Origin of the sequence: Phormidesmis priestleyi BC1401 (assembly GCF_001650195.1) — a bacterium.
GTDB classification, from domain to species: domain Bacteria; phylum Cyanobacteriota; class Cyanobacteriia; order Leptolyngbyales; family Leptolyngbyaceae; genus Phormidesmis_A; species Phormidesmis_A priestleyi_B.
Genome location: NZ_LXYR01000018.1, coordinates 1 through 92,787, shown reverse-complemented (window position 1 = coordinate 92,787; position 92,787 = coordinate 1). Strand labels below are relative to the sequence as shown.

Annotated in this window: 92 protein-coding genes and 1 pseudogene; 42 read left to right on the top strand and 51 right to left on the bottom strand. The window is 47.6% G+C overall.

The annotated features are described in order from the left end of the window. Positions 1-73: 73 nt before the first annotated feature. The 10 genes from A8707_RS12060 to A8707_RS12015 all read right to left on the bottom strand — a co-directional run bounded on the left by A8707_RS12060 (position 74) and on the right by A8707_RS12015 (position 7,523). Entirely contained in the window at positions 74-823 is a 750-nt protein-coding gene (locus tag A8707_RS12060) for an alpha/beta fold hydrolase (RefSeq protein WP_068817277.1), read from the bottom strand. A 6-nt stretch (positions 824-829) separates the two neighbouring features. Further along, a complete protein-coding gene (locus A8707_RS12055; protein WP_068817275.1) occupies positions 830-1,063 on the bottom strand; it encodes a hypothetical protein in 234 nt (77 codons plus the stop codon). A gap of 204 nt (positions 1,064-1,267) precedes the next feature. Then, positions 1,268-1,435 carry a hypothetical protein gene (locus tag A8707_RS28075; RefSeq protein ID WP_156518511.1) on the bottom strand — a complete coding sequence of 56 codons (168 nt, stop codon included), beginning with the start codon at positions 1,433-1,435 and terminating at the stop codon, positions 1,268-1,270. Positions 1,436-1,474: 39 nt separating this feature from the next. Further along, positions 1,475-2,611 carry a serine hydrolase domain-containing protein gene (locus A8707_RS12050; protein ID WP_068817274.1) on the bottom strand — a complete coding sequence of 379 codons (1,137 nt, stop codon included), beginning with the start codon at positions 2,609-2,611 and terminating at the stop codon, positions 1,475-1,477. Positions 2,612-2,688: 77 nt separating this feature from the next. Next, positions 2,689-3,801 carry an Acg family FMN-binding oxidoreductase gene (locus A8707_RS12045; RefSeq protein WP_068817272.1) on the bottom strand — a complete coding sequence of 371 codons (1,113 nt, stop codon included), beginning with the start codon at positions 3,799-3,801 and terminating at the stop codon, positions 2,689-2,691. A gap of 10 nt (positions 3,802-3,811) precedes the next feature. Further along, positions 3,812-4,126, bottom strand: a complete 315-nt coding sequence (locus tag A8707_RS12040; RefSeq protein ID WP_068817270.1) for a chaperone modulator CbpM — start codon at positions 4,124-4,126, stop codon at positions 3,812-3,814. Then, positions 4,123-5,091 (bottom strand): DnaJ C-terminal domain-containing protein, encoded by a 969-nt coding sequence (locus A8707_RS12035; protein WP_068817268.1) that lies wholly within the window; start codon positions 5,089-5,091, stop codon positions 4,123-4,125. Before A8707_RS12035 ends, A8707_RS12040 begins: the two co-directional genes overlap by 4 nt. A 550-nt stretch (positions 5,092-5,641) precedes the next feature. Further along, positions 5,642-6,124 carry a hypothetical protein gene (locus tag A8707_RS12025; protein WP_068817264.1) on the bottom strand — a complete coding sequence of 161 codons (483 nt, stop codon included), beginning with the start codon at positions 6,122-6,124 and terminating at the stop codon, positions 5,642-5,644. A gap of 64 nt (positions 6,125-6,188) precedes the next feature. Beyond that, positions 6,189-6,461 carry a hypothetical protein gene (locus A8707_RS12020; RefSeq protein WP_068817262.1) on the bottom strand — a complete coding sequence of 91 codons (273 nt, stop codon included), beginning with the start codon at positions 6,459-6,461 and terminating at the stop codon, positions 6,189-6,191. Between the two features lie 39 nt (positions 6,462-6,500). Next, a complete protein-coding gene (locus A8707_RS12015; protein WP_068817260.1) occupies positions 6,501-7,523 on the bottom strand; it encodes an NADP-dependent oxidoreductase in 1,023 nt (340 codons plus the stop codon). Positions 7,524-8,243: 720 nt separating this feature from the next. Between A8707_RS12015 and A8707_RS12010 the strand changes: the two genes are divergently transcribed. The 19 genes from A8707_RS12010 to A8707_RS11925 all read left to right on the top strand — a co-directional run bounded on the left by A8707_RS12010 (position 8,244) and on the right by A8707_RS11925 (position 26,924). After that, positions 8,244-9,119: a hypothetical protein gene (locus tag A8707_RS12010; protein WP_068817258.1), complete on the top strand. Its 876-nt coding sequence runs from the start codon at positions 8,244-8,246 to the stop codon at positions 9,117-9,119. A 50-nt stretch (positions 9,120-9,169) separates the two neighbouring features. Next, complete coding sequence (locus A8707_RS12005) at positions 9,170-10,006, top strand: CPBP family intramembrane glutamic endopeptidase (protein WP_068817257.1); 837 nt, start codon at positions 9,170-9,172, stop codon at positions 10,004-10,006. A gap of 155 nt (positions 10,007-10,161) precedes the next feature. Next, positions 10,162-11,700 (top strand): phytoene desaturase family protein, encoded by a 1,539-nt coding sequence (locus A8707_RS12000; protein ID WP_068817255.1) that lies wholly within the window; start codon positions 10,162-10,164, stop codon positions 11,698-11,700. Between the two features lie 43 nt (positions 11,701-11,743). Next, positions 11,744-12,958 (top strand): FAD-dependent oxidoreductase, encoded by a 1,215-nt coding sequence (locus A8707_RS11995; RefSeq protein ID WP_068817253.1) that lies wholly within the window; start codon positions 11,744-11,746, stop codon positions 12,956-12,958. A gap of 47 nt (positions 12,959-13,005) precedes the next feature. Beyond that, positions 13,006-13,800, top strand: a complete 795-nt coding sequence (locus A8707_RS11990) for a potassium channel family protein (protein ID WP_068817251.1) — start codon at positions 13,006-13,008, stop codon at positions 13,798-13,800. A gap of 262 nt (positions 13,801-14,062) precedes the next feature. Then, positions 14,063-15,379, top strand: coding sequence for an efflux RND transporter periplasmic adaptor subunit (locus tag A8707_RS11985; protein WP_068817249.1), 1,317 nt, complete (start codon positions 14,063-14,065; stop codon positions 15,377-15,379). A gap of 248 nt (positions 15,380-15,627) precedes the next feature. Further along, complete coding sequence (locus A8707_RS29675) at positions 15,628-16,125, top strand: ABC transporter permease (protein ID WP_231948034.1); 498 nt, start codon at positions 15,628-15,630, stop codon at positions 16,123-16,125. Between the two features lies 1 nt (position 16,126). Next, complete coding sequence (locus A8707_RS11980; RefSeq protein ID WP_231948033.1) at positions 16,127-16,918, top strand: ABC transporter permease; 792 nt, start codon at positions 16,127-16,129, stop codon at positions 16,916-16,918. A 5-nt stretch (positions 16,919-16,923) separates the two neighbouring features. Then, entirely contained in the window at positions 16,924-17,646 is a 723-nt protein-coding gene (locus A8707_RS11975) for an ABC transporter ATP-binding protein (RefSeq protein ID WP_269452712.1), read from the top strand. Positions 17,647-17,979: 333 nt separating this feature from the next. Continuing rightward, positions 17,980-18,831, top strand: coding sequence for a DUF6920 family protein (locus A8707_RS11970; protein WP_068817298.1), 852 nt, complete (start codon positions 17,980-17,982; stop codon positions 18,829-18,831). An 18-nt stretch (positions 18,832-18,849) separates the two neighbouring features. Continuing rightward, positions 18,850-19,011 carry a phosphoketolase family protein gene (locus A8707_RS30475; RefSeq protein ID WP_331711711.1) on the top strand — a complete coding sequence of 54 codons (162 nt, stop codon included), beginning with the start codon at positions 18,850-18,852 and terminating at the stop codon, positions 19,009-19,011. A gap of 253 nt (positions 19,012-19,264) precedes the next feature. Further along, positions 19,265-19,924: a DUF305 domain-containing protein gene (locus A8707_RS11960; protein WP_197484737.1), complete on the top strand. Its 660-nt coding sequence runs from the start codon at positions 19,265-19,267 to the stop codon at positions 19,922-19,924. 569 nt (positions 19,925-20,493) lie between these two features. Beyond that, the gene (locus tag A8707_RS11955) at positions 20,494-20,889 is read left to right on the top strand and encodes a rhodanese-like domain-containing protein (protein WP_231948032.1); all 396 of its coding nucleotides are present in this window, start codon (positions 20,494-20,496) and stop codon (positions 20,887-20,889) included. A gap of 24 nt (positions 20,890-20,913) precedes the next feature. Then, positions 20,914-21,462 (top strand): DUF3122 domain-containing protein, encoded by a 549-nt coding sequence (locus A8707_RS11950; RefSeq protein WP_068817239.1) that lies wholly within the window; start codon positions 20,914-20,916, stop codon positions 21,460-21,462. A gap of 162 nt (positions 21,463-21,624) precedes the next feature. Next, positions 21,625-23,142 (top strand): pyruvate kinase, encoded by a 1,518-nt coding sequence (locus A8707_RS11945; protein WP_082906335.1) that lies wholly within the window; start codon positions 21,625-21,627, stop codon positions 23,140-23,142. A 41-nt stretch (positions 23,143-23,183) separates the two neighbouring features. Beyond that, complete coding sequence (locus tag A8707_RS11940; RefSeq protein ID WP_068817237.1) at positions 23,184-24,173, top strand: L-lactate dehydrogenase; 990 nt, start codon at positions 23,184-23,186, stop codon at positions 24,171-24,173. 64 nt (positions 24,174-24,237) lie between these two features. Further along, positions 24,238-24,960 (top strand): cytochrome b/b6 domain-containing protein, encoded by a 723-nt coding sequence (locus A8707_RS11935; RefSeq protein ID WP_068817294.1) that lies wholly within the window; start codon positions 24,238-24,240, stop codon positions 24,958-24,960. A 79-nt stretch (positions 24,961-25,039) separates the two neighbouring features. Further along, the gene (locus A8707_RS11930; protein ID WP_068817235.1) at positions 25,040-26,236 is read left to right on the top strand and encodes an MFS transporter; all 1,197 of its coding nucleotides are present in this window, start codon (positions 25,040-25,042) and stop codon (positions 26,234-26,236) included. Then, complete coding sequence (locus A8707_RS11925) at positions 26,229-26,924, top strand: 2,3-bisphosphoglycerate-dependent phosphoglycerate mutase (RefSeq protein ID WP_068817233.1); 696 nt, start codon at positions 26,229-26,231, stop codon at positions 26,922-26,924. Before A8707_RS11930 ends, A8707_RS11925 begins: the two co-directional genes overlap by 8 nt. 8 nt (positions 26,925-26,932) lie before the next feature. Here A8707_RS11925 and A8707_RS11920 read toward each other — a convergent pair whose 3' ends face one another. The 18 genes from A8707_RS11920 to A8707_RS11840 form a co-directional block, all read right to left on the bottom strand. Next, positions 26,933-27,283, bottom strand: coding sequence for a cupin domain-containing protein (locus A8707_RS11920; RefSeq protein ID WP_068817231.1), 351 nt, complete (start codon positions 27,281-27,283; stop codon positions 26,933-26,935). A 70-nt stretch (positions 27,284-27,353) separates the two neighbouring features. Beyond that, positions 27,354-27,836 carry a transposase gene (locus A8707_RS11915; protein WP_068817229.1) on the bottom strand — a complete coding sequence of 161 codons (483 nt, stop codon included), beginning with the start codon at positions 27,834-27,836 and terminating at the stop codon, positions 27,354-27,356. Positions 27,837-27,958: 122 nt separating this feature from the next. Next, on the bottom strand, positions 27,959-30,580 hold the full coding sequence (locus A8707_RS11910; RefSeq protein ID WP_068817227.1) for a cation-translocating P-type ATPase: 2,622 nt from the start codon (positions 30,578-30,580) through the stop codon (positions 27,959-27,961). Between the two features lie 194 nt (positions 30,581-30,774). Beyond that, positions 30,775-31,848, bottom strand: coding sequence for an alkene reductase (locus A8707_RS11905; RefSeq protein WP_068817225.1), 1,074 nt, complete (start codon positions 31,846-31,848; stop codon positions 30,775-30,777). A gap of 65 nt (positions 31,849-31,913) precedes the next feature. Further along, entirely contained in the window at positions 31,914-32,702 is a 789-nt protein-coding gene (locus tag A8707_RS11900) for a hypothetical protein (RefSeq protein WP_068817224.1), read from the bottom strand. A 1-nt stretch (position 32,703) separates the two neighbouring features. Further along, entirely contained in the window at positions 32,704-33,219 is a 516-nt protein-coding gene (locus A8707_RS11895) for a universal stress protein (RefSeq protein ID WP_068817222.1), read from the bottom strand. A gap of 114 nt (positions 33,220-33,333) precedes the next feature. Beyond that, positions 33,334-33,741: a hypothetical protein gene (locus tag A8707_RS26855; protein WP_231948030.1), complete on the bottom strand. Its 408-nt coding sequence runs from the start codon at positions 33,739-33,741 to the stop codon at positions 33,334-33,336. Between the two features lie 115 nt (positions 33,742-33,856). Further along, complete coding sequence (locus A8707_RS11885; protein ID WP_082906334.1) at positions 33,857-34,588, bottom strand: ZIP family metal transporter; 732 nt, start codon at positions 34,586-34,588, stop codon at positions 33,857-33,859. A gap of 118 nt (positions 34,589-34,706) precedes the next feature. Beyond that, positions 34,707-35,834, bottom strand: a complete 1,128-nt coding sequence (locus A8707_RS11880) for a ferrochelatase (protein ID WP_068817218.1) — start codon at positions 35,832-35,834, stop codon at positions 34,707-34,709. Position 35,835: 1 nt separating this feature from the next. Beyond that, positions 35,836-36,429 (bottom strand): HdeD family acid-resistance protein, encoded by a 594-nt coding sequence (locus A8707_RS11875; protein WP_068817216.1) that lies wholly within the window; start codon positions 36,427-36,429, stop codon positions 35,836-35,838. A 248-nt stretch (positions 36,430-36,677) separates the two neighbouring features. After that, positions 36,678-37,031 carry a DUF5335 family protein gene (locus A8707_RS11870; RefSeq protein WP_068817214.1) on the bottom strand — a complete coding sequence of 118 codons (354 nt, stop codon included), beginning with the start codon at positions 37,029-37,031 and terminating at the stop codon, positions 36,678-36,680. 161 nt (positions 37,032-37,192) lie between these two features. After that, positions 37,193-37,885 carry a BON domain-containing protein gene (locus A8707_RS11865; protein WP_068817212.1) on the bottom strand — a complete coding sequence of 231 codons (693 nt, stop codon included), beginning with the start codon at positions 37,883-37,885 and terminating at the stop codon, positions 37,193-37,195. Positions 37,886-37,950: 65 nt separating this feature from the next. Beyond that, positions 37,951-38,490: a general stress protein gene (locus A8707_RS11860; RefSeq protein ID WP_068817210.1), complete on the bottom strand. Its 540-nt coding sequence runs from the start codon at positions 38,488-38,490 to the stop codon at positions 37,951-37,953. A gap of 120 nt (positions 38,491-38,610) precedes the next feature. Then, the gene (locus tag A8707_RS11855) at positions 38,611-39,036 is read right to left on the bottom strand and encodes a hypothetical protein (RefSeq protein WP_068817207.1); all 426 of its coding nucleotides are present in this window, start codon (positions 39,034-39,036) and stop codon (positions 38,611-38,613) included. 282 nt (positions 39,037-39,318) lie between these two features. Continuing rightward, entirely contained in the window at positions 39,319-41,991 is a 2,673-nt protein-coding gene (mgtA, locus tag A8707_RS11850; protein ID WP_068817205.1) for a magnesium-translocating P-type ATPase, read from the bottom strand. 206 nt (positions 41,992-42,197) lie between these two features. Further along, positions 42,198-42,386: a hypothetical protein gene (locus A8707_RS11845; RefSeq protein WP_068817203.1), complete on the bottom strand. Its 189-nt coding sequence runs from the start codon at positions 42,384-42,386 to the stop codon at positions 42,198-42,200. A 265-nt stretch (positions 42,387-42,651) separates the two neighbouring features. Then, entirely contained in the window at positions 42,652-42,810 is a 159-nt protein-coding gene (locus A8707_RS29055; RefSeq protein WP_197484736.1) for a hypothetical protein, read from the bottom strand. Positions 42,811-43,001: 191 nt separating this feature from the next. Beyond that, entirely contained in the window at positions 43,002-45,305 is a 2,304-nt protein-coding gene (locus A8707_RS11840; protein WP_068817201.1) for an NACHT domain-containing protein, read from the bottom strand. 382 nt (positions 45,306-45,687) lie between these two features. On the opposite strand from A8707_RS11840, the gene A8707_RS11835 reads away from it, so the two are divergent. Beyond that, positions 45,688-46,362: a response regulator transcription factor gene (locus A8707_RS11835; protein WP_068817199.1), complete on the top strand. Its 675-nt coding sequence runs from the start codon at positions 45,688-45,690 to the stop codon at positions 46,360-46,362. A gap of 117 nt (positions 46,363-46,479) precedes the next feature. Next, positions 46,480-47,778: a sensor histidine kinase gene (locus tag A8707_RS11830; protein WP_068817197.1), complete on the top strand. Its 1,299-nt coding sequence runs from the start codon at positions 46,480-46,482 to the stop codon at positions 47,776-47,778. 82 nt (positions 47,779-47,860) lie between these two features. Here the strand turns inward: A8707_RS11830 and A8707_RS11825 are convergent, their stop codons facing one another. Together A8707_RS11825 and A8707_RS11820 are read right to left on the bottom strand one after the other, a co-directional pair. Then, positions 47,861-48,616: a COG4705 family protein gene (locus A8707_RS11825; RefSeq protein ID WP_068817194.1), complete on the bottom strand. Its 756-nt coding sequence runs from the start codon at positions 48,614-48,616 to the stop codon at positions 47,861-47,863. Positions 48,617-49,047: 431 nt separating this feature from the next. Then, on the bottom strand, positions 49,048-49,620 hold the full coding sequence (locus A8707_RS11820) for a PepSY domain-containing protein (protein WP_068817192.1): 573 nt from the start codon (positions 49,618-49,620) through the stop codon (positions 49,048-49,050). A gap of 287 nt (positions 49,621-49,907) precedes the next feature. Here A8707_RS11820 and A8707_RS11810 point away from each other — a divergent pair, with 287 nt between their 5' ends. Further along, the gene (locus A8707_RS11810; RefSeq protein WP_231948029.1) at positions 49,908-50,552 is read left to right on the top strand and encodes a phosphatase PAP2 family protein; all 645 of its coding nucleotides are present in this window, start codon (positions 49,908-49,910) and stop codon (positions 50,550-50,552) included. A gap of 405 nt (positions 50,553-50,957) precedes the next feature. Continuing rightward, positions 50,958-51,290 carry a hypothetical protein gene (locus A8707_RS11805; RefSeq protein WP_068817186.1) on the top strand — a complete coding sequence of 111 codons (333 nt, stop codon included), beginning with the start codon at positions 50,958-50,960 and terminating at the stop codon, positions 51,288-51,290. Between the two features lie 172 nt (positions 51,291-51,462). Here the strand turns inward: A8707_RS11805 and A8707_RS11800 are convergent, their stop codons facing one another. Both A8707_RS11800 and A8707_RS11795 read right to left on the bottom strand, forming a co-directional pair. Further along, entirely contained in the window at positions 51,463-52,590 is a 1,128-nt protein-coding gene (locus A8707_RS11800) for an FAD-dependent oxidoreductase (RefSeq protein ID WP_068817184.1), read from the bottom strand. A gap of 55 nt (positions 52,591-52,645) precedes the next feature. Continuing rightward, positions 52,646-53,719, bottom strand: a complete 1,074-nt coding sequence (locus A8707_RS11795) for a tetraprenyl-beta-curcumene synthase family protein (RefSeq protein ID WP_068817182.1) — start codon at positions 53,717-53,719, stop codon at positions 52,646-52,648. Positions 53,720-54,043: 324 nt separating this feature from the next. Here A8707_RS11795 and A8707_RS11790 point away from each other — a divergent pair, with 324 nt between their 5' ends. Beyond that, positions 54,044-54,637 (top strand): DUF4142 domain-containing protein, encoded by a 594-nt coding sequence (locus A8707_RS11790; protein WP_068817179.1) that lies wholly within the window; start codon positions 54,044-54,046, stop codon positions 54,635-54,637. Positions 54,638-54,801: 164 nt separating this feature from the next. On the opposite strand, the gene A8707_RS11785 is transcribed toward A8707_RS11790, so the two are convergent. Beyond that, on the bottom strand, positions 54,802-56,388 hold the full coding sequence (locus A8707_RS11785) for a B12-binding domain-containing radical SAM protein (protein WP_068817177.1): 1,587 nt from the start codon (positions 56,386-56,388) through the stop codon (positions 54,802-54,804). A gap of 203 nt (positions 56,389-56,591) precedes the next feature. Here A8707_RS11785 and A8707_RS11780 point away from each other — a divergent pair, with 203 nt between their 5' ends. Next, the gene (locus A8707_RS11780; RefSeq protein WP_068817290.1) at positions 56,592-57,431 is read left to right on the top strand and encodes a Uma2 family endonuclease; all 840 of its coding nucleotides are present in this window, start codon (positions 56,592-56,594) and stop codon (positions 57,429-57,431) included. A 40-nt stretch (positions 57,432-57,471) separates the two neighbouring features. On the opposite strand, the gene A8707_RS11775 is transcribed toward A8707_RS11780, so the two are convergent. Continuing rightward, a complete protein-coding gene (locus tag A8707_RS11775; RefSeq protein WP_068817175.1) occupies positions 57,472-58,677 on the bottom strand; it encodes a methyltransferase domain-containing protein in 1,206 nt (401 codons plus the stop codon). Positions 58,678-58,840: 163 nt separating this feature from the next. Here A8707_RS11775 and A8707_RS11770 point away from each other — a divergent pair, with 163 nt between their 5' ends. The 5 genes from A8707_RS11770 (at position 58,841) to A8707_RS11750 (ending at position 65,771) form a co-directional block, all read left to right on the top strand. Beyond that, a complete protein-coding gene (locus tag A8707_RS11770) occupies positions 58,841-59,806 on the top strand; it encodes an aldo/keto reductase family protein (RefSeq protein ID WP_068817173.1) in 966 nt (321 codons plus the stop codon). Positions 59,807-60,566: 760 nt separating this feature from the next. After that, positions 60,567-61,919: a CmpA/NrtA family ABC transporter substrate-binding protein gene (locus A8707_RS11765; RefSeq protein WP_068817171.1), complete on the top strand. Its 1,353-nt coding sequence runs from the start codon at positions 60,567-60,569 to the stop codon at positions 61,917-61,919. Between the two features lie 72 nt (positions 61,920-61,991). Then, complete coding sequence (gene ntrB / locus A8707_RS11760) at positions 61,992-62,837, top strand: nitrate ABC transporter permease (protein WP_068817169.1); 846 nt, start codon at positions 61,992-61,994, stop codon at positions 62,835-62,837. 45 nt (positions 62,838-62,882) lie between these two features. Beyond that, the gene (locus A8707_RS11755) at positions 62,883-64,886 is read left to right on the top strand and encodes an ABC transporter ATP-binding/substrate-binding protein (protein WP_068817167.1); all 2,004 of its coding nucleotides are present in this window, start codon (positions 62,883-62,885) and stop codon (positions 64,884-64,886) included. Positions 64,887-64,931: 45 nt separating this feature from the next. Next, the gene (locus tag A8707_RS11750) at positions 64,932-65,771 is read left to right on the top strand and encodes a nitrate ABC transporter ATP-binding protein (protein WP_068817165.1); all 840 of its coding nucleotides are present in this window, start codon (positions 64,932-64,934) and stop codon (positions 65,769-65,771) included. A gap of 45 nt (positions 65,772-65,816) precedes the next feature. Here A8707_RS11750 and A8707_RS30620 read toward each other — a convergent pair. The 4 genes and pseudogenes from A8707_RS30620 to A8707_RS11735 all read right to left on the bottom strand — a co-directional run. Further along, positions 65,817-65,969, bottom strand: a pseudogene (locus A8707_RS30620) (NAD(P)-dependent oxidoreductase); the annotation flags it as partial. Positions 65,970-65,991: 22 nt separating this feature from the next. Then, positions 65,992-66,435, bottom strand: a complete 444-nt coding sequence (locus A8707_RS11745; RefSeq protein ID WP_082906333.1) for a polyphosphate kinase 2 family protein — start codon at positions 66,433-66,435, stop codon at positions 65,992-65,994. A gap of 131 nt (positions 66,436-66,566) precedes the next feature. Continuing rightward, a complete protein-coding gene (locus A8707_RS11740; protein WP_068817163.1) occupies positions 66,567-67,463 on the bottom strand; it encodes a DUF874 domain-containing protein in 897 nt (298 codons plus the stop codon). Positions 67,464-67,545: 82 nt separating this feature from the next. Continuing rightward, positions 67,546-67,914, bottom strand: a complete 369-nt coding sequence (locus A8707_RS11735) for a hypothetical protein (protein WP_068817162.1) — start codon at positions 67,912-67,914, stop codon at positions 67,546-67,548. 309 nt (positions 67,915-68,223) lie between these two features. Here A8707_RS11735 and A8707_RS11730 point away from each other — a divergent pair, with 309 nt between their 5' ends. Next, a complete protein-coding gene (locus tag A8707_RS11730; protein WP_068817160.1) occupies positions 68,224-70,443 on the top strand; it encodes a DEAD/DEAH box helicase in 2,220 nt (739 codons plus the stop codon). A 72-nt stretch (positions 70,444-70,515) separates the two neighbouring features. Here the strand turns inward: A8707_RS11730 and A8707_RS29050 are convergent, their stop codons facing one another. After that, positions 70,516-70,752, bottom strand: a complete 237-nt coding sequence (locus A8707_RS29050; protein ID WP_082906332.1) for an excalibur calcium-binding domain-containing protein — start codon at positions 70,750-70,752, stop codon at positions 70,516-70,518. A 581-nt stretch (positions 70,753-71,333) separates the two neighbouring features. Between A8707_RS29050 and A8707_RS11725 the strand changes: the two genes are divergently transcribed. Beyond that, positions 71,334-72,356, top strand: coding sequence for a spore photoproduct lyase family protein (locus A8707_RS11725; RefSeq protein WP_197484740.1), 1,023 nt, complete (start codon positions 71,334-71,336; stop codon positions 72,354-72,356). Between the two features lie 144 nt (positions 72,357-72,500). On the opposite strand, the gene A8707_RS11720 is transcribed toward A8707_RS11725, so the two are convergent. The 5 genes from A8707_RS11720 to A8707_RS11700 all read right to left on the bottom strand — a co-directional run bounded on the left by A8707_RS11720 (position 72,501) and on the right by A8707_RS11700 (position 75,905). Then, positions 72,501-73,601: a hypothetical protein gene (locus A8707_RS11720; RefSeq protein WP_068817156.1), complete on the bottom strand. Its 1,101-nt coding sequence runs from the start codon at positions 73,599-73,601 to the stop codon at positions 72,501-72,503. Positions 73,602-73,973: 372 nt separating this feature from the next. Beyond that, the gene (locus A8707_RS30615; protein ID WP_156518513.1) at positions 73,974-74,153 is read right to left on the bottom strand and encodes a hypothetical protein; all 180 of its coding nucleotides are present in this window, start codon (positions 74,151-74,153) and stop codon (positions 73,974-73,976) included. Positions 74,154-74,315: 162 nt separating this feature from the next. After that, entirely contained in the window at positions 74,316-74,729 is a 414-nt protein-coding gene (gene arfB / locus A8707_RS11710) for an alternative ribosome rescue aminoacyl-tRNA hydrolase ArfB (protein WP_068817153.1), read from the bottom strand. Positions 74,730-74,801: 72 nt separating this feature from the next. Next, positions 74,802-75,422, bottom strand: a complete 621-nt coding sequence (locus tag A8707_RS11705; RefSeq protein WP_068817151.1) for a DUF3859 domain-containing protein — start codon at positions 75,420-75,422, stop codon at positions 74,802-74,804. A 204-nt stretch (positions 75,423-75,626) separates the two neighbouring features. Further along, on the bottom strand, positions 75,627-75,905 hold the full coding sequence (locus A8707_RS11700) for a hypothetical protein (RefSeq protein WP_156518509.1): 279 nt from the start codon (positions 75,903-75,905) through the stop codon (positions 75,627-75,629). A 154-nt stretch (positions 75,906-76,059) separates the two neighbouring features. On the opposite strand from A8707_RS11700, the gene A8707_RS11695 reads away from it, so the two are divergent. Beyond that, positions 76,060-77,958 (top strand): ABC transporter ATP-binding protein, encoded by a 1,899-nt coding sequence (locus A8707_RS11695; protein WP_331711709.1) that lies wholly within the window; start codon positions 76,060-76,062, stop codon positions 77,956-77,958. Here A8707_RS11695 and A8707_RS11690 read toward each other — a convergent pair. The 3 genes from A8707_RS11690 to A8707_RS11680 form a co-directional block, all read right to left on the bottom strand. Next, entirely contained in the window at positions 77,955-78,323 is a 369-nt protein-coding gene (locus tag A8707_RS11690; protein ID WP_068817149.1) for a DUF2237 family protein, read from the bottom strand. The genes A8707_RS11695 and A8707_RS11690 overlap by 4 nt on opposite strands. 356 nt (positions 78,324-78,679) lie before the next feature. Continuing rightward, positions 78,680-78,973: an FAD-dependent monooxygenase family protein gene (locus tag A8707_RS11685; protein ID WP_068817148.1), complete on the bottom strand. Its 294-nt coding sequence runs from the start codon at positions 78,971-78,973 to the stop codon at positions 78,680-78,682. Positions 78,974-79,136: 163 nt separating this feature from the next. Beyond that, positions 79,137-79,484, bottom strand: a complete 348-nt coding sequence (locus tag A8707_RS11680; protein WP_068817146.1) for a cupin domain-containing protein — start codon at positions 79,482-79,484, stop codon at positions 79,137-79,139. A gap of 76 nt (positions 79,485-79,560) precedes the next feature. On the opposite strand from A8707_RS11680, the gene A8707_RS11675 reads away from it, so the two are divergent. Both A8707_RS11675 and A8707_RS11670 read left to right on the top strand, forming a co-directional pair. Further along, positions 79,561-80,178: a TetR/AcrR family transcriptional regulator gene (locus tag A8707_RS11675; protein WP_068817144.1), complete on the top strand. Its 618-nt coding sequence runs from the start codon at positions 79,561-79,563 to the stop codon at positions 80,176-80,178. Between the two features lie 71 nt (positions 80,179-80,249). After that, on the top strand, positions 80,250-81,860 hold the full coding sequence (locus A8707_RS11670; protein WP_068817142.1) for an ABC transporter substrate-binding protein: 1,611 nt from the start codon (positions 80,250-80,252) through the stop codon (positions 81,858-81,860). Here the strand turns inward: A8707_RS11670 and A8707_RS11665 are convergent. Next, positions 81,857-83,347 (bottom strand): hypothetical protein, encoded by a 1,491-nt coding sequence (locus A8707_RS11665; RefSeq protein WP_068817140.1) that lies wholly within the window; start codon positions 83,345-83,347, stop codon positions 81,857-81,859. The genes A8707_RS11670 and A8707_RS11665 overlap by 4 nt on opposite strands. A gap of 146 nt (positions 83,348-83,493) precedes the next feature. Between A8707_RS11665 and A8707_RS11660 the strand changes: the two genes are divergently transcribed. Next, positions 83,494-84,507: a WD40 repeat domain-containing protein gene (locus A8707_RS11660; protein ID WP_068817138.1), complete on the top strand. Its 1,014-nt coding sequence runs from the start codon at positions 83,494-83,496 to the stop codon at positions 84,505-84,507. After that, positions 84,504-84,626 carry a hypothetical protein gene (locus A8707_RS30215; protein ID WP_269452709.1) on the top strand — a complete coding sequence of 41 codons (123 nt, stop codon included), beginning with the start codon at positions 84,504-84,506 and terminating at the stop codon, positions 84,624-84,626. The genes A8707_RS11660 and A8707_RS30215 overlap by 4 nt, the downstream gene beginning before the upstream one ends. A 21-nt stretch (positions 84,627-84,647) precedes the next feature. On the opposite strand, the gene A8707_RS11655 is transcribed toward A8707_RS30215, so the two are convergent. Next, entirely contained in the window at positions 84,648-85,004 is a 357-nt protein-coding gene (locus A8707_RS11655) for a thioredoxin family protein (RefSeq protein WP_082906331.1), read from the bottom strand. Between the two features lie 226 nt (positions 85,005-85,230). On the opposite strand from A8707_RS11655, the gene A8707_RS11650 reads away from it, so the two are divergent. Together A8707_RS11650 and A8707_RS26840 are read left to right on the top strand one after the other, a co-directional pair. Then, positions 85,231-85,941, top strand: a complete 711-nt coding sequence (locus tag A8707_RS11650) for a DUF4230 domain-containing protein (RefSeq protein WP_068817283.1) — start codon at positions 85,231-85,233, stop codon at positions 85,939-85,941. Between the two features lie 480 nt (positions 85,942-86,421). Continuing rightward, positions 86,422-86,601, top strand: coding sequence for a replication restart DNA helicase PriA (locus A8707_RS26840; protein ID WP_074382503.1), 180 nt, complete (start codon positions 86,422-86,424; stop codon positions 86,599-86,601). Between the two features lie 72 nt (positions 86,602-86,673). Here the strand turns inward: A8707_RS26840 and rlmN are convergent, their stop codons facing one another. Next, positions 86,674-87,726: a dual-specificity RNA methyltransferase RlmN gene (rlmN, locus tag A8707_RS11645; protein WP_197484735.1), complete on the bottom strand. Its 1,053-nt coding sequence runs from the start codon at positions 87,724-87,726 to the stop codon at positions 86,674-86,676. 633 nt (positions 87,727-88,359) lie between these two features. Here rlmN and A8707_RS11640 point away from each other — a divergent pair. The 3 genes from A8707_RS11640 to cobM all read left to right on the top strand — a co-directional run bounded on the left by A8707_RS11640 (position 88,360) and on the right by cobM (position 92,004). Then, positions 88,360-89,907 carry a PAS domain-containing sensor histidine kinase gene (locus A8707_RS11640; protein ID WP_068817136.1) on the top strand — a complete coding sequence of 516 codons (1,548 nt, stop codon included), beginning with the start codon at positions 88,360-88,362 and terminating at the stop codon, positions 89,905-89,907. 313 nt (positions 89,908-90,220) lie between these two features. Next, complete coding sequence (gene lgt, locus A8707_RS11635; RefSeq protein ID WP_068817134.1) at positions 90,221-91,120, top strand: prolipoprotein diacylglyceryl transferase; 900 nt, start codon at positions 90,221-90,223, stop codon at positions 91,118-91,120. Positions 91,121-91,149: 29 nt separating this feature from the next. After that, the gene (gene cobM, locus A8707_RS11630; RefSeq protein WP_068817279.1) at positions 91,150-92,004 is read left to right on the top strand and encodes a precorrin-4 C(11)-methyltransferase; all 855 of its coding nucleotides are present in this window, start codon (positions 91,150-91,152) and stop codon (positions 92,002-92,004) included. 207 nt (positions 92,005-92,211) lie between these two features. Here the strand turns inward: cobM and A8707_RS11625 are convergent. Continuing rightward, positions 92,212-92,787 (bottom strand): transposase (locus tag A8707_RS11625; RefSeq protein ID WP_156518507.1); only part of this gene is annotated, 576 nt, incomplete at its 5' end.

Genomic DNA, 92,787 nt, shown 5'->3' with positions numbered 1-92,787 from the left:
TTATGACGCAGGTCATTGTTGTAAGCTTTGGGCATCGGATTCAGAAGAATGATCAGTTCCTAAGGATAACGTCCTAATCTGTGTGGCGGTTGCTATACAATTCCGGCTGGCGTTGAATGGCTAAAACCCCAAGGGTGCTACCCCACGACTCACCCAGCAGGTAAATCTTTTTCTCACCAAATCGTTCGCGCAGATACTGAGTCAGTTCGATCGTGTCGGAGATGGCTTGGTCGAGGGTTAGGGTGGAGGTTGGATCGAGCGCTGCGTAGGATTTGCCAGTTCCGCGCTGATCCCAACTGACCACGACGAAATTTCGGCTCAGGTCGTCGAACAACACTCGTGAAAAGGCTAGATCGCTCTGCCCCGGACCACCGCTGAGATAGAGGAGTACGGGCTGATCGATGCTATGACCCCGCAGCATAATCCACTGATTCTGTCCGCCCAGCCGAACCTTTTCTAGGCTGGCGATGCTGCCTGCCAGGGGTTTTCCATTTGCCCCCAGAATGGGCGGCGTACTGGCGGGCAAGGCAATTAGCACGGCTAGAATAACTAGCCCGATCGTTGCAGCAATTGCCCACCGACCTAGTTTTATAGAATGGATTGTCGGAACGAGGTTGCCGGATAGAGATCGGGCAATTGCCATACCCCATTGAACACCGAGGATCATCGGCAATACGCCCACTAGACCCTGAAATCCACGCCCCAGGATCAGTGCCAAAATTCCAAACGGCTCATTCAGACGGATTGCATCCACAGTCGGACCGACGATATCGAGCCGTCCGATTTCAATGGCGATCATGTAGGCGAGGGTCGCCAGTAGCATTGCCCATCAAGATCGCATCACCAGACCTGCCGCACCGCCAACAGCAAAACTCGTGACCATCACTATTAAGGCTTGGGTCGCTGTTGCTGGACCACGGGGCATGAAGTGCGCGATCGCGAAACCGAGTAGCAAGGCCGCAGCCGTCGCGATCGCTGCACCAATTCGACGATCGCGCCACAATAAATACAGAAGATGCTGAGTGGAGTCGGCGTGACGTAGACGAGGAGAGTCATTAGCCATGCTGCGGTTCGCCTTGTTTATTTAGGATTGCTGTAACCTGCCTAAGCCTCTGTATTCGTTTGGAATTGGAGCCAAATAGACTACTCACTAATCATTATTCTGGGCGACTAACAGTTGAGTTGATGTCTAAATTGATTGATTACGATACAAATTATCATAGGGAAACTTCTAACGTTTCTAGATCGCAATCATTACTCCATCCTGTCAATGAATCGCCTGCTGCGCTTCGATCTCAAACAAGGCGACTGCAATCCAAGTAAGGATCGAGATCTTGTCAGCAACAACCTCATACAGTAGAACTGCCGTGACGACGTTGAAGAATACGAAGATTGCAGTATGAACAAATCTGATGAATGCGATCGAGTGCAGCATTGAATTTAAACCCAAGAAATTGTTAGTTCGCACAAACCGTTACTTGAGACGCGGCTCACTTTTGCGCTCCTGCGGTATTTTGTACGGTTCGTCGAAGACAATAGCTGCCAAACTGCTGGCGATTTCTCCCGAAGGCGCGTTCTGGTTATTACTCAAAACGATCGCTGTCACCTGATCAGAGGGAAAGCGAACAATAGAACTAGAAAAGCCATTGATGCCGCCATCATGCCCTATCATTTGACGGTCAAACAGCTTTGTGATAATCCACCCATAACCATATCCGTCTTTGAATGGCGTGAATATCTCAGTAAGTATTTTGCGCGAAACAAGTTTTTCAGTGTAGAGAGCCTGATCCCAGAGAAGTAAATCTTCTGTTGTTGAGTAAAGCGCACCTGCCGCGAACGGGATAGACATATCAATATAAGAAGCGTTGATAATCGCGTTATCTTGTAATTCGTAGCCCTCTGCACGATGTTTGATCAGGCGGTTGTGGCTATCGTATCCGATATGTGTCATACCAAGCAGCACGAAGATGTTCTCTTGCAAGAAGCTGGCGTAAGATTTATCCGAAACTTGTTCAATAATCATGCCAAGCAGGTAATACCCGGAATTAGTGTACTTAAATTTTTCACCGGGCGTAAACTCCAAAGGCATGTGCTTGAAGCGATCAACAAGACTCGCGTGGGTGCTAGGTAGCTGCATCGTTTGTACAAAGTTTGGAAGACTTGTATAGTTCGGAATGCCGGAAGTATGAGTCAAAAGGTTTCTGATTGTAATCGACTGCCAAGCGATGGGACAGTCCGACAGATAGTTACATATCGGGTCATGCGTGTGCAACTTTCCACGCGCTTGCAATATCATTATTGCCATCGCGGTAAACTGTTTCGTAAGTGATCCCAAGCGGAATACGGTTTGTGGCTTGTTCGGCACATCAAGTTCTAAATTTGCCATTCCATAACCCCTACTAATCAAAGGTTTACCGTCTCGCGCCACGAGAATTGAACCACTAAAGCGATTCACTTTCACAGCAGCATTTATGTACTCTTCAGCTTTGACAACAATCTGCTGTGCGGGTTGCGATGCAGCAGAAGTTCGCGCCGGAACATAGTGAATGAACAGCAAACACAAGACGATTAGCGCGACAAAACGATTCACGCGATTGAAATCTATACGCATAAAATTCATCCTCTAAAGTAATGAAGGCATCGAATTAAGTGTTAAGCCATCGATATAGTGTTGTCAGTTTTCCTTATTTAGGCAATGATTACCTGATCAAGCGATCGTCTTAGCGATCGTGGTGTTTCAGTCCCATATCCAAACCGAACCACTAGATCGGGACGGCGATCGCCAATTCCTAAATAAGAAGCGAATTGAGGGCGCAAGGTAGAAACCTCAACGGGCTGGTTCAAAAAAGCGTTTTTGATGCTTAGAGCCGTAGCTTGCAGAGCGAATCGTTCGTAACATCGTCCTGTTTCTATCCAATGCTCCTTGTCATTGCGATCAGATACAAACACAGCAATACCCGCAGAACTGCGAATTTGTTTGGCATATTTGTCATTCTCGTTTTTGGCACTAAAAAACAAATTAAACATCTTCGCTCCCAACCATCGGGGAACAACGGGATTTCCTGTAGACCCTGAGAATAATCCATCGCCTTGACTCACGGCTTCGTCATAACCAAATCGAATCCAAGTTTCCAGTTCATCAACAAAGGGGCGATCGCTCATTTGGGTAGTATTGGCTTGAACCACATACTCAAGGATTTTCTCGATTTTTTCGGTTTCTGTAATCAATAAAACAGAAACTCCATTGCCCTTTCCCGCAGTTGCGAGGGATTTTAAATCTTCATTACTTAATTTTTTACCGTCATACTCGGCTCTCGTACATTGGCGTTTTGGAATTGCCTCAAAAAGTGGAGAAGTAAGAACTTTTGCAGGTTCTAAATTCACTTTCACCATATCTTCAATCTTAGAGTCAAAACTTACTTCTCCATACTTGCCAAAAGCTTGCGCTGCTTGAATCAAATTCTCAGTGGCACAGCCCAGACTGACATAGAGGTGATGCCTGTCAGGATCGACCGCAGGGCATTCTCTCGTCAAATCTGGCAAGATTGAAATGGTCTGATCTTCGATTCTAAATTTCCAACACTGCGTATTATGGCTTGAGGCTGCGAGTATGGCATAGCGAACTAGTTCGCGATTAATTGCAGATATCTCGGCAGGCGGATTATTAGTGGCATGTTGCCATGTGTTTCGCACAGCCTCGTTGTATCGACTAGCAGCATTTTGATAAGCTCCCACTGCATACGCAGCCATACCACCCGCTAGTGCAGCAGTGGCTAAAATAACTTGTCGTCGAGTTGGCATCTGCTAGATCTCACTCAGGGTCATTCAACGGAGACTGTAATGCTTGAAGCCGCGCCTGTAGCTGGGCGATTTCCTGCGCCATCTCTAGAACCATTGCTGCTCCAACCAGATTGAGTCCTAAATCTCGACGCAACCGCAAGATTTGAGCAATGCGCGCAATTTCCCGTGAGTGCAGCATTGAGCCGATCGGTTCAATAACTCCTACTTGCACAAATTGCTCAATCACAATTGTTGAGGTTTCCGTCACCCAAGCGGCATATTCAAACGTATAAAGTTGATCGCCTTCTGGAGAAACAACCGTTGTGGAAAGGCTAAATTCGGTCATAGTGTCACCTCTTCGATCTCAGAACGCGGGTTAAAACTGCTATTTGCCTGAATCTTTTCATAGCAATCCTGCTCAAGCTGACTCAACTCCTTCGGAGAGACAATCTGGAGTTTGACAATCAAATCCGTTCGGCTTCCTTTCGGCAATGTCCACCCTTTGCCTCGCAGCCGCAACGACTGCTCAGAACGTACCCCTTTTGGAACAGTCATCGTCACGCGACCTTCTGGTGTGGGCACTTGAACTTGAGCGCCTAACACTGCTTCATCGGGGCGAATGGAAATTTCGCAGGTCAGGTTATCACCCGAAAACTGAAAAAATGGGTGAGGAAAGAGGTCGATCGTTAGATATAAATCACCTCGCTGTTGCGAAAAAGGGCTAGGACGACCTTTGCCTTTCAGCCGAATCCGGCTACCGGGTGTAGCCCCTGCGGGAATGCGAACATTGATGGTTTCATCGTCTAACTGCAACCGTTTTTGAACTCCATGAAAAGCTTCTGAGAACGAGAGCGCGATCGCGGCTTCTGTATCCGGTGCAGGTGCTCGACTCCGAAAGCTAGCAAAGTCATCTGACGGTTGAGCCGAGGTGCGGTATTGCGATCGTCCTGCTCTAGCTCTGCCGCCTAACAAATCATTGATAAAGCTATCAAAGTCATCGTATTGATCAAAGTTGCTAGAGGGGTCAAATCCCGCTGAATTTGCAGTTGTTTCTTCAGGCGGCGCACTGCCTGCTTGCTTCCAGTGCTGTCCAAATTGATCATACTTCTCGCGCGTTTCAGGGTCGGACAAAACCTCGTTCGCTTCATTGATATCTTTGAATGTCTCCTCAGCTTTTGGATTGCCAGGATTCACGTCAGGATGATGTTTGCGGGCAAGCTTACGATAGGCTCGTTTAATTTCTTCAGCGGTTGCAGTTTTGCTGATTCCCAGAAGAGCGTAGTAGTCTTTAAAGTCATTTGCTGTAGGCATGATTTAATACTCAAAATCCGATGATGCTTGCGATCTCGAAGAGATATCTGCTGGAGCAGATCGCACTCTCATTCATTAACTGAGATCTTGCACCTGATTAAAACTCCCTCGTTGCTGGCATTCACCCGCCCGTGATTGAAAATCACGGTCTAACAGTGCGGAGTCCCCTGAAGGGGCTGAATACCTTAAACCTTCTCCCAGTCCCTTTAGGGGACTTCGCAAGGCTAGCCCCGACTTTTAGTCCGAGGCGGGACAGAATCGCAGCGAAGAGGCGGGTGCAAGATTTCAGTTAACCTTCATACGCTGTTTTTACTCTCCTTGGTTTCGACTTCAGTGCGGTTTTTGCCGAGTAGATGCCAGCTACGATTCCCAAAATGTTTGCTATCCAAGTATGCCAGTCAGGACTGTACCCAAAAACGACAATCATTTTGCCGAATAACACAGCATTGATGATAAGACTACAAAATGCTGTGACGAGAAGATACATGATCAGGAACAGGAACACTGCTGTGAAATATCTCATGAGCACCGATGCTGACTTACTTTCATATTAGGTTTCAGTTAACCTTTTGGGATGTTGGGGCATTTTCACGAGGCGAAATACAGAAGTCAGTGCCAGTAAGCCAGGAGCCGCAAGCCACACCCAGAAACCAAAAAGCGGCTGGTTCAGTGTGAGTTTAGCGATGCCACCACTATCAGCAGGTAACGTGAACCAAAATGCTGATAATGTTCCCCCAAAACCGATGATCACTGAGGCGAGTCCAGCTATTGCCGAGAACTTATATTGCTGCTTCATGAAGAGTATGCAACATAGTCCATAGATTGGATTGGCAAACCAACCGATCGCTGGAATTTGCAGGAAAAGCAATCCAATAATTCCAAAGATAGTCAGTTCCGCTCCCTTCATTGCGTAAACGTGAGTGGGATTCACGGTAGGAGCGATCGGCACTACATTAAACAATAGGCAAGGCAGCGCGAGTGCTATTCCATATAGCAAGAGCGACAATCCCAAAAATATAATCCTATTCTTCATGAGTTACACTCCCATATCTAGCGCTTACAGGGAAAAAAGGCATGGGTGAGTATTCAAACTCCGATTATTCTGCGATCGCAACATCGTTGATCAGCGATAAATTTTCTTTATCACCGAGTTGTTCAACGGTTAGATGATCTTTGGCTGGATGGCTGGGAGTATTGGTTGCTATTGACTGATCGATCGGAGAGTGGTCAGTCTCGGCTCCTGCTTCAGCTTCGGCACTTAACAGTGCATTCCCTCCTGCGTAGTGAGTTTGTCCTGTGATCGCTTGTAGCGCTTCGGCAGCAGCCTGATTCGGAACTGTTCCTTGAGCCAACATTGATTCGTCATTCATGATAGAGAACTCCTAAACTACAGTGTGTGGATCGATGCTTCATTGCTGGGTTGGATCGTCACCAACCTGAATGATTAACTTGCCAAAGTTTTCTCCTTGCAGCAGACCGATAAAGGCATTGGGCGCAGCTTCTAAACCTTTTACGACATCTTCTTTGTACTTGAGCTTCCCTGCCTTTAACCACTGAGAGACATCTTGGATAAACTCGGCATGACGTTCTTGGTAATCGCCCACCAGAAACCCCTTGATCAGCGCCCTTTTTACCAGTAGCGGTAATAGATTCGGTCCTGGAGGTAGCTTTTCGGCATTGTACTGAGAGATCAAACCTACTAAAGGAATTCTGGCTTTCAAATTGATCTGTTGCAGTACCGCGTCTAGAATTGCCCCAGCCGTATGATCAACATAGATATCAATCCCGTTGGGGCAAGCAGTTTTTAAGGCTGAATCCAAATTTTGAGTTTTGCGGTTGATGCAGGCATCAAATCCTAACTCATTCACAACGTAATCACATTTCTCATCGCTGCCAACAATGCCGACTGCCCGACAGCCTTTGATTTTAGCAATCTGACCTACCACTGAACCGACTGCACCAGAAGCAGCAGAGACTACAACCGTTTCGCCTGCTTTGGGTTTGCCAACATCAAGCAGTGCAAAATAGGCAGTCATTCCGGGCATTCCGGTGATGCCCAAAGCATAGGAAAGCGGAACTTGATTGGGGTCGAGTTTTCTCAAAGTTTCGCCTTTTGAAATTCCATACGCTTGCCAACCGTCATATCCTACGACGAACTCTCCGACTGAGAATTGAGGATGGTTTGACTTCACGACCTGGCTGACGGTGCTACCCCCCATGACGTTGCCTAACTCGATCGGCGTTGCATAAGATTCACGGTCGCTCATTCGACCCCGCATATAGGGATCGAGCGATAAGTAAATCGTACGGCTGAGTATTTCTGCTTCTCTCAGCTCTGGAATTGCCGTTTCGACCACGGCAAAATCACTTTCTTTCGGTTCCCCAATCGGGCGATTTTTAAGCAGAATTTGTTGATTCATTGACCCAGACATCGATACCTCCTAATTTCAAGACTCAGTTGCAGCATACTTCTACTTCAGAAATCGAGTTAAGCAGCGATCGTACATCAGCCACTGGAGGTTTCGGGCAGCGGGATGCTGAAAGATGGCTTTGCAAGTAGCACTCTGCTCTCCTTCCCAATATTGCTATGCTTCTCTACTTTGGACAACCGCTGTTTGAGTTACTGCGTGAATTGATTGATTACGAGACAATTTGTCATCAAAAGCGATAAAAACTTGAAGGCGCAAGATTAATCTGCGATCGCAGTTTTTTGCACCGGGTTCTTTAACTCAGATCTTGCGCCAGTCAATTCGCTGCGGTTCTGTCCCGCCCGTGAATGGAATTCCGGGCTAGCCTTGCGAAGTCCGTTGAAACGGACTGAACCTCAAACCCTCTCTCAGTCCCTTGAGTGGACTTCGCACCGTTAGACCGTGATGTTCAATCACGGGCGGGTGAATGCCAGAAACGAGAGAGTTTTAGTTCAGGTGCAAGATCTTAGTTAACGCTCTGACAGTCTAAAAACCGCACGAAAGATTAGTGAATCCGACTTATATAAACATCGGAAGATCTGGAAGCATTTGTTTGGGTAACGATTTATCTCATAATCAATCAATTCACGCAGTAACTCAAACAGGGGTTGCTCAGAATGGAGAGATCATATCATCTTAAAATTTTGTCCAATTAATTTAATAGATAGATTAGGAGCCTTAACGATGAACTGGAAAACATTGACGATCGCATTCATCTCCACAGTAGTATTGCTGTTTGCCGGAAATGCGATTGCACAAACTGACCTCAACATCAATAATACCAATCTGATTCGATTGGGGGGAAGCGTCACGGTTACAGAAAAGCAAGTTGTAGAAAATGCGATCGCGATTGGTGGCTCGGCGATCGTCCAACCGAATGGACGGGTGACACAAACTGCGATCGCGATCGGTGGAGATGTCATCCTCAATCAAGGCGCACGGGTAGATGGGGATGCCTATGCGATCGGGGGCAAAGTCGTACAGGCAGAAGGAGCCACAATTGGCGGCTCAAACGGCACATTCAACAATCATTCTGATGGACAAGGCATGATGGGAATGCACCGCGAGCAAAACTACTTTTTGCCGATGTATTTCTTTCACGCTAGTCTTCGGATTTTCTCGGCGATTGTCGGTGCTATTGTTGGCATCATTTTGTTACGCACCGCACCCTCTTTTCTACCGAATTTAGCCGCTACCGTGCGCCAATATCCAGGTCAAAGCGCATTATGGGGGATGGGAGCAATCGTTACCTTTGTTGCCCTTAATATTTTCTTGGCAATCTCCCTAATTGGCATTCCACTGATTCCACTTCTCAGCGTAATTTTCAGTCTGACATCATTAGTTGGGGCATTGGGAATTTCACTATTTGTTGGTCAACAAGTGGTGAAAAACGATCGACAAAGCAACGTGTATCGGTTCTTAATCGGGCTGCTGATTATCACACTACTTGCGCTGATTCCATCTGTCGGCGGGATTGTCATATTTGTGGTGAGTCTGTTCGGTTTGGGATCGCTCTTTACCTGGAAATTTGGTAAGGTACAACCGCCGATCTTGGAGTAACTTCAATCAAGTCGATCGAATGATCTTTACAAAATTTTTTAGGTAGGGCTATGCGGTCTGATTCAACTACTCCCAAACAGAACAGTGCAGCACTGTGGATTTACTTTGTCGTTAGTTTTGTGTGGTCATGGTCGTTTTGGCAACTTGCAGTCCTAACGTATCCTGTATTGAGTATCGTTGGAGGCTTCGGTCCAATGATTGCAGCCTATGGCGTGACAGGGTGGCAATCCGGTCGAGCGGGCATTTGGGCTTTGCTCAAACGAGGAATTCGGTGGCGGGTCAACTGGCGCTGGTTTATCGTTGTTTGGACATTACCTGCTCTGGTTTTGTTGATGGCTTTGGGATTGCATGGGATCTTGGGTGGAGCATTGCCCAACTCTCCGGCTACTGGGCGCTGGGGGTTGGCGATCGGCAATTTTTTCCTAGTGATGCTGTTTGGCGGTCCACTGGGAGAAGAATTTGGTTGGCGCGGATATGCTTTACCCGCTTTTCAGAGAAGGTTTAGTGCCTTTTGGTCGAGTGTGATTCTTGGAATCATTTGGGCATGTTGGCATCTACCGCTATTTTTCATATCCGGCGCAGTGCAACATGAGTTACCGTTTGGATTGTTTTTGCTGAATACAATAGCGCTCTCCATCCTATTCACCTGGGTCTACAACAACACATCCGGCAGCATCTTGATGTCGATTTTGCTGCATACGGCAATAAATGGCTGGGCGTGGGTGATTCCGATTTTGCCCAGTGCTGCTGATAGCTTGCGACCTTACGCGATCGCGACAGCATTGCTCATAATCATTGCTGCCCTGATCGTGTTGGTCTTTGGAGCGCGAACGTTAACAGGACAGGTCGATCGAGCCACTTCAAGCCGATTAGGGAGGCAATGTTGAGAAAGACTTGAGTAAGAAACTGGTTGTAAAGAAAAGCAAAGAGAACCAGGATGGAGATTGGAGAGGATCTATTAAGGAATAGACGTTCTCTAATCGGATCAAGGTTACTCAAATAAAGTCGATCGAAAGCTATTTATTGTTTGAGGCACTCTTCTATGAAACCAGATTATCTGATTGTTGGTAGTGGTTTATCTGCATTGGTCTTTGGTGCTTTGATGGCAAACTCAGGCAAGACCGTACAAATCCTTGAGGCTCATGAGCATCCCGGTGGCTTTGGTCATACATTTACAATGGCTCAGAAATATACATTTAATGCCCAATTTCATTACGTGTGGGATTGTGGTGAAGGACAACTGGTCGATCGAGTCCTCAAAAAGCTGGGCTTAGATCAGGAAGTAACCTTTGAGCAGTATGACCCGAATGGCTTTGACCATATGCGAATGCCGGGACATGCGTTAGATATTCCCTCGGAACCAGAGGAACTGATTCAGCGATTATCAAAGCTGTTTCCGGCACACAGCGATCGCATTCGCCAATTTGTCAACGACGTTGAAAAAACGGGCGCAGGTCTGAAAAGGCTGGCTCCTCCCGTAAAGCCCATTGAACTGCTCAAACACGCCGGTGAAGTCGCTTGTGCAGTCCAATATCTCAACAGCACGCTTCAAGATGTATTTGACAAGTTTCAGCTACCCCAAGCGGCTCAAACTCTATTAGCGCTGCAATGGCTTGATTTTTTGTTGCCGCCAAATCAACTCTCGTTCTATGCCTGGGTTGCATTGTTTCGAGGTTATCAAGCGGGTGCGTTTTACCCAACTCAGCACTTTGAGCAGGTGATCAATTCGCTCGTCAACGTGATTGAATCTCACGGAGGGAAAGTATTACTCAACCAGGAGGTCACGAATTTTAGAGTTACCAATAAAACCGTCACGGGAGTGGAAGCGATGGATCTTACCACCCATCAAACTCACGAATTTACAGGCAACACCGTGATCTGCAACATTGATCCCCAAAGAGCCGCCAAAATGATTGGTGAGGAAAAGTTCTCTAAAACAGTGCGCCGAAAGCTCAACTATGAGTATTCAGCATCTAACTACATGGTCTACTGCGTCGTTAAAGACCTTGATTTGCGAGACTATGGATTTGGCAAGTGGAATGTCTCTCATACCGGGCATCAGGATCTAAATGAAGCCTTTGCTCAGATGTATGAACACAATGATTTTTCTAATCCTAGCTTTGCCATCACAACGCCCACTTTATTGACAGAAGCGAGTCGGGATTGTCCTGAAGATTGTCAGATTGTTGAGTTCCTCACCGTTGCCAACTACGACTACTTCAAGAAACTGTGGGATCGCGATCGCAAAGCCTATCGTCAGAAAAAGCAAGAAATCTTAGATGCCATCCTGGATGTTGTCGAAGAACACTATGTGCCAAATTTTAGAAAGCATATGGTTTTTCACATCACAGGTAGCCCTACTACCAATGAACGTTTTTGCTGGTGTCCCAACGGAAATTCCTACGGCTCTAGTCTGACACCGCGCAACATGGGACTGGGACGGCTAAATCATGAAACCTCCCTCAACCAGTTCTATTTTTGCAATGCCTCATCGGGCTATCCCGGCTTTGCCCCCACATTCTGGACAGGAACACTACTCTATCAACGGTTGTCCGGCGACGTGCTTCTAGATAACAGCTAGACGGCAATACATACTATTCATTTCATAAACTCAGAGGTCAGCCATGAGAATTGCAGTAATTGGTGGTGGAGCCAGCGGTATGACGACAGCCTACCTCCTCGATAAACAAAGGCATCATGTCACCGTGTTTGAACGGCAGCCCATATTAGGAGGACATATTCGGACACTCAACCACAATGTTCAGCCTGATCAAGCAGCTTGCAATCAACGGTTAGAATGTGGAGTGCTAGAATTTCCGAGCGTCTTTCACACCTTTATTGCACTTATGGAAGAGCTAGGGGTAGAACTAAAACCCGTCAAAGTTGGTTCAGCCCTGTTCCCCAAGGATGGCAGCCACTTTTTTTCGGGGGTTATGACCAACGAAAACTGCACAGGCATCCAACGTCTGATTGAATATCTGCGATTTGACCTGATCCATGCTCGTTCTGCTGGATTATGGTTGGAAACACGATTTGCTGAGATGGAAGATTTCTACGATCAACCGCTGTCGAAGTATATCAAGAGCAAAAGTATTAGCAATACCTGGCTAAAGTTGCTGACGATGTATAGCTACTCAATGCCGTTGGAACTGATTGATAACTTTCCGGCAGAACTGGCGATTCCAATGTTACGCGACTATATTGCGGTCAAGTGGCTCAGAATTGCAGGGGGAGTCTATTCCTACATTGAAAAAATTCTGGAGCGTTTTAAGGGTGACATCTTGCTGAACGTGAAGATTGCCAATATTTCTAGAAGCTCGGATGCGGTCACGATCGAGCAACTAAGGGGCGAAATCCAGACTTTTGATAAAGTTGTGTTTGCCACGCCACCTGACCAAGTGATGGCGCTGTTAGCTGACTCAACAGATGCGGAGACCAAACGCTTTTCAGCTTGGAAAGCTAACGATGTAATCACGACGGTTCATCAGGATCATTCCATGTACAGCAATCAGAACGTTCAGCATCCCTCAGAATTTGATTTCTTTCAGACAGAAAACCAATGGGGATATAACAGCTACTTAAATCAGCTTTGCGGCATCTTGTCACCCCAGCAATATTTTTTATCATTCCACTTAGAGGAATTGATCGCTAAACGCTGCATCATTCACACCCAGAAGCATCATACGCCGCTGTATACTGTTGAATCTTTTCGATACCGAGATGAAGTCGTTGCGACCAATGGAGAAAATAACACCTACCACGCGGGCGCTTATCTAGGCGATGGCTTACATGAAGGAGCGATCGTATCTGCCTTTCGGGTTGCTCAACTGATTGGTTAAGCCTTGACTCTATTCAGAAATGACGATCGCCCTCTTCGAGTCAATGTATGAACGATCTAAATCGAGTGGGTAGACAATCGATCGACCAAGAACGGCGCGAAATCCTACAGCAAGTTGAGGAATGGCTAGAAACACCTATGCTCGTACTGAGTTTTGTGTGGACAGCACTGCTGATTCTTGAATTTGTTGAGGGACTCAATCCACTCTTAAACTCAGTCAGCATCACAATCTGGATTGTATTCATCTTAGATTTCGTCCTTCGATTATTGCTTGCACCTCAGAGGCTTAATTATCTAAAGCACAACTGGCTATCTGCGATCGCGCTTCTGCTCCCAGCACTGTGGATATTTCACACGGCGCGAATCATTCGGGTACTTGGAATCGCACCTGGGATGCAAGGGATGCAAATGCTACGCGTTCTGGCGAGAATCAATCGGGGCATGAAAACGCTCTCTAGAAGTGTGAGCCGTCGTGGATTTGGCTATGCGATCGTGCTGACACTGTTCATCGTGATGATTGGAGCCGCAGGGATGTATGAGTTTGAGCGAAACATCACGGGAAGCACGCTTACAAACTATGGAAATGCGCTCTGGTGGACAGCAATGATTATGACTACGATGGGATCAGATTATTTCCCAAAAACCCCAGAAGGTCGAATGTTGTGCTTTTTGTTAGCCCTCTATGCCTTTGCTGTATTTGGCTATGTCACTGCCACCATTGCCACCTTTTTTGTCGGTCAAGATGCCAGCGATGATGACAGCGAAATTGCGAGTGAGAAGTCTATCAAAGCACTCCAAGCTGAAATCGCTGCATTACGACAGGAGATTCAATCTCGTCCATAGCTGAAAAGACGAGTGGGATCTCTGACTTCTTCAAGAAATTACAGATATAGAGACTTTCGCTGACATCACGATTTATCTCGTAATCAACCGATTCACGCAGTAACTCAAACGATCGCTCTTCAGAGTATGAGCAACGCCATCTTTAGGATCTCCCAACAATATTGCCGCGATCGCTCCGTTTTTCTGAAGAGACTGCAATTTAGCTCGGAGACTTGCCCATGCCCACATTACTTATTGTCTGTCCCAATCGACGGTATCACCTATGAGCATTTCCCTGAAGTTTGAAAAGTTGAAACGTCTTAGCTTACCCAAGCTGAATCCTTGGTTACTGGGCTTACTTGTATTGGTCTCGGTGGGTGGCATTAGCGGTGTCGCTTACAACCAATTTGTTGTAGCGCCTCAACAGCAAGCAAAAAACAAGGTGCAAACGGCGACCGTCGAGCGGAGCAATCTTACGATCGCCGTTTCTGCCAATGGAACTGTGCAACCTGAGCGATCGGTGAATGTCAGTCCCAAAACATCGGGAATTTTGAAGCAATTGCTGGTCAAAGAAGGCGATCTCGTCAAAGAAAACCAGATACTTGCTTACATGGATGACACGAATCTTCAGGGACAATTACTTCAGGCTCAAGGGAACCTCGCGGCGGCGAAAGCCAATCTAGAAAAGGTGATCGGAGGCAACCGACAACAAGACACGGCTCAGGCAAACGCTAAATTGCAGGACTCTCAATTTGCGCTTCGCCTTGCCCAAAATGATTTGCAGCGCAATCGCGCCTTGTCTCAGTCGGGAGCGATCTCCAAACAGACGTTTGATACAGCACTGACGACTCGCGATCGCGCTCAAGCTCAAGTCAAGCAAGATCAAGAAGCGCTGAATCTCTCTCAAGCAGGATCACGATCGGAAGATGTTGATCAAGCTCGTGCCCAGATGGTAGCGGCTCAGGGAGCGGCACAAATTATTCAAACCGACCTCAACGACATGGTGATTCGGGCACCTTTTGGCGGAGTTGTCTCCCGGAAGTTTGCCGATCCGGGTGCGTTTGTCACTCCGACTACGGCAGGCAGCGCAGTCACTTCTGCTAGTTCATCTTCGATCTTGTCGCTTGCCTCCACAAATCAGATCGTTGCCCAGGTCGCAGAAGCCAATATTTCCCAAATTCGCATGGGGCTATCTGCCACGATTCAGGCGGATTCTTATCCCGGCAAAACTTTTACGGGACAAGTTGTGCAAATTGCCACTCAGTCGGTTGTGGTTCAAAACGTAACCAGCTTTGAGGTGAAAACATCAGTGCCCGATCCCGAACATCTGCTGCGATCGGGAATGAATGTCAATGTGACGTTCAACGCTGGGGAGTTGAAAAATGTTCTAGTCGTACCCACTGGAGCGATCGTGCAGCAAGACAATGCTCAGGGCGTATTTGTTGCCCAAGATAAAGGTGATCCAGTCTTCGTGCCGATCGTCGCCGGGACAACGGTGAACGACAAAACCGAGGTCAAGTCTGGCTTAACTGGAACCGAACAGGTCTTACTCAGCTTTCCACCCGGCACCCGTAGGGTTTCTAAACTAAATGGTGGCTAACTTAGATCTTGCACCCGCCTTTTTGCTGCGTTTTCGTCCCGCCCGTGAATGGAATTCCGGGCTAGCCTTGCGAAGTCCGTTGAAACGGACTGAATCCCTCAAACCCTCTTGCAGTCCCTTCGGTGGACTTCGCACCGTTAGACCGTGATTTTCAATCGGCGGGTCTGAGCCAAAAACGACCCGATCGAACGGGGCTGATTGAGTGGGTGGGTGCAAGATCTCAGCTAATAAGGAGTCTTTATTTCCTCATGAAAAAACTTGACTTACCGCCGCCAAACAGTCGATCGCGCCGTCGAAAAAAGCGCAGGGTTTCGCTGCGTGAAATTCTGATTATGTCGATCGAAACGCTGTGGAATAACAAACTGCGAACCGGGTTGACGATGCTGGGCGTGATTATTGGTATCGCCTCGGTGATTATGATTACCGCCGTTGGGCAGGGCGTACAAAAGTCAACGGCGCTGCAAATCCAGGCGTTAGGCACAAACGTGATGATCGTCACGGCAGGGGCAGCTAGAACGGGTGGGATTAGCCAAGGCGCGGGTTCAGCCAGCACACTCACCTGGGAAGATTCTCAAGCGATCGCCACCCAGGTTCCAGCCGCTAAATTGGTTTCGGCATTTTTACAGCGCCCCCAAATTCAGGTTGTCAGGGGCAATCTCAACATGGCTACCCTGCTAGTAGGCACAGATTTGAACTTGCCAAAGATTAGAAACATTCAGCCCCAAGCAGGACTCTTTTTTAGGTGATTTGGATGCAGGTCGCCCAGTGGCGTTTATTGGCTCCAAGGTGCGCGACGAATTGTTTAGCACCGACAAATCGGCGATCGGGGCAGATTTGCGGATTCGGGGCAAGCATTACACCGTAGTTGGGGTGGCGGAATCGAAAGGCTTGTCTGCCGGAGAGGATCTGGATGATGTAATTTATATTCCCTTCACCAATATGTCGTCCCAAATTGTTGGCAATAACGCTTTGACAGGCATTGCTATTAATGGATTCTGGTTAGAAGCGATCGATGCCGATCAACTCAACTCGGCTCAATTTCAGGTGACAAATATTCTGCGACTCAGGCATGGCATTAAGACATCCGGTATTGATGATTTTCGGATTATCAATTTCGTTGATATTATGAGCGCGTTCACTAATGTCATGGGTTCTTTAACCCTGATGGTGGGAGCGATCGCTGGGATTTCGCTAGTGGTCGGAGGCATTGGAATTGCCAACATCATGCTGGTTTCTGTAATGGAACGAACGCGAGAAATTGGCATTCGCAAAGCAGTCGGTGCAACTAGCGGCTCTATTTTGAGCCAGTTTCTAACGGAAGCGATCGTCATCTCGGTCGTGGGTGGAGTGATTGGTGTGGGATTGGGAATTGCTCTGGCATACATCGCAGCAATGTTGTTCAAGTTTCCCTTTGTGATCCCGTTGTGGTCGATCGGGGCAGGGTTTGGACTCTCACTCATCGTAGGTGTTCTAGCAGGCGGCATCCCGGCGCGAAATGCTGCCCGATTAAATCCAATTTCAGCCCTACACAGCGAGTAATAGCGATGACAAACATGATTCGGATGGAGGGCATCACCCAGACTTTTCATCTAGAGGGAATGGATTTGCCTGTTCTCAAGCAGATTGATTTGTCGATCGACGAGGGCGAATACGTGGCGATTATGGGCACATCCGGTTCAGGCAAATCAACGCTGATGAACATTATCGGCTGTCTCGATCGACCCATAAGCGGAGTATACATCTTAGACGGGAGAGATCTGACCACCCTGGATGATGATGAACTCGCGGACATTCGTAATCAGTACATTGGCTTTGTCTTTCAACAATTCAATCTATTACCTCGATTAACAGCGTTAGAAAATGTGATGTTGCCCATGATCTATGCTGATGTTCCTCGATCGCAACGCCTAACAGCAGCAACTGAATCTCTCACCAAAGTTGGATTAAGCGATCGACTAACAAGTCGTTCTAGCCAGCTTTCGGGAGGACAACAACAGCGAGTTGCGATCGCCCGTGCATTGGTCAATCATCCCGCATTAGTGTTAGCCGATGAGCCAACGGGCGCACTAGATTCCAAAACGTCTCAAGAGATTATGGCTTTGCTAACAGAACTCAATCAACAGGGCACCACGATCGTCGTTGTTACCCATGATGCGAGTGTCGCGGCGCAGACAAAGCGAACGATCGAGATGGTAGATGGCGTTATTGTTGAGGCTGAACATTCGGGCAATAACTTTCTGCCTAATGCTTCACTCATGCAGCGGTGACATCTCATTCAGAAATCGGCGTTGTTGAATGCTGGGATGAAAAAGGCAGGTCAAAATACTCAGTATTTCTTGACGATCGATGCTAACTCACATCTTGCACCTACCACAATCAGCCGATTTTAATCGTGTCATTCATGGCTCAAACCCGCCCCGGACTAGAAGTCGGGGCTAACAGAACAAAGTCCACTCAAGGGGACTGGGAAGGAGCTTGAGGCATTCAGTCCGTTTTAACGGACTTCGCACCATTAGCCCCGACTTGAGTCCGGGGCGGGACGCAATCGCAGCAAAGAAACTGGTGCAAGATCTCAGCTAACTAATATGGAGATTAAATCGATGAAATGGCTTGTAATCATTGGTGTTTTAATTGTGGTTTGCCTTGGGCTTGCCATCATTTATGGTAAATATCGGTGGCAGATCGATACCGATAATCTGCGTACTAATTTAGCAAGTGGACGACAAACCATTAAGCCCAAATTCTATCGTCAAGCGGAGATTGTAGGATTACCAGCCCCCGTGCAGCGATTCTTTCAGAAAGTGCTTAAGGACGGGCAGCCTATGATTTCGACGGTGAAACTTCGTCATCAAGGACAGTTCAACATGAGTGAGACAGAAGTGAAGTGGAGTCCGTTTACTTCTACGCAAGTTGCGATCGCTCAACGTCCTGGCTTTGATTGGGATGGACATATCCAAATGGCTCCAGGCGTAAATGTATTCGTCCACGATACCTATCTATTGGGGCAAGGCAATTTACACGCATCATTATTTGGTCTTTTCACCCTTGCGAAGATGCACCATACACCTGAGCTAAACCAGGGTGAATTATTGCGATTCTTTTCCGAAGCAGCATGGTATCCCACTGCCCTGTTACCCAGTCAGGGTGTGCGCTGGGACGCGATCGATGACACCTCTGCTCGTGGAACTCTGACCGATGGCACAACCACGGTATCCCTTGTATTTCGGTTTAATTCTGATGGAACGATGGAGAGCTTTCGGGCTGACGCTCGTTATGGCACCTTTGGCGGCAAACTGATGGCAATGCCTTGGAGCGGTCGATTTGGGGACTATGCAGTACGGGAGGGGATGTGTATTCCCCTAAGTGGCGAAGTGGGATGGGAGCGACCAGAAGGAACTTGGCTGTATTTTAAAGGGAAAATCGCGGCGATTGAATATGAGTTTGTGTCATGAGTTCAGCAAGTATGTCTGTTGGAACTCCACAAACAAAGAGGTCACTGCGTCCCCCAACTCCAAGCGATTCATGCTCAAGCTAAACAGCTTCTCCGCGACAAGCTCATCGATCACAGGCAACACATCACGCAACACAGAGAGGATACGCCTGAGATCCTCAATTGGCAATGGTCGTACTGAGCTTCTCGATTTCCTCATTACGATCGATCCCCTGGTTACTAAGCTGGAGTTTGGTAACGAGAAGATACTTGCATTTAGAAACACCGGAATTCAGACCAAAGAGGGAAGAAAAAAAGAATTCATAGCAATGATAAGTTTTGCAACATGCTTAATCAATTCATGCAATTCATTCAGCAAATAACCCAGCCGTCCGTCAGGATAACAGTAGAAATATGGACATTCGTTCCTCTCATACAGGTAAGTCAATAAAATCATGAACAAGACGATTATCTATAGTTTTGTAGGATTATTAACAAGCGGTGGTTTGGCAGGATTACTGATTGCAAATCGCACCCAGGCTCAATCAATTCATCCAGATCAGCCTGCCAGAACTCAAGCTCCTGCTCCCCAGAGCAGCATGATGACTCGACCCGATCAGCATTTTATTGAGATGATGATTCCCCATCACCAGGATGCAGTGGAAATGGCAAACTTGGCGATGATCGATGCCAAACGTCCTGAAATTAAAAAATTGGCAGCAGCAATCAAGCGGGATCAGACCCGCGAGATCCAACAAATGCGGGGCTGGTACAAAGCCTGGTACGGCAAAGATGTACCGCAGGTAGCCATGGGAACAGGCATGATGGGGAATGGTCAAGGCATGATGGGTAGTGGTCAAGGCATGGGGCAGGGCATGATGACCCAAAATGGCATGATGCATACTGACCTCATTGTTCTCAAGAATGCTTCAGACTTTGACAAAGAATTCATCTATCAGATGATCCCTCATCATCTGATGGCAGTTCACATGGCTCAGATGGTGCTGAATCAGAGAACTCGTCCCGAAATTCGCACTCTGGCGCAGTCCATTATTAAAAGTCAGACGGTTGAAATCAAGCAAATGCAGCAGTGGCAGCAAGCCTGGTTCAGGTAGCCATCTTCCTGCTCAAAAGGGGGATTCAAAATGAAAGGACTTTTTGGGGTGTTGCCTCTCACGGTAGGGAAGATCGCTTCCACCTAGATCAAATCGCTTCCGCTTGCAGGCTTGCTAGGCATTCAAACTCTGCTGATCGTATTACTGTTGGTGTTAGCCGCTATTGTCAGGTAGAAGGAGAAAGAAAACTGCTAGTGGTTTAAGTTTTGTAACGTGTTCAATCAATTCATCCAATTCATCCAGTAAATAACCCAACAGCCTGTCAGGATAGAAATTGGAGATCGGCGTTTTTAATTCAAATCAAGCAATCTTCATCTTCAAGATCGAGCAAATTTCATAGACTCAAGAGCTTTGGAGATAACCGTTATGAGTTTTGATAGTCTAGCAGCACTCAAGCCCTATCTCAGCTTCTTCCACCCCATTACCCTGTGGATTTAAGCTGTGACAGGAGTGCAAATTGTCCAAAAGATTTTGAGTCAGATGATGACAAATGGTGCAGTATGAAGAGACTTTTTCTGACATTATTACTGGGAACGTTACTGTTTATTTGGACTTTGGAGATAGCACCCATGCCAGTCACCGCTGCTAATTCAATGCCCGAAGCTCAATTATCAGAAGCGATCGATCATTTTTTAACTTCTCTGCCTAGCGATTATTACGCGATCGCAAATACAGACGCTCTCAAAAGTATTGTCAAGAGCGATAATGCCACATTGATTGATGTCAGACAGCCTTCTGAATATCGCTCCGGTCACATTCCAAATGCCATCAACATCCCCTTGCAAACCTTAATCGCCAATCTTGATAAAATTCCTAGTGATCGCCCCGTAATTCTCTATTGCGCGACAGGCTATCGAACGGCAATGGGAGTGATGACGTTACAAATGTTAGGACATACTAATGCCCGGGCTTTTCCTCCTAGCCTTCAAGGTTGGAAAGCGGCAGGAGAACCTTTAGAAAAGTAGGTTTAATCAAAAAGAGGAATTTTTATGCTCGGATATGTCATCAGAAAAATACTTGCTCAGTTTCTATTACTGGCAAGCCTAGCGTTGACTGTGTTTTTGGGGTTAGTAATAGGGATAGGCACGACTCCCGATGCAGCCGCAGCAATTAGGCAAATAGAGGAAGCCCCAGGACAAATGGTTTACCAATCTCGGCAAACCCTCAAAGATCAGCACGGAAATAGCTGGCAGGCGATTGCCTTTAAACGTGTCTCCCTTAATGACAAAACAAGTTTTGAATTGCGTTTAGTGGGATTCCCCGGTGTTGTGGAAATTGACCGCAGTAAACCCTTGCTGTTGACTAATTCTATGGGTGAAGTGTTAACTGCTGATGATAACTCCAGCCTTATTTTTACCGATTTATCCGCTCCCGAATCGAATGTCGGAGAGTATGATCTTCAGCCGTTGTTAGCACAGTTACAGCCAGAAGTTCCCCTCAGCTTGACGCTGCCAACGATCGATAGTGAGGACATTCAGCTATCCGTGCCACCATCCTTTGTCCAAGAGTGGCAGACCCTCTCTGCTTCAAGGGAGTAGCTGTGCTGAGTAGTTGCTGGTTCGATGCACGCATTTTGTATCCCAACGCTCTACGGTAGTCCTAAAAGAATACTTTCTGTTGCTTCAATCCGTTTCCTAACTGAAAGTTCTCATAGCAAAACAAAATAGAGTTTTAGCGCAGTTTTTTTAAGAGGCTATCTTATGGCGGTTTCCACTCTAGAACGTGACCAGGAGCTTGACTACTCCGCGTTAGATCTGTATAACCCATGCGTCTTGCTAGAGACATTGCAAAAACTGCGGCAGATTGTAGTTCAGGAAGGGCAAGAGATTTTTGATCCGTGGCGATCGCAGATTCAGCGTCAGGTATTTCTCAGCAGTGAACTCAATCTTGCTCACTACGTGGCGCTACGCCGACACGACCTCCGCCCACTGCAAGCTGCCTTAATACCTTGGGGATTGTCCTCACTCGGTCGTCTAGAAGCGCGAGTCATCCCTAGCTTAGATGCGGTTATTGCAACGCTAGAAGCAATCTGTCAGATCAAGTCCACGACTAGCCGCCCTACGATCGAGGCGTTTTTGGAGGGAGATTGCTTACTTCAACAACATACCGAGGCTGTGTTTGGTCAGACTTTAGCGCATCGCCGAGTCCGAATCATGGTGACATTGCCATCAGAAGCCGCCAGCAACTACGAATTTGTGCGAGATCTGCTTCAGCGAGGAACCAACTGTGTCCGCGTTAACTGTGCCCACGATCGTGCTGATCTTTGGAAAGCGATGATTGACAATGTTCGTCGCGCAGAAACTGAAACCAAACAGACCTGCAAAGTTTTAATGGATCTAGCAGGTCCGAAACCCCGGCTGGGTGCGGTGGTCTCGCCCGATCAAAAACATCGCATCTTTCGAGGGGAATGTCTGGTCTTAACCCATGATTTGCCTAGTCCGAAAGATACGATCTGTTTTCAAGCAACGTGTACTTTGCCCGAAGTTCTCGATCGCTTACAAGTGGGTGCAACCGCCTGGATTGATGATGGTCGCATTGGAGCGCGGGTGGAATCTCTCAGCGCAAAGGGCGTTCTTCTACGCATCACCCATGCGAGTTTGAAGGGAAGTAAACTGCTGCCAGACAAAGGGCTTAACTTTCCCGGTACGGATCTACAACTCAGTTCATTGACCGATAAAGACCGACAGGATTTAGATTTTGTCGCTGCCCATGCCGACATTGTGGGCTATTCCTTTGTGCAAACTGCCGATGATATTAAGCTCCTTCAGCAGGAGTTAGCTGCACGGATGCCTCAACCCCGCGAAATCGCGATTATGGCTAAGATTGAAACGCCCCAAGCGGTCAGTCATCTACCTGAATTGATTGTGCAAGCGGCAGGACAACAGCCCTTTGCCGTGATGATTGCGAGAGGTGATTTAGCGATCGCGATCGGGTATCAACGATTAGCCGAACTCCAGGAAGAAATTCTCTGGCTCTGTGAGGCGGCGCATATCCCAGTGATTTGGGCAACTCAGGTGCTAGAAAACCTGGTGAAAAAGGGCATTCCCTCACGAGCAGAAATGACGGATGCAGCAATGGCAGAGCGGGCTGAGTGCGTCATGCTCAACAAAGGACCATTTGTTGCTGAAGCCGTAACAATTTTGGATGATGTCTTAGCGCGGATGCAAGAACATCAATTGAAGAAAACACCGCAACTCCGGGCGCTCCACTCCTGGTAAGTGCGTCATTCCTTAGAAGTTGTTGCAGGAGCCTAATAAATATGTTTGAAACCCTCTTTACACCCAATCTCAGTGTTGAAACTAACGTCAGCATCCGTCCCCGCAAAGGGGTGATTATTGGTGCTGGGCAGGTGGGAATGGCGTGCGCTTATTCCATGATGATTCAGAACTGTTTTGATGAGTTGATTCTTCAAGATACTCAGACAGAGCGGCTTCAGGGAGAGGTCATGGATCTGATGCATGGCGTTCCTTTTGTCGCACCTGTTGAGGTTAAAGCGGGCACTGTTGCCGATGTCGGACAGAATGCTGATCTAGTGATTATTACGGCTGGAGCCAGTCAGAAACCGGGAGAGAGCCGATTGGATCTAGTGGTTCGCAATGTTGCTATCTTTGAGAGCTTGATCGCCGATGTCGTCAAATATTGTCCCAATGCCATGCTACTGATTGTGAGCAATCCGGTAGACATCATGACCTATGTGACGCTCAAGCTCTCTGGTTTTCCGGCTGCTAGAGTGATTGGCTCTGGGACAGTCCTCGACTCTGCCCGGTTTCGGACGCTGCTGGCACACAAGATGGGCATTGATCCCCACAGCGTTCATGCTTACATCATTGGTGAACATGGCGATAGTGAAGTGCCTGTTTGGAGCAAGGTGAACATTGCCGGAATGCCTCTGTACGATCGAGAAAACAGCCCTGCACCAGACAATGCCGAACTAGATGAGATTTCTGAGCGGGTTAAAAACGCTGGCTATGAAATCCTCAAACGCAAAGGATCGACTTCCTACGCCATTGGGCTGGCAGCGACTGAAATTGTCAAAGCCATCCTGCACGGACAAGAGCGCGTCCTTACCGTTAGTTCTCTGGTGAATGATTTCTATGGCATTCGTGATGTTTGTCTCAGCCTACCCTCTGTCGTGAACGAAAAAGGTGTGATTAAGACGGTCAATCTTGCACTCAATGAGATCGAACAACGGCAGTTGATTCATTCCGCAAAGATTCTACGTGACATTTTTGACACGCTGGCGCTTTAGTCAAATTATCTAAGAATTTGTGCTAAATATGAGGCTTCCCCAAAAAAACTTTGAATCGATTCAAATGGCACAATCTCAACCTTATCAGCCATTAGCTTTCAGGATACTGCATGGGGCGATCGCCGCCCTTATCATTATTGCCATCCTCACTGGAGTTTTAATCTACAACGTCTATGACGGAAGAATTGGGCATTTACCAATACCTGTGGTTCCCAAAATTATGGGTATTCATAAGCTGTTTGGCAGAGCATTCTTACTTTCTATGCCATTTTTCGCTCTCTACAGCTTCGATGCTGGTCGCCGTCGCTTAATTCAAGAGAACTTAATCAAACAAATACAGGCAGTGGGAAAACCGATTTGGTGGTATACCTTGCATCGCATAACTAACACCTTGCTACTGCTGACAGCAACTTTTGCCCTAGTGTCGGGGAGAGAGATGGATGAAGGATGGATGAGTAGGGGTGAACTAACTCATGTTTGGTACTCGTTACATCTAGTTTCTTGGGTAGCGATTTTTGCTTGTTTAGCAACCCATTTGCTTATGAGTGCCAGAGTTGGCGGCATCCCATTGTTGCTATCCATTCTCAATCTTGGTCATCGTGCCAATGACAATCCATCGATACTCATTAAAATTATTCAGTCTTGGCTAAATCCTCAACGATTAATCAATTGGATCAAGAAGCATATTCTGTTTCAAAAGCAGAATCCCATTCTTTTGATAATTGAGATATTAATTATGGGGGGAATTGCCTTTTCTTGGATTTCTCTGATTCCGCATAGGGGTTAAAAAGGGGGCTAAAAATCCCAATCAATTTTGTGAGCTTATTTTCAGTTTCAACCTTAAAACAGAATTATAGACAATAATTTTGAAGAACATCACACGAACAGTCTGGATCTTATCACTTGTTAGTTTGTTTACTGATACAGCTAGCGAAATGTTGTATCCGATTATGCCAATTTATTTGGAAAGTATTGGTTTCTCGGTGCTTCTGATTGGCATATTAGAGGGTTTTGCGGAAGCAACAGCGGGATTAAGTAAAGGATATTTTGGTAAACTTTCAGATAATTCTGGCAAACGAATGCCATTTGTGCAACTAGGTTATGGATTAAGTGCTATTTCTAAGCCAATGATGGCGATATCTATTTATCCGCTTTGGATTTTCTGCGCTCGAACCATTGACCGCTTCGGCAAGGGAATCAGGACAGGCGCAAGAGATGCCATACTCTCCGATCAAGCAACCCCCAAAACAAAAGGCGAAATTTTTGGATTTCATCGGGCAATGGATACACTTGGCGCCGTTTTTGGTCCGACCCTAGCGTTAATTTATCTCTATTATTTTCCCAAGGATTATAAAACCCTATTTTATCTCGCTTTCCTACCTGGAGTTCTGGCTATAGTTGCTTCATTTTTGCTCAAAGACAAAAAAAGTATTGTCACCAAAAAAGTTTCAACCCCGTTCTTCTCTTTCCTTAACTACTGGTCATCAAGTCCGTTAGTTTATCGAAAAGTAGTAATTGGACTGTTGATTTTTACCCTATTTAATAGTTCAGATGTATTTCTTTTATTGAGGGCAAAACAGGCAGGATTAAATGATTCGATGGTGATTGGAGTATACATATTCTATAATCTTATCTATGCCTTATTCTCATTACCGATTGGAATTTTGGCTGACAGAATTGGTCTAAAAAAGATATTTGTGGTTGGGCTTGGCTTATTTGCGATCGTATATATCGGTATGTCTTTTAATACCAATTTATATATTTTCTTCGGACTCTTTGCGCTCTATGGTATTTACGCGGCTGCAACAGAAGGAATTTCTAAAGCGTGGATTAGTAATATTACCGATCAGAAAGATACTGCCACTGCGATCGGAACATTTGCTGGATTTCAAAGCATCTGCACAATGATTGCCAGTTCATTAGCAGGATTAATCTGGTACAAATTTGGGGTAGCCGCTACATTTATCACCACAGCTACTATTACAATTTTTGTAATTATTTATTTCTTGGTAGCAATTCCTTATCCACAAAATCCCATACGGAAATTAACAAATAATGGCTAAATTAATTCTGATCCGTCATGGACAAAGCCTTTGGAATGCAGAGAATAGATTTACAGGATGGGTTGATGTTCCCTTGGGCGAACAGGGACGAGCAGAAGCCACGATCGCCGCTGACAAACTCGAAACCTATCAAGTCCGAGTTTGTTTCACCAGTCTACTGTTCCGTGCCATTGAAACAGCAATCATCATCTTGACAGAAGTCGATGATATTTGCGATGGCAGAATTCCCATCATTAAGCATGAGGTAGAGGAGAAAGACTGGCATGGTTGGGACAAATACCAGGGCAATCCCGACCAAGAGTTGCCCGTTTATCCGACAGCGATGTTGGATGAACGGTACTATGGCGAACTGCAAGGATTGAATAAAGCAGAAACCGCCGTAAAATTTGGCAAAGAGCAGGTGCAACTCTGGCGACGATCGTATGCTGTGGCTCCACCGGGTGGCGAAAGTTTGTCAGATACCGTGAAGCGCACCGTGCCATTTTTCTGCGATCGCATTTTGCCGCACCTAATCGCCGGAGATAATGTGTTGATTGCAGCACATGGAAACTCACTCCGTGCCATCATTAAGCACTTAGAAAATCTATCCGAAGAGGAGATTGTCAACGTTGAGTTAGGAACCGCAATTCCAATCATCTACGACATTGATGCTCAGGGTCAAATCACTCACAAAGTTATTTTGAATTGAGACAAAAGTCAATGCTTGGAATCGGCAATCTGTTCAGAGAGCGTCAATAAAAAGGCGATATTTGTCATTGCTTTAATTGCATGGCGTGCGTTAGCAGGTACAAAGGCAAAGACTCCCGATTCCAGGACAATCTCTTTGCTTTCCAGCGTCAGCACGCCTTGTCCTTCAATCACGTTCACCGTAGCATTGCGACCCGCAGTGTGTTCTGCGATATCCATTCCCGCCGCCAGCGACACTAGCACATATTGGCAGCTTCCATCTTTCAGCAGAATCTTGCGCTTGGCTCCAGTTTGAGAATACTCAATGATATCCGCCCAACGAATTGCGGTCGTTTGTGATGACATTAGGGTTGCAGTCATGAGATTGCTCCTTATATTGCAGAGAGATAAAGGTGAAACACGACACTCGTGAATTGATGCTGTCTATGAATTATGGAAAGACAATCTTGGAGATCGGCGCATGTCCCAAGAAAATATAGGCAGCCGATTTCAACACACTCTCAGAATAGATAATCTTTTGAATATCTAGACTGGGCGCACGTTTTGCAGTGGCATTGTAAGTTGCGATTTCCCCTTCTAGGCTAAAACCGCTGTGAGTGCGGTAGTGGTCATCGTCGTGCATTGCCTGAAAGATGAAGTTATAGATGGGATTAAGACCCAGGTTCATGTCATAATTTTCGGCAGACACCCAAAGATGACTTTGCTGGATATCGGCAGACATCTCTGCGGCATTGTTGTAACGCTCGTACCATGAGAATTGTAGATTGAGCGGGGTACTATAAAACTCCGTCCAGAGCCAATCACACAGTGCGGTGATCGTGGCATCAGAAATTTCCGCCGGATCGCTTTCCAGATAGAGTTTAGCGAGGGTTTCGACTTTGGCTTCCTTTACGATCGCTGAGGTAGTTTTCATCGTTTGGCTTGCTCTGTGTTTTGGGGATATTCATACCTTAACTAGCTAGTGTTTGATTTCGTGATTGATTTGATTAACTGCACTAGATAAGGTAGAAAATATTGCGCCTCTTTGCAGTTTCACTATGATTTTTTAACTGTAGGCTTTTTCAGAAGCTTCAGAGACTCAAACCAAAGTAAGCTAATCACTCCACCTGCAAAACAGATTGCAAGATCGATTGGATGCAGAAAAGAGAAGCTAAACAAGTTCCGCAAGAACGGAACGTAAAGCACGAGGACTAGAAAAACGAGTCCGCCACCAATTACCCACCATAGCGCCGCGTTAGGAGATTTGAGGACTTTTAGACTGAGGCGCGATGAGGAACGCTCACTCAAAATTAAGCCTAAATTTGCCAAAATTAACGTGGTAAACGTCAAGGTACGAGCATCGAGTTCGCCTTGTTTGCGATAGACTGCAATCCCAAAAATCGCCAGCACGATCGCCAAGCTCCCCAGTCCTTGCAAAAGTGCTAGACGGATTGTTTTTCGACCAAACAATGGCTCCTTGGGGTTACGGGGCGGACGTTTCATTGCATTGGGTTCTGCGGGTTCTGCTTCTAATACGATCGAGCAGGCAGGATCAATGATCAAATGGAGAAAGGCAATGTGAACGGGAAGCAAAACTAACGGCAACTTAAACAAGACTGGAATCAAAGACATCCCCGCGATCGGAATGTGAACCGCGACTAGATACGCCATTGCTTTGCGGAGATTATCAAAAATTCGCCGTCCGAGTTTGACCGCTTGTACGATCGACGAAAAATCATCGTTCAGTAACACCAACGCCGCCGACTCGCGGGCAACATCCGTGCCTCGCTCCCCCATCGCAATACCGATTTGTGCCGCTTTGAGCGCCGGGGCATCATTCACACCATCCCCCGTCATCGCGACAACTTCACCTTTGTCTTTCAAGGCATTGACTAACTGCAACTTTTGTTCGGGAACCGTTCGCGCAAAGATATTGGTACTTGAAATGCGCTGCTGAAGATCAGCGTCACTCATTTTCTCCAATTCTGCTCCGGTCACGATCGCACCCATTTGCAGCAAGCCAATCTGTCGAGCGATCGTTTGAGCCGTTTCGGGATAATCCCCGGTAATCATCACCACTCGAATCCCAGCGGTATGACATTCTTGAATCGCGGCTGCAACGGTTGGACGCACCGGATCAGACAATCCAACCAAACCGATAAATTGGAAGGGAAAATCGTGTTGTTGATCCGGTAAATGATTGGGATTGAGCGAGGGATGCGGTGGCAAAAATGCGGGTGGAGCTTCGAGTAGCGAGGCTTTGGCAACGCCTAACACGCGCAGTCCTTGAGATGCCATTTTGCTGACTTGAGCCGTGAGAGTTTGCTGCTGTTGGGGCGTGAAATGACAGAGATCTGCGATCGCTTCCGGTGCGCCTTTCGCCGCGACTTCATATTGCTTACCATCGGCGGATTGCCAAACGTGAGACATGGCTAGAAGATGCGGTGAGAGCGGATATTCTCTCAACAGCTTCCAATCTTTGTGCAAATGTTCAGTATCGGCAAGGTAATGATCGCCCAATTGCTTAAACGCTTTCTCCATTGGATCAAACGGATCGCGTTGACTGGCAAGAATGCAGAACTCAACTAATTCGTGCACCACTTCAGGTAGTGGATCTTGTGGATGCAGGGCTAAATCATAAGACTGAGTATTTTCTGGGTGATAGGGGAATAGCTGCTGTACTGCCATCTGATTCAGGGTCAGCGTCCCAGTTTTATCCACACACAGAACGGTTGCAGAACCCAGGGTTTCAACAGCAGAAGCCCGACGCGCTAAGACATGATTTCGAGAAATGCGCCAAGCTCCTAACGCTAAAAAGAGCGTCACGACGACCGGGAATTCATTCGGCAAAATCGCCATCGCCAAGGTAATGCCCGCGAGAACTCCTTTGAGCCAATCTCCTGTGGTGAATCCATAGATAATGACGATCGCCACACACAGCGATAAGGCAATGCCAAACAAACGGCTCACCAACCGAGTCATTTCCCGTTGCAAGGGGGTGATCTCAGGCTTCACTTTTTGTAAGGCATTGCCAATCTTGCCCATCTCCGTCTGAGCACCGATCGCTTGGACTTGAGCGATTCCTTGTCCCTGCACCACCAAAGTTCCAGAATAGACAAATGGCAATTCGTCACCCCCTGGACGCGCCATCTTCACCTTGTCCCCAGAACCAATTACAGCAGCAACTTTGCGAACCGTTAGAGATTCTCCAGTCAATAATGATTCATCGGTGGAGAGATTAGTACAAGACAGCACGATCGCATCCGCAGACACGCGATCGCCTTCTGCCAGCACTAAGATATCTCCCCGAACCACTTCTCGCCCCGCAATCCGTTTCCGCTGTCCATCCCGCACTACCAAAGCACGAGGACTGGAAAGATCGCGTAAGGCTTCTAGGGCATGTTCAGTTTTGCCTTCTTGGTAGAGACTAATCACCATCAGGAAAAGGACGAAACCTAACAAGATCAAAGCTTCCTGGATGTCGGCTAAAATCCAATAGATAATGCCACCCCCTACTAGCAAGAGGAAGATCGGATCTTTAAACGTATTCCAAGCAATCAACCAGAGACTTCGAGACTGAGCCGAGGGCAGTTCGTTGTAGCCGTCTTGTTTGAGTCGGGCGATTGCGTCTGGCTCAGATAAGCCAGCCACGGTATTGAGATCAATTGGAGAAACCATAATCTTAATTTTTTCTGTGAAACATCAGAAATAGGTTAATTAAGCTTGATGCTAAATGCCAAGTTTGAGGAAATTGTGAGGTCAATAGTCTGAGCTACTCAACCCTGGGGTGGTGGAGTACATTTCAACTCTTATTTAATTTGTTTTACCGCCACCACCCGTTGCCCTAAGGGCAGTCTTAACGAATCAACACCTCATGCTTTGCTCAAGGTTGGATAGTCCGTGTATCCCACTGCACCCTGAGAATAGAATGTCGCCGGGTTGGGTTGATTAAGCGCAGCACCGAGTTTAATCCGCTCCGGCAGATCGGGATTCGCCAGGAAACTAGAACCAAAGGCAACTGCATCAAGCTGTCCCGCATCAATGGCAGCAGTGGCTTCGGCGGCGGTGTATCCCATATTGCCGATCAGTATTCCTTTGTAGTGGGCACGGATCGGAGTCAAGATATCCCCATGCTGCTTTTGGGCAAAATCGCTTCGCATCACATGGAGATAGGCAAGATGGTAATCGTTGAGTTTAGTTGCCAGCCAGGTAGACAATCCGATCGGATCACTATCGATCATGCTGTTGAAACTATTGAGGGGTGAGATCCGCAGCCCAACGCGATCGCGACCCCAGACCTCGGATACCGCCGCGAGTACTTCAAGCAGCAACCTCGCCCGGTTGTCGATCGATCCGCCATAGGCTCCCGTCCGATGATTCGAGCCATCCCGCAGAAACTCATCCAACAGATAACCATTTGCACCATGAACTTCTACACCATCAAAGCCTGCGGCTTTTGCATTGACTGCCGCCTGCCTAAAACCCGCTACAATGCTGGGCAGTTCATCATCCCGTAGCTCTCGTGGCATAACATAGGGCTTTTTGCCTTCTGGGGTATGGACTTCATCATCTGTAATCGCGATCGGGCTGGGAGCAACGGGCTGCTGACCATCGTTTAGTAGCGGATGACAAGCCCGACCTCCATGCCAAATTTGCAGAAAAATCCGACCACCAGCAGCATGAACCGCATCCGTCGTTTTCTGCCACCCAGCGACCTGGGCATCGGAGTAAATTCCCGGTTCGTGCCAAAAAGCAGAGTTGCCGACCATAATCATGGTTGCTTCAGCAATAATCAGCCCCGCACTGGCTCGCTGGGCATAATATTCAGCCATCAAATGAGTTGGTAAATGCCCGTCTTCGGCACGAGAACGGGTAAGCGGAGCCATCAAAATCCGATTGGGGAGCGTCAGATCACCCATCTGGAGTGGCTTGAAAAGAATATTCATCTTACAAATCTCCTGGTTAGAAGCCAGGTCGGTTAGGTGTTCTTGAATGGACATGATATCAATTCTTATAATTTTATTAATCGGTAAGCAGAAATAGCGGAGACTAATATTAGAACGATCGCCATCACCATACCTGTCACTGCAATCAACGGCGTATCCATCTGCCGAACGGCGATCGCGATTAATGCCCAAACAACGACAAGCGAGAAGGCGATGTCGTGGTGTTGACTGGTGATGACGATCGCGATCGCAGTGCTGACGACCATCATCACGACAGCCCAAGCGGTTGGAGCGATGCCCCAACCATCCCAGTTGAGACTATAGAGTGAGATCGCGACGTTGACCACAGTGGCAACCGTAATCCAGCCCAGATAAAGGCTGATGGGGATATGAATGAACCAGCGTTCTGGCAGTGAAACTTGCTGTTGACCAATGCCAAGCTGTTGGTACATCCCAATCAGCGGAAGCAAGATCCCCAGCATGGCGATCGTAGATAACGGAAAAAGACGGGCAAGGAATAAATAAATCCAGGCGCATTGAGCCAGAGAAGCGAATACAAGCAGGTAGCCACTGCGCTGCAAGCCAGAATTTTGGCGTTGTGTGGATTGGCTTTGATAGATCGCAAAAGCGACCAGACCGAGATAAATCAGTCCCCAAATCGCGAAGGCATAGTCAGCGGGGATGATTTGTACGGCAGCAAAGAGGGTGGTGGAAAGTTCACCCATCGGCACCCCGTTGAGGGGAAAGAGGTTGTTAGATATCGTGTTGACCGCGATGCCGCCGAAAACTGCGGCAAATGTAGCGATTTGTCGTAGTCGATCGGGGTCAAAGGAGTCTTGGGTAAAGAGTTTCATTTTATGAAGGGTCAGGTTTTGCTAGAATTGTTTGCACCGTTAGCACTGAACAAGAAGCATGATGAAGAACATAATTGCTGACACTGCCCAAAAATAACTCACTAAGCCCAGAATGCCCCCGCCTGCCTATAACGATATGGTCAGCTTCCCAGGTGCGGGCTAAATCACAGATCGTTCGACTTGGGTTGCCTTGACTTTGAGTGAATTCAGCTCTCACGCCTGCCGCTATTGCTTCATCCGTAAATGTTTTCAATAATGCCAGACCTTTTTGTTCATAACTCTTCCACTGCTCTCGAAACACATCGAAATCTAAAGGATTTGGGTAGCCTTCAAGGGTTAATGGATAGGGAGACGCAACAGCATAAATAGGCAGCACAGGGCTGCCTTCTTCCTCGTTTGACAACACATGCAACAGCATCAGGCTGGCATCACTCCATTTGGCGATAGCAATGGACTCGTCAAAAACTTGTTGTCCAATCGTAGACGAGTCTATTGCAGCTAGGATCTTTTGAAACATATAAGTTTTCCTTCTATTGAGGTGATTTTAACTATTGAATGAACGCTCAAGATGAGTTGCCTTAAATATCAATCTCTTGCTGTTTTACTGCTTCCCAAACATCAAAATCGCCCATCAAGGGAGATTAAGATACAGCTTGCCATCGGGTTGTACCCTGAGACGATCGCCATAATTTCCCGAATTATTCCAGCCGTCGTATTGCGGGATAACGGACAGTGTACCAACTTCTTCATACTGAGCGTTTACCGCTTTCACGCTGCACAAATGCAGCAGTGAGTAGAGCAACATCGAAGCGTGTCCGTTTGAGAGAATGAAGCGATCGCGGGTTGCCCAGATCGGATCGTCGGGATCAAAGCGCAGAAACTGCTGCCATAAGCAGTAAGCAACGGGCGCGAGTGCCATTGGTATTCCTGGATGACCAGAATTGGCTTGCTGGACTGCATCCATTGATAGAGTACGGATGGTATTAATGCAGAGTTGATCAATCTGAGTCGCATTCTTTATTTGTGCTGAAGCAACCACGATCTTTCCCCCAGTTAATTGAACCCTTATAAACAGGTCAAACACAGAATGAATTCATCGATACACTGCTCGAATTGGGATGCTTTTACCGCCCTTATCCAATGTCAAAAATTTACTACTCCAGATAGGCAGAAAATAGCATCGCCAGTGCAAAACTTCCGATAAACGTCAAAGTTGACCCGTTTGTATCCTGAGTTTGATGGGCTTCAGGGAGAATTTCTTCGACGATCGCCGTGATCAATGTCCCTGTTGTAAAAGCAAGCACAACGAGCTTAGGAAGATCCGCTTGTCCGCGTAAACCCCAATAGCCCAGTGCTGTGCCCAACCAAATAGGAATGATCAATGCCGCTAATAGCAAAAAGCGCTCTGTTCGTGGCATCTTTTGACTCTTGAACTCTGCATTGGTCACAAAGCCTTCTGGAATGTGAGCGACAACCCTCGCTGATGCGAGTTTCACCCCTAAATGAGGCGCGATCGTCAAACTAGTGCCAATCATTAACCCATCGCCAAATAAGTCGATCGCCACACTCAGAAAGATCACCCAAGCAACAGTATCGTGACCCACGCCGCGCAATCGATTTTTGCCTAAGTTAAGAAGCTGATTCACCCAGACAAAAAAAGCTCCACCGAGAAACAACGCTAGAATCGTTGCCCACTCAGGTTTGGCAATAACGACTCTAGGGATCAGTTCGGTAGATACGATCGCGAGTAGCACCCCACCAGCGGCATGGAGTGCCAGTCCTAATGTTCGTTTTGATAAGGGTAATGCTTCAGCAATCATGGCTCCCATGAAGTTGCTGATCACAAGCAAAGCTGACAGAGTGAGAGCAAACAGAAATTCCTGCACAGTCAGCCTCCGCTAGATTGAATGCACGTCACGTAAAGATCCCCAATTTTTCGCTCAGCGATCGGCGATGATTTCACAATGAGAATGGCTGTACTCATGCGACTGATGATTGCAAAGTTCAGTCAAAACTAAGCCTTCTAGTTTGAACATGCTCATGGCGATGCATCACTGGCAACATAGCTTCGATATGCGGATTTGCCCACTCTGCTGCTATCTTCAAAAAATCGGGATCGTCATTCACGCAATCAAGCCGTGTGTAAGTCACCGTGGGATACTGACGCTGCAAAGATGAGATCGCATCTTCGACATCTAGAATGGTTTCATAATTCTCTGTTACCCAGCCGAGCGGTTTAAATAAAATGATTTGGGCACCTGCTTTGATCAGGTTTTTCGCGGCTTGTTTCAGATTGGGCTGTGACCATTTGATCAAAGGCATATCATGATTGATCCAACCAATTGAGATCAGCGGATATTCATGCTGTAGCTGCACTTTTACGCGATCGTAAAGGGCTTGCCCATCAATCACTCCAGTTAACAATCCGTTGGCTTCTTCTGGACCTCCGTGAACGGTTAAGACAACGCCAATCTGAGACTCAGAAAAGCGATTCGCGAATGGCTGAACCAGTGTCTCTTTTAGCTGACGCACCAGCAAATCAATGTAAGCAGGCTCAGTCGCGAAGGCTGGAATATATCGAATTGTCTTGAAGGGAGACTGTGGAGGCTCAGTTTGCGATGCGGTTGCTGCAATCACTTCGTTAACCTGCTCGACAGCGATTTTACCTGTGAAGTCGGAATCTACCACCAGCAAAGGATAAATCAGCAAATTCTGGAAGCCTTGCTGAATGATATCTGTCACAACTTGTTGCACAAAAGGCTGGCAGAAATAAAAGCCTTTGAACACCTGGACACGATCTCCCCACTGGTGTTGTAGCTGTTCCTCAATCCCAAACCGCTGTTTTTCAAACATCTCATTTTCGGGGGAGATGAAATGATCATGCTTGACCCCAAAATTGTATAAATCTTGGAGCGCGAGCAGCCGACCCGCCGTAGGATAGAGCCACTCTGGAATGGGCAAAAACTGAGCCGCAATGTACTTACTCGCAGCTTGGTTGTAACGACTCAGATCGCGATACGATTGCACTTCGCCATATCCTGCAAGCAAAACTGCAACTCGATCTGTCTGCAAGGCTTCGCGATCGTCGTTATGCGGCGTGATTGAATGCGATGCTTGAGGTTGATGACTCATCCTATAGTTCTTTGCTTGAGTGGGCAATGCTTGAATCTGGATCACTTAAAGCACGTCGCTGTCCTGAGTGCAACGTAAGCATCCAAACGCCATCGAACAGAAGATTGACACCGATCAAAGTACCAATAAGCCAAACGGCACTATAGGGAAGACTCGACCAAATGACGATACCGAAAATGATGCCGATGATGCCGCTTGCCAGCATCCAGCCCCATCTCGGTGCAGTTCGACGCATTCGAAACGCGATCGACACTTGAATGATGCCTTGCACAAAGATGGTCACGCCCAGCACTATCGTAAACGCGAGCACCCCTTTGAGCGGATTTGCGACTACGAAAATGCCAGAGAAGAGGTACAAACCACCGAGAATAAGCTTCCAGACGACTTGACCTGCACCTCTCGATTGAAAGGCATAAACAATTTGAACAACGCCTGCCAGGATAAAAACCCAGCCAAACACCAAAGTTGAAGCAATGCTGGCAAAGAACGGAAAGACGATCGCAATAATTCCCAATACGATCATCAGAACCGCGATCGTGGTTGTCCACTTAGAACTAACAACTTGCTCATCAATTCTAGGCTCAGTAATTCTCATGTGGCTCTCCTTTTAGAGGGGCGATAATTTAAGTGAAGCGGTCAACATCAAAGCACTTTGTAGATACCCCGCTCTTGAACGCCTTTTTCCAACTGCTCGATCGTTCGATGCTAAAGGAATTGACTTTCAGAGACTGCGGCATCAGGATCAGGCGATACACTAGCAGCAGTCTTATGCTCTAGCTCCATCTTTTTGCTCAGTGATAAACTGTGTGGAAACAGCGATCGCGATTATCGTCAAGCTATCGTTCAATCGGCTTGCAGTTTGATCAAGGTTTTTGTTCCAGCAGCATCACCGATCCAAAGCGCTATCATCTGACCGTTTGAGCTTTGCCCCGTTGAAACGTCAGTGGGTGCATCGATCGTGTGAGCGTAAGTCACTTCATCTTTACCCACTTCAATCACCAAATCATCCCCTTTGCCAGGGCGATCGTAAACGATTGCCATCAAAGGTGCGTTCTGAATCAGTTCTTCATCACCGAGTTCTAAACTGATGCTTTCGATCGAGATGTACCGTCCCCGATTACCATCGGAAAACTGATCAAAAAACTCACCCCATCGCTCACGCGGCAAAGATTTGGTTAACTCAATTTTGCTGACCATTACGACTCCTGATAAAAAACTATCGAATACAACTAAGTTTATGAAGTAGCCATTCAGTCAAATGTGGCACGAAAAAGAAAATTAAACGGTCAGGGTAGAGATGTCCATGCGACCGTTTAAGCTAGTACTTGGGTTCCTTGTTGAGAGTAGTGAATCTAGCGCTACTCCGCAGAAAACCACTTCACCGTGAGCTGATTGTTCACCAAAAATACTCCTGGTGCTGCCCAAGCGGCTCGTTCGGCTTCCTCTAGTTCGGCAAAGTTCAGAACGTTGCCACGGAGTGTCACCTCTCCTCCAACAGCCTCCACTTGGATCTTCTTGGCATCTACTAGAGCGCTGCGTTTGAAGGCTGATTTGATCGCCGCCTCGACTGCCGTTTCGACCGCCGTTGTCATTGGCTGTGGTTTGATTGAGATTAGATTAGACACTCCTTTGACACCTGACAAATGCCGCACGACATTTTCGGCAGTGTTCTTCTGATAGCGCCACTCCACTTCGCCATCCAGCGTGAGCCAGCCTTCACGCACCGTGACCACAATGCTTTCTGCTGGAATTAAACTGCTCCACTCAATGTGCTGTGCAGCGGCGGCGGCAATGTCTCCGTCTGTATGCAGTAGAGGATGAAGCAGCTTGATTTCGATATCGTCTGCGATCGCTTTCACTCCAGCAATCCGTTTTACGGCACGCACAGCTTCCCATTTCTCGCTGTAGTTGTCTGCATAGCCATTGAGTGTCACGGTGCCATCTTTTACCAAGACACCGATGTCTGAAACCTTCACACCTGGCTCATATTCCAGTTCAGAAAGCACATCTGTCTTGAGTTCCATATCAGTCTTCTCGATCGTGCTGATCATCGTCTTTGTCCTTTAGTTTACGAGTGTTCTGTGTTAGGTCAATCTGTAGCTGTTCGGGCAAAACCTCAGACAGCAACCGACGGGCTGATTTCATGACTGATTCTGTCGAGCATTTGCTTTGCCTGACGGACATCCTCATCGCTACCCGTCACCAGGATGATAAACTCGCCCGCTTGAACTTGAGTTTCATACTTCAGCACCTCGTGTTTCGGGATGCCCAATCCTCCCAAAGCACCCGCCAGTCCTCCGACAGCAGCAGTACCAACGCCACCGACCAGCGTACCTTCCAACCACCCTGCTAGCACTCCGGCAATAGGACCCGCAACTACGATCGGAGCCATGCCAGGGATAAAGACCACTCCAGCCCCCGCCAAAATACCAAACAAGCCACCCACAAAGCTTCCCCAGTAACCCCCTCCTGTAGCACCAGCCTTGGCTGTATCTTTCCAGGTGAGAAAGCCGCGCACATGTTCAGTAGTTTGATAGTCCTTACCAAGGATCGAAAGCTTTTGTAAATCGAAGCCTTCTTTTTGTAGTTCTAAGACAACCCTTTCTGCTTCCATGTGAGAAGGAAGATGAGCTACGACCGTATGCGTATGTGTCATGAGTGTGTCCACAAGTTTGTTTGATCTACTTCGACATTTCTCTGATAAGTTCGCTCTAGCGAGAAAAGCAGAGGGTAAAAAGCAATGTTCCTCATACTTCTTACCTTCTGCACTCGTGTCTTACTTCTTCGGAGTCCCCGCAGCCGTCTCAGCATCCTGTCTGGCGGCTACCGCTGCTAGAGTTGCTTCTTCTGCTTCTTCCATCATCGCCATCGCTAAAAAGATTGCCGTATCAGCATAGTCTTCAGCATGATCAGCTCGATGGTTGAGCTTCTTGACTTCGCGACTGGCTTTCCATTCATCAACTTGCGACTTCACCTCAGACTCTTTTGCCTCAAATTGAGTCTTCAGCTTTGCCCGATACGCATCGAACTCTTGCTTCTTACCATCTAGGTTTGCCTTCGCTTTATCCAGTTTTTCTTGAATTTCAGCTTGAGTCTTTTCTGGTGCAGATCGAATGCTTTTCCTCAGCGATTTCGCCCGATCCTCGATCGCTTCTAAATTATCGTGAAGCTTTTTAGTGAAATTGTCGATCGCAACACTCATAATGATTCCTCCGGTCAAGGTATGTTGATCTTCTAAAGCTTGGCTGTATCCGCGCCGAGTTTCGATTAGATACTCAGCCTGAATTGCTTCTACCTCTGATTGAATGGTTGCAGAAGCTGTTCAAGATGACCTCTACCTTTTGAACGTTTTAGTTAGAATTTATACAACTCATACACCAGTCAAACGCTTGCAGAAACATCATTCTCTTGCTACCAACCTTTGTGAATTATCCTGTGAAACCAGATTATTGCCGTCAGCTAGTGGCTTTGCATTTGAATAACTTTAGGTATAGCCATATTTCTTGATGAACCAAGTTTTGACAAGTTGAGTCAAGACGCAATAGCAAGTGAGGATGAAGCCTAGCCAGAGGAAATAAACGGCTGGTAAGGGCACAAACCCTAAACTGGCGGCGATCGGCGAAAAGGGTAAATACATGCCAACTCCCATCACCGTAGCGGTGATCAGCAGCATGGGTAGAGAAGCCCGGCTCTGGAAAAAAGGCACCTTTGCTGTGCGAATGACATGGACAATCAGTGTTTGAGTCATCAGGCTTTCCACGAACCAACCCGTTTGGAACAATGCTTGATGCTCTACAGAGGTTGCCCCAAATACAAACCACATCAGGGCATAGGTGGCATAGTCAAAAATGGAGCTAATTGGACCGATGAAGATCATAAATCGCCGGATATTCTCAATTTTCCACGTTGGCGGCTTGACTAAGGATTCTTGATCCACATGGTCGAAAGGGATTCCTGTTTGCGAGAAGTCGTAGAGGAGATTATTGATTAAGATCTGCACGGGCTGCATGGGTAAAAAGGGCAGCAGCGCACTCGCACCCAAGACGCTAAACATATTACCAAAGTTAGAGCTAGTGCCCATTCTGATATATTTGATGATGTTGGCAAACGTCTTACGACCTTCGAGTACTCCAGATTCTAGGATCAGCAAGTTTTTTTCGAGCAAAATGATGTCTGCCGACTCTTTCGCAATATCGACTGCTGTATCAACTGAGATGCCCACATCTGCCTCTCGCAAAGCCGCCGCATCATTGATGCCGTCTCCCATGTATCCAACAATGTTGCCTTTTTTCCGCAGTACCTGAATCACCTTGGCTTTTTGCGTGGGAGAGAATTTAGCAAAAATGGTTGTGGTTGCAGCAACCTTGGCTAATTCATCATCAGATAGGGATTCAATATCGCTACCGAGTAAGACATTTTGAACGGGCATCCCCACATCTCTGCAAATTTTACGAGTAATAATCTCATTGTCTCCAGTGATGATTTTTACATCCACTCCATGTCCCTTCAGGGCTTTAATCGCTTGGGCAGCGGAATCTTTAGGCGGATCAAGAAAGGCAATATTGCCCAACAGCACTAAATCACTTTCATCAGTAATGGCGTAATGTGCTTGCTCCGGTGGCATTACTTTGTAGGCAACTGCAATGACCCGTAACCCTTCAGAGTTTAGTTTTTGTTGTAAGTCAGCCACCTTGGTATGGACTGACTCATCCATTGGCAAAACCTTGTCATTGACTTTGAGTTGAGTACAGACTTTGAGGACTTCCTCAACGGCACCTTTGCAAATCAGCACATGCTGTTTTCCCGTTTCTTCAACGACGACAGACATCCGACGACGCACAAAGTCAAACGGAATTTCATCAAATTTCTGGTAGTTTGTTTCAATGTCTAACGCTTTAAGTTCTTGACTGCGATCGAGGACAGCGACATCTAACAAATTTTTCAAGCCAGTCTGGTAAAAGCTGTTGAGATAGGCATACTTAAGTACCTCTACACTCTCTTGACCATAGGGATCTAGGTGCCTCTGCAAAACGATTTTGTCTTGGGTCAGGGTGCCTGTTTTATCGGTACAAAGAATATTCATGGAGCCAAAGTCTTGAATCGCATCAATGTTTTTGACAATCACCTTTTTGTTAGACATGGTGATCGCCCCCTTCGCCAGATTTGCTGTGACAATCACAGGCAACATTTCTGGAGCCAATCCCACCGCCACCGATAGACCGAATGTGAATGCCTCGATCCAATTGCCTTTAAGCACTCCATTGATCAAAAAGACGAGGGGAGCCATGATCAGCATAAAGCGCAACAGCAGCATGGTCACGCCATTCACACCTTTATCAAAGCTTGTTCGTGCTCTGCGTCCGCTGACGGTCTTAGCCAGGGATGCTAGATACGTATGACTCCCCGTTTCGGCGACAACGGCTGTTCCAGAACCACTGACGACCGAAGTGCCCATGAAACAGAGATTCACTAGCTCCAGTGGGTTCTTCTCCTTGTCATCGGGGAGTTCTGCGTGTTTTTCGGCGGGTAGAGATTCCCCAGTGAGGGTTGACTGACTGAGGAATAAATCTTTTGCAGCAATCAGTCTGACATCGGCTGGAATCATATCTCCTGCTGAAAGAAAGATGACATCACCGGGCACCAACAGCTTCACCGCAATTTCTTTTCCGGCTGTGATTCCCTTTTCTTTCGGTGCAGCCTCTTGATTGGCATCCTTACGGCTCACCGTTGCTGTTGTGCTCACCATTGCCCGCAGTTTTTCGGCGGCTTTGTTCGACTGAAATTCTTGCGAAAAGCGCAGCAGCCCACCAAAAATTACCATGATAAAAATGATCAGGGCGGCGATCGGACTCCCAGTTAACAGTGAAACTGTCGCCAGAACGATCAGTAAAAGTGAGAGGGGATTCGTCACTGTCTTCAGCAGTTGGACATACCACGCGATCGGTTTTTCGCGGGCGATCTCATTCAGCCCAGATTTCTCTAATCTCCGCTTGGCTTCAGTCTCACTCAGCCCCTCCAGCGAGGTATCGAATAATTTCAGCACTCCATCCACATCACGCTGAGCAATATCGAGCAGAGCTTGGGATGAATCGGCAGAAGAGCTAGATTTCGTTTCAGGCTTTTTGGATGTATTAGCACCCTGACTTAATTGCTTCATAAAATCATTGTCTTTGGCTGGTGAAATTGACGTTTCAGATCACTGTTGTGATAAAGCTATCTAATTGAAAGGAACCACGATCGCAATCTTTCTGTAGCTGCTATCGCATGGTTGGGCGTTGTCAGTTCCAAGCGGCAAAAGCTATGACTATCGCCATTTTCTTTCTCTGTAGTTCAGGATGCAACCATCGCGTTATTTCGACAGAATCAACGGGAAATCGTAGGCTCTAAGTGTTTCTTTTGCAGAAAGGCATCAGTCAGTCGATCGGCATTTTCTCTCAGAATGTGCAAGATACTCCCTCGAACGACGGTTTCTAGATACATTCGCTCCGCTAAAAAGAGAGGAATGTCGAGAACTGGGTTTTCTTGCGGGAGTTTGTTCTCCTGCAATCGCATACTGGTTAGGAACTTGACTGAGAACGTGAGCAATCAGCTTTTGCCGAAATTCATGCATCGAAAAAGCTGACTGATAGGGATGTTCAGGATACTCGTCTAAAACATCCTCGATTTCTTGGATCACCAATGGCAATGTTAGGTTGATCAACTCAAACGACATACTGACCTCTCATTCAAAATTGTTGAGTCTGAAAACTGTTGTTGATAGGTGCTCATCAGATAGGCATCTCTGCATGGCAAGAACGACAATGCCAATAAAGTCCACTCAATTACGCATATGTCGAAGTAAAACAGTAGAACAACAGAGACAGATGTGATGACTGCTCATGAGGTCTTCGATCGAGGATGTACCCAAACCCTGCTGGCTGCGATCGAGGGCTGAGTGGCTCGATCGCAAGATTGAACGGGTTAGCAAATCGTTCATCTGACGCTCCTTGATAAATTAAGTTGTCGAATCGTCTTTTTCTCAAAAGTCACCGTTAGCTCAAACACTCTTCCTCTCACTACAATACTCACCTCACGTTTGAGTTCGTGTATCCACAAAGGACGAGTCGATGTTTGATTTGTATAAGTTGATTAAGGAGCTTACAATTCTTTACAGCAATAGCGGTTGCTTCAGCACTCGTGCCATTCTCTCGCTTCGAGTTCTTGTTGAGGCAGCAATAAAGTGGCTTCAATTTCCGCTCGAATCGGGGCTGTCACTTCACAATCGCTGTGTAGACAATCGAGCAGGAGTTGATTGGCGGCGTAGTAGCGTTGCAGGACTTGCTGTTGGTCTGGGCTAAACTGCCAGTCTTGATCAAGCCGTCGATAGTGAGCGATCGTGGTCTTAAGCTGCTCTGACCAGGCGGTGTAGTGTGCCTGCCACCAACTCTGAAACCATGCCTGGTTTTGTTCGAGCGGCAATTGCTCTTGGAGTTGTTGCAGAGATTTGTGAAACCCAGCATCCAGTACAATCCCCAAAATATTGCTGAGTGAATCGACGCATAGATGAGCATGGGCAAAATCTGGACTTTGATCGATCGTACACTCCACCAGCAGGTCATCTAAGGCAATATCCAAAAACATCCCCTGGTCGAGGGTGCAGGCGAGCGCAAAGTTAGCCGCTTTGTGCGGCGTTTGAGCCATCGCTAGATGAAAGGCTCGCACCGTTGCCTCTCTGGTTTCGACTGGGAGCTTCGATTTTTGGCTTGCCCACCGCAAAAACTCTTGCAGATAGGGATCTTGGGCAACCAACGCATCAATCTGCTGTTTCATCAACTGCATCAGTGAGTCGGCACTCCGCAACATCGAAGCGGTCAACAAAAAGATTTCGTGCCAGTGCGGGTCTGTCAGGTGACTCACCAGCCCACCCAATGCCTGCTCTAACGACTGAAGGTTATGACTCGCAACGATATTTCGCGCTGTAAAATATTCTTGAAACGCTAGATAGGAAAACGAAAAAATGCCCCGTGCGCGTTCGGTCAGCAAGCCGTGTTGAGACTCGATCGCCTTCAGCACCGATTCACTTTCGAGGTGCAGTTCTTCATCGTCGGTTGAAGCATTGGGCAGATGCCGGATATAGTCCTCAATGTGTTGCTCCACCACTCGCTGCTCAAAAAAATACTGACCCTGATCAAAGGTGACCGCGGCAAGCTGGCTCAACAGCTTCAGCTTTTGGGGCAACAAAAACCCCCGATAAACTTCATCGCGTTCGACCCCTCTGGCTTCATCCCATTTGCCTAACAGCAAATCTAGCCCTTCCTTATAAAACTCGCTGCGCTTGGTCGGGAACCTGCTCTGACCATAAAACACCCAACAGGCAAGGTGCAGAAACAGCGGATTAACCACTAGCTGACGAAACTGCCAGTTTTCCGGGAGGTCTAGCTTCTGGATAAACTGAGAGGACTGCATCGCTCCTGCCTGAGCGGTGGTTTTGGTAAATGCCACAAACCATTTCTGCGCGAAGGCGTTGATTTGTGCCTGCGTAAACGGAGCGATCTCCACATCGGTGAAGCCTCGCAGACTGAACTTTTGGGCGGCAGTGCGGCAGGTCGTCACAACTCGATTTTTGTGATATTTGTCTGAAAAGCGGCGAATTTCTCTCAAGACCGCAATGCTCTCCTGGTGCAGAACTTCATCCAGCCCATCCAACAACAGCAGCACCCGTCCGGCTTTGAGCAAGGTTTCTATTATGGTCGGGTCAGTGATGCCATCAATGAGAAATTCTTGCTGTAGGTAGTTTAACAAGCTGAATTCACCGCTGGCAGACTCTTCTACAAAATGTCTCAGCGTGACGAAGATCGGCACCCGCGTCGCCTCAAACGCGCCCTGGCTACACTGAATGGCAAGGTGTTGTAGAAAGGTCGTCTTTCCGGCTCCTGGTTTGCCCAATACTCTGAGTTTGGGGTAGGTTTCAACGGCTCGCATTCCTGAAACCTGGCGTTGGTCAACCTCACCCAAGCCCATGCGATCGACCGCTTCCGGTTGCAAGGTTTCGAGGTTGGCGACTTCTAGCCGCTGCTGACTCGCGATCGCTTCTAAAATATTGACATCAATATAGATATCATCAATGCTGACGGGATGGCTGATATCTAGCAACTGCAAGCTGCCGCACTGGTCTTGAATTTTAGCCTGACGCTGCGATCGCACCTGCTGCACCAGACTCTCGATCGCGAGATCGCCCACCTGCTTTTGAAGCTCAGGAAATTCAGCGGGGGGATCGATGGCAATGTCTCGCCAATCCAAGTCTAAAACAACACAAATGGCTGTAAAAATTTGGCGATCGACCGACTGCCCAGTGAAAAACCGCCAGATGGGTTGACGAGTCTTTAAGTTGACCTCCCCTGCCAGGTTATCCTGCGTCCACCCCTTCAGGGCAAACGCTCGTTTAGTCTGTTGAATTCCAGAAAGAGAAGATTGAAGCGATCGCTTGACCATGAGACGACCCTCGTGGTCTAAAAGGTTAAGAATTCAAACACTACCTGCACACTTTCGACTCTAGAGCCTTTTCTAAGTTAGTGATATGCGCCTGAAGTTATACATCTCTAGAACTTACGCATTGACAAACGATCTAAATCAAACACCAGCCTACTCTACAAGATGATGAAAAGTGTCAGAACTAAGGCTTAAATCGTGAGCAACGACCTATCGGGGACTTTTGTCTTAGTCGAGCTGCTTTTCAGAGTGGGATAGAACTTGCTTCTCCACATCTATGCGATCGCGCGTTCTGCTGTTGATGATGCCTAGCGATTCCTTTAGAGTTGCACAAGGCGCTAATCGCGATAATCTAGACTGAAGCCTGAGTTGCCTTGCACGATCGATGAGAATTTTATTAGTTGAAGACGATACCCGAATTGCCACGCCTTTAGCCGAAGATCTCAGATATCAGCACCACGTTGTAGATATTGCAAAGGATGGCTTGGCGGGATGGGAAGCCGCTCAAGGAGTCGTTTATGATCTAATTTTGCTAGACTTAATGCTGCCTAAATTAGACGGCATTAGCCTCTGCAAACGTCTGCGGGCTGCCAAATCTCAGGCGCTGATTCTGATGTTGACCGCACGCGACACCACGAGCGATAAGATCATTGGATTGGATGCTGGGGCTGATGACTATCTGGTTAAACCCTTTGAACTAGAAGAATTAGCCGCGCGCATCAGAGCACTGTCGCGAAGAAGTCCAGAAACCAGAGCGACCACGTTGATTTATGGTCAGTTAGAGCTTGACCCTAGCACCTATAACGTCACCTATGCACGAGTGCCCTTGGCATTGACTCCCAGAGAATACATGATTTTAGAGTGTTTTTTGCGAACTCCCACCCAGGTTTTAACCCGTTCAGCGCTTTTAGATCGGTTGTGGGAGTTTGATAAATCTTCTGGCGAAGACACGATTAAAACCCACATTACAAACCTGCGTCGCAAGCTAAAAGGTGCCGGAAGCCCAGAAAATTTGATTGAAACAGTGTATGGTCTCGGTTATCGGCTCCATTCAGTTTGATTGATCGCACTCATCTTTCCGAGTTCTTGGTCTTGTTTCTCCATCGTGGACGAAACCGTTTAATGGTTGCAGCGATCGAGCGATATGAGTCACTGATTTTTATTGATTTCAAACGTTGTGTTTAAGCAGATTCAAAATCGGCTGCTGATTTCTTACCTGATCGTTCTCGCCTCGATCTTAGGAACGTTTGCGCTCGCCGTTCGGCTTGTCTATGCACATAGTCTCAAGCAACAACTCACCGATGAATTGACAACATTGGGACAAGGAGCCGCAACCAGTGCAGAATTTAACCACGGTCAGCTAGAAGTCGGGAAGGACATTCCTGTTAAAGATCTCATTGCGCGAGGTCAAGCATTGCAGTGGTTTGATCTTCAGGAACAGTTAATTGCTCAACAGGGAAAAGCCATTTCAACCTTACCGTTTTCGAGCCTTGAAGCGCTGCAAGTTCAGCTATCGAAACCTCGGATTCAATCAGTCACGTTGCCTATTGTTAGCGGCGATGATCACCGAAAACTAGGGTATGTCAGAGCCAGTCAGTCGCTCGAAGAGTTGGATGAAAATCTGCGAAAGCTGGACTGGGGTTTAGGCAGCGGAATTGTGATGGCGTTGATTCTCAGTGGTATTGGCGGGGTTTGGCTGACTCGTCAAGCCATGTACCCGATCGAGGAAAGTTTTCAACGGTTGAAACAGTTCACGGCGGATGCTTCCCACGAGTTGCGGAGTCCGTTGATGGCGATTAAAAGCAATGTATCTGTTGCGTTGAAATATTCAGATGGAATGCGCCCAACTGATGTTGAAAAGTTTGAAGCGATCGCCAGTGCGACCCATCAAATGACTGATCTCACTGAAGATTTGTTGCTACTAGCGCGGACTGATCAAGCGGCAAACCCCAATTTCCAGCCCGTCAACTTAACAGCAATTTTGGAGCAGTTAGTCGAGCGATATCAGCCTCAAGCCCACGCAAAACAAATTATCTTACACGCTCACTTAGCTCAGTCTTCGTGGGTATTAGGCGATGTTGCACAACTCACTCGATTATTCACAAATCTAATCATCAATGCGTTGCACTACACGTTAGCAGAGGGAAGAGTCGAAATAAAGTTAAGCCGCACCGGGCAAACTCTTTTGGTTGACGTAAACGATACCGGAATTGGCATTGCTTCAGAAAATTTGGCGCGAGTGTTTGACCGATTTTGGCGGGCGGATCAGTCTCGCGCTCATTGGGAAGGTGGATCTGGATTGGGGTTAGCGATCGCCCGCTCGATCGCCCAAAGTCACGGCGCAACAATCAGCGTCAGCAGTCAAGTTGGGGCTGGTAGTTGCTTCACCGTGCAGTTAACAGCGATGACAGGAATGGTTAAATTTGTAAAACCTCCGTCTGCAAATACTGGCGATGATCAAGCCCATCTAACGTAGTGCTTCATCGCCAGTGTGTTGGTAAAATCAATCGGTTTGTTGGGTAGAAATTGGAACTGTTGAGAATGTACTGAACTGAGTATCATTCATGATTAGAACTGCCAGCTACGGTCAGTTTTTTCTGCCTTAGAGTAGTGAATAGAATACAGACTCCCAGAATTGATACAAGGACGATCGACGAGCCAACTGTCCCAAAATTAAGTCCGCCTTTTTCGTGTGATTTGGTCAAAACATCTCCTAGTGTTGCACCAAACGGACGGGTGAGGACAAACGCAATCCAGAACAATAAGACCCCAGAGATTTTGGAGAAATAATGCGCTGCTAATACCAAGGCAAGCAAACTTGCAATGAGGAATGCCCCGCCTGCAAATCCAAGTCCAGACGTATCGGCTAAGAAATCGCCTAAAGCAGTCCCCAACGTATTTGAAAATAGAATGGCAGTCCAATACAGTAGCTCAACTTTGGGTGTCTTGACGTTTTTAACCGAGAGTGACCCAACACTTAAGTGCCAGAACGCAAAAATTGCTAAGAGAATGGTCACTAAAATCATCGACCCGGTAGCGTAGCCTAGCCCTAGCGTGCGATCCATATAATCTGACATTGTTGTTCCTGCTGTACTAGTTGCTAGGATCACAGCCCAATAAAGCAGTGGGTTATAGCGTTTTGACACCAGTTGAGCCACAAGCGTCGCCAAAAAGACTCCGATCAGGATCGTAGAACTGACTGCATAGCCTACCTGGAGGGTCATCGATAATAGGTCTCCTGCCGTTTCTCCTAGAGTTGTTGCACAGATCTTCATGATCCAGAAGAATGCAGTGATTTGGGGAAGTTTGTTCATTTGTTGCTCCTAGGTTGCTGTCTGGCTGCTAAACTTTGATTGAATTTGCGACTTTACTCTAAAGGGTGAAAGTCAAGAACTTGGAAAGACCAGGTACTGCCCCAAATCTTGTGAAGGGGTCTGCCATTCATCTTTTCTTTCAATAGATCTCCTGCATGAATCTGGACAGCCCTCGCCAACCCTTCTCTCTCTGGGGAGAGCTAGAACCTCTTGTTCCCTCTCCTTATGGAGAGGGCTAGGGTGAGGGCAAAGGATTCGTGCAGGAGGTCTAATAGAGAATCCCTTCAACCTCCTCAGCTAAAGGAAATTGAAGGGATAATTCTCTTTACTAGGGTGCGGCAATCAACTTCAGATCAAAGCAGCTCAATCTGCCCCTGATGAGGAACTGAATGGCTAGACAGTTTAGCGGACTGAGTTGTCAGCATTTTCAATCAGCCGTCGTCGTTGGTTTCGCCATCGCCATCATCAGCCGCTTGAGACACTTGAATGCTGCTGCGGAACTGGGTCTTTTCGTTATTCTCACTGTTCGGCGGGGTTGTACCGAGAACTTTACCGTTGCCTGCATCCACGATGACTTCGTTCTGTCCGATTAGTACGGCATAAACCAGGTCACCGTTTTCGTTTTCTAGATTGACGCTTGTTGCTTTTCCTTTTGCGGCGATTTCAGCAGACTGCTGTGCCTGCTGTGGGGTAATTTTGGCAAGAGATTGCAGCTTTTTAGACTCCTGCTGTTCTTTAGCACCCTCGCTCATTTCGCTAGTCCTCCCGTTCGCTGGCTCTACTTGGGCTGAATTGGCTTGAAGTTGAGACTTGGGAGCAGCTTCCGGCGCTTCTGTAGCGGGGTTGACTTCACCATCTCCGTCACTCCTTTCTGCGACTTGAGCAGTGGGCATGGCTGCAACAGGAGATTGGGTCTGGGTAGCATTCACTAGCTTGGCTAGAACACCCATCCCGAATGTGCTGATCGCAGCAGCAGTCAAAATGAGTTTGGTTGAGGTTTTCATGGTGTGAAATCTATTGTTATGTGGGTTTGCCATTTCACTGTAGGTACTGAAAGTCAAGAACTTAGAAAGATTTGAACACGGTTAAACCAGTTGTTGCCCCAATCAATCGGTTTGCCTTTCAGATACAAAAAATTTCCAGCGATCGCTAGAAATGAAAAAGGTGAGTATCTTTTCAAGTTCTTGACTTTTACTGGATATACTGCGATCGTTCTCCCAATTTGCCCTTCAAAATGCAAAAACTGGTTCATTTCTGGATTCGTCGAATCAACCAACCTCTTGCAGCTCTAATGACCGCGATCAGTACGATCGCTCTATTCGCTTGCTTAGTCATTTTGTTAGGCTTGAGTTGGCTGTTTCAAGAAGTTTTAGAAAAAGAAGCCTTCGGATTCGATACCACCGTTTTACTAGAAGTGCATCGGTGGACGAACCCTGTTCTCGATCGAGTCATGGTGAGCTTAACTCGATTCGGTGATCCTGAGTGTGTGGTCGTGATCATTGCTCTGAGTTTTGGGCTGTTGCTATGGAGACAGCAGCGAACTGAGGCAAAAGTCCTAACGATCGCGTGTCTAGGCGCACTCATTCTCAATCAGGGGCTAAAGCTCTTTTTTGCGAAACCTCGCCCTCAGCTTTGGACTCCGCTCATTCCTGAAACGTCGTTTAGCTTTCCGAGCGGTCATGCCTTGGGATCTTTGGTTCTGTATGGGTTTCTCGCCCATCTTTTGGCGATCGAGTTTCCAAAGTTATCTCACTGGATCTACAGTTTCGCAGTCGTTCTAATTACTGCTATTGGGGTCAGTCGCCTCTATTTGGGCGTTCATTGGTTCACCGACATTGTTGCAGGTTATGCTGTTGGCTTTCTCTGGCTAATGATCTGCATCACTTTGCTGAAACTGCAAACTCAGAAAAAGATGGGCGGATTGTTAAAATTTTGAGAGTAAGTGCAGAATAGATCGCAGATTAATAACGCGATCGAGTGCCTTCACTATGCTAAGAATCTGCCACCTCATTGGTGATTACAGACATCGACAGTATAGAAATCTCAGACCAGGCGTTTAAGCCGATGGAGTAAGCACACGCGCTGCTCGATCAAGCCGCGAGGCAGCAGCTAAAGGACTGTACGATCGCTATGAGACCACGAATTAAAATGACAGTGTGGCAACGAATCCTGAACAAGCGCAATAATTCCATCCTTGGAAGAATGTTGTCTATTGCTCATCTCAGGGCAATTTTACGATCGAACCTGTATACTCAAATTGACGCACGATGTGAATGGACTGTTTGTTCAACACGGTTCTAGGTCAGTTTTTAGTCCTATCCCCAAACCAAACGTCTCAACGATGCAATCTAACCAACTTCCTGCTAACCAGCCTGCTTCAAAAAACCCAGACCGTCGCCTCCGTCATATCAAGTATGTTTTAGCGCCTTTTGTGATCCTGCCTCTCCTTCTCACCCTGACAACTGGCTCGCTTTATCAAGCCGCAGACTTGGCAGGTCAAGGAGAGCAATTTGACTGGTTACTTAGTCTCCACAAAGGCAATTTTGGTCCTCTGAAGTTGGGATTTATTTATCCTTTTCTCAATGCTTTAGGGCTTTTAATCATGGCGGTTGCTGGTTTTTCGCTGTGGTATAGAGCATCAGCGAGGAGAAAACAAGCAACAAACCGGGACTGAAGAGCCGCCAAAACATAAACTGGTACTCCACTAATTTCGTTCTGACGTGAGGGTTGCGAAGTAGATAACGATATCTCTACTCCAATACTCGAACTGCGGTTGTGAAGATGTCAAGAAAAATGTCACCACTCGCCGCGGCAATTAGACCTATAAATGCCGTGGCTGTGGGCTTTTAATATCTTAGAGAAGATAGAACTTCGTGATAGGGCACTAACCCTGCAACCGCATGACTCACCTGTGCGGCAACCCGCGGATTGTGTTTCATCACCCGAATCAGCAGCGTGTTCATAAACGAGAATTTTCTAAACGCTCTGATTCGTAGACCCGCACGCAGATCTGCTTCAAAACGAGCTTCATAGAGATATTGCCAATTCTCTGCTGCCATTTCTGGAGAACGGCTCATGTTAATCGCTTGTGCAGCATAAAGCCCACTAAGAACTGCATTGGCAATCCCTTCACCCGTCAAAGGATCAGTCAGATTAGCGGCGTCTCCAATCTTAAGAATGTTTCCATCTGCAACTTGATTCCCTTTTTTAGCCGTCGCTAGAGGATACACTTTAGGAGTTTCCTGGTGAAGGACTTTACTTAATAGATGTGCCGTTTGTTTGTTACTTTGAATAAACTCCTTAAACAACTGAATCACATTCGTATTGATTTTCTGGTACTCATCCATCCAGACCCCGACCCCGACATTAAATTTGACGACTTCTCCCTGAGTCGCGACTGGAAAAATCCAACCGTACCCATTCACCCCCAAGTGATGATCGAAATGGATTTGGGCTTCGGTTAGGTCTACTTCGGATAAGTCTTGACGATCGAAGCTCCAGTAAGAGCGAATTGCGATCGCAGTCACCTCTCCCGCAGACACACCACGGGCATCAATCAGATAATCAAACTCTCTAGATAAAGTCTGAAGGTGCCCATCCTTTTTGCTAATCGTTTGAGTGAGAGGAACACATCCTACATCAATCGCTTTTTCGTAGAGTAATTGATCAAAGACAAATCTTGGAATGCAGTATGCCTCTAAGCTTGTCGCTTCACTATGAGAAATTTGATTTGAAACTCCTAGAAAAAACCGATGAACGGGTGCATAATCAACGATTAGTTTCTTCAGATCTTGGGGATAAATTCCCATCGTGGATAAGGCTTGAATAGACTCAAGACTAATTCCATCTCCACATACTTTGTCTCTAGGAAAACGATTTTTATCGATTAAGGTGACTTGATGTCCACTTTTGGCGAGATGATATCCTGCCGAACATCCTGATGGTCCTGCACCTATCACCGCAATAGTAGCCATAATTGAGGTTTCCTGTCTAATAATTTAGTTTGAGTGAAAGTCGGAGATTGTTTCTCTACACCAAATGCGACGTAACCAATCGATTTTGAAGGAAGAAAGCAGCAGGACTGCCGCCCGATCGAATCAATCGCTTTGCAACATCCTGAACATTTTGTTGTCTCTTTACCTTTTTGTCTGAAAGATAAACGCCTAACAGTGCCTGATTGATGAGCTGATGAAATCGCGTATCGGGTAGCTGAGAAACGCTTTCAGTGGCTTTTTTGATGAAATGCTGAAATCGTTTTGTCATCTCATCTTCGCTTGGATAATAAAAGCAGAAATTTAAGTCGCCATTGACTCGATCTTCCTCTTGGTCAATCAAATAATCGAGCAAGATATGCAGTCCTTGAACCCAAGGGAAATAACTGTTTTTAATCTGGGCTGCGAAGCTTTCAGAAAACTCCTGATTGAATGAGTAAGCAACGAGACAAAAAATTCCCAAAGTTGACCCCGCGCACGCAGAAAACTCATACCAACTGAGGTCAGGAAATTTATCTTGATATAAAGCAAACCAGGCTTTTAAGCGGGGAATCCGCTCTTCGACCTTGACATGCTTGTGAACTTGCAAATCACAGTAATAGGTTGCCAGCTCGTGCAGCGTTGGAGCAATTTTTGAGTAATTCGGAACGTTAGCTAAAACGTTCTGACACGTTCTAACTAGACTTTCGAGATAGCCGCCATCGTCTTGGTCCTCACGGAATCGGTAATAGTTAGACAATTCTGCACCGGGCGTTAAAGCCTGAAGGATAGATTCATGGAGTGCCCGAAAATCTTCGGGGTCTAGCGAACTACTGCGATCGCACAAATTATCTAAATAGTCACTAATGGTTTGATAAGCCACAATAAAGCGGATTGCTTTTCGACAATCTCTTTTCGCCAGTAGTCCGTAAATCGCGCCCCCTTCACAGTGAAACTGTTTAGCTTCAAGGCTGGCGATCGCTTGTTTCCGCAGTTCTGAATTTGGAATTTGGCTTGCCTGCAGTTTCCAGTCTTTTAGGTAAGCGCGAACGGATGGGATAACCTTGAAGTGCGTCTCTGACAGAAGCGCCCAAGGAGAAGTCGGAATATTGACAGGGAGGGTAAGTTTCAAAGTAGTTCAATCATGAGCAACGTATGTCCTAAATTAGGAATAGACAGAGGACTCTACCTCTACACAAGTGCTGATTTGCGACCTCTACGATGCTGCTGAAGTGTTGCTTCATCTCACAGATCAGTCGGCGGCAATCTCTCACCACGACACCTGCAAAACTCCGACTATGACCGATCGGTCTTAAAAGCTTTGCTAATCAGAACCGTTCTTAAGGTGGATGGTTCACTCAGTGCAAGGTGTTATTGTCTTTAGCAACGCATTCACCCTGCCCACTTGATCTTAAAGTCGTCAACCCATTCAGTTTTGCAGAGAAGCAGGTCAACTATGAAATCAACTCAGTTCTGTCGTTCTTTTTGGCTAGGGGCTTGTGTGCTCAGTATTGCGGCTCTATCTTCGTCACCTTCTGTTCTAGCTCAAGGCGATTCGATGCGAGAAAGTTCGTCCGCTTCGACACGAGCCACTCGGTCTTCACTTAATGCGATCGACCAACAGTTTGTTCAAAAGGCAGCTCAAAGTGACATGACGGAGATTAAGACGAGCCAATTAGCCCTCCAGCGCTCTCGCAATTCTCAAGTGAAGCAATTTGCGCAGATGATGATTAGGGATCACACGCAGTCAAGCAGTAAGCTCAAACCCTTGGCGGCTCGAAAAGGGGTCATGCTACCGACTACTCTCGGTGCAGCCAATACAGCTTTAGTGACTCAACTAACAAAGCTATCTGGAACTCAGTTTGATCAGGCGTATATGAACGGGCAGGCTAAGGCACATGCCAAGACAGAAGCTATCTATCAGAAAGAACTCAAACAGGGACGAGATAGTGACGTAAAGGCATTTGCAACCCAAATATTGCCGATCGTGGCGGAGCATTACAAAATGGCAGAAAATATTCTTGCTGGACATCAAGCTATGACCCGTTGAAGTCCTAACTTCCCGCTGTTGAGGCTTGACTAAGGGGCAGTTCTCTGGATGCAACAGTCGATTGTGGGTTATTGTGAAAGCGGTGAGACGTTCCACCGGAACGTCTCTACGGGGTTGGTAAATCTATTGTCGATCGCATTCACGAATCAATTCGGTTTAGAGGATCACTTCGATATCAACGCGTTCTCCAGGTCTTTTTTCTCTAAGTCTCTTCTCGTTTCCTCTACTTTAAATTTGGTGAGTTGAGCATCCATTTGTTCACGTACCAGATCGCGAAATTCGACAAAGTGCTCTGCGTAAGCACATACGGTTAGATATTGATCCCACACAGTTGGATTGTGCTTGAGAATGCTGAACAGGTGATGCCAAAACATGAACCGTGTGTTGCGCTTAATGCCCTGCTGCCAAACGATATAAGCCAAGGCTTTCAACTCGATTAAACCCGGAAACTTGTTCGGAGCTAATCGCGGCGGCGCAGTCATTTGACGGAACGATCGATAGACGCGATCGAGATAACATTTCGGCTCATATAAGGTGCAAAATGCTCGAAGATATTCCTCAGCAATCTCCTCAACGGGGCGAGTCGGAATAAAATTCATCAGCATCGTTTGACTGCCATCGCCCAAGATTTCGAGCAGTCGTCCTTCTTTTTTCAGCCGATGCCACAGTGCCGTGTCAGGAAGCGCCTGAAGAATGCCAAACGTCGTCGTCGGAATCGCAGTTTGCTCAACAAATTCGATAATCCGATCGCCCGCTCCTTTTTTCTCGCCATCGAATCCGATGATAAATCCGGCGGTGACTCTCAACCCTGTGCAATTGATATCGCGCACTGCATCGACGAGAGAACTTCGCATGTTCTGAAACTTTTTGGTGAGTTTCAAACTCTCCTCGTCAGGCGTTTCGATGCCCAAAAAGACCGCTTTAAAGTTGCACGCCACCATTGAGTCCATCAACTCGGTGTCTTGCGCCAAATCGACCGAGGCTTCGGTCAGAAACGTGAAGGGATATTGCCGCTCTGCCATCCAACCCTGGAGTTCTTGCAGCATTAGCTTGACGTTGCGCTTGTTGCCAATAAAGTTGTCATCGACCATAAAGATCGATCGTCGCCAGCCCAACTGATAGAGACATTCAAGCTCTGCCAAAAGCTGCTGCGGAGTCTTGGTGCGCGGTTTGCGTCCGTAGAGGACAATAATGTCGCAAAACTCGCACTGAAAGGGGCAACCCCGCGAAAACTGTACGCACATTGCATTGTAGGCATCCAGATCTAGCAGGTCATAGCGCGGGACGGGCGTATGCGTTACGTCGGGGCGCTCACCCTCCGATCGAAACACGCCTTGAGATTCACCTCGCTCGATCGCGTTCACAAATAGAGGCAGCGTGACTTCTCCTTCATCCAAAATTAGATAATCTGCCCCCGCCCCTGACGAATCTTGAGGAATCGAAGTTGGATACGGTCCGCCCACAGCAACCGATTTGCCCCGTTGTTTGGCTTCTTTAATCAGTGCTAGCAAATCTGGCTTTTGCACAATCATCGCCGACATGATTATGACTTCTGCCCAATCCCACTCTGCCTCGGTGACTTCCCGCACGTTGTGGTCCACGAGCTTAAATTCCCAGGTTTGGGGCAAAATAGCGGCGACCGTGACCAGCCCTAATGGAGGCATCGAAGCTTTGCGATTGATTAGCTTCAAAACCTTCTCATAGGACTCGATCGTTTTAGGAAAGCGGGGATAGAGTAGGAGTGCGCGCATAATGTTCTAGACCTGATGTGGGTTAAACAAAGAATGTGAGCGAGTGCAATCAAGAGAATAACACTCTGCTCTATGAAGGGGAAACACCCTATCATCGCCTCGAAATCTGTTTTGAGCGTTTTAATGTCTTAAATTTCAACACTGATTTAGTGGCTTGAGTCGTGCTGACCCTCAATCTAGAAGACAAAGACTCTATTTTCACTATGCACAAGCCTTTTACATTCCCCCATACCAATCCTCCGCTTTCGCCTAAGCTGACTCTGCCGACCATGTATGATCTGCCTAGCGAAGATCCGGAGGAACCCGGCTTGCCTGACGAATTTCACGATCTGCAACCTCAGCTTTTAAGCGCGACACTCCGGTTAGTTGATTACAGTCGCGATCGAGTCTTTACTGGCTCAGATCTCAATCTCTATTACGACGTTCACCATCCTCTATGGCACAAGCGCCCAGATTGGTTTTTGGCGCTCGGCGTGTCGCGGCTGTATGAAGGCATTGACCTGCGATCGAGCTATGTGATTTGGCAAGAAGGAACCAGTCCATTTGTAGTGGTAGAACTACTCTCGCCTGGAACCGAAAAAGAAGACCTGGGACAAAACGCTGAATTGCCGTCCGCCTCAGAATCCGAATCACCCGCAGCAGAAACGCCGCCTCGAAAGTGGGATGTCTACGAGAAAATTCTGCGAGTTCCTTACTATGTGGTGTTTAGTCGCTACACCAATCAGATGAGAGTGTTTCAACTGGTGGGTAGTGACTATCAAGAACAACCGATTGACCCCGATCGTCCTCGATTTTGGTTCAATGGGCTGAAACTAGGATTAGGACTCTGGCATGGCGAGTTTGACGGCATCACTCGATCGTGGTTGCGCTGGTATGACGCACAGGCTAACTGGCTGCTCACAGATGCCGAACGAGTCGAGCAAGCCGAGGCTCAGTTGCGTCAAACTGCCCTCAATTTATTGCAGTCTGGGATGTCGATCGAGCAGGTTGCCCAACTCACTGGATTCTCTGAAGAACGGCTGCAAAACATCGGCACTGTTTAAGCAGAACTCAAATAGTGCCGTTGCCTCAGGGAACGATCGTCTAGCAACAACTATCGGTGCTGCACGAAGAACTTGCCTCACTTTTAACGGTGGCTCGATAGTCTAAACCTTTGGTTTCACGCGGATCGCGGACGGCATCTCGCGAGCAGTTGAAGGGCTGTGCAGACTCTAAAGGAATCTCACTGTGAGGCGACACTGGAATTAAATCGCTTTGATAAGGGCTACTCGGATCGGTGTAGAGACGAAAGGTTTTATCGCAGACTGCCATCCGTTCTCCTCGATAGAGAGTGTGACCGTCATCGTCTTGCACAGCGCGCCACGGACCTTTGTAGATTACGGCTTGGTTGCGCTCCCAGCAGTCGCCCTGTTTGCCTTTAAAGGCACGGACGGTCAGCGATCGAAACTCAATGCCGTCAATCACCTGCCACGGTTCTGCCTGTCGGCTCAAAATCTCAATACCGTGGAATCCGGCTCGTTCAAACATTTCAAGAAATTCGTCTTCTCTAAAAGCACCTGCGATGCAGCCGCTCCACAGGTCGGGGTCGTTGAGAATCGTGGGAGTTGGGTCTTCATCACAGACGATATCGGAGATGACTGCCCGTCCGCCGCGTTTTAAGACGCGAAAGATTTCTCGAAAGAGTTGCTCTTTGTCTTGAGGGCGCACCAGATTTAACACGCAGTTAGAAATCACTACATCAACGCTATCTGATGCGATTAGAGACTGTTCTTGACGTAAGCGATCGCACTCAGTTTCAAAGCTGGCGAGTTGCGCGATCGAGGCGATCGGAGTCTGATCTAACCACTGTTGAGCGAGATCCAGATTCAACGCCAAATCTTGAATTTTGCCCTTCACAAACTCGACGTTGCGATAGCCAAACCGATCGCCCATCTGATCCAGATATTTGCGCGACAGGTTCAGCATTTCATCGTTGAAATCGACACCGATAATGCGTCCTGCGGCACCAACTTTCTGCGCCAAGATATAGCAGTTTTTTCCGGCACCTGAACCCAAATCAACCACCGTTTCACCCGACCCCACATAGCGAGTTGGATCGCCACAGCCATAGTCTTTTTCAATGATTTCTGGCGGCAGTGAGTCTAGATAACGGCTGTCATAGCCATCGGTTGGACAACACAGTTCGGCTTGAGGTTGACGCGCCCCCTCTCCATAGCGTTGTAAGACCGCCTGTTCGATATCGTAGGTCGCGGGTGTTGGAGTCAGCGAATCAGTTGCAATGTCAGTCATGGTTCAGTTGGGTTACTCTCTTGGATTTAGTCTAAGCGCTTCTAGCTTTGCAGCGATGAGCCGTTTTTGAAGAAAGTCTGAAACTCAGCCCTCCGCGAGGGTAATTCTTTCTATCAATTACATAGGATGCAACTCTAAGCAGGGATTATTTAGGAGAAATCAAGTGGAATATCGGCACTTAGGAAAACAGGGAGTTCGCGTTTCGGAAGTTTGTTTAGGGTCATGGTTGACGTATGGCGCGGCAAAAGACGAAGCGATCGCCCGTGACTGCATTGAAAAAGCCTACGATTTGGGCATCAATTTCTTTGACACTGCCAACGTTTATGCCAGAGGAGCTACTGAGAAAGTGGTCGGCACTGTCTTAGGGCAATATCCGCGTGAGTCGTATGTGTTGGCGACAAAGGTTTATTTTCCGATGGGGAAGGGAGCCAACGATCGAGGACTCTCGCGCAAGCACATCGTTGAACAGTGCAACGCCAGTCTTAAGCGTCTGAATGTGGACTACCTCGATCTCTATCAGGCGCATCGCTACGATCCGAGTGTGCCATTGTCTGAGACGTTAATCGCGTTTGATCATCTCGTGCAGCAGGGCAAAATCCTCTACTACGGCGTATCAGAATGGAGCGCGGGGCAGATTGCTCATGCGGCAGATCTGGTGCGATTGGCGGGGCTGAGTCCGATCGCCTCCAATCAGCCTCAATACAGCATGATCAAACGGGACATTGAGGCAGAAATTATGCCCCTTTGTCATCGTGAAGGCATTGGCATTATCAATTTTTCGCCCCTGGCTCAAGGCATTCTCACGGGCAAATATAAACCCGGTGAGGCGCTTCCTGAAGGATCTCGTGCGGGCGATCCCAAACAAAACACATTTATGAATAAAGGACAGTTGGATCAAGATTTGCTCGTCAGAGTTCAGAAATTGGTGCCTTTGGCAGAGCGAGAAGGCTTAACGATGAGTCAATTAGCCTTGGCTTGGTGTTTGCGAAACGAAGCTCTGAGTAGTGTGATTATTGGGGCAACCAAAGCGTCTCAGGTAGAAGAGAACGTGAAAGCATCAGGTCGGAAGCTGTCGCCAGAAACCTTGAGTGCGATCGAGGATCTGTTTGGCAGTTCTAGCAATGATTGAATTCAAGCATTAGCGTTGAATTTAGGAAATGTCTGAGAAGTAAAATAAGTGGCTTCTCAGGCATCTCCTGACCACTTTAAGCACTCGTTGCTGCCTTTCAAATCATTGGTATTGACTTCTCTCTATTCATTAAACAATCCCTGTTCAATAGTCCGGACAATTTTCGAGGCAGAGGCTGAGACTCGCATTCTACCGTCAGCATCTGACCTCGCCGAGGAGGCTCAGACCCGCATTCTACCGTTGGCGATTTAAAACTGTCCGGACTGGTGCCTGTTTTGACCATTACTAATATCAACTTGTATACATCTATATCTATCTATCGACCGCTAAAATCTTAATTAAACAAGTTTAGAAGTGTAACGATAATCGGCTAGAAATATCAATTCTTTAATTCCTAGAATGTTCTCCCGGCAAGGGGTTGCACGATAACTAAAGGTTTACTTATAGATTCTATCGAGTAATTCTTTGATCGTCCATAGAATTTCTCTTTACTTTCAGACAGTTGAACAGTAATCTTGTTTCAAGCGTTCAGTTAATTAAATAATAGGCAATGAACTGATTGGCACTGTCAATGCTAATCATTGCTTTTAATCAATGATGATTGAAGTCATTGATTCATCAATTTGAACGGTATTTCTTAACCCCAATTTCCGACTCAATTTTTGACGAGATTCATCTCTCGAAAATTGTTGCTCGGCTTTTTTTACCCTGTGATACACACTCACCAGGGACACGATCGCACTATCAAAAGGAAAGAATCATGACGGAGTTTTCACCCTTATCTCGGCGCAAGTTTCTGTTAGCAGCAAGCGCAACGGCAGCAGGCTCTATTCTTCTTAAAGGCTGCACAGGGAATCCGCCTGAAGCGGGAACTGGCTCAACCTCTTCTCCGGGTGCCAATCCCGTCGCGAGCGTAAAGCCGGGTGAAGAGCCAGAGGTGACAACGGCAAAACTGGGCTATATCCCGATCGTCGAAGCGGCTCCTATGATTGTCGCAAAAGAGAAAGGCTTTTTTGCCAAATATGGCATGGTCGATATGAAAATTGATAAGCAGGCAAACTGGGGCGCTGCGAGAGATAACGTCAAAATTGGCTCCGCGGGTGGCGGCATTGATGGCGGACAGTGGCAAATGCCGATGCCTTATCTAATTACAGAAGGGTTGATTACTGACAATACAAAAGTGCCAATGTATGTTTTGGCGCAGCTAAACACGCAAGGAAACGGAATTGCGATCTCCAACAAACATGCTGGGAAAAACATCGGACTAAAACTCAATGAGCAAGTTGCCTTTTTCAACAACCTGAAGTCAGGTGGCGCTCGGTTCAAAGCCGCTTACACTTTTCCTAAAGCAAATCAAGATTTTTGGATTCGCTATTGGCTCGCCGCAGGCGGAATCGACCCCGATGCAGAAGTGGAATTGCTCACAGTGCCTGCCTCACAGACCGTTGCAGATATGAAGCGCGGCGCAATGGATGCCTTTAGCACCGGAGATCCATGGCCTAATCGCATTGTGGCAGACAAAACAGGGTTCATCGCCGCCTTGACCGCAGAAATGTGGAAGGCGCACCCCGAAGAATATCTGGCAATACGAAAGGATTGGGTTGATAAACACCCGAAAGCAACCCGAGCGATTCTCAAAGGACTCATGGAAGCACAACAGTGGTGTGACAACTTTGATAATCGTGCAGAGCTTGCCACAATTCTGGCAAAACGAGAATATTTCAACGTGCCAGAGAACGTTTTGTTAGACCCACTGATGGGCAAATACAATCTGGGCGAACGGACGATCGATGACAAGTCAATGGCAGTTCTCTATTGGAAGGACAGCAAGGGCAGTGTGTCTTATCCCTACAAGAGCCACGATCTCTGGTTCTTGACCGAAAGCGTTCGCTGGGGCTTTTTACCCAAAGAAACACTAGCCAATGCCAAAACGCTAATTGATCAAGTCAACCGCGAAGATATCTGGAAACAGGCGGCTCAAGAACTAGGAATTGCAGCAGCCGATATTCCTACAAGCACATCTCGTGGCGTTGAAGAATTCTTTGACGGCATCAAATTTGATCCAGAAAAACCTCAAGCTTATTTAGACAGCTTGAAGATTAAGAAAGTGTAAAATCCTGTCTAAAAACCTCACGCTTACGAACCCATTTCCTCATCTCTCGAACCCGAACTTAGGAGCCTTGCTATGACCCTCGTTCAAAAACGCAACCCAACCACGTCTCTTCGCAAGCCCACTAACTCAAAGTTAATGGAGCGCTTAGATGACATTGCCTCGCCGTTAATTGCACTGCTTATTTTGCTTGCTATCTGGCAACTCCTGGCTTCCATTCCAGGATTGACCACGCTACCCACTCCGGTGCGAGTCGTGCAAGAAACTTGGATGCCTCTGATCGCTTATCCCTTCTATGATCGAGGCGGCACCGACAAAGGGCTGTTTTGGCAAGTCATGTCAAGTCTGCAACGAGTCGCGATTGGGTATTCTCTCGCTGCGGTCGTCGGCATTAGTCTTGGCATTCTCGTCGGCATGAACAAGCGAGTGTCTAAATCCCTTGACCCAATTTTTCAAATTCTCCGAACGGTTCCACCTTTAGCTTGGGTTCCGATCGCCCTTGCTGCTCTGCAACAAAACCAACCTGCTGCCCTATTTGTTATCTTCATCACGGCGATTTGGCCCATTCTCATTAACACGGCTGTTGGCGTTCAGCAGATTCCTAGCGATTACAACAACGTTGCCAAAGTGCTGCAGCTTCCTAAGTCAGAGTATTTCTTTAAGATTCTCTTTCCGGCTGCACTGCCCTATATCTTTACCGGATTGCGGATCTCGATCGGTCTTGCCTGGTTAGCAATTATCGCCGCAGAAATCGTGATGTCTGGCATCGTTGGCATTGGCTTCTTTATCTGGAACGCTTACCAAAACAGCCAAATTAGCGAAATCATTCTGGCACTGGTTTATATCGGTTTGGTGGGCTGGCTGCTCGACAAAATGATGGAGCGCCTTCAAACGCTCATTCTGCCTAGCAGTCAACGCTAATGATTCAGACATCATCATTCATCCACTCCCCTATCTAACCTTGCCATGACTCATTTTGTTACCGTTGAAAACGTTGAAAAAGTCTTTCCCCTCACCAATGGCGATACCTATATCGCGCTCAAAGGGATTGACCTAAACATCGAAAAAGGCGAATTTATTTCTCTCATTGGTCACTCTGGTTGCGGTAAATCGACTTTGCTCAACATGATTGCTGGGCTAGACTTGCCCACCGATGGGGTGGTCATGCTAGAAAACGAAGAAGTGCTCAAGCCGGGACCCGATCGCATGGTCGTGTTTCAAAATTATTCGCTGCTGCCGTGGATGAGCGTTCGCCAAAATATCGAGCTGGCTGTGAAGAATGTTTTAGGACATCTGCCTGCTGCCGAACGCAGTGAAATTGTTGAGCACCACATCGATATGGTGGGGCTGCGCCACGCAGCAGACAAGCCCCCTGACCAGCTCTCTGGCGGCATGAAACAGCGCGTCGCGATCGCCCGTGCCTTCGCCATTAAACCTAAGCTGCTGCTGCTGGATGAGCCGTTTGGCGCGCTCGATGCCCTGACTCGCGGCAACCTGCAAGAAAAGCTGATGGAGATCTGCGAAGAAAATCACGTCACGACTGTGATGGTGACGCACGATGTCGATGAGGCGATTTTGCTGTCCGATCGAGTTGTCATGCTCACCAATGGACCCGAGTCTAAAATCGGTCAGATTTTAGACATTGACATTCCTCGACCTCGCAAGCGGATGGAGGTGATTAGTCACCCCAACTACTACAGCTATCGCAGCGAGATTATTTACTTTCTCAATCAGCAGAAGCAAATCAAAAAACTTCGTGCCAGAAAGACGGCTGCTGTGGCGCGTCATGGGTTAGAGAAAATCAATCTAGAGATTGGCTTTGTTCCTCTGGTCGCCTGTGCGCCGTTGGCGATCGCCAAAGAAAAAGGGTTTTTTGCCCACCACGGCTTAGACGACGTGCATCTAGTGCGCGAATCAAGCTGGCGCGGCATTCAGGATGGCATTGTAGGCGGCTATCTCGATGCGGCTCAGATGCCTTCTGGGATGCCCGTTTGGATGACGGTCGGTGGCATGGACGGTAAGTCGATTCCGATCGTCAGTGCTCTCACCCTCACCCGCAACGGCAACGCGATCACTCTCGATAAACGCTTTTATGATCAGGGCGTGCACACGCTGAATGATCTAAAGCGAATGCTGTTAGAAACGGCTGATAAACAGCACATCTTCGGCGTAGTGCATCCTGCCTCAATGCATAATTTATTGCTGCGCTACTGGCTGGCAGCAGGCGGAATCGATCCTGATCGTGATATCTCGATCACAACGCTGCCTCCCGCTCAAATGGTCGCCAACCTAAAAGCAGGCAGCATTGATGGCTATTGTGTCGGCGAACCGTGGAACATTCGCGCAGCAGTTGAGGGAATTGGTTATACGATCGCCACTGATTTAGAAATCTGGAATGGTCATCCCGGTAAGGTTTTGGGAGTGCGAGAAGATTGGGCAAACGCCTATCCTAATACTCATGTAGCGCTTGTGAAAGCGCTGTTAGAAGCGTGTCGCTATTGCACCGATGAAGCCAATCATGAAGAGATTCGCGAGATTCTTTCACGCGGCGAATACTTAAGCTCTGAGTTAGAGTTCATTCAACTCGGCGACCCCAACAATCGGGTGTGCGATCTGCGTCCGTCGCCTAAAGAATATGCTCACCATCAGTTTTATGGGCACGGAGTTAATCGTCCGAGTCGCACTGAGCATTTGTGGATGATGACGCAGATGGCGCGTTGGGGTGACATTCCGTTTCCACGCAACTGGGTCGAGATTTTAGAGCGAGTTAGCAAAGTCAATGTGTTCAGCATTGCTGCACGAGAGCTAGGGCTGTCAGATCTCACCTACAGCCGGGGCGCGATTCAATTATTTGATGGGGTCAACTTTAGTGCCGATGACCCGATCGCATATCTCAACAGCCTCAAAATTAAACACGACATCTACATGGCAGAAGTCGCGATCGAGAAACCTCTCGCACGAACGGCTTAATCTCTTTTTCCGTCCCTGCAAACGCTAACCGCAACACAAACGCTAATGACTACAGTAACCCAAGATTTACAGGTTTCTGATTCCGTCAATCAGGTTCCCTTTCTGGTCGTCGATCGCGTCTCTAAGGTCTACCCCACCAAAGATGGCGACGGCTACACCGTTCTCAAAGACGTTAACCTCACTGTTAATCAGGGCGAATTTATTTGCGTCATTGGTCACTCTGGCTGCGGCAAATCGACGCTGCTGAATATGGTCAGTGGGTTTTCTCACCCGACCGACGGTGAAGTGCGGCTGCAAGGTAAACCGATCGTCAAACCAGGTCCCGATCGCATGGTGGTTTTTCAAGGATATGCTCTGCTGCCCTGGCTGAGTGTCTTTGAGAATGTCTATTTGGGCGTGAACTCGGTCTATCCCCAAAAGTCTAAAGCTGAGAAAACGCGCATCGTTAAAGAACACCTGGCGATGGTTGGTTTGGCAGACTCAATGGAGAAAAAGCCTCCACAGATTTCGGGTGGTATGAAGCAGCGAGTCGCGATCGCTCGTGCGTTAGCCATCCGCCCTGAAGTGCTGATCTTAGATGAACCGTTTGGTGCACTCGATGCAATCACCAAAGAAGAACTGCAAGAAGAACTGCTCAAAATCTGGAATGATCATCGCTGCACCGTGTTGATGATTACCCACGATATTGACGAGGCGTTGTTTCTCGCCGATCGCCTGGTGATGATGACCAATGGACCTGCCGCTGACATTGGTGAAGTGTTAGACATTCCGTTTCGTCGCCCCCGCGATCGAGCGCGAATCATGGAAGCCCCCGAATATTATCAGTTGCGGAACTACGCGTTAGATTTCCTCTATAACCGATTTGCCCACGACGACACCGAATAGTCGTCTTTTGCAGTAAGTGGGTTCGCGATGGCGCTGTTGATTGGGTCAGTCAGTAGCGCTTTTTTTATGGGTTTGGGGCGATCGAGTCGGCTTCACCAGATGGTGCGTCTGAGGCGTAAGCGGACAGTGAAGCGTGATCAGATCGGACTCACTGAATAACTTGGACAACTCAACATAGGTTACGCCAAGTTCTTCACAAACAGGATTGCGACTGACATCATCAGCGAGAAGACGACACCCAAATCCCTTTGCCCGATTCTGCCCGTTCCACTAGCACCTCTTCATAGTAGGAGCGATTGAAGATGCCGATGCGACCCCGTTCGGGCAGTGCTCGACACGAGCGCCATAAACAATCGTGATCCAGTTCTTCGTCTGAGGGCGCTTTAAAGCTAAGAACCCGACAGCCCCGCGGGTTAATGCCCGACGTGACGTGCTTCATTGTGCTGTCTTTCCCAACGGCATCGAGTGCCTGAAAAATGAGCAGCGCTGCATAGCGATTGTTGGCATAGAGAATGTCTCGATAAGTCGATAACCGTTCAACGTCACGCTGCAATTTGTCAGCGATGTCTTCTTTTTTTTGATACTTCCCACCATATTCGGGGTCATAATCTTTGCTTGACGAAGTTTTTGAGCTAGGCAGAACGATGAACGAATCGTGGTTCATAACAATACCAACGCCCTACTAGACTCTCAGAGAATATGAGAGTCAAAGGTTATCTATGAGAGAACACCTATCTTTATAGAGGTTGTGCCTTGATTCGTAAGTGTGTCTGCATCCGTTTGCTATGTTGCTTTCTAAGTTAGGCGATCGGGGTCAATCCCCAGCCTGCGTAACTCAGCCGCTAGGACCTCTGCCCGTTGACGTTCCTGGTCTGCTCGTTGGCGTTCTTCATCTGCCCGTTGATGTTCTTCGTCTGCCCGTTGACGCGCCTCGGTTGCTCGTTGGCGTTCTTCATCGGCTCGTTGGCGTTCTTCATCAGCTCGTAGACGTTCTTCATCGGCTCTTTGGCGCTCTTCATCGGCTCTTTGGCGTTCTTGGTCTACCTGTTCTGAACTCCAAAGCAGCAGATTGCCAGATGCATCCCACCAGCGCAGCCAGTTTGCGGTTTGTTTGAGACGCTCTCCTGCCCAGATTCCTAAAAACAGATTTAACTCAGGAATCCACACCCGTTTCTGAGCATCCGCTTCTTGCATGACATAGCGTCTGTTTTGCGACAGGCACCGGACTTCGAGACTAGGTTCATAAGGATCGTAGGTGACGTAGGTCGGCACTTGCAAAATTTGCTCATAAAAATAGAGCTTGCCATAAGGAGGAGTCGATCGTACCGACAACTCGCCGCCCTCTTCTTGTGAGAGAAACTCCATTGCGATCGCAACAGGCGCACCCTCTAAGTTAGGAGTGTAGCTGCGTCGAATGGTGCCTTCCGCGATCGGATGCACTTGGGGCACATAAAACCAGTCTGGGGCTTTGACTACTGTCTTTTTGTTCATCGTGGCGACCAACCCAAAGTTTGAGCCAATCAGCATTTCGGGCTGGATGTGCCTGTTGGCTCCTAGCGCATCGGTCAGGGCGGCAGCGAGGGGCGGTTGTTGAATATTTTCCACAGGGTCATCTGGTAACACAAAGTCGAGTGGCAGAGCTTCCCAAGTGACGATCGGCTCTTTTTTAACAGAAGGAATTTGCAGAACCATAGGTTGACCCCTAATCACAGACCCGTCGTTGCAGCGTCTTTGAGCTATTTAGAGTTTAGCTCACTCTTTCTAGGCACCAATCTCAAAGAGGGTCTTGATAAGCAGAAATTTCATCCACTCGGATTTCAACAAAGGCTTCCTGTCCGATCGTTGAGCCGATCACAACTTTGGCGCTAATAGAAAACTCTGATAACGCAGTCGCGATCGCCACAATATGATTAAAAACACGCTGATTCATCGCACTGTCAGCACCATTGATCACGAGCGTTGGAACGGTTGAAATCGTGGTGAAATACCATTCACAGTTGGTCAGCAGCGCTTGAGTGACTCCATCACAAGATTCATAGAAATATCGACTGAGTGCTTCTTCGAGCTGGCGGATCAGGCTGCTGTCTGTTTCTTCTAGCTTGAGAGGGGGTAAGTCATCAGAGGGAAGTGAATGGTGGTTCATGGGAAATAGGAGATACAACAGCGATCTCTATTATGCTCAAGAGAACTGAGACGTTCGATCGGGGTCACTTACAGCAGAGCAAAATTGATTTTCAGGAGGTTATTCAGTTTCATTGCTATCATACGCACTAATTGTCTTGTGCAATACTTTGGCTAGTTTTAGGCAGCAATAGCACCGTAATCACAAAGGGCTGATATAGCTATCTATTTGGCGCGTTTATGATTATTTGCACCCTAATAGATGGGTCGCTTTCTTGTCAAAAACTGTCCAGAGTGTTGACTGATTCTATCTATTGAATGATTGCTATTTATGCAGAGTTCTTATCAGCGTCTTGCTCCGTTTATTCAAGACTATATTTATAGCAATGGCTGGACTGATCTGAGACACGCTCAAGTCGAAGCCTGTCGCGTTGTATTTGAGACAGATGACCATCTACTCATTGCAGCCGGAACGGCATCTGGCAAGACAGAAGCCGCATTTCTGCCCATATTGACCCTGCTGCATGAAAATCCTCCTGAGTCGATCGGAGCCGTGTACATCAGTCCGATTAAGGCGTTGATTAACGACCAGTTCGATCGCTTAAATGATCTCTTAAAACACGCTGAGATTCCCGTGTGGGCGTGGCATGGAGATGTCGCCCAAAGCTGTAAGAAGAAGCTATTCACCCATCCGCGTGGCATTTTGCAAATCACACCAGAGTCATTAGAAAGCCTGCTGATTAACAAACGGGCTGATCTCGATCGTGTCTTTGGTGATCTGCGGTTTGTCGTGATTGACGAGATTCACGCCTTTATTGGCAGCGATCGGGGCGCTCAGATTCTCTGTCAGTTGTCTCGTCTTGCCAAACTCACCCACAATCAGCCGCGCCGAATCGGATTGTCAGCCACATTAGGAGATTATGGTTTGGCTGAAGAGTGGCTGCGATCGGGCACATCTCGCTCGGTCAGCACCCCAAAAATTGACGACGGACAGCGAACGATTCAGCTTTCGTTAGAGCATTTCTACGATCCGGGATTGGTTGTGAGAGCGATCGGGGAAACCAAGGATTCAGCGTTTAACCCTTATCATTTGCATCTGTTCAATCAAAGTCAGGGGCGCAAATGCCTGATCTTTGCTAACGGACGCACCGCGACTGAAGACGCGATCGCCGCTCTGCGAGATATTGCCCACGCTAAAGGATTTCCGGATATCTATCACGTTCATCACGGCAGCATCTCAGCCTCCCTGCGAGAAACCGCAGAAACCGCGATGCGAAAACCAGATACGCCCGCCGTGACTGCTGCGACTGTGACTTTTGAGATGGGCATTGATTTAGGACAACTCGATCGGGTCATTCAGCTTGAAGCGCCTGCATCGGTCGCGAGCTTTTTGCAGCGATTAGGGCGATCGGGCAGACGAGGCGGCGCGGCTGAGATGAGATTCATCTGTGCAGAAGAGCGACCCACGGGTGAGGAATCGTTGCCCGAACAGGTGCCCTGGCAGCTTTTGCAGTGCATCGCCGTGATTCAGCTTTATCTCGAAGAAAAATGGATTGAGCCGACTCGATCGCTGCGCTATCCGTTCAGTTTGCTCTATCACCAAACAATGAGTGTGTTGGCATCGCAAGGAGAGCTTTCACCCTCAGCGCTGGCTGAACAGGTGCTGACGCTCCCGCCTTTTCAAGCTATTTCACAACCCGATTTTCGGCAGCTATTGCGACATTTAATCGAGATTGATCAGATTGAGAAAACACCCGAAGGCGGACTGATTATTGGACTGCAAGGAGAAAAGATTGCTCGAAATTTCAAGTTTTACGCGATCTTCCCGGATGCTGAGGATTATGTCGTTAAGCGGGATAGTAAGGCGATCGGGAGCATTGTGGTGCCGCCGAGTGAGGGTGATCTGATCTCGCTTGCGGGGCGGGTATGGGAAGTGCTGGAAGTAGACTCGAAGAAAAAAGTGATTGCGGTGCAAGCCAGCCAAAAGGCAGCAACTTCTAGTTCTTGGCGAGGCAGTGCAGGAGAGATTCATACGCGGGTGCTGCAACGAATGCGGCAAATTCTTTTAGAAACTACGCACTATTCTTATCTGCAAGAGGGCGCACAAAAACGACTGCAGCTTGCCCGTGAGATGGCACACAATAGCGGATTGTTGAGTCATCCGATCGTGCGGTTAGATGAAGAGCTTTGCTGCATTTTTCCCTGGGCAGGAACCACGGCGTTTCGCACGTTAGAACGCTTTTTGAGGTTCTACTGCAAAGGGGCGTTGGGGCTGAAAAGCATTAAAACCCGATCGCCCTATTTCATCATCGTCAGATTGGGTAAGTGCAAGCTAGAAAGTCTGGAGTCTGAACTGCGATCGTTTGGGGCGGCTTGGAGTGAGTCGCCGCTAGATAGCAAAACTATCAATACTGATGAATTGCTTGACCCGGATGAAGTCCCCAAACTGCAAAAATATGACGAATTTATTCCGACTGATTTGCTCCGAAGAAGCTTTATTGTTGATTATTTGAGTCTTCAGGAATTAGGGAAAATTATTCAACGCTGGTAATGTTTGAATGAATGCAACTGAATCATACGTTTACCCGATGTCTTGGAGACGTTCCACCGAAACGTCTCTACGTTATTTTTTCTCGCAGCCGATGCCGTCTTTGTCACGATCGAACCGATGCGGGTCGGGAGCCAACACTCTAAAATTGCGATAGGGAATGTCTTTGCAGTCCAGGTCAGGCGGCGGGGAAGGAATGCAAACACTGGGATAAGCAGGATCGCAATTCTTCGCCGTAGAAGACAGTGTAGTTAGCAGAAAGGGTGACAATATCAGCGCGGTCAAACCGCAGGTTACAGCAAGCGATTTCATTCGGTCGTCAAATCCATAGGGGGAGTATCAAAAATATAGCGTACTCTCCGAGGAGGACAACAGGTACTTTTCTTCTTCTTTAAAACAACACAATTCAACCTCTTTACCTGATGTACTGTCCTATAACAAATTCAGTTGAGAAAAAACTTTGGTGAACAATTAGCTCCTACTTATCGATTTAACTATGTCTGATACAGAATACCTAGAATAGTTAGCGATCGACAAAGATCCGGTTAGAGCGGTGTGGGACAAAGCTTATGAAACAGAGTGATTGGGCTATGGAATCACGATCGACGAGGTTTAACGGGTGGCACCGCTTCTAGATAAGAGAGATTGCTCGATCGCCGAAAAGATTCTCGTCAATTGGGCGCTCAAACAGGTTTGGAGACGGTTGACTCACAGCGTTTAGAGAGCAGAGAAAACCCTACTCTTAAAGTCGTGAAATCCGCTTATAGACAGGTTATTCAGCTTTGCAAGAAAAGCGATAATAGGGATAGAACAAAGATGGAGCAGAGAGATTGTTAAGTTCGATCGTTCCCCCCGTTTCTTTCCCCCAAGCGACTCAAAAAGCGCGTTTGTGGATGCCTGAGCAAGTTCTGTTTACCCCCGCAGCTTTAGATGAGCCTTGGGGTCAGCAAATTCTTTCGCGAGTCAAGGCTTTAAATCTGCCTGTCGAAGAGTTGCCTAAAAATCGGCTCACAGGTTTGCGCGGCGAGACTGAGCGCGAAACCTATGCAATTTCTAAGCGCACCTTAGCGGTAGTGAATGCACCACCGAGCAGCTTAAAACTAAGTCCGATTCCGCCATCGGCTGACTGGCAGTTTCACTTGGCTGAGGGGTGTCCGGCTCACTGTCAATATTGTTATCTAGCAGGAAGTCTGTCTGGTCCGCCTGTGATTCGGGCGTTTGCCAATTTGCCTCAGACGTTGCAGCATCTCGGAAGCTACGAAAAATCTGGTAATCCCACTTCGTTTGAGGTGAGTTGCTACACTGACCCGCTCGGCATTGAGCATTTGACGGGCAGTTTAGCAGAGTGCATTCGCTATTTTGGGACTCGTGAGGATGGCTATCTGCGCTGGGTGTCGAAGTTTGATGGCGTAGATGAGTTGCTAGATCTGCCGCACAATGGGCATACTCGCTGTCGATTTAGTGTGAATGCTGCCCCGATTAGCGATCGCCTCGAAGGAGGCACGGCATCGGTTGCCAATCGACTTCAGGCACTGCGGAAGCTGGCGTTGCCCCGTGCACAAGGTGGAGGCGGCTATCCAGTAGGGTTAGTGATTGCGCCGATTATGCCGATCGAGGATTGGGAAGAGCACTACACCAGTCTTTTTGATGCGATTAGCGCGGCATTAGACTTTGAGTGCGATTTGACGTTTGAGCTAATTTCTCATCGCTTTACGCCAGGGTCTAAAGAGGTGTTGCAGTCGTGGTATCCCAACAGCAAGCTAGAGATGGATGAGTCTAAGCGAGTGGTTAAGCGCAATAAGTTTGGTGGCACCAAATATGTCTATGACTCTACCACGATGAAGTCGATGCGCCAGTTTTTTGAAGGGCAGATTCGCGATCGGTTTCCTCAAGCAAAGGTTTTGTATTGGACATAATGTAGAGACGTTCCGGCGGAGCGTCTTGATTAATTATGAGGAGACGTTTCACCGAAACGTCTCTACAGGGTTGGGTGATGCGGTTTCTGGTTTCTTACTCGATCGGTTCAGACTGCAATCTAGAATTAGCAACCTATCGCTGGATTAGGCGAGAAGCATTCGATCTAGCCACTCACGCAGCCAGAACTCAGTGTAAAACACTAAAAGCACAATCAACGGAACAATAACACAGCCGATTAAGAAATCGGTTGCAACAACAGACAGATCTACGTTGAAATAATCTCGCGCCAAAATCACAAAATCGTTATCGATAACGCCACCGATCCCGCCTTCATACATTTCTCGATAGTCGAGATCATGAGCCAGATTCCAGGCAAACTGAACGTCAGAGAACAGCGTAAAGAATCCCAACATACTATAAATGGAGCGATCGCCCGAAGACCGACAAAAGTATCCGCTGATCGATAAATATAAACAAACTGCGATCGCAACCAACTCCATGCCGTGACCCATAAATATCGAAAGTATTAAATTTATGGATGTTGATAGACAAATACTATAAATGCTGGTGAATATTCCCAGTAACACTAGAATGAATCGATAGCGACGACAGCAGTAAGCAAGGAAAGCGATCGCTAAATAAACGAGACAAATCACAAAGATAGATTGGTCAAAGACTAGCGTTACGCCTCCACCATAGGCGAGATTGACCGTCGGAATTGCAGGACGACCAAACAGCCAGTGAGTTGCGGCATGTCCAATTTCGTGTACCAGAATTAGAAACCCGTGGAATAAAACTCTAAACGGGCTGATAATCGTCAGCGCGATCGCTAAAATGAATCCCGTCAGCAATGCGCTTGAGCCTTTTGAGTCGACAGATCTGATCCGCGATCGAGAACGACTCCCCGAAGTTTGAGGAGGATGAACCGCCGTAGAAGTGAACGATGCAGAAGATTCTAAAGTAAGTGTTTCAGACCAAACGGATCGATTGACTCCATTTACGCGCCCAAATACCTGAACGGATTGAATCCGATCGCTCTTGATATCCTGCATTCTGTCTTGAATCAGAGCGATCGTGGCTTCAGAGTCTGGCACCTGATCGGCTTCGAGCAAAATTCGCAGACAGGTTGATTGCAGACTCACCTTCACGGTGATCGCTCGATCTACAAACGTCTGATTGAGTAAGGCTGAGAGTGCCTGCATCTCACCGCTCTTGGCTGATTCTACTAGCTCCCATTCGTTCATCAATTTATCACCATCACATCTTGGCATTAGAATTTCCCTATCTCAGCTTAAAGTACCCGAAAAGGTAGTTTCATTTGTCCGTAATAGTCGCTCTTAGCCCTGATGAAACCCATAGAGTTAGTCATTAAGAGGCATTCAAAGGGAGATAAGCAATTCCTCTTCTACCCCTCGTGCTAAGAGTCTTTTTCAAAGCAGAACTTTCTGGGGAGCCGTTTTGACGGCGATCGCGTCCATTTCCCCTGCGATCGCTAAAAATGTTTCAGACTATCAGGAGAAAGGGAAAATCGACCCCAACAGCGTCTCTCAGATTGCGGTGGTTTTAGCGACAACAGGGTTGACGATTTTGGGACGGCTTGATGCCACTGCTCCTCTCTATACGCTCAATGAACTGGAACAGGCACGAATTGAAAACGTTTTAAAATCCAGCAGGTATGTTCTGCTAAAACCTAAACAGAATTCGATGTCTAACACAAACGACAGCACTTCAATATCGCTCGGCTCTGCGCCAAACAGATATTGCACTGCTTTTAATGCACTATCGTGATCAACGATGACTCCTTTCCAAAATTGCCCGTTAGAAAAACGGTTAGCTTCATACTGTAACGAGAGGTTGTGTTCTCAATCACGGGTTCTATTCAAACCGTTTACACTCCTGCTCAAGATAGCGCTTCAAGATAATAGAGATCGTATTGTGACTGCCGATCTACTCAACGTTCACTCTACGATCGGCTTTCGCATTGATTTGATTTGTCCTCGCTTGGTTTTATGATCGAGCCGTTTTCTCTGAGAGCTACGGGTCGGTTTCGTGAGTTTACGCGGACGCGGCACGATCACAGCGCGGGTGATCAAGGCTTGCAGCCGTCCCAATGCTTCTTCTCGGTTTTGCTCTTGGCTGCGGTGTTCTTGAGCTTTAATCACCACGATTCCGTCTTGGGTAATGCGATGATCACTGAGGTTTAACAGCGCTTCTTTATAACGATCGGGCAGCGATGAAGCCTTAATATCAAATCTCAAATGAATTGCAGTTGCCACCTTATTGACGTTTTGACCGCCTGCCCCCTGCGATCGAATCGCATTCATCTCAATCTCGCTGAACGGAATGGTGACGTGTTTAGAGATTTGCAGCATGGTTTGAGGGTATAGCTTTGCGCAATTTCGTAGTGCTATGGTAGCCCACGAACTGATAGGGTTTGCCCATCATCACTTAACGACAAACGTTTGACGACTGAGCGATCGCCCTTCTAACGACATCTGCACCCGCCACGTTCCGGGCGAGGTGTTTGCTTTAAGTTGATAAAAACAGTAGGTTGTCCAGACCGATTTTTCGATGAGTTGCGTTTGATAAGTGCTCTGAAGAACCGTTTGCCCGGACGGATCAATCCATTCACACGTCGGACTCAAGCGATTGCCCAACGGGGTATCTTGCAGGGTGACTCGATAAAACACCTTGGGCTTGTTTTGGCGATCGATTTGACCTGCATCAATCTTACTATTCGCAAGGGTAATTCGATTTTGCAAGACAGAAATTCGTGCGATTTGCTGTTGATATTGTTGATGTAAAAGTGCTGTAGTTGCGATGCCACCTGTGAGGGTGACTGCAATCACTCCGCCAATCAGCCAGTTTCGTTTTTGCCGTCTTAAAAGTGCTTTGCGTCGGTTTAACTGCACGATCGCTTCGTCTAGCAAATCATCAGACAAGTTGAGTTGCAGCAAGATTTGTCTAACTTGTTCTGATGACAACTCGCCCTTACGCTGTCTTGAGAGTTGCCCCACTTCAGCGACAAGTTGAGTGAACTGCGTTTGAGTGAGTGGTGTATCCATATCAATGAGTGCGATCGTGGTTGAACATTGATAACACGCCGATCAAATCTTGCACGAATTTTCCTGTTTAAGTCTTGCCTGTAGAGATAGTACTACTGTATTAGTCAGCGTTGCACGTTAAAGCTTGTATTGAATTTAAGAGCTTAAACGAGGGCACAAAGAAATTATCTCTGCACCCCTGCCGATCGGTAAGTTGATCCAGAGTTATCGATCGAGCACTTCGCCCATCTCATCAGTCTTCAACAAGATCTCGCCATAGTCAGGAATCCATGCGAGCCAATGGTTTTGAGCATATTGACACAGCAGCCAAGCCTCGTCAAAACTAAAGGCAGTCGGCAGATTCAACACCTTCACCCACATCGAAGGCGCAAATTTGGGTAAGCGAGATTGCTCCCGTCTTTGCAAAATCTCCCACGCTAGAGAACTCATCGTTTCGTCTTGAGGCGTGACTGATGGAATAGAACAAAAGTTAGTTTGAAGCATAAATAAATCCTCTGAAGCGAAAAAGCGATGTAGTGGTTGGTCTTAAAACTGCCGTGCAGAGAGAATGCACTAATTAATTTATTCTGTAACCTACGTTACAGTTATTTATTCTAAAAATCCTTCGTTGTTGTAGAAATTTACGAAGTTTTACGTTTTGTTGGGTCGCTCGATCGTTCCGCCTCTTGCCACGATTCAATCTTCTGGTGTAGCTAAATCGAATTGCTATACGATCGAGTCTCCTTTATCTCAACCCTTCCCTATGTCTGCTGTCGCTGCATCAAATCCTCTGCAACGCCTTCTGCGCTATAGTCGCCCTCACCGTGCTCAAGTGTGGCAAGCCAGTTTTTGCTCAGTCTTAAACAAAATCTTTGACTTGGCACCGCCCTATCTGATCGGCATGGCAGTTGATGTTGTCGTCAAACGAGAGTCGTCTTGGATATCAAAAGTTGGTGTCACCAGCATCATCGGGCAATTGGCGGTGTTGTCAGTGCTGACATTCTTAATTTGGAGCCTAGAATCGCTGTTTGAATATGCCTACGATCGGCTCTGGCGCAACCTGGCACAAACCTTGCAGCATGAGCTTCGACTTAGTGCCTACAGCCATTTGCAGGAGCTAGAACTGAGCTTTTTTGAAGAGCAAAGCACCGGAACGCTGTTATCCATTCTCAATGATGACATCAATCAATTAGAACGGTTTCTCGATAGCGGTGCCAATGAGATTCTGCAATTCGTCACTACGTTCGTATTCGTCGGCGGTACATTTTTGTTGTTAGCACCTGGAGTTTCGTGGTTTGCAATGTTGCCGATTCCATTTATTTTGTGGGGTTCGATCGCGTTTCAAAAACGTCTCGCCCCTCGATATGCGGATGTGAGGCAAAAAGCCAGTTTGATTAACAGTCGATTAGCCAATAATTTATCGGGCATTGCCACGATCAAGAGTTTTACATCTGAAGACTATGAGCGCGATCGCGTTGCCGTCGAGAGTCAAGCCTATCGCGCTAGCAATCGTCGAGCCATTGCATTGAGTGCTGCGTTTGTCCCGTTGATTCGCATTATCATTCTGGTTGGCTTTACCGCAACCCTCTTTTTAGGCGGCATCGAAGCGGCAAACGGTCGGCTCTCAGTCGGCACTTATGGATTTATGGTGTTTATCATTCAGCGACTGCTGTGGCCCTTTACCCGCTTGGGGCAGACGATGGATCAATATCAGCGAGCAATGGCATCGATCAATCGAGTGATGAATTTGTTGGATACTCCGATCGCCATCCCGACAGGCGATCGCTCACTGCCGATTCATCAAGTGCGCGGTGAAGTCACTCTTGACCACATCACTTTTGCCTATCAGGGTCGCGGTCACGCACTAGAAAATTTATCGCTCCACATTCCCGCTGGACAAACGATCGGAGTAGTGGGCGCAACCGGGTCAGGAAAAAGCACGCTGGTCAAACTGCTGCTGCGATTTTATGAGATTCAGCAGGGGCAAATTTTGCTCGACGGCATCGACATTCGCGAACTGCGGCTGCGTGATCTGCGTCGCTGCATCGGTTGGGTGAGTCAAGAAGTCTTTCTCTTTCACGGCACCGTTGCTGACAATATTGCCTATGGCAGTTTTGATGTGACGCGATCAGAAGTAATGCGATCGGCAAAACTCGCAGAAGCACACGAATTCATTCACGCATTGCCCGATGGATACGACACGGTGATCGGCGAGCGCGGTCAAAAACTATCGGGTGGACAACGCCAAAGACTTGCGATCGCCCGTGCCCTGCTCAAAGATCCTCCAATCCTAATTTTAGATGAAGCCACGTCTGCGGTGGATAACGAGACTGAGGCTGCGATTCAGCGATCGCTAGAATATATCACTCAAAATCGCACCACGATCGCGATTGCTCATCGTTTGTCCACGATTCGTCACGCCCACCGCATTTATGTCATGGATCACGGGCGCATGGTCGAGCAAGGCACTCACGAGGCGCTGCTAAAGCAAGACGGAATTTATGCGTCACTCTGGCGGCTGCAGTCTGGGATTTCAGAGTCTAGAAGTTTGAGTTAAGGCTCGATCGAGTGTTCTTGCAGCACTTCTAGGGCAACGACTTTGAGAGCCGCCTCGTGAGTGGCAGACAGCACGATCGGCGGTGCAACTCCAGAGTCGAGGGCTTCCTTCCAACGAGACACGCAGAGACACCAATGGTCTCCTGGCTTTAAACCTGGGAAATCATACATCGGCATCGGCGTGCTCAAGTCGTTGCCCTGTAGCTGAGTGTAGGTGAGAAACTCTTCGGTGACTTGGGCACAAACGACGTGAGTTCCAGCATCCTGCGACCCCGTTTCGCAGCAGCCATTGCGAAAAAATCCAGTCATCGGAGACGTGCTGCAAGTCTCTAGCGGTTTCCCTAATACATTCTTTGCGTCTGTCATCACCAAGGCTCCTAATGTCTAAGCGGGGAGGTTTTGGATTCATTCACTCAAAGATTTCAAACCGAGTGCTTGATCGATCGCCACACCCGATGTTAACCTGTCCATCTCCAGGATCGCGAATTAAATAAGGTCGTTCATTGCAAAACGAGGTTGTCCTCCTCACGATGTGTGGCTTGTCATCACCAACATTTTTCAGGACGAAGAAGGGTGATGTAAAGGAGGAGCCTCCAAACCAAACGACAATCAATGAACCTCACGACTGAAAAAGCCGCCAATCGTTGACGAATCGCCCACTCTAACAAAGGACGCGAACAGGTGAAGGAAGCGATGTCGGTTGGCTCGTCCGTGCGGCGATTTCAGACTCCCTCATTGAAATAGTGAAACTCACGCGCCCAATCGATCGCCACCGCACCTGCCACAGTCAAATCATCTCCGATGCCAGGAAATAATTCCTCTAGAATGCGGTAGCCTTTGGTGAACAAAACGTGGGGCTGCGGCGATTGGGGAACTCCTCTACGGTTTTCGGGACGATCAGGGACGCGATCGCGTTCGACTACGATGACAGTATCAAAAAAATCAGCCAAGACTCGTGCGGTCAACAGTCCGGCAATGCTGCCACCAATGATCACCGCCTGAGTAAAATCTGTCATGGGTCACGCTCAAAGCCTTGAAACTCTACGCTAACTCTAAAAGGATGTCTGAGAAGTCGCTAGTGATTGACAACGTTGAAGGGTGAAGTTGCTGTTTTTATGAGTATTAATCACAATCGCCCCCTACAAATCACGGACAGGTGTTCGATCGAGAAAACCAAAGTTAGGCTTGGACACCGACTTCAAATGCACCCATTGCCCCCAATCGAATCGTCAGCAGTTCAACTTCAGTTAACGCGTGATGTGGTCCTTGACGAGTATTCGCAGGCGTAAACCAAAACGTTCCTGCTCCACATTGAGTTTTCCCCGTTTGTACCTGTCCACTCAAGACATAAACGTATTCATCACACGGATGGGTGTGAATGGGAATCGTCGTGCCTGCTTTGAGTTTCAGCCGATGAATCGATCCCTGCACTACGGGTTCTGCTAAAGGAAGAATCTGGGTTCCTGGAAACTGTGTGAAGTCAATCCAGGGCTGCTCACAGGTATCGATAAACGTCTGCTGAGACATAGCATGATCCTCATAATGCCATAATAAGAATGAGTGAATAATATTCACTCGACTAGCCTAACACAACCTTCTGGACATGAAAAAATCACTAAAGCCGTTGCAACTCCGATATGACGTGGTGGGTCGCTTGTCTGCTCTGCTCGACGCTGGCGAGACATTACTCTGCGAGGGCTACGATAAAGCACAACCTCAATTGATTGCGAATACGGCGGGCATTTCGGTCGGGTTGTTTTATCGGCACTTCAAAAATAAGCAAGAACTTCTGACAGCGGTTATGGTGCGCCGTCTGAACGAATTGCATACTCAGATTGCTCAAGCTCTTCAACCTATCCTGCCTCCTACAGAAGCATTGCACACACTGCTGCTCCTGACCCTGAAATATTTTCATCTGCATCAGGGATTGATCAAACTGTTCTTTATGCAAATTGGCTACGGGGACTCGAATGCCACGGAACACTTGAAACAGTCGCGACAGACCTATCGTGATTTATTATCAACAATACTTGAACAAGGAATGAATCAGGGAGTGTTCTTGCCCCCACCATTGCTAAATGTCCAAGTTGCCATCAACAGCATTATTGGCACGATTAACTGGTCACTCTACGATCTACTGGTTGTTCAAAATCAAACGCTAGAACCTGAAGCTTTTGCTGAAAAACTGTTCGTTCATCTGCTCCGAAGCCTCACTCGGTAAGTGTGTCTTTCGCTCCCAACTCTCTGCAACTGGTATAGACTGGCTATACCTTAATTTCAGAAGCCCGTCTTATGTCGAGCAAGTTGTGGCAGCGCCTCAAACGGTTGGTGTTATTCGGTCTATGTTGCATTTTGGCAGTGAGTTGCAATCGCTCTATTCCCGATTCGCCAAATCTGGACAGTGGACGAATCACGATCGGAACCACCGCAACCGTCAGCACGATCGACCCCGCAGATGCTTACAATATTTTTTCTGGCAATCTGCTCTATAACTTAGGCGATCGTCTCTACACTTATAAACTCGGCACGAGTGAGTTAGAACCTCAGCTCGCAACGGCGCTTCCGATCGTTAGCAAAGATGGATTAACTTATAAGATCCCTGTGCGTCGTGGCGTTATGTTTCATGACGGAACTGCGTTTAATGCCAAAGCAATGGCGTTTTCACTTCAGCGATTCATTAAAAATGGGGGTGCGCCTTCGTTTTTGATTGCCGATAGCGTTGACTCGATCGTGCCTTCTAGTGATGAGGAGCTAATCATTAAACTCAAAAAACCATTTGCTGCATTCCCTTCACTGCTGGCATTTTCGGGCGCGTGTGCGGTGTCGCCCAATGCCTATGAGATTAAAGAAGGGTCATTCAAATCAGACCAGTTTGTGGGCACGGGCGCTTATAAATTAGTGAAATATGGCACCGACTCCATGCAGCTAGAAGCGTTTGATCAATATTGGGGCAAGAAACCTGCTAATAAAGGCATTGATATTCAGTTTTTCTCCAGTCCTGCCAATTTGTTTAACGCCTTTCGCACAGGCGCGATCGACGTGGCTTATCAAAACCTCGCCTTAGATCAGATTCGGGCGTTGCAAGACAAGAAGGCGAGTGCAGGCTGGCAAATTATTGAGGAATCTGGAAGCGGCATTAATTACCTGACGCTAAATCTTAAATCGCCACCCCTCGATAAATTAGAAGTACGACAAGCGATCGCCGCCATGATGGATCGATCCCTGTTGCAAAATCGCGTCTTTCAAGGACAAATTGAGCCGCTCTATAGTTTGATTCCATCAAGTTTAGAGGTGCAAAAACCTGTCTTTCAAGAATATAGCGATCGCAGTGTCAGCAACGCGACAGAGCTGCTGCAAAAAGCAGGCTACTCGCTCAAAAATCCTCTCACGATCGAGTTTTGGTATCGCTCTAATTTAGGCAACGATCAAATGGCGGCGTTGACGCTGAAAGCGATCGTTCAAAAAAAGCTCGGCGGATTGATGCAAATCGAATTAAATAGTATTGAATCAACCACGGCTTATAAGAATTTAGACAAAGGAGTTTATCCGATATTTCTATTAGATTGGACTCCTGATTTCCTAGATGCTGATAACTACATTTATCCATTTTTAGAATGTTCTAAAGGAAGTGTCAAAACAGGCTGTGTGGAGGGTCAGAGCTTTTCTCAAGGGTCGTTTTATTATAGCGATCGAGTCAACAAACTCATCGATCGTAGTCGCCAAGAGCTTAATCCTGAAGTGCGTAAAAAGCTCTTCGCTGAACTGCAAGATATTCTCGCTCAAGATATCCCGTTCATTCCACTTTGGCAAAACAAAGATTACTTATTTGCTCAAAAAAACATCCAAGGAGCAAATCTAGAAGTCACTCAAAAAGTCCCTTTTGGGACGCTGCGTAAATCTTAAAGTCTAATCGTCTCTTCGCTGTGATGCTGCCCGTCTCCTAGCAAAAGCTGCTCCTCCGATCGGGGCGATTTCACTTCCTCGATCGAGTTCACTTTCAAAATCTTGGCTCCCACCAATAAGACAAGCAACGGAATTCCGATCGACACCAGACCCTTTAAACTGCTGTGTCCTTGCAGCAAATATTGAGCGCTACTCGACAGCCCAAATGCAAGACTTGTTAACCCAAACAGTCTAGCTCTGGGGATCAGAGCGGCGATCGTCAACATGATCGACGCATACCAGGGCATCAGCCACGGGGTCGCAAACAGCAGCAGCACCAACGTCACCCAGCCGATATCTTCAACCAAATCCTGATCTGAATAGATTCGTTGGCGACAAGCGCGCCACGCAGTCAGGGCATAAAAACCAGCGAACCACAGCAACGTGAGACGAGTCAACATCAAAAGAATAATTTGCTGCTGACTCATTCCGATCGAGCCAGGAACAAAAATCCGCACGAGGTCGAGTCCAAATCGAGCGATCGTGTGCAGCGATGCCTGAAACTGCCCCGTCACCCCAGGGTTGAGCAAGCTGCTCCAAGCGGCGAGTCCTGGAAGCTCTGACGCACTCAGCACCAAAATCACACCCAACGAAGCCAGAACTGCATTGAGCAGCAGATACCATCGGCGATGTCGAATCAGAAAGATGGCAACCAGAGGCACCCAAATTAACGGAATTGTTTTTGAGAGAAACCCGCCCCACAAGGCTATAACTGAGAGCCAATATCGCTGTTTAGCCAGACTCGCCACCAGCACGATCGCGCTCGTCGAAACCAACACATCAATGTGAGCCGACCCAACCTGCTCCATCAGCAAAAGCGGATTGACGAGATAAGCGATCGCAATCTTGTCACGATTAAAGAGTGGGTTTCCGTCTTCAATTGGCAACCGTTGCCAAACTAAATAACCATTGAAAAGATGCAATATCAGGCAAAAAACTTTGAAAACGTAAATCGCCAGAATCGGATGAATTGAGAGAATCGCGGCGGATATCGTAAACAAAAACTGTGAAATCGGACCGTAAGTTGAAGTCTGCCCCCAGTCTACAAAGGGCGATAGCTCAGACGAAAACAATGCGGCACGAGTGATAAACGGGTTCACCCCACTCAGATTCATCAAGCCTGAGTGCAGATAAAGATAAACATCATTGCCTAATGGATAGGAGATGAACGCAATTAACCAGAAGGCGGCAGTCTTTTTTAGAATCTCACCAAATGTTAAAACTGTAGCGCGGCGATCGATGCCTAAAAACCACACGAGATAGAGAACTGCGAGCACTAAATAACTGCCGCCAATCCCAATTTGACTGATGAGATCAGGAAAGGTCGCAAACTTTTTGCCTCCCGCAAGAATGTAGTAAAACTTATCGAGACCCAAATCAATGAGTGCAATGCTCAAGTAAGTAGCGCAAAGCAGTGCCGTCGCGGTTATTACTCCAGCTTTTTTCACAAAACCCTATACTTCATTGAATAAATGTGTGCAACCATAACACCAAAATTTTACGACTTTAATCTCACTTGCGGCAGAATCTCCATCAAGCGTGCCACCATTAGCTTAGGCAAAGAGTCGGTTACGACAGGTTAGGAAATGCGGTTATGAGTCAAAAGCAGAGAGTGATTTTAGGAGTCATGATTACCGCGATCGTGGGCTTGATCATTGGCGCTTACGCTCTGCTGGACAAAAGCATCGCTGCTAAAGTGTCTAATCGAGTGTGCATTCCTTCTTATGTCGATGGTTTGGTGTGTTATGCCCGACCTCAATTACTCACTACCGAACAAACGACCAAGATTACGGTCAGTCCTGATGGCAAAATTTTAGCAAGTGGCACTCACAATATTATTCATTTGTGGAATCTAGAAACCGGGAAAAAACAACGATCGCTATCAGGGCATCAAAACTGGGTGAGTGCATTAGCGATCAGCCCGAATGGTCAAATTTTAGCGAGTGCCAGCCTCGATCGCACCATCAAATTGTGGAACTTAAAAACAGGCAAACTGTTAGGAAATATCTATTCAGGTCGTGTAACGACGTTGGCGTTTAGCCCTGACGGACAAACCTTAGCGAGTGGAAGTCGCTTAATTCGGTGGGCGGATGGCACGTTGAGCCGTCCAGGAGTGCAGCTATGGAATTTGGCGACTCAAAAATGGCAAGACACGATCGGGGATCAGCCCGTGACGGCGATCGCGTTCAGTCCGACGGGCAAGATTTTGGCGGCGGGTCATCAAAAAACATCTCTCTGGCAAGCCAAAACAAAACGGCTTTTATACAGCGTTAATTCTGGAGATCTGACTGCATTAACCTTTAGTCGCGATGGTGAAACCCTATTTACAGGCAGCAGCCGCATGAAACTCTGGTCAGTTAATTCGGGTGTGCTGCTACATACCTTTGGGATTGGGTCTTCTGATTTAGCCCTCACCCCAGATGGGCAAACCCTCGCGGCGGCAGTTGGGGGCACCGTGCAATTTTGGCAACCCGACACCGAAGACTATCTAGGAATGCTGCGCGGATCTTGGTATAGCGGACTCTCTGTAGAGTTTGCCCTAGAGGGGAACGCCATAATCAGCAGCAGCAGTGATGGAATTCGCGTTTGGCATTCAGAGATCGAATGAATAAAGACATCTCGATCGCCCTGCAACTGCAAAATTCTGTAGAGACGTTTCACCGAAACGCCTCCACGGCATCGGGCAAACCTGCCGTCTGTCCCATTCATTCAACCATTCAAAAGTAACAAAAAAATCACCCGCGATTCTTACAAACATGCCTGCAATCGCTGAATCAGTTTCTCTGCTGGCATCAGCAATTCAGTCCTTTCTTCCTCAATTCGATCGACCAATTCTCCTTTGCAAAAAAGCAGCAACGTCGGCAAAGGATGTACTTGATATTGAGAAGCAAGGTCTGGATAAACCTCACTGTCAATTTTTAGAATGGTTAGCGATCGAATTTGCGCGCTCACCTGCTCAAGGATGCTATCGATCAACCGAGAAGAACCTGACCACGCCGCGGAGAAAACTAACAACAGCGGCTGGTTTGTTTGTTCAGGATCTAAAGGATTGAACCCGTCGGGCAGTACTGTAAACGTATTAGCTGAGTTGTCGATCGTAGTCATTTTGGTTGGTATCACAATAGCTGATTCCAGTTTAATGACCTGATATCATCTGGCTTCATGCTGATGATAGAATAACCGTCAGCGATTTCTCTACCGTTGTGCACAGCGTTGGTTTTAGTGTAAAAAACGGAACCCTACCTCCTACTCTCTGCTGATTACTTTAGTTTCTGTGAGAAATTATCACAAACAGGTACAATTCTGTGTGGTTGGCGTTGAGGGCAAGCGGATGCGGGGAAAAAATCGCCAAAAGCGGTCAAATAATGGATTTGTGATCTTCAAAAATCTAGGATTGATGCTGACAGGCAGTGCTCTAATGCTGGCAGGAGTCGCCGTAATCGGGATGGCACGATCAGGCGATCGCGTCTTCAACACGGTTCGCAGCTTCTTAAATCCGCCGCCGACCCAGCCAAAAATTGAAACCCGATCGGTGGTCATTCAGCAGATTCGCAACGCCAGCGAGCTTACAACCGCCGTCTTCACGATGGAAGCGGTCATTCCGACTCAGCAAGATGCCAAAGTTGGCGGGTTTGTAGTCGGCACAACTCGGCTGCTTTATATTGCCTATGGAGAGGTGAGAGCGGGGGTCGATCTAAGTGCCCTCACCCCTGAGAGCGTCGAGGTGATTGGGGATACCCTACGATTGCGCTTGCCGCCACCCAAAATTCTCGACAGCAAAATCGATGTCAATCGCTCCAACGTTTATGACTATAACCGAGGGCTTTTAGGACTCGGACCCGACGTTGCCCCAACTCTTCAGTCTCTGGCACAAAAAGAAGCGCTTAAGAAGGTAAAAGAGGCTGCTTGCACGAATGGAATCTTGCTGCAAGCTAACGATCGAGCCAAGCTTGCGGTAACTCAACTGATCAAAGTTCCCAACGTCAAAGAAGTTTTGATCGAGACTCAAGCCCCGGCTGCATCCGCCTGTCAGAATCTCTGAGCTGTTGGTCGATCGCTACAGACACTGACCAGATTTTATGACATCACGTTTGATTAGAATTCATGATCAGTCTGTGATTGATTCTTTATCAGTCCACTTTTAATACTTAGAATATTTGTCTCTACGAAAGTTAGATTCTCAGTGTTTTTTCGATCAAACGGGCTGGAACTTCCTTGTTTTTTCCTCTCATTTGACGTTCAATAACGCTCTTTTGCCTTTGCCTATATTAAAACTGAATCAGGGGATCACTCTCTAGGAAGGTGATCCCCTGATTGCTCAAGTTTAAACTTAGTCTAATCGGTAGATACGATCGACACAAACACCGACCATAATAAAGAAAGATAAGTAACCCATTCAACGATGCAGAACCAATCCATTAAGTAGCTTTAGATACACTTCGTCTTTGGTTTATGGACTCATGAGTCTCTCATTGAGTTTCGCTTTAGAAAGTCAAAATTTGATATCATAGAGAGTTTAAAAATGCAGACAGTTCAAAATGTTCGGTGTCCAAACTGCGGAAGTCACGCCGAACGACACCATTTAAAGAGCGATCGGCTCACCCGGACTCAATGCCCGACCTGTGATTATCTGATGATTACTTGCTCAGAGACTGGCAGAGTGATTGAAGCTTACGCACCGGGAATTTATGCCCGACGTTAGGCGTTTATGTGAACTCGTCGTTTTTCAGGGATGTCTATCAAGCATCCCCGTTGTTTTTTGTGGAGATTTGCCTCACGCGATCGCCGCCTGAGATGCCCGCAATTGCCCACAGGCAGCATCCGCCTCTAACCCTCGCGGGCGGCGCACACTCACCGCGATGTGTCGCTCCTTTAGCGCATCCACAAAAGCCTGAATGCGACGAGGATCGGGTTTTTGATAATCGACTTCGCTAATTGGGTTGTAGGGAATCAAATTCACGTGACTTTGAAATCCGCGCAGATGCTCAGAAAGCTCGATCGCGTGTTCTACACGATCGTTCAGTTCTGCTAGCAAAACATATTCAAACGACACTCGCCGTCCGGTGATTTTGACATATTCGCGGCATTCGCTCAAAAGTGCCTCTAGCGGATACTGACGCGCGCTCGGAATCAACTGCGTCCGCAACTCCTGATTGGATGCGTGTAAGCTGACCGCCAGCGTCGCTTGAAGCTGCTCTTCCGCCAGCCGCCGAATCTTTCCCGGAATTCCCACGGTAGAAATCGTCATCAATCGCTGCCCAATGCCCACATCGGTATTCAGCGATCGCACCGCCCCCAGCACATTGTCGGTATTCAAGAGCGGTTCACCCATGCCCATGAACACGACATTGCTGACTCGCTGCTGAAACGCTTCCTGCACGGTTAGCACTTGGTCTACGATTTCGTGCCGTTCTAAATTTCGCTGAAAGCCACCTTTCCCGGTTGCGCAAAAATCGCACGCCATTGGGCAACCCACCTGAGACGACACGCAAACCGTCAGTCGCTTCTCACTAGGAATGCCAACCGTCTCGACAATTTGACCATCTGAGAGCTTTAACAAAAACTTGATCGTGCCGTCGATCGCAGGTGCCTGAACGTGAATCTGCGATCGCCCGATCGGATAGTCAGCCAAATTTTCGCGCCAGCACTTAGGAAACACTGAGACATCACTCAGCGATCGTGCCCCTTTCTGATAAATCCACTGGTGCAGTTGTTTGCCTCGATAAGCAGGCTGCTGCTGCTGTTTAACCCACTCGGTTAGCTCACTGAGTGATGCCCCAACGAGCGGTTGTTGAATAGACTGGGCGGGTTCTAACTGCTGAATCACGGCAAAAAGGGAGATTATGGTAAGGATTTTCTTAGCTCTAGTAGAGTTCTATCTTAAGCCGTTCAGCTCAGGTCTTGAAGGTAAAAATTCTCGACGTTGCTGAATCGACTTATGGAGCACAGATTTTATCCTCACCCTAGCCCTCTCCCAAAAGGAGAGGGGGCAAGAGTTCTGGCTCCCTTCTCCCCAGGGAGAAGGGTTGGGGATGAGTGTAAAATCTGTACTTCTGTAGATCGATTCAGCAACGCCAAATTCTCGACCTTAGAGAATCTGCCGAGTTAGAGCACTCTAAATCCTCTTAGTAAATGCTGACTCAGTTCTACAGGTTTACAGGTAAACACTGAGTACAAACTTCGAGATCGGTTGAATTCACGGAGAAAGAATCCGTAGAATCTCGGCTTTCTTCAAAGCGAACCTGATAGAGACTCTAATGACAGGCTACGGGCAATACAAAATTGATAGACTCTAAACAAAGTGTTTTTCAATACAGGGGTTAGTCATCCGTGCATCTACTCGTCTCAGCGAGGAATGAATTCTACCGGGGTCGATCGGGCATCACGACCTCTCTCAATCACTCAAAGCGGGTTTTTGGCTCCATTACCACTCAAGTTAGTCCTTGACTAACCGGGCACAATGTTAAAACAAGATAGGTTGCTTCAAGATCAGCTTCTCCGTCTCGGCACTGTAGAAATTAGTCTCAGTCAATCAGAAGAGCTTTTTCGAGCTTATGTAGAAACCGCTAATGACATGGTTTACACCGTAGATCTTGCAGGAGTCATGACCTACGTTAACTCTTATGGGCAAAAACTTTTAGGGTGCCGTGAAGACGAGATTTTAGGACATTCTTGCTTAAATTTTGTCGCACCTGCCTATCGTGAAATAACCGCACAAGCGTTTGATAACCTAATCAAAACTGGAGAACTCAGAGATTTTAATTTTGTGCTGCAACCCCGCGCGGGTGGAGAAATTCACCTAGAGGTGAATGGCAAACTGCTCTATCGCAAAGGTGAACTCGTTGGCGGAATGGGCATCGGTCGCGATATCAGTGAGCGTAAACGCATCGAAAAGCAACTGCAAATGTTTTCGAGAGCAGTGGAATCTGCTTACGATAGTGCGGTGATTACTGACTTGAGAGGGGAAGTGCTTTATGCAAACCCTGCCGCAGGTCGGATTTTTAGCTGGCACTCAGGGGTCTTAGCAGGCAGAAGTGCCGAAATTTTCTACCCAGAGCGGCGACAAACTCAGTGGTTGATTCAGCAAGCGATCGCCGGAGGGTGGAGCGGAGAAGTCGTTTGCAGTCGTTGCAACGGAGAGCGGTTTCCGGCGCTAGTCTCGGTAGGACCGATTTATGACGAAAAAAATAATCCTACAGCCGTGTCGTTCATCACGCGAGACATTACTCAACAAAAGCAAATCGAAGCCGAGTTAGCCTCTAAAAATATCGAGCTAGAACGCGCCAGCCGTTTGAAATCGGAATTTCTCGCCAATATGTCTCACGAGTTGCGAACTCCGCTTACCGCGATCTTGGGATTCTCGTCGATTCTCAAACAGCAGATTTTTGGAGCGTTGAACCCGAAGCAGCAACTCTATACCCATCAAATCAATCAGAGCGGACAGCATTTGTTAAGTTTGATTAATGATGTGCTCGATCTGTCAAAAGTGGAAGCGGGACGGATGCGACTAGAGGTTAGCCCGATCGCCATCAATGAACTGTGTGAAGACGCGTTAGCACTGATGAGCGAGCAAGCCGAAGCCCGCAAAATCAAAATTCGTTACACGATGCAGCCTCACTTGCCCTACTTGATGGCAGATGAGCTACGAGTGAGACAAATGTTGCTAAACCTGCTGGCAAACGCGGTCAAATTCTCAAAAGAAGAGACTGAAATCGGTTTGGATGTCACGATGCAGGCAACTGAGGTGCATATGACCGTGTGGGATAACGGCATCGGCATCCCTGAAGATAAGCAGCATCTTTTGTTTAAGCCATTCCAGCAGATTGACGGGTCTCTCTCTCGTTGTCATGAAGGCACTGGTCTAGGACTAGCGCTGACTCGCCGTCTGGCTGAACTGCACTCTGGTACGGTTGAGGTAAAATCATCTGAAGGACAGGGCAGCCACTTCACGATTCGCTTACCCTTTAACGCTAATCTATCAAACGATGTGGGCGGATATGATATGTAGCAAGGGTCGATCGCGCCTCCTATCAAATGAGACGTTTCACCGAAACGTCTCTACAGCCTTCAAAAATGGTCGTTGCTGAATCGATCTATGAAACACAGACTTTGCCCTCACCCTAGCCCTCTCCCGAAGGAGAGAGAACAAGATTTCTAGCTCCCCTCTCCCGAAGGAAAGGGGTTGGGGGTGAGGGTAATTCATGTCTGCATTCAGCAACGCTCAAACATGAATCGGGATGCAATCTCATGTCGTATTCATTCATAGAACTCGCTTGAGATGGTATCGTTTGGATGCCCGATCGAACATCTTTTGAGTCTTCATGCTCTCTGACACTGCTATTTTGGCGTTTCAATTTACGTCTCCCGGTCCGATTTTGGTCGATTGGGGACCGATCGTGATTCGGTGGTATGGGCTGCTAATTGCGTCGGCGGTCTTGATTGGGGCGACGCTCTCTCAGTCGCTGGCGGCTCGTCGCAGGGTTGACCCCGACTTATTGAGCGATCTGGCAGTCTGGTTGGTGATTGCGGCGATTCCCAGCGCCCGGCTCTACTATGTGCTGTTTCAATGGCAAGACTATGCCCAACAGCCCCAAAAGATTATCGCCATTTGGGAAGGGGGCATCGCGATTCATGGAGCTATTTTGGGGGGCGTGATTGCCTCGCTGATTTTTGCCAAACTAAAGCGAGCTTCATTTTGGCAATTGGCTGATCTGGTTGCGCCGTCTCTGATTTTGGGTCAAGCGATCGGGCGGTGGGGCAATTTTTTCAACTCAGAAGCGTTTGGTGCGCCCACTGATCTGCCGTGGAAACTGTTTATTCCTCGCGATGTCGTCGAAAGGGGCAGACAGATTGCCCGTCGCCCCCCCGGCTTTGAGACCGTCGAATATTACCATCCCACGTTTCTCTATGAGTCGCTGTGGAACTTGATGGTGTTTGGCGTGTTGATGACGCTATTTTTTCGAGATCTGCGAGGCAACCCCCGCTTAAAAGTTGGCACTCTATTTTTGGTGTATCTAATCGGCTACAGTTCGGGTCGCGTCTGGATTGAAGGACTTCGGACCGATAGTTTGATGTTGGGTCCGTTACGGGCGGCGCAGATGGTGAGCTTGGCTGGCATCGCGATCGGCACGATCGGACTCGTCTGGCTCTATGGGCTGCGGCGATCGCTTCCTGACGTGGTGCCTGACCCCAACGCTGCCCACTCAGAACCGTCTCGTTGATAAATTAAGGAATGTTGAACGCGTTAGGAATGTCACCCCGATCAAATCCGTCTCTTTTATCTGCGGGTGTTTACATCGTCGGAGCAGGTCCTGGCGATCCAGAATTGCTAACGGTCAAAGCACAGAAATTAATTGCCCAAGCCGATGTGATTTTATTTGCTGACTCGTTGATTCCGCAGCAGATTCTTGAAGGGGCACGATCGGATGCTGAAATCATTCAGACTGCCAGCAAAACCCTAGAGGAAATCTTGCCGTTGATGATCGAACGAGTCCGATCAGGCGGCTCGGTAGTGCGGCTGCATTCGGGTGATCCGAGCTTGTATAGCGCAGTTCAGGAGCAGATGCAAGCGTTGGTGGAGGCTGACATCCCGTTTGAGGTGGTGCCAGGAATCAGCGCCTTCCAGCTTGCGGCGGCTCGGCTGCGGGTCGAACTTACCATTCCCGGAGTCGTGCAGTCGATTATTTTGACTCGAATGAGTGGACGCACCGAAGTCCCGATCGATGAAGAACTCTCGTCGCTGGCAACCCATCGCGCCAGTCTCTGCCTCTACTTAAGTGCTCGTCACGTCGAAAATGCTCAGACGAAACTGATGCAGCATTACTCTGCGGACACTCCGGTGGCGATTTGCTTTCGGCTGGGTTGGGCAGATGAACAAATTCGGCTCGTGCGGTTGGATCAGATGGCGATCGTCACTCACGAGCAAGATCTAGTTCGCACGACGCTGTATGTGATCAGTCCGGCGCTTGCCGCAGAGACAGTCCCTTCAAAGTTTGGCTTGCTTGATCGAGAAGTTTGGATGGGGCAGCGATCGCGCCTCTATCACCCCGGACATTCTCGTCTGTTTCGCGAGAAGAGCGATAAAGCTAAGAATGAGGATGATTGAGCAGTGATGGTTCACCGCATTCACCCGCTCTGAACTGAAGTTCGGGCTAATCGATAAAAGTCCATTTAAGTGGACTCAGAGAAAGTTCCAGCCTCTTCAGTCCGTTTCAACGGACTTTCCTTGGTAGCCCGAACTTCAGTTCAGGGTGGGGCAGCCTCGCAGCGAAGCAATTATCAACGTCTCTTAGGATCAATACTTCGGACAGTTTTAGGCGGCGATAGTGCCGTAATCGCAAAGGGTTGAGTAGTTGGGATGGGATTTAATCAAGCTTGGCTCCAAGTCTAAGGTGGCAATAAATCGTTCAAGTAGGTGTTGATTGAGGGCACGACGCTTAACGCTTGCCATTGAGAATACAAATGGGTCTTGACCGGTGTGCTGGGGATGCGCGTCGAACTTCGCTAGATTGAGGGCGGTAAAACTGGCATTGAAATGAAAGTCCAACTTCAAGAGGTCACGGGCTTGACAATCACTCAGACCCGTAAACTGCTTGGCATCGCGGAAGAGAAATTCAATCCCGAAGCGCAATTTATAGAACTGAATAATCTGCTTGGGGGCTTGCTCAACATCGGTACTGAACAGCAGGCAGGTGCGGACTCGGTTCGGAACGCGACGGTCAACTAGGTAGGCGACTCGAATCTCCCGCTTCAAGGAGACGTGCCACAATCGGGCAGTGTAGAGGTCAACCTGGGGTTGCACGGTTTCCACAAAGGTGAAGTGACTGAGGTCTGTCAGGTCAACTTTGCCGTCGTACTTGCGCGGTCTGCCTCGTTGCTTCTGCACCCC

Excerpts from the sequence above, each read along its gene's own strand:
- A8707_RS12060 (WP_068817277.1), bottom strand. The coding sequence starts at position 823 with ATGCTACTGGCGACCCTCGCCTACATGATCGCCATTGAAATCGGACGG.
- A8707_RS12055 (WP_068817275.1), bottom strand. The coding sequence starts at position 1,063 with ATGGCTAATGACTCTCCTCGTCTACGTCACGCCGACTCCACTCAGCAT.
- A8707_RS28075 (WP_156518511.1), bottom strand. The coding sequence starts at position 1,435 with ATGCTGCACTCGATCGCATTCATCAGATTTGTTCATACTGCAATCTTC.
- A8707_RS12050 (WP_068817274.1), bottom strand. The coding sequence starts at position 2,611 with ATGCGTATAGATTTCAATCGCGTGAATCGTTTTGTCGCGCTAATCGTC.
- A8707_RS12045 (WP_068817272.1), bottom strand. The coding sequence starts at position 3,801 with ATGCCAACTCGACGACAAGTTATTTTAGCCACTGCTGCACTAGCGGGT.
- A8707_RS12040 (WP_068817270.1), bottom strand. The coding sequence starts at position 4,126 with ATGACCGAATTTAGCCTTTCCACAACGGTTGTTTCTCCAGAAGGCGAT.
- A8707_RS12035 (WP_068817268.1), bottom strand. The coding sequence starts at position 5,091 with ATGCCTACAGCAAATGACTTTAAAGACTACTACGCTCTTCTGGGAATC.
- A8707_RS12025 (WP_068817264.1), bottom strand. The coding sequence starts at position 6,124 with ATGAAGAATAGGATTATATTTTTGGGATTGTCGCTCTTGCTATATGGA.
- A8707_RS12020 (WP_068817262.1), bottom strand. The coding sequence starts at position 6,461 with ATGAATGACGAATCAATGTTGGCTCAAGGAACAGTTCCGAATCAGGCT.
- A8707_RS12015 (WP_068817260.1), bottom strand. The coding sequence starts at position 7,523 with ATGTCTGGGTCAATGAATCAACAAATTCTGCTTAAAAATCGCCCGATT.
- A8707_RS12010 (WP_068817258.1), top strand. The coding sequence starts at position 8,244 with ATGAACTGGAAAACATTGACGATCGCATTCATCTCCACAGTAGTATTG.
- A8707_RS12005 (WP_068817257.1), top strand. The coding sequence starts at position 9,170 with ATGCGGTCTGATTCAACTACTCCCAAACAGAACAGTGCAGCACTGTGG.
- A8707_RS12000 (WP_068817255.1), top strand. The coding sequence starts at position 10,162 with ATGAAACCAGATTATCTGATTGTTGGTAGTGGTTTATCTGCATTGGTC.
- A8707_RS11995 (WP_068817253.1), top strand. The coding sequence starts at position 11,744 with ATGAGAATTGCAGTAATTGGTGGTGGAGCCAGCGGTATGACGACAGCC.
- A8707_RS11990 (WP_068817251.1), top strand. The coding sequence starts at position 13,006 with ATGAACGATCTAAATCGAGTGGGTAGACAATCGATCGACCAAGAACGG.
- A8707_RS11985 (WP_068817249.1), top strand. The coding sequence starts at position 14,063 with ATGAGCATTTCCCTGAAGTTTGAAAAGTTGAAACGTCTTAGCTTACCC.
- A8707_RS29675 (WP_231948034.1), top strand. The coding sequence starts at position 15,628 with ATGAAAAAACTTGACTTACCGCCGCCAAACAGTCGATCGCGCCGTCGA.
- A8707_RS11975 (WP_269452712.1), top strand. The coding sequence starts at position 16,924 with ATGACAAACATGATTCGGATGGAGGGCATCACCCAGACTTTTCATCTA.
- A8707_RS11970 (WP_068817298.1), top strand. The coding sequence starts at position 17,980 with ATGAAATGGCTTGTAATCATTGGTGTTTTAATTGTGGTTTGCCTTGGG.
- A8707_RS11960 (WP_197484737.1), top strand. The coding sequence starts at position 19,265 with ATGAACAAGACGATTATCTATAGTTTTGTAGGATTATTAACAAGCGGT.
- A8707_RS11955 (WP_231948032.1), top strand. The coding sequence starts at position 20,494 with ATGCCAGTCACCGCTGCTAATTCAATGCCCGAAGCTCAATTATCAGAA.
- A8707_RS11950 (WP_068817239.1), top strand. The coding sequence starts at position 20,914 with ATGCTCGGATATGTCATCAGAAAAATACTTGCTCAGTTTCTATTACTG.
- A8707_RS11945 (WP_082906335.1), top strand. The coding sequence starts at position 21,625 with ATGGCGGTTTCCACTCTAGAACGTGACCAGGAGCTTGACTACTCCGCG.
- A8707_RS11940 (WP_068817237.1), top strand. The coding sequence starts at position 23,184 with ATGTTTGAAACCCTCTTTACACCCAATCTCAGTGTTGAAACTAACGTC.
- A8707_RS11935 (WP_068817294.1), top strand. The coding sequence starts at position 24,238 with ATGGCACAATCTCAACCTTATCAGCCATTAGCTTTCAGGATACTGCAT.
- A8707_RS11925 (WP_068817233.1), top strand. The coding sequence starts at position 26,229 with ATGGCTAAATTAATTCTGATCCGTCATGGACAAAGCCTTTGGAATGCA.
- A8707_RS11920 (WP_068817231.1), bottom strand. The coding sequence starts at position 27,283 with ATGACTGCAACCCTAATGTCATCACAAACGACCGCAATTCGTTGGGCG.
- A8707_RS11915 (WP_068817229.1), bottom strand. The coding sequence starts at position 27,836 with ATGAAAACTACCTCAGCGATCGTAAAGGAAGCCAAAGTCGAAACCCTC.
- A8707_RS11910 (WP_068817227.1), bottom strand. The coding sequence starts at position 30,580 with ATGGTTTCTCCAATTGATCTCAATACCGTGGCTGGCTTATCTGAGCCA.
- A8707_RS11905 (WP_068817225.1), bottom strand. The coding sequence starts at position 31,848 with ATGAATATTCTTTTCAAGCCACTCCAGATGGGTGATCTGACGCTCCCC.
- A8707_RS11900 (WP_068817224.1), bottom strand. The coding sequence starts at position 32,702 with ATGAAACTCTTTACCCAAGACTCCTTTGACCCCGATCGACTACGACAA.
- A8707_RS11895 (WP_068817222.1), bottom strand. The coding sequence starts at position 33,219 with ATGTTTCAAAAGATCCTAGCTGCAATAGACTCGTCTACGATTGGACAA.
- A8707_RS11880 (WP_068817218.1), bottom strand. The coding sequence starts at position 35,834 with ATGAGTCATCAACCTCAAGCATCGCATTCAATCACGCCGCATAACGAC.
- A8707_RS11875 (WP_068817216.1), bottom strand. The coding sequence starts at position 36,429 with ATGAGAATTACTGAGCCTAGAATTGATGAGCAAGTTGTTAGTTCTAAG.
- A8707_RS11870 (WP_068817214.1), bottom strand. The coding sequence starts at position 37,031 with ATGGTCAGCAAAATTGAGTTAACCAAATCTTTGCCGCGTGAGCGATGG.
- A8707_RS11865 (WP_068817212.1), bottom strand. The coding sequence starts at position 37,885 with ATGATCAGCACGATCGAGAAGACTGATATGGAACTCAAGACAGATGTG.
- A8707_RS11860 (WP_068817210.1), bottom strand. The coding sequence starts at position 38,490 with ATGACACATACGCATACGGTCGTAGCTCATCTTCCTTCTCACATGGAA.
- A8707_RS11855 (WP_068817207.1), bottom strand. The coding sequence starts at position 39,036 with ATGAGTGTTGCGATCGACAATTTCACTAAAAAGCTTCACGATAATTTA.
- mgtA (WP_068817205.1), bottom strand. The coding sequence starts at position 41,991 with ATGAAGCAATTAAGTCAGGGTGCTAATACATCCAAAAAGCCTGAAACG.
- A8707_RS11845 (WP_068817203.1), bottom strand. The coding sequence starts at position 42,386 with ATGCGATTGCAGGAGAACAAACTCCCGCAAGAAAACCCAGTTCTCGAC.
- A8707_RS29055 (WP_197484736.1), bottom strand. The coding sequence starts at position 42,810 with ATGAACGATTTGCTAACCCGTTCAATCTTGCGATCGAGCCACTCAGCC.
- A8707_RS11840 (WP_068817201.1), bottom strand. The coding sequence starts at position 45,305 with ATGGTCAAGCGATCGCTTCAATCTTCTCTTTCTGGAATTCAACAGACT.
- A8707_RS11835 (WP_068817199.1), top strand. The coding sequence starts at position 45,688 with ATGAGAATTTTATTAGTTGAAGACGATACCCGAATTGCCACGCCTTTA.
- A8707_RS11825 (WP_068817194.1), bottom strand. The coding sequence starts at position 48,616 with ATGAACAAACTTCCCCAAATCACTGCATTCTTCTGGATCATGAAGATC.
- A8707_RS11820 (WP_068817192.1), bottom strand. The coding sequence starts at position 49,620 with ATGAAAACCTCAACCAAACTCATTTTGACTGCTGCTGCGATCAGCACA.
- A8707_RS11810 (WP_231948029.1), top strand. The coding sequence starts at position 49,908 with ATGACCGCGATCAGTACGATCGCTCTATTCGCTTGCTTAGTCATTTTG.
- A8707_RS11805 (WP_068817186.1), top strand. The coding sequence starts at position 50,958 with ATGCAATCTAACCAACTTCCTGCTAACCAGCCTGCTTCAAAAAACCCA.
- A8707_RS11800 (WP_068817184.1), bottom strand. The coding sequence starts at position 52,590 with ATGGCTACTATTGCGGTGATAGGTGCAGGACCATCAGGATGTTCGGCA.
- A8707_RS11790 (WP_068817179.1), top strand. The coding sequence starts at position 54,044 with ATGAAATCAACTCAGTTCTGTCGTTCTTTTTGGCTAGGGGCTTGTGTG.
- A8707_RS11785 (WP_068817177.1), bottom strand. The coding sequence starts at position 56,388 with ATGCGCGCACTCCTACTCTATCCCCGCTTTCCTAAAACGATCGAGTCC.
- A8707_RS11780 (WP_068817290.1), top strand. The coding sequence starts at position 56,592 with ATGCACAAGCCTTTTACATTCCCCCATACCAATCCTCCGCTTTCGCCT.
- A8707_RS11775 (WP_068817175.1), bottom strand. The coding sequence starts at position 58,677 with ATGACTGACATTGCAACTGATTCGCTGACTCCAACACCCGCGACCTAC.
- A8707_RS11765 (WP_068817171.1), top strand. The coding sequence starts at position 60,567 with ATGACGGAGTTTTCACCCTTATCTCGGCGCAAGTTTCTGTTAGCAGCA.
- ntrB (WP_068817169.1), top strand. The coding sequence starts at position 61,992 with ATGACCCTCGTTCAAAAACGCAACCCAACCACGTCTCTTCGCAAGCCC.
- A8707_RS11755 (WP_068817167.1), top strand. The coding sequence starts at position 62,883 with ATGACTCATTTTGTTACCGTTGAAAACGTTGAAAAAGTCTTTCCCCTC.
- A8707_RS11750 (WP_068817165.1), top strand. The coding sequence starts at position 64,932 with ATGACTACAGTAACCCAAGATTTACAGGTTTCTGATTCCGTCAATCAG.
- A8707_RS11745 (WP_082906333.1), bottom strand. The coding sequence starts at position 66,435 with ATGAACCACGATTCGTTCATCGTTCTGCCTAGCTCAAAAACTTCGTCA.
- A8707_RS11740 (WP_068817163.1), bottom strand. The coding sequence starts at position 67,463 with ATGGTTCTGCAAATTCCTTCTGTTAAAAAAGAGCCGATCGTCACTTGG.
- A8707_RS11735 (WP_068817162.1), bottom strand. The coding sequence starts at position 67,914 with ATGAACCACCATTCACTTCCCTCTGATGACTTACCCCCTCTCAAGCTA.
- A8707_RS11730 (WP_068817160.1), top strand. The coding sequence starts at position 68,224 with ATGCAGAGTTCTTATCAGCGTCTTGCTCCGTTTATTCAAGACTATATT.
- A8707_RS29050 (WP_082906332.1), bottom strand. The coding sequence starts at position 70,752 with ATGAAATCGCTTGCTGTAACCTGCGGTTTGACCGCGCTGATATTGTCA.
- A8707_RS11725 (WP_197484740.1), top strand. The coding sequence starts at position 71,334 with ATGCCTGAGCAAGTTCTGTTTACCCCCGCAGCTTTAGATGAGCCTTGG.
- A8707_RS11720 (WP_068817156.1), bottom strand. The coding sequence starts at position 73,601 with ATGAACGAATGGGAGCTAGTAGAATCAGCCAAGAGCGGTGAGATGCAG.
- arfB (WP_068817153.1), bottom strand. The coding sequence starts at position 74,729 with ATGCTGCAAATCTCTAAACACGTCACCATTCCGTTCAGCGAGATTGAG.
- A8707_RS11705 (WP_068817151.1), bottom strand. The coding sequence starts at position 75,422 with ATGGATACACCACTCACTCAAACGCAGTTCACTCAACTTGTCGCTGAA.
- A8707_RS11700 (WP_156518509.1), bottom strand. The coding sequence starts at position 75,905 with ATGCTTCAAACTAACTTTTGTTCTATTCCATCAGTCACGCCTCAAGAC.
- A8707_RS11690 (WP_068817149.1), bottom strand. The coding sequence starts at position 78,323 with ATGACAGACGCAAAGAATGTATTAGGGAAACCGCTAGAGACTTGCAGC.
- A8707_RS11685 (WP_068817148.1), bottom strand. The coding sequence starts at position 78,973 with ATGACAGATTTTACTCAGGCGGTGATCATTGGTGGCAGCATTGCCGGA.
- A8707_RS11680 (WP_068817146.1), bottom strand. The coding sequence starts at position 79,484 with ATGTCTCAGCAGACGTTTATCGATACCTGTGAGCAGCCCTGGATTGAC.
- A8707_RS11675 (WP_068817144.1), top strand. The coding sequence starts at position 79,561 with ATGAAAAAATCACTAAAGCCGTTGCAACTCCGATATGACGTGGTGGGT.
- A8707_RS11670 (WP_068817142.1), top strand. The coding sequence starts at position 80,250 with ATGTCGAGCAAGTTGTGGCAGCGCCTCAAACGGTTGGTGTTATTCGGT.
- A8707_RS11660 (WP_068817138.1), top strand. The coding sequence starts at position 83,494 with ATGAGTCAAAAGCAGAGAGTGATTTTAGGAGTCATGATTACCGCGATC.
- A8707_RS30215 (WP_269452709.1), top strand. The coding sequence starts at position 84,504 with ATGAATAAAGACATCTCGATCGCCCTGCAACTGCAAAATTCTGTAGAG.
- A8707_RS11655 (WP_082906331.1), bottom strand. The coding sequence starts at position 85,004 with ATGACTACGATCGACAACTCAGCTAATACGTTTACAGTACTGCCCGAC.
- A8707_RS11650 (WP_068817283.1), top strand. The coding sequence starts at position 85,231 with ATGCGGGGAAAAAATCGCCAAAAGCGGTCAAATAATGGATTTGTGATC.
- A8707_RS26840 (WP_074382503.1), top strand. The coding sequence starts at position 86,422 with ATGCAGACAGTTCAAAATGTTCGGTGTCCAAACTGCGGAAGTCACGCC.
- A8707_RS11640 (WP_068817136.1), top strand. The coding sequence starts at position 88,360 with ATGTTAAAACAAGATAGGTTGCTTCAAGATCAGCTTCTCCGTCTCGGC.
- lgt (WP_068817134.1), top strand. The coding sequence starts at position 90,221 with ATGCTCTCTGACACTGCTATTTTGGCGTTTCAATTTACGTCTCCCGGT.
- cobM (WP_068817279.1), top strand. The coding sequence starts at position 91,150 with ATGTCACCCCGATCAAATCCGTCTCTTTTATCTGCGGGTGTTTACATC.